96 protein-coding genes, 2 tRNA genes and 4 rRNA genes (1 of these 102 only partly in view) are annotated in these 115,343 nt (G+C 42.8%); 61 read left to right on the forward strand and 41 right to left on the reverse strand.

Going from position 1 to position 115,343, the window contains the following annotated elements; all coding sequences use genetic code 11:
* The 8 genes from MB380_RS00235 to MB380_RS00270 form a co-directional block, all read left to right on the forward strand.
* On the forward strand, window positions 1-1,306 hold the final stretch of the coding sequence (locus MB380_RS00235; protein ID WP_253531878.1) for a TonB-dependent receptor. The gene continues 1,952 nt to the left of window position 1, outside the view; 1,306 of the gene's 3,258 nt are visible here — the last part of the coding sequence; the start codon falls outside the window, past its left edge; its stop codon occupies window positions 1,304-1,306.
* A gap of 14 nt (window positions 1,307-1,320) precedes the next feature.
* Window positions 1,321-2,847, forward strand: coding sequence for a RagB/SusD family nutrient uptake outer membrane protein (locus MB380_RS00240; protein ID WP_253531893.1), 1,527 nt, complete (start codon window positions 1,321-1,323; stop codon window positions 2,845-2,847).
* Between the two features lie 65 nt (window positions 2,848-2,912).
* The gene (locus MB380_RS00245; RefSeq protein ID WP_253531901.1) at window positions 2,913-4,169 is read left to right on the forward strand and encodes a YdcF family protein; all 1,257 of its coding nucleotides are present in this window, start codon (window positions 2,913-2,915) and stop codon (window positions 4,167-4,169) included.
* Between the two features lie 195 nt (window positions 4,170-4,364).
* Window positions 4,365-5,564, forward strand: coding sequence for an L-2-hydroxyglutarate oxidase (gene lhgO, locus MB380_RS00250; RefSeq protein WP_253535660.1), 1,200 nt, complete (start codon window positions 4,365-4,367; stop codon window positions 5,562-5,564).
* A gap of 279 nt (window positions 5,565-5,843) precedes the next feature.
* Window positions 5,844-6,296 carry an META domain-containing protein gene (locus MB380_RS00255; protein WP_253531903.1) on the forward strand — a complete coding sequence of 151 codons (453 nt, stop codon included), beginning with the start codon at window positions 5,844-5,846 and terminating at the stop codon, window positions 6,294-6,296.
* Window positions 6,297-6,329: 33 nt separating this feature from the next.
* Entirely contained in the window at window positions 6,330-7,550 is a 1,221-nt protein-coding gene (locus MB380_RS00260) for a serpin family protein (protein WP_253531905.1), read from the forward strand.
* A gap of 162 nt (window positions 7,551-7,712) precedes the next feature.
* Window positions 7,713-9,002, forward strand: a complete 1,290-nt coding sequence (locus tag MB380_RS00265) for an LVIVD repeat-containing protein (RefSeq protein ID WP_253531914.1) — start codon at window positions 7,713-7,715, stop codon at window positions 9,000-9,002.
* A 26-nt stretch (window positions 9,003-9,028) separates the two neighbouring features.
* The gene (locus MB380_RS00270) at window positions 9,029-9,700 is read left to right on the forward strand and encodes a hypothetical protein (RefSeq protein WP_253531916.1); all 672 of its coding nucleotides are present in this window, start codon (window positions 9,029-9,031) and stop codon (window positions 9,698-9,700) included.
* Between the two features lie 62 nt (window positions 9,701-9,762).
* Here MB380_RS00270 and MB380_RS00275 read toward each other — a convergent pair whose 3' ends face one another.
* Complete coding sequence (locus MB380_RS00275; protein WP_101724960.1) at window positions 9,763-10,092, reverse strand: DUF3467 domain-containing protein; 330 nt, start codon at window positions 10,090-10,092, stop codon at window positions 9,763-9,765.
* A gap of 168 nt (window positions 10,093-10,260) precedes the next feature.
* Window positions 10,261-11,076 (reverse strand): 3-deoxy-8-phosphooctulonate synthase, encoded by an 816-nt coding sequence (gene kdsA, locus MB380_RS00280; RefSeq protein WP_409014717.1) that lies wholly within the window; start codon window positions 11,074-11,076, stop codon window positions 10,261-10,263.
* 230 nt (window positions 11,077-11,306) lie between these two features.
* On the opposite strand from kdsA, the gene MB380_RS00285 reads away from it, so the two are divergent.
* The 7 genes from MB380_RS00285 to MB380_RS00315 all read left to right on the forward strand — a co-directional run bounded on the left by MB380_RS00285 (window position 11,307) and on the right by MB380_RS00315 (window position 16,717).
* Window positions 11,307-11,543, forward strand: a complete 237-nt coding sequence (locus tag MB380_RS00285) for an acyl carrier protein (RefSeq protein WP_101724962.1) — start codon at window positions 11,307-11,309, stop codon at window positions 11,541-11,543.
* Between the two features lie 82 nt (window positions 11,544-11,625).
* Window positions 11,626-12,873 carry a beta-ketoacyl-ACP synthase II gene (gene fabF / locus MB380_RS00290; protein ID WP_253531920.1) on the forward strand — a complete coding sequence of 416 codons (1,248 nt, stop codon included), beginning with the start codon at window positions 11,626-11,628 and terminating at the stop codon, window positions 12,871-12,873.
* Between the two features lie 9 nt (window positions 12,874-12,882).
* Complete coding sequence (gene rnc / locus MB380_RS00295) at window positions 12,883-13,629, forward strand: ribonuclease III (RefSeq protein ID WP_101724964.1); 747 nt, start codon at window positions 12,883-12,885, stop codon at window positions 13,627-13,629.
* A 91-nt stretch (window positions 13,630-13,720) separates the two neighbouring features.
* On the forward strand, window positions 13,721-14,758 hold the full coding sequence (proB, locus tag MB380_RS00300) for a glutamate 5-kinase (RefSeq protein WP_253531922.1): 1,038 nt from the start codon (window positions 13,721-13,723) through the stop codon (window positions 14,756-14,758).
* A 148-nt stretch (window positions 14,759-14,906) separates the two neighbouring features.
* Window positions 14,907-15,377 (forward strand): hypothetical protein, encoded by a 471-nt coding sequence (locus tag MB380_RS00305; RefSeq protein WP_101724966.1) that lies wholly within the window; start codon window positions 14,907-14,909, stop codon window positions 15,375-15,377.
* The gene (locus MB380_RS00310) at window positions 15,370-15,969 is read left to right on the forward strand and encodes a hypothetical protein (RefSeq protein ID WP_101724967.1); all 600 of its coding nucleotides are present in this window, start codon (window positions 15,370-15,372) and stop codon (window positions 15,967-15,969) included. The genes MB380_RS00305 and MB380_RS00310 overlap by 8 nt, the downstream gene beginning before the upstream one ends.
* 61 nt (window positions 15,970-16,030) lie before the next feature.
* A complete protein-coding gene (locus MB380_RS00315; RefSeq protein ID WP_253531924.1) occupies window positions 16,031-16,717 on the forward strand; it encodes a TVP38/TMEM64 family protein in 687 nt (228 codons plus the stop codon).
* A 34-nt stretch (window positions 16,718-16,751) separates the two neighbouring features.
* Here MB380_RS00315 and tpiA read toward each other — a convergent pair whose 3' ends face one another.
* The gene (gene tpiA, locus MB380_RS00320) at window positions 16,752-17,513 is read right to left on the reverse strand and encodes a triose-phosphate isomerase (RefSeq protein ID WP_253531926.1); all 762 of its coding nucleotides are present in this window, start codon (window positions 17,511-17,513) and stop codon (window positions 16,752-16,754) included.
* Window positions 17,514-17,567: 54 nt separating this feature from the next.
* Window positions 17,568-18,080: a GNAT family N-acetyltransferase gene (locus MB380_RS00325; protein ID WP_253531927.1), complete on the reverse strand. Its 513-nt coding sequence runs from the start codon at window positions 18,078-18,080 to the stop codon at window positions 17,568-17,570.
* A 140-nt stretch (window positions 18,081-18,220) separates the two neighbouring features.
* Here MB380_RS00325 and MB380_RS00330 point away from each other — a divergent pair, with 140 nt between their 5' ends.
* Together MB380_RS00330 and MB380_RS00335 are read left to right on the forward strand one after the other, a co-directional pair.
* Window positions 18,221-18,934 (forward strand): 2OG-Fe(II) oxygenase, encoded by a 714-nt coding sequence (locus MB380_RS00330; RefSeq protein ID WP_253531929.1) that lies wholly within the window; start codon window positions 18,221-18,223, stop codon window positions 18,932-18,934.
* Entirely contained in the window at window positions 18,931-19,185 is a 255-nt protein-coding gene (locus tag MB380_RS00335; RefSeq protein WP_253531931.1) for an Ada metal-binding domain-containing protein, read from the forward strand. Before MB380_RS00330 ends, MB380_RS00335 begins: the two co-directional genes overlap by 4 nt.
* Before the next feature lie 43 nt (window positions 19,186-19,228).
* Here the strand turns inward: MB380_RS00335 and MB380_RS00340 are convergent, their stop codons facing one another.
* Together MB380_RS00340 and MB380_RS00345 are read right to left on the reverse strand one after the other, a co-directional pair.
* Window positions 19,229-20,077, reverse strand: a complete 849-nt coding sequence (locus tag MB380_RS00340) for a methylated-DNA--[protein]-cysteine S-methyltransferase (RefSeq protein ID WP_253531933.1) — start codon at window positions 20,075-20,077, stop codon at window positions 19,229-19,231.
* A gap of 69 nt (window positions 20,078-20,146) precedes the next feature.
* Window positions 20,147-20,713 (reverse strand): GNAT family N-acetyltransferase, encoded by a 567-nt coding sequence (locus tag MB380_RS00345; RefSeq protein WP_253531940.1) that lies wholly within the window; start codon window positions 20,711-20,713, stop codon window positions 20,147-20,149.
* Between the two features lie 89 nt (window positions 20,714-20,802).
* On the opposite strand from MB380_RS00345, the gene MB380_RS00350 reads away from it, so the two are divergent.
* A complete protein-coding gene (locus MB380_RS00350) occupies window positions 20,803-21,933 on the forward strand; it encodes a lactonase family protein (RefSeq protein ID WP_253531942.1) in 1,131 nt (376 codons plus the stop codon).
* A gap of 33 nt (window positions 21,934-21,966) precedes the next feature.
* Here MB380_RS00350 and MB380_RS00355 read toward each other — a convergent pair whose 3' ends face one another.
* From MB380_RS00355 to MB380_RS00370, 4 genes are read right to left on the reverse strand one after another with little or no spacing between them, the layout of a single operon-like run.
* Window positions 21,967-24,075, reverse strand: coding sequence for a TonB-dependent receptor (locus tag MB380_RS00355; protein WP_253531944.1), 2,109 nt, complete (start codon window positions 24,073-24,075; stop codon window positions 21,967-21,969).
* A 47-nt stretch (window positions 24,076-24,122) separates the two neighbouring features.
* Window positions 24,123-26,177 (reverse strand): ComEC/Rec2 family competence protein, encoded by a 2,055-nt coding sequence (locus MB380_RS00360; RefSeq protein WP_253531951.1) that lies wholly within the window; start codon window positions 26,175-26,177, stop codon window positions 24,123-24,125.
* Window positions 26,174-27,469 (reverse strand): acetylxylan esterase, encoded by a 1,296-nt coding sequence (locus MB380_RS00365; RefSeq protein ID WP_253531953.1) that lies wholly within the window; start codon window positions 27,467-27,469, stop codon window positions 26,174-26,176. The genes MB380_RS00360 and MB380_RS00365 overlap by 4 nt, the downstream gene beginning before the upstream one ends.
* Window positions 27,470-27,494: 25 nt before the next feature.
* Window positions 27,495-28,214 carry a GDSL-type esterase/lipase family protein gene (locus MB380_RS00370; protein WP_253531955.1) on the reverse strand — a complete coding sequence of 240 codons (720 nt, stop codon included), beginning with the start codon at window positions 28,212-28,214 and terminating at the stop codon, window positions 27,495-27,497.
* A 186-nt stretch (window positions 28,215-28,400) separates the two neighbouring features.
* Here MB380_RS00370 and MB380_RS00375 point away from each other — a divergent pair, with 186 nt between their 5' ends.
* On the forward strand, window positions 28,401-30,122 hold the full coding sequence (locus MB380_RS00375; protein WP_253531957.1) for a M3 family oligoendopeptidase: 1,722 nt from the start codon (window positions 28,401-28,403) through the stop codon (window positions 30,120-30,122).
* Window positions 30,123-30,186: 64 nt separating this feature from the next.
* Here the strand turns inward: MB380_RS00375 and hemA are convergent, their stop codons facing one another.
* Window positions 30,187-31,443: a glutamyl-tRNA reductase gene (gene hemA / locus MB380_RS00380; RefSeq protein WP_253531966.1), complete on the reverse strand. Its 1,257-nt coding sequence runs from the start codon at window positions 31,441-31,443 to the stop codon at window positions 30,187-30,189.
* A 406-nt stretch (window positions 31,444-31,849) separates the two neighbouring features.
* On the opposite strand from hemA, the gene MB380_RS00385 reads away from it, so the two are divergent.
* The 5 genes from MB380_RS00385 to MB380_RS00405 all read left to right on the forward strand — a co-directional run bounded on the left by MB380_RS00385 (window position 31,850) and on the right by MB380_RS00405 (window position 35,832).
* The gene (locus MB380_RS00385; protein ID WP_253531968.1) at window positions 31,850-33,070 is read left to right on the forward strand and encodes a peroxiredoxin; all 1,221 of its coding nucleotides are present in this window, start codon (window positions 31,850-31,852) and stop codon (window positions 33,068-33,070) included.
* Window positions 33,071-33,129: 59 nt separating this feature from the next.
* Window positions 33,130-33,675 (forward strand): isopentenyl-diphosphate Delta-isomerase, encoded by a 546-nt coding sequence (gene idi / locus MB380_RS00390; RefSeq protein WP_253531970.1) that lies wholly within the window; start codon window positions 33,130-33,132, stop codon window positions 33,673-33,675.
* Window positions 33,676-33,687: 12 nt separating this feature from the next.
* The gene (locus MB380_RS00395; RefSeq protein WP_253531972.1) at window positions 33,688-34,074 is read left to right on the forward strand and encodes a VOC family protein; all 387 of its coding nucleotides are present in this window, start codon (window positions 33,688-33,690) and stop codon (window positions 34,072-34,074) included.
* A gap of 51 nt (window positions 34,075-34,125) precedes the next feature.
* Window positions 34,126-34,827 (forward strand): peptidylprolyl isomerase, encoded by a 702-nt coding sequence (locus MB380_RS00400; RefSeq protein WP_253531973.1) that lies wholly within the window; start codon window positions 34,126-34,128, stop codon window positions 34,825-34,827.
* 102 nt (window positions 34,828-34,929) lie between these two features.
* The gene (locus MB380_RS00405; RefSeq protein WP_253531975.1) at window positions 34,930-35,832 is read left to right on the forward strand and encodes an NAD(P)-dependent oxidoreductase; all 903 of its coding nucleotides are present in this window, start codon (window positions 34,930-34,932) and stop codon (window positions 35,830-35,832) included.
* 1 nt (window position 35,833) lies between these two features.
* On the opposite strand, the gene nadD is transcribed toward MB380_RS00405, so the two are convergent.
* The 3 genes from nadD to MB380_RS00420 form a co-directional block, all read right to left on the reverse strand.
* Window positions 35,834-36,406 carry a nicotinate (nicotinamide) nucleotide adenylyltransferase gene (gene nadD, locus MB380_RS00410; RefSeq protein ID WP_253531977.1) on the reverse strand — a complete coding sequence of 191 codons (573 nt, stop codon included), beginning with the start codon at window positions 36,404-36,406 and terminating at the stop codon, window positions 35,834-35,836.
* Window positions 36,407-36,502: 96 nt separating this feature from the next.
* A complete protein-coding gene (locus MB380_RS00415; RefSeq protein WP_253531979.1) occupies window positions 36,503-37,648 on the reverse strand; it encodes a Gfo/Idh/MocA family protein in 1,146 nt (381 codons plus the stop codon).
* A gap of 93 nt (window positions 37,649-37,741) precedes the next feature.
* On the reverse strand, window positions 37,742-38,452 hold the full coding sequence (locus MB380_RS00420) for a GntR family transcriptional regulator (protein ID WP_253531981.1): 711 nt from the start codon (window positions 38,450-38,452) through the stop codon (window positions 37,742-37,744).
* Between the two features lie 532 nt (window positions 38,453-38,984).
* On the opposite strand from MB380_RS00420, the gene mraY reads away from it, so the two are divergent.
* On the forward strand, window positions 38,985-40,205 hold the full coding sequence (mraY, locus tag MB380_RS00425; protein ID WP_253531983.1) for a phospho-N-acetylmuramoyl-pentapeptide-transferase: 1,221 nt from the start codon (window positions 38,985-38,987) through the stop codon (window positions 40,203-40,205).
* Between the two features lie 3 nt (window positions 40,206-40,208).
* Here the strand turns inward: mraY and MB380_RS00430 are convergent, their stop codons facing one another.
* Both MB380_RS00430 and MB380_RS00435 read right to left on the reverse strand, forming a co-directional pair.
* Window positions 40,209-41,006, reverse strand: a complete 798-nt coding sequence (locus tag MB380_RS00430) for an alpha/beta hydrolase (protein WP_253531985.1) — start codon at window positions 41,004-41,006, stop codon at window positions 40,209-40,211.
* A 261-nt stretch (window positions 41,007-41,267) separates the two neighbouring features.
* Window positions 41,268-41,828, reverse strand: coding sequence for a MarR family winged helix-turn-helix transcriptional regulator (locus tag MB380_RS00435; RefSeq protein WP_253531993.1), 561 nt, complete (start codon window positions 41,826-41,828; stop codon window positions 41,268-41,270).
* Window positions 41,829-42,035: 207 nt separating this feature from the next.
* Here MB380_RS00435 and MB380_RS00440 point away from each other — a divergent pair, with 207 nt between their 5' ends.
* From MB380_RS00440 to pruA, 4 genes are all read left to right on the forward strand, one after another.
* Complete coding sequence (locus MB380_RS00440) at window positions 42,036-43,079, forward strand: HlyD family secretion protein (protein ID WP_253531995.1); 1,044 nt, start codon at window positions 42,036-42,038, stop codon at window positions 43,077-43,079.
* A gap of 24 nt (window positions 43,080-43,103) precedes the next feature.
* Complete coding sequence (locus MB380_RS00445; RefSeq protein ID WP_253531997.1) at window positions 43,104-44,708, forward strand: DHA2 family efflux MFS transporter permease subunit; 1,605 nt, start codon at window positions 43,104-43,106, stop codon at window positions 44,706-44,708.
* Between the two features lie 37 nt (window positions 44,709-44,745).
* On the forward strand, window positions 44,746-46,047 hold the full coding sequence (locus MB380_RS00450; protein WP_253531998.1) for a TolC family protein: 1,302 nt from the start codon (window positions 44,746-44,748) through the stop codon (window positions 46,045-46,047).
* Window positions 46,048-46,240: 193 nt separating this feature from the next.
* Window positions 46,241-47,872, forward strand: a complete 1,632-nt coding sequence (gene pruA / locus MB380_RS00455; protein WP_253532000.1) for an L-glutamate gamma-semialdehyde dehydrogenase — start codon at window positions 46,241-46,243, stop codon at window positions 47,870-47,872.
* A 175-nt stretch (window positions 47,873-48,047) separates the two neighbouring features.
* Here the strand turns inward: pruA and cysS are convergent, their stop codons facing one another.
* Together cysS and MB380_RS00465 are read right to left on the reverse strand one after the other, a co-directional pair.
* Window positions 48,048-49,625 carry a cysteine--tRNA ligase gene (gene cysS / locus MB380_RS00460; protein ID WP_253532002.1) on the reverse strand — a complete coding sequence of 526 codons (1,578 nt, stop codon included), beginning with the start codon at window positions 49,623-49,625 and terminating at the stop codon, window positions 48,048-48,050.
* A 124-nt stretch (window positions 49,626-49,749) separates the two neighbouring features.
* On the reverse strand, window positions 49,750-50,748 hold the full coding sequence (locus MB380_RS00465) for a GTP-binding protein (protein WP_253532004.1): 999 nt from the start codon (window positions 50,746-50,748) through the stop codon (window positions 49,750-49,752).
* Between the two features lie 923 nt (window positions 50,749-51,671).
* On the opposite strand from MB380_RS00465, the gene MB380_RS00470 reads away from it, so the two are divergent.
* The 6 genes from MB380_RS00470 to rrf (MB380_RS00495) all read left to right on the forward strand — a co-directional run bounded on the left by MB380_RS00470 (window position 51,672) and on the right by rrf (MB380_RS00495) (window position 57,069).
* A 16S ribosomal RNA gene (locus tag MB380_RS00470) occupies window positions 51,672-53,177 on the forward strand.
* A 165-nt stretch (window positions 53,178-53,342) separates the two neighbouring features.
* Window positions 53,343-53,419, forward strand: a tRNA-Ile gene (locus tag MB380_RS00475).
* 83 nt (window positions 53,420-53,502) lie between these two features.
* Window positions 53,503-53,579: transfer RNA gene (locus tag MB380_RS00480), tRNA-Ala, on the forward strand.
* Window positions 53,580-53,817: 238 nt separating this feature from the next.
* Window positions 53,818-56,629 (forward strand): 23S ribosomal RNA (locus tag MB380_RS00485).
* A 112-nt stretch (window positions 56,630-56,741) separates the two neighbouring features.
* Window positions 56,742-56,853: ribosomal RNA gene (gene rrf, locus MB380_RS00490) — 5S ribosomal RNA — on the forward strand.
* Window positions 56,854-56,929: 76 nt separating this feature from the next.
* Window positions 56,930-57,069: ribosomal RNA gene (gene rrf / locus MB380_RS00495) — 5S ribosomal RNA — on the forward strand.
* The 16S, 23S and 5S rRNA genes sit together here with 2 tRNA genes alongside, the layout of an rRNA operon.
* 73 nt (window positions 57,070-57,142) lie before the next feature.
* Here the strand turns inward: rrf (MB380_RS00495) and MB380_RS00500 are convergent.
* From MB380_RS00500 to purB, 6 genes are all read right to left on the reverse strand, one after another.
* On the reverse strand, window positions 57,143-58,768 hold the full coding sequence (locus tag MB380_RS00500) for an IS1182 family transposase (RefSeq protein WP_409014641.1): 1,626 nt from the start codon (window positions 58,766-58,768) through the stop codon (window positions 57,143-57,145).
* Window positions 58,769-59,314: 546 nt separating this feature from the next.
* Window positions 59,315-59,830: a hypothetical protein gene (locus MB380_RS00505; protein ID WP_253532006.1), complete on the reverse strand. Its 516-nt coding sequence runs from the start codon at window positions 59,828-59,830 to the stop codon at window positions 59,315-59,317.
* 130 nt (window positions 59,831-59,960) lie between these two features.
* Entirely contained in the window at window positions 59,961-62,270 is a 2,310-nt protein-coding gene (locus tag MB380_RS00510) for a DUF5916 domain-containing protein (RefSeq protein WP_253532008.1), read from the reverse strand.
* 68 nt (window positions 62,271-62,338) lie between these two features.
* Complete coding sequence (locus MB380_RS00515; RefSeq protein WP_253532010.1) at window positions 62,339-63,292, reverse strand: D-2-hydroxyacid dehydrogenase; 954 nt, start codon at window positions 63,290-63,292, stop codon at window positions 62,339-62,341.
* Window positions 63,293-63,335: 43 nt separating this feature from the next.
* A complete protein-coding gene (locus MB380_RS00520) occupies window positions 63,336-66,281 on the reverse strand; it encodes a DEAD/DEAH box helicase (RefSeq protein ID WP_253535488.1) in 2,946 nt (981 codons plus the stop codon).
* A 204-nt stretch (window positions 66,282-66,485) separates the two neighbouring features.
* The gene (purB, locus tag MB380_RS00525) at window positions 66,486-67,829 is read right to left on the reverse strand and encodes an adenylosuccinate lyase (RefSeq protein WP_253532018.1); all 1,344 of its coding nucleotides are present in this window, start codon (window positions 67,827-67,829) and stop codon (window positions 66,486-66,488) included.
* A 207-nt stretch (window positions 67,830-68,036) separates the two neighbouring features.
* Between purB and MB380_RS00530 the strand changes: the two genes are divergently transcribed.
* From MB380_RS00530 to MB380_RS00565, 8 genes are all read left to right on the forward strand, one after another.
* The gene (locus MB380_RS00530) at window positions 68,037-68,750 is read left to right on the forward strand and encodes an MIP/aquaporin family protein (RefSeq protein ID WP_253532020.1); all 714 of its coding nucleotides are present in this window, start codon (window positions 68,037-68,039) and stop codon (window positions 68,748-68,750) included.
* Between the two features lie 130 nt (window positions 68,751-68,880).
* Window positions 68,881-69,558: a helix-turn-helix domain-containing protein gene (locus MB380_RS00535; protein WP_253532022.1), complete on the forward strand. Its 678-nt coding sequence runs from the start codon at window positions 68,881-68,883 to the stop codon at window positions 69,556-69,558.
* Window positions 69,559-69,823: 265 nt separating this feature from the next.
* Window positions 69,824-70,519 (forward strand): tetratricopeptide repeat protein, encoded by a 696-nt coding sequence (locus tag MB380_RS00540; protein ID WP_253532023.1) that lies wholly within the window; start codon window positions 69,824-69,826, stop codon window positions 70,517-70,519.
* A gap of 96 nt (window positions 70,520-70,615) precedes the next feature.
* Entirely contained in the window at window positions 70,616-71,095 is a 480-nt protein-coding gene (gene ribH / locus MB380_RS00545) for a 6,7-dimethyl-8-ribityllumazine synthase (protein ID WP_253532025.1), read from the forward strand.
* 4 nt (window positions 71,096-71,099) lie between these two features.
* A complete protein-coding gene (locus MB380_RS00550; protein ID WP_253532027.1) occupies window positions 71,100-71,576 on the forward strand; it encodes an SRPBCC family protein in 477 nt (158 codons plus the stop codon).
* A 50-nt stretch (window positions 71,577-71,626) separates the two neighbouring features.
* Window positions 71,627-72,955 (forward strand): aspartate kinase, encoded by a 1,329-nt coding sequence (locus MB380_RS00555; protein ID WP_253532029.1) that lies wholly within the window; start codon window positions 71,627-71,629, stop codon window positions 72,953-72,955.
* 39 nt (window positions 72,956-72,994) lie between these two features.
* On the forward strand, window positions 72,995-74,266 hold the full coding sequence (serS, locus tag MB380_RS00560; protein WP_253532031.1) for a serine--tRNA ligase: 1,272 nt from the start codon (window positions 72,995-72,997) through the stop codon (window positions 74,264-74,266).
* Between the two features lie 166 nt (window positions 74,267-74,432).
* Window positions 74,433-75,128, forward strand: coding sequence for a DsbA family protein (locus tag MB380_RS00565; protein ID WP_253532033.1), 696 nt, complete (start codon window positions 74,433-74,435; stop codon window positions 75,126-75,128).
* A gap of 79 nt (window positions 75,129-75,207) precedes the next feature.
* Here MB380_RS00565 and MB380_RS00570 read toward each other — a convergent pair whose 3' ends face one another.
* Window positions 75,208-77,265 carry a M13 family metallopeptidase gene (locus MB380_RS00570; RefSeq protein WP_253532035.1) on the reverse strand — a complete coding sequence of 686 codons (2,058 nt, stop codon included), beginning with the start codon at window positions 77,263-77,265 and terminating at the stop codon, window positions 75,208-75,210.
* A 317-nt stretch (window positions 77,266-77,582) separates the two neighbouring features.
* Between MB380_RS00570 and lpdA the strand changes: the two genes are divergently transcribed.
* The 3 genes from lpdA to MB380_RS00585 all read left to right on the forward strand — a co-directional run bounded on the left by lpdA (window position 77,583) and on the right by MB380_RS00585 (window position 81,546).
* Window positions 77,583-78,974: a dihydrolipoyl dehydrogenase gene (lpdA, locus tag MB380_RS00575; RefSeq protein ID WP_101728577.1), complete on the forward strand. Its 1,392-nt coding sequence runs from the start codon at window positions 77,583-77,585 to the stop codon at window positions 78,972-78,974.
* Between the two features lie 825 nt (window positions 78,975-79,799).
* Window positions 79,800-80,732, forward strand: coding sequence for a YihY/virulence factor BrkB family protein (locus MB380_RS00580; protein WP_253532037.1), 933 nt, complete (start codon window positions 79,800-79,802; stop codon window positions 80,730-80,732).
* Window positions 80,722-81,546, forward strand: coding sequence for a hypothetical protein (locus tag MB380_RS00585; protein ID WP_253532039.1), 825 nt, complete (start codon window positions 80,722-80,724; stop codon window positions 81,544-81,546). The genes MB380_RS00580 and MB380_RS00585 overlap by 11 nt, the downstream gene beginning before the upstream one ends.
* Before the next feature lie 51 nt (window positions 81,547-81,597).
* On the opposite strand, the gene MB380_RS00590 is transcribed toward MB380_RS00585, so the two are convergent.
* The 4 genes from MB380_RS00590 to rpoN all read right to left on the reverse strand — a co-directional run bounded on the left by MB380_RS00590 (window position 81,598) and on the right by rpoN (window position 86,474).
* Complete coding sequence (locus MB380_RS00590) at window positions 81,598-83,037, reverse strand: hybrid sensor histidine kinase/response regulator (protein ID WP_253532041.1); 1,440 nt, start codon at window positions 83,035-83,037, stop codon at window positions 81,598-81,600.
* Window positions 83,034-83,498, reverse strand: coding sequence for a response regulator (locus tag MB380_RS00595; RefSeq protein ID WP_101728572.1), 465 nt, complete (start codon window positions 83,496-83,498; stop codon window positions 83,034-83,036). The genes MB380_RS00590 and MB380_RS00595 overlap by 4 nt, the downstream gene beginning before the upstream one ends.
* A gap of 69 nt (window positions 83,499-83,567) precedes the next feature.
* Window positions 83,568-85,004: a sigma-54 dependent transcriptional regulator gene (locus MB380_RS00600; protein ID WP_253532042.1), complete on the reverse strand. Its 1,437-nt coding sequence runs from the start codon at window positions 85,002-85,004 to the stop codon at window positions 83,568-83,570.
* Between the two features lie 42 nt (window positions 85,005-85,046).
* Window positions 85,047-86,474 carry an RNA polymerase factor sigma-54 gene (gene rpoN, locus MB380_RS00605; RefSeq protein ID WP_253532043.1) on the reverse strand — a complete coding sequence of 476 codons (1,428 nt, stop codon included), beginning with the start codon at window positions 86,472-86,474 and terminating at the stop codon, window positions 85,047-85,049.
* 241 nt (window positions 86,475-86,715) lie between these two features.
* Between rpoN and MB380_RS00610 the strand changes: the two genes are divergently transcribed.
* Window positions 86,716-88,104 carry a CHASE3 domain-containing protein gene (locus MB380_RS00610; RefSeq protein WP_253532045.1) on the forward strand — a complete coding sequence of 463 codons (1,389 nt, stop codon included), beginning with the start codon at window positions 86,716-86,718 and terminating at the stop codon, window positions 88,102-88,104.
* 20 nt (window positions 88,105-88,124) lie between these two features.
* On the forward strand, window positions 88,125-88,541 hold the full coding sequence (locus MB380_RS00615; protein ID WP_101728568.1) for a response regulator: 417 nt from the start codon (window positions 88,125-88,127) through the stop codon (window positions 88,539-88,541).
* Here MB380_RS00615 and MB380_RS00620 read toward each other — a convergent pair.
* The 3 genes from MB380_RS00620 to MB380_RS00630 form a co-directional block, all read right to left on the reverse strand.
* On the reverse strand, window positions 88,528-89,055 hold the full coding sequence (locus MB380_RS00620) for a hypothetical protein (RefSeq protein WP_253532047.1): 528 nt from the start codon (window positions 89,053-89,055) through the stop codon (window positions 88,528-88,530). The two genes, MB380_RS00615 and MB380_RS00620, sit on opposite strands and share 14 nt — an antisense overlap.
* Complete coding sequence (locus tag MB380_RS00625) at window positions 89,045-89,401, reverse strand: phage holin family protein (RefSeq protein ID WP_253532049.1); 357 nt, start codon at window positions 89,399-89,401, stop codon at window positions 89,045-89,047. Before MB380_RS00625 ends, MB380_RS00620 begins: the two co-directional genes overlap by 11 nt.
* Before the next feature lie 79 nt (window positions 89,402-89,480).
* The gene (locus MB380_RS00630) at window positions 89,481-89,789 is read right to left on the reverse strand and encodes a YtxH domain-containing protein (protein ID WP_253532051.1); all 309 of its coding nucleotides are present in this window, start codon (window positions 89,787-89,789) and stop codon (window positions 89,481-89,483) included.
* Window positions 89,790-90,018: 229 nt separating this feature from the next.
* On the opposite strand from MB380_RS00630, the gene MB380_RS00635 reads away from it, so the two are divergent.
* Both MB380_RS00635 and MB380_RS00640 read left to right on the forward strand, forming a co-directional pair.
* Entirely contained in the window at window positions 90,019-90,381 is a 363-nt protein-coding gene (locus tag MB380_RS00635; protein ID WP_253532053.1) for a response regulator, read from the forward strand.
* 129 nt (window positions 90,382-90,510) lie between these two features.
* Window positions 90,511-90,765, forward strand: a complete 255-nt coding sequence (locus MB380_RS00640) for a GlsB/YeaQ/YmgE family stress response membrane protein (RefSeq protein WP_253532055.1) — start codon at window positions 90,511-90,513, stop codon at window positions 90,763-90,765.
* Window positions 90,766-91,119: 354 nt separating this feature from the next.
* Here MB380_RS00640 and MB380_RS00645 read toward each other — a convergent pair whose 3' ends face one another.
* From MB380_RS00645 to MB380_RS00660, 4 genes are all read right to left on the reverse strand, one after another.
* The gene (locus tag MB380_RS00645; protein WP_253532057.1) at window positions 91,120-91,575 is read right to left on the reverse strand and encodes a hypothetical protein; all 456 of its coding nucleotides are present in this window, start codon (window positions 91,573-91,575) and stop codon (window positions 91,120-91,122) included.
* A 58-nt stretch (window positions 91,576-91,633) separates the two neighbouring features.
* Complete coding sequence (locus MB380_RS00650) at window positions 91,634-92,290, reverse strand: porin family protein (protein ID WP_158237991.1); 657 nt, start codon at window positions 92,288-92,290, stop codon at window positions 91,634-91,636.
* Window positions 92,291-92,455: 165 nt separating this feature from the next.
* Entirely contained in the window at window positions 92,456-93,643 is a 1,188-nt protein-coding gene (locus MB380_RS00655; RefSeq protein WP_101728561.1) for an AI-2E family transporter, read from the reverse strand.
* 123 nt (window positions 93,644-93,766) lie between these two features.
* Window positions 93,767-94,483: an OmpA family protein gene (locus tag MB380_RS00660; protein WP_253532072.1), complete on the reverse strand. Its 717-nt coding sequence runs from the start codon at window positions 94,481-94,483 to the stop codon at window positions 93,767-93,769.
* Window positions 94,484-94,841: 358 nt separating this feature from the next.
* Between MB380_RS00660 and MB380_RS00665 the strand changes: the two genes are divergently transcribed.
* Window positions 94,842-95,366 (forward strand): GNAT family N-acetyltransferase, encoded by a 525-nt coding sequence (locus MB380_RS00665; protein WP_253532104.1) that lies wholly within the window; start codon window positions 94,842-94,844, stop codon window positions 95,364-95,366.
* 6 nt (window positions 95,367-95,372) lie between these two features.
* On the opposite strand, the gene MB380_RS00670 is transcribed toward MB380_RS00665, so the two are convergent.
* Window positions 95,373-95,855, reverse strand: coding sequence for a DUF456 domain-containing protein (locus MB380_RS00670; RefSeq protein ID WP_253532105.1), 483 nt, complete (start codon window positions 95,853-95,855; stop codon window positions 95,373-95,375).
* A 95-nt stretch (window positions 95,856-95,950) separates the two neighbouring features.
* Between MB380_RS00670 and MB380_RS00675 the strand changes: the two genes are divergently transcribed.
* Window positions 95,951-96,754 carry a trans-aconitate 2-methyltransferase gene (locus MB380_RS00675; RefSeq protein ID WP_253532107.1) on the forward strand — a complete coding sequence of 268 codons (804 nt, stop codon included), beginning with the start codon at window positions 95,951-95,953 and terminating at the stop codon, window positions 96,752-96,754.
* On the opposite strand, the gene MB380_RS00680 is transcribed toward MB380_RS00675, so the two are convergent.
* Complete coding sequence (locus MB380_RS00680; protein ID WP_253532109.1) at window positions 96,744-97,871, reverse strand: aspartate aminotransferase family protein; 1,128 nt, start codon at window positions 97,869-97,871, stop codon at window positions 96,744-96,746. The genes MB380_RS00675 and MB380_RS00680 overlap by 11 nt on opposite strands.
* Before the next feature lie 434 nt (window positions 97,872-98,305).
* Here MB380_RS00680 and MB380_RS00685 point away from each other — a divergent pair, with 434 nt between their 5' ends.
* From MB380_RS00685 to MB380_RS00705, 5 genes are all read left to right on the forward strand, one after another.
* Complete coding sequence (locus MB380_RS00685) at window positions 98,306-98,629, forward strand: hypothetical protein (protein ID WP_101728555.1); 324 nt, start codon at window positions 98,306-98,308, stop codon at window positions 98,627-98,629.
* A 120-nt stretch (window positions 98,630-98,749) separates the two neighbouring features.
* Window positions 98,750-100,246 carry an NAD(P)/FAD-dependent oxidoreductase gene (locus MB380_RS00690; protein ID WP_253532111.1) on the forward strand — a complete coding sequence of 499 codons (1,497 nt, stop codon included), beginning with the start codon at window positions 98,750-98,752 and terminating at the stop codon, window positions 100,244-100,246.
* A gap of 35 nt (window positions 100,247-100,281) precedes the next feature.
* Window positions 100,282-101,118 (forward strand): phytoene/squalene synthase family protein, encoded by an 837-nt coding sequence (locus tag MB380_RS00695; protein WP_253532113.1) that lies wholly within the window; start codon window positions 100,282-100,284, stop codon window positions 101,116-101,118.
* Between the two features lie 181 nt (window positions 101,119-101,299).
* On the forward strand, window positions 101,300-102,424 hold the full coding sequence (gene dnaN / locus MB380_RS00700) for a DNA polymerase III subunit beta (RefSeq protein WP_253532115.1): 1,125 nt from the start codon (window positions 101,300-101,302) through the stop codon (window positions 102,422-102,424).
* 93 nt (window positions 102,425-102,517) lie between these two features.
* Window positions 102,518-103,507, forward strand: a complete 990-nt coding sequence (locus MB380_RS00705) for a bile acid:sodium symporter family protein (protein ID WP_253532117.1) — start codon at window positions 102,518-102,520, stop codon at window positions 103,505-103,507.
* Window positions 103,508-103,579: 72 nt separating this feature from the next.
* On the opposite strand, the gene MB380_RS00710 is transcribed toward MB380_RS00705, so the two are convergent.
* The 3 genes from MB380_RS00710 to MB380_RS00720 are packed head-to-tail and all read right to left on the reverse strand — an operon-like array spanning window position 103,580 to window position 107,187.
* A complete protein-coding gene (locus tag MB380_RS00710) occupies window positions 103,580-104,332 on the reverse strand; it encodes a succinate dehydrogenase/fumarate reductase iron-sulfur subunit (RefSeq protein WP_253535490.1) in 753 nt (250 codons plus the stop codon).
* 55 nt (window positions 104,333-104,387) lie between these two features.
* Window positions 104,388-106,370 carry a fumarate reductase/succinate dehydrogenase flavoprotein subunit gene (locus tag MB380_RS00715; protein ID WP_253532119.1) on the reverse strand — a complete coding sequence of 661 codons (1,983 nt, stop codon included), beginning with the start codon at window positions 106,368-106,370 and terminating at the stop codon, window positions 104,388-104,390.
* A 25-nt stretch (window positions 106,371-106,395) separates the two neighbouring features.
* A complete protein-coding gene (locus tag MB380_RS00720; protein WP_253532121.1) occupies window positions 106,396-107,187 on the reverse strand; it encodes a succinate dehydrogenase cytochrome b subunit in 792 nt (263 codons plus the stop codon).
* Between the two features lie 264 nt (window positions 107,188-107,451).
* Between MB380_RS00720 and MB380_RS00725 the strand changes: the two genes are divergently transcribed.
* From MB380_RS00725 to MB380_RS00740, 4 genes are all read left to right on the forward strand, one after another.
* Window positions 107,452-110,331: a gliding motility-associated C-terminal domain-containing protein gene (locus tag MB380_RS00725; RefSeq protein ID WP_253532123.1), complete on the forward strand. Its 2,880-nt coding sequence runs from the start codon at window positions 107,452-107,454 to the stop codon at window positions 110,329-110,331.
* 108 nt (window positions 110,332-110,439) lie between these two features.
* Window positions 110,440-111,354 (forward strand): hypothetical protein, encoded by a 915-nt coding sequence (locus tag MB380_RS00730; protein ID WP_253532125.1) that lies wholly within the window; start codon window positions 110,440-110,442, stop codon window positions 111,352-111,354.
* A 156-nt stretch (window positions 111,355-111,510) separates the two neighbouring features.
* Window positions 111,511-114,393 (forward strand): gliding motility-associated C-terminal domain-containing protein, encoded by a 2,883-nt coding sequence (locus MB380_RS00735; RefSeq protein WP_253532126.1) that lies wholly within the window; start codon window positions 111,511-111,513, stop codon window positions 114,391-114,393.
* Between the two features lie 81 nt (window positions 114,394-114,474).
* Window positions 114,475-115,275, forward strand: a complete 801-nt coding sequence (locus tag MB380_RS00740) for a helix-turn-helix domain-containing protein (RefSeq protein WP_253532128.1) — start codon at window positions 114,475-114,477, stop codon at window positions 115,273-115,275.
* Window positions 115,276-115,343 lie beyond the last annotated feature (68 nt).

Below are 115,343 nucleotides of genomic sequence, written 5' to 3' on the forward strand. Positions count from 1 at the left end.
TCCTTCTATTTCAGGAGGCTGGACAATCTCTGATGAAATGTTCTACAAAAATCTGGTCGGAGAAAGAACTTCACTGAAGTTCCGTGCCAGTTGGGGTGTGAGTGGTAACAACGGTATTGGCGCCTACAACTTCCAGCAGGTAATGGGCAAAACCGGTACGGTTATCGGAGGTGCTGTGCAAACAGCCATGTTCCCGGGTGCCTTCCGCGATGACAAATTAGGTTGGGAGTCAACATCACAAACCAATATTGGTCTTGATTTGGGTCTGTTCAACAACCGTCTTCAGGTTATTGCTAACTTCTACGACAGCTACACCTATAACCTGTTGTTCTCTAAATCTATTACAGCCGTATCAGGCTCAACATCGATGTTGACCAACCTGCCTGATTCTAAAATCAATAACCGTGGTTTCGACCTTCAGTTAGACGGAATTATACTCTCAACAAACGATTTTGAATTGCGTGCCAGCGGAAACATCTCTACTAACCGTAACAAGGTGCTTGATTTGGGTGGAGCCTCTACCATTCTTACCAGAGGTGCTGAACGCGGCTATGATACCCACATTACCATGCAAGGCCAACCGGTTGGTATGTTTTACGGCTATAAAGTAATTGGGATGGTGAAAACTCAGGAACAGGCAAACTCCATTAATAATGCCCCTGATGTGAATGATGATATACCGGCACGTTCAGCTGCGCAAAGTACGAAAATTCAGCCGGGCGACCTGCTTTTTGAAGACACTAATAAAGATGGGATTGTAAACGACCTTGACAAGACCATCATCGGCAACCCATACCCTGATTTCATTTATGCTTTCAACCTTTCAGGGCGTTACAAGAAATTTGACCTATCGGTATCTGCCAACGGTACGCACGGCAACAAAGTGCTTGACGGGCAAAACTATTACAACCTGAATATGGAAGGCTCTGGCAACCAGTATGCTGTTGTCGATGATCGTTTCCGTACGCCTGAAAATCCCGGTGGTGGTGAGATTTATCGCGCGGCCCGTGGTGGTACCCAGAGTAACAGTACGCGTTTGTCTACATTCTATCTGAACGATGGTTCGTTCTTCAGAATTACCAACGTAACACTTGGCTACAACTGGAACACCTCAGCGCTTACCAATAATGCCATTTCAAATGTACGCATCTATCTATCAACAGATAACCCTTTCACGGCTCAGAAGTACAGAGGTTATAACCCTGAGGTAGATTACAACAATGGCTCTAACTTGACTCCGGGTGTAGATTACGGTAAATACCCTTTAATGAGGTCTTTCAATGCCGGATTAAAAGTTCAATTCTAAAACAAATTTGAATCATGAAAAAATTAAGCATATTATTAATATTGGTTGCGTTGGTGTCTTCGTCGTGCGAAGATTACCTGGAAATAGAAAACCCCAACGCCATTGCCAGCGACAAGTATTTTTCTTCTGAAATTGATGTACAGAAAGCCGTGGCAGGTATATATACTGCCATAAGAAGTAATAGTGCGCTTGGCGAAACAAGCGATTTGTATAGCGAAGAGCGCAGTGATAATGCAGGGCGTACAGATAACCAGTCGTCGGCAGGTACGCCTTTCCAGTTCACAAACTTTACATTAGTGCCTACCAATCCTGAAATGACCGGCCACTGGAATGCCCTGTATACCATTGTATCGCGTGCCAACTATGTGTTGTCGAACGTTGATAACACCGCAATTAAGTTTACTGATGAAAAGAACCGCGCTATCTACAAATCAGAGGCGCTTTTCCTTCGTGCGCTAGCCTATTTTCATTTGGTTCGTAAATGGGGAGACGTGCCTATGGTAACCAAGTTCATGGCGTCTTATGACGAAATCGTGGCCAGCACTTTCAGGGTAGAAAAAGGGCTGGTTTATGCACAAATTGTTGATGACCTCACAAAAGCATTAAACGCTGATTTACCGAATATCCAGCCGGCTTCAGGCAAAGGCCGTACTTGCAAAGCAGCTATTAATGGTTTGCTTGGCCAGGTTTACCTTACAATGGGTTCTGTTTTAGCAGATAACAAAACAGCCAATTTCACTAAAGCCAAGCAGTATCTGGAAGCAGCCTATGCCATGAGAACCTTCGGGCAGTTGTCAGACATCCCCTATGCTGATGTATTTGATGTAAATAAAAAGAACACAAACCCGGAGATTATTTTTCAGATTGTGTATAAACAAGGCGACCAGAACTATGCCTCTGGTATTGCGTATCGTAACCAGTCAATCGGCGAAACCATCAACTCTAAAAGACCATCAACGGGTCGTGGGTTTTTTGTGAATCCAGATCTGGTTAATGAATATGAAGCAGGAGACATCAGAAAAGACTTCTCGGTAAAATGGGCAGACCACGCCAGTGCAAAAGCCTGGTTTGTTACCAAATATCGCGACGTAAGTGAAGCCGCAGCTGCCAATGGTTGGGGTGGAAATGATTTTATTCTGATGAGATATGCTGACATTGTATTGATGCTTGCCGAAGTAAACGAAAGGCTGGGTAACAATACAGAGGCAATAAGTTATCTGAATCAGGCACGTAAACGTGCCGGTTTGCCAGACTACGCAGCCTCTGATGCGGCGTATCATGCCAAGTACCCGACCTTGAAACTTGCTATTCTGCACGAACGCAGATCAGAGCTGGCTTTTGAAAACCACCGTTTATTTGATTTACTACGTGCCTTTGGAGATAATCCTCAGGGTTTTGTAAATTATTTAAAGAGTAAAAACCCGGCCGATTACGGTATTTCAGATTTGAAAAACGTATCAACAAAGGATGTTTACTTCCCGATTCCGTTCGATGAAAGCAAACTTGACCCCGTAAAGATGTATCAGAACCCAGGTTATTGATTTTCATATAAAAGGGTAATGCGACTTCCGCATTACCCTCTTTACTTTTTCAACATTTATACCCTATGAAAACAAAGTTACTGTACACCCTTTCTATCTCAATACTGTTTATAATAAATGTGGCCGGGCAGGGGTACAATAAAAGCTACCGTCTGCTTTCTTCCGGCGATTTAACCGTCGATAAAAACTTTTATCTGATTACGGTAATTGAAAAAACGCCCGAAGTAAAAACGATAGTAAGTAATAATGCAACGCTGAAAAGCCTTCTGCAAAAGAAAGTAGAGGTTTTAAAAGCACACGTAACAGACACCTGCTCGCACCCGGTATCATTGCTCAGTGACTTCTTCTGGAAACAGGATACCGCCACATTGGCAAAAGAATTGCAAATGGTTTATGCGGCCAATAAAAAAGCTTTCGATAAAATAATTGATGGGCATTTACGTCCTTCGGGCTATTATCAACGTTTTGTAGGTTTATCGAACGAAGTTTTACTGGCTAAAGCCTGGAACCAGTGCTTTTATGGAATGGATTACATCATCAATCAGTTTGGTTTGGGTAAAAAAATGAGATATCCGCATATTGACTCAGCCAGTTATGTGGTAACCTCGCGTTCGTACCGCATTATGCTGAAAGACCTGGTGGCGTCGCTCAATGAAAGCAGCAAAAGCTTTGATGTTTTCTATAAGCCGTCGTTGGCAGTAGCCATGCAGTTAATGCAGGCAAACGACAGAGACGAACCGGCAAGGCTTGAACCGCTGGAAAAAGGAATAAACAAAGCAGCCTATGAGCAAATTCAAAAAACCGACTGGAAGAAATACAAATACGCCGTCATTGTGCTTCCGGGTGCAGGCCCTGAACTGCATATACCAATAGGGCATGAAGGAAAACTACATTGTGATGCCGCTGCCCGTAGTTATCTGGCAGGTGACGCCCCCTTCATTATTCCTACTGGTGGCTATTGCTATCCTTTCAAGACTATTTACAATGAAGCGGTAGAAATGAAAAAATACCTGATGGAGAAGTATAACATTCCTGCCTCTGCTATTATTGCAGAGCCGCAGGCAAGGCATACTACCACCAATATCCGTAATTCTGTACGGCTCATGATTCGCTATGGTATACCGGTAGATATGCCATCGTTGTTTGTTACTTCTATGTCGCAAACCAAGTACTCGGCAGCGGGTAGTTTCGATACGCGCAATATACGCGAGTTGGGATACACACCTTATACCCGTAAAAAGCAATTGTCTAATCACGTAATAGAGTTTTATCCGGTAATGGAGTGCTTGCACATGGACCCTTACGACCCGCTTGACCCTTAGCAGGCCGTTATTAAATAGTTACAAAAACACCATCTGCGCCAACAGTTGGTGTTTTTGCTTTAAAAGTGTTGTGTTTATGGCCTGCAAAACTTTTTAAGCCAAAAACCAGATTGCTTTTTAGCGGGCTATTGTTTCAGATAAAACAGGCTTTTGTTGTATATTTACGGCAAAAAAACCATCTTTCTTGATTTGAATATGACCTACGATGTAATTGTTATTGGTGGAGGAATTGTCGGGCTGGCAACTGCTTTGAAAATCAAACAGGGCAATCCAACCCTGAAACTGTTGATTATTGAAAAAGAAACCAAAGTTGCCCTACATCAGACAGGCCACAATAGCGGCGTTATACATTCGGGTTTATATTACAAGCCTGGTAGTTTAAAAGCTACCAATTGTATACGGGGTTATGAGATGCTTCTTGACTTCTGTCGCAATGAAGACATAAAGCATGACTTATGCGGCAAGATAGTAGTTGCTACCCGCCCTGAGCAGGTGCCTATTCTGGATGGTCTTTTTGAACGCGGCAAACAGAATGGACTGGATGGGTTTAAGATGCTAAACCCTGAGCAACTGAAAGAATACGAACCCCATGTAAAAGGCCTGAAAGGTTTTTTTGTGCCTCAGACCGGCATTATAGATTATACCGAAGTATGTGAGAAATACCTGCAAAAAACACGTGAGCTGGGTGGAGAAATAGTTTTTGGGCAAAAGGTAACCGGTATAAATTCTCAGGCGAACACATCGGTGGTTAATACTGACGGGGGGTCTTACCAAACCAGGCTGGTGGTAAACTGTGCCGGGTTGTATTCTGATAAAGTAGGGCAAATGACCGACCAACGTGCCGAAAGATTAAGAATTACACCCTTTAGAGGTGAATACCTTGAAATAAAACCAGAAAAACAATATCTGGTAAAAAACCTTATCTACCCGGTGCCAGACCCTAACTTCCCGTTTCTGGGTGTGCATTTTACCCGTATGATTCACGGTGGGGTAGAGGCCGGCCCCAATGCCGTGCTGGCTTTTGCCCGTGAAGGCTACAAAAAAACCGATATTAATCTGGCCGAGTTGTTCGAGACCCTCACCTGGCGTGGGTTCCGCAAAGTGGCCGCTAAATACTGGCGCACAGGCTTTGGCGAAATGTATCGTTCGTTTTCAAAAGCCGCTTTTACCAAAGCTTTGCAGGAACTGATACCCGAAATACAGGAAGATGACCTGATACCCGGCGGAGCAGGTGTAAGAGCTCAGGCCTGTGATTATGACGGCGGCTTACTAGACGACTTCGCCATCTTTGAAAACGAGCGCGCCGTTAATGTGTGCAATGCACCATCACCTGCGGCCACTTCGTCTCTCTCAATTGGTCAGACAGTGAGCGAACTGGTTTTGAAGCGGTTCTGATAAAAAACATTAATTTTTTAAGATTGAACAAGCCCGGTTATATATTGTTATAGCCGGGCTTGTTGTTTGTTTATTTAAAAAATAAGTGGCTATTCCAACCATTTTTAATAATCAGGTATCTATGCTATTGAAAAGGGTACTGAGCCTCAGTCAAAACATTTGTTTAAGTCAGGGGAAAAACATGCTCGTTTGTTTATTCCCTTGACGGACTGAGTTGTTGGTTCTGGCCGTATTAAAAAACCGGCAACAGTTATATGGAAACAGAAGATTTTAAATCAGATGAAAAAAGTACTTGTGTTGTTTGTAGCAGCTGCCATAGGATTGGGCGGTTGCAAGGATGAAAAAATAGAAGCCTCATATCCTTCTTTTGAGGCAATGAGAGGGTCTGATTTACTTGGCCAATGGAAATTTAAAGGGTATTCAGACGGGAAAACGCCAAAGTTTGATGTAACAATGGAGTTAAAGAATGAGAAAGAGAAAGTTACAATTTACGGGCGTAGTTCAGTGAATTTTTATTTTGCCGAACCGATGGTTGACGAAAACAAAAGAACCTTCAGGATACCGGCAATTGGCTCAACAAAAATTGCTGGCACTCCTGATGCCAACTCTTTCGAGCTTACCTACTATGAAAGCCTGCGTAATGTTGAAAAATACGACTTGAAAGACAGAAACATATTGGTATTGTATGTGTCATCACCGGCAAATGAAGCCTTGTATTTTGAGAAAAAGTAAAAGAACAACCTAATTATTTAAATCAACCTACATATGAAAACACTTAAAATTGCATTGTTAGCAGTAATATGTTCTCTGGCTGCGGCAAGTTGTAGTGATAAAAACCAGGTATCGCCGGATACCGAGAAAGCTAATAACCAACTGAAGGCCATACCCGGCACTTTTGCTGACCATACCAGCGAGTTTGCCTTTGATTTCTGGAAAAAACACGATGCCTCTGAGGCTCCTGATAAAAGCTATTTTGTTTCCCCGCTAAGTCTACACATTGCATTAGGAATGCTGCTCAACGGAGCTGATGAAAAAACAAAAGAGGAAATTCAGAAAGTGCTGAGGGTCTCATCAGATATGTCAGTTACCAATGGTATTTATAAAGACCTGATTGATAATCTTCCGCTGAGTGACCCTAAAGTAAAAAACACCATAGCCAATTCGGTTTGGTACAGAAACACCTTTAATGTTAATCAGTCTTACTTCAATAACCTCAAAACATATTTTAATGCAGGGGTTTTTGCCGAAAACTTTGATGATAGCCAGACAGTAGGTAAAATTAACAACTGGGCAAGTGACAACACCAACGGCAAGATTAAGAAAGTGATTGAAGAAATAAGCCCTGACCAGGTGCTGTTTCTGATGAACGCGCTGTACTTTAAAGGCGACTGGAAAACCCAATTTAAAGAAGCAAATACCCAGAACGACAACTTTACCGGTACCAAAGGAACAAAGAGCGTGAAGATGATGAACATGACCGAAAATGTAAAGTATGCCAAACGCGATAGTTACCAGGCCATAGAGTTGCCTTATGGAGACGGCAATTATGTAATGACAGTAATTTTGCCGGATAAATCTACCGATGCCACACTGGCAAACTTTTCTGTCAATGAATGGAAGGCGCTAACCGGAGCCCTGAAAGAGCAAAAAGTAATTGTAGGCCTGCCCAGGTTTACACTTGAGTATGAAACAGACCTGAAAAAAGTGCTGATGGAAATGGGTATTAATGCCGCCTTTACCAATGGGGCCGACCTATCGAAAATTGCTGGTAAAGCCGGTGATTTAAAAGTGGGAATGGTAAAACAGAATACCTACGTTGGTGTTGACGAAAAGGGTACTGAGGCTGCAGCCGTAACCACCATTGGTGTGGTAGTTACTTCTTTGCCCGCTTATCCGCAGGTAGTTTGCAACCGCCCGTTTTTGTTTGTAATTAGCGAGAAACAATCAAACACCATTCTGTTTACAGGTAAAATCTCGAATCTGTAAGGTGCATGATCAAATTTTAAAACTATTGTTTTCCGGTACCGACAAGTGTAGCATATAATTTTTGGAGTAATCCGATTAAAATAAATCCGCAAAGCCATGTGATATAAAGATTCCCATCTTTCACATGGCTTTTTTTATTTAAACAGATTAAAAACTAAAACTATGAAAAAATTCTACCTCAAGTGTTTATCAATTATATTCTGCTTAGGTATGGCGGCAGGTACGCAATCTTGTACGGACGACTGCGAAACTACCCGTACCTACAGAACTACCCGGGCCTTTACTATTTCTGTTGACCAAATACGCGCAGGTATAGCCTGGCAAGCCCCACAGGATTTAATCAATCCGGGAAAGATTTATGTGAAAGACAATTACATCTTTGTTAATGAAATAAAACAAGGGATACATATCATTGATAATACGAATCCGGCGAACCCGGTAAACATGGGTTTCCTGAAAATACCCGGGGTGATAGACATGGCCGTGAAAGGTAACACGCTCTATACAGACAGCTACACAGACCTGGTTACCTTTGATATCGCCGACATTAAAAATATTAAAGAATCGGGCAGGGTAAAAGATGTTTTTACTAGCGGCATGGCAGATGGTGTAACCTGGTATTATAATGAGAATATCAAATTGCTGACCGATTATGAAATAAAAATTGTAACAGAAAAATATCGTTCAAACTGTGGTTTTTCGATTGTAAGCCCTAACCCTGTTTACTACGATCTGAGCAACTATAATGGTTCTAAAGGGCCTACCAGTTCAAACGGCTCGTCATCGTCCAGCAGTACGGGTCAGGGCGGCTCTATGGCAAGGTTTACTTTGTATGACGACTTCCTTTACACAGTTTCACAAAATGACCTTGTTCTTTTTAATATCCGGAACCAGAGCCAACCCGTTCAGGAAAACAAGATAAATCTTGGTTGGGGTATCGAAACTATTTTTCCTTATCAGGACAAACTGTTTATCGGGTCAAACACAGGGCTTTATATCTTTGATAATAAAGAGCCCGCAAAGCCTCAGCTGATGTCTATGTTTCAGCACGCCCGCGCCTGCGACCCGGTGGTGGTGCATAACAACATTGCTTACGTAACGCTACGCGCTGGCTGGTGCGGTGTTGCACCCAACAGGCTAGATGTAATAGATGTGGCCAATCTTTCTGCACCCAGGTTAATTAAAAGCTATGAAATGCAGAACCCCGCCGGCTTGGGTGTAGACTTCCCCAGTCTTTTTATCTGTGAGGGCAAATTTGGTCTTAAATCTTTTGATGCCAGTAGCGCGTCAGACATAAAATTGCAGCAGCATATTGATAAATTGGATGCCTTTGATGTGATTCCGCTAGGTGGAAAACACCTGTTGATGGTTGGTAAAGATGGCTTGTATCAGTACGATGCCAGTAATCTGAAAGACATGAAACTATTGAGTGTAATTCCGGTAAAACAATAGACATAAACCTTAAAACGGCACATCAGATGAAAAACCTTAATATTTATATTATTTCAGTAAGCCTTTTGTTGATGAGCATTGCAGGTAGTAGTAATGAAACCCAGGCGCAGGAAACCAAAGAGAAGTTTTTCAGGAAACACAGATTTGTGAACATGACAGAGTTCGGCGTTATGTTTGGCCGCACAAAGTATCTGGCCTCTTATGGCGGGTGGTATCCTTACTCTGGGCCTTCAGTTGGGGTTCCGGCAATATATCAGGTAAGCAAGCAGGTAAATGTTTCAGGGCAGACATTCAATGGCGTTTATATAAACTCAAAAACTGCGGCAGGCCTTACGTTGGGGGTTGATGGGTACGGCGAAACCCTATTGATGCCATTAGCATTGGGCATAAGAAGAAACATACATCAGAAAAGAGAGGAAGGAAGCAGCCTTATGGGTGGTCTTGATGCAGGTTATTCAACAGCTTGGCTGAACGAAGACAACACAGGTTTTAAGACCTCAGGCGGCTTAATGATAAGCCCTACAGTTGGGTACCGGTTACCTATGAGAAACGGTTCTGCCTGGCTGATTAACTTTGGATACCGATTTCAAAAGGCTGAATACCGGCAGGAACGCCAGGTAGACGGGATTTACTGGAATGAATTGAAGGAAGACCGAAAGTATAAGAGACTGGTTGTAAGATTGGGGATTGAGTTCTGACTACCCAAAACAAAAGCCCTGAAACCGGTTTCAGAGCTTTTGTTTTGAAGAGCAGGTATGTATCATGCTTCTCCCATAGGGCCACCGAAATTCATCGGAAAAGGCAGGGGTTCGTTGGTTTCTCTGATAGAACCAAAGTTATCTTCATACTTAGAAATATTGTCTTGCAAGGCGGTTAACAAACGTTGGGCGTGTTCTGGTGTAAGAATAACCCTGGATTTTACTTTGGCCTTGGGTACACCGGGCATTAATCTGATAAAATCTATTACAAACTCGGTATTAGAATGAGCAATCATAGCCAGATTTGCATATACGCCCTCTGCCATTTCTTCCGATAATTCAATATTTATTTGTTGTTCAGGCTCTTCCTGAGCATCTTTCTTCTTTGCCATATTCTTGAAAAATGTTAATTTCTATGAAGGCACGCTGCCCTGTAAATATAACGAAAATATATTTTTTAATATTAATAAATGAAATTTAATCGGTAAATATTATTGAGCGGCATTTGCTTGTGCGCTACCTTTAAGTGGTTCTTTTTCAGCTGTTTATGCTTATGGAAATTAGTTTTTCTTTACCGCTTCGCGGATTCTAACCAGTTTTTCCAATAAAGATTCAAGCTGGTTGAGCGGTAACATATTGGCACCGTCTGACTTAGCCATAGATGGCTCCAGGTGGGTTTCAATAAATATTCCGTCGGCTCCTACGGCTATGGCTGCTTTGGCTATGGTTTCAATCAGAGCCGGTTTACCACCCGTAACACCTGATGACTGATTAGGTTGTTGAAGCGAGTGCGTGCAATCCATTACTACGGGCACGTTAAAGGCCTTCATTTCGACAATATTGCGGTAGTCGACCACAATATCAGAATACCCGAACGAATTCCCGCGGTCGGTCAGCATTACCTGTGCGTCAGGGTTTACGGCATTAATTTTTTCAACGGCAAAGCCCATTCCTGAGCCGTGCATAAATTGTCCTTTCTTAACATTAACAGCTTTGCCGGTTTCAGCAGCGGCAACCAGCAGTTCGGTCTGGCGGCATAGAAAAGCAGGTATCTGCAAAACATCTACAAACCTGGCAGCTATGGCGGCCTCATGAGACTCGTGGATGTCTGTTATGGTTGGCAATTCAAGCGTGTCACCTACTTTTTTTAGAATACTCAAGGCAAGTTCATCACCAATACCTGTAAAAGAGTTCAATTTGGTTCGGTTGGCTTTCCGATACGACGCCTTAAATATATAAGGTATCTGCAGGCGGTCGGTAATTTTCTTTACTTTCTCGGCAATTTCAAGAGCCATATCATGGCCCTCTACCACACATGGCCCGGCAATTAAGAAAAAATTGCCCGAATTCTGGTTTTTTAATTGATTGACTTTCAGCACTTTAAATGTTTTTTTTGCCCACTATAAAGTAGGTTTTTCTTAATTAATTGATGGAATATTTCTATTCCGGAGTGTTTTTCCAAAATTTCTTTCGTATTTCAGGCTTTAATAGAAAAACAAATACAAATGTCGAAAGTTTTCTGACACTAAAAAACTTTCCCGTATTTTGTTGTTTTCGTTGAAAAGCATTTTCTTTGCAGTCGTTTTTCACCAAACTACAGTTCAAAATGTCAGCAATTGCATCTAAAGTAAAGAGAATTATCGTAGAAAAACTCGGCGTTGAAGAGTCTGAAGTAACTCCTGAGGCATCATTTACCAATGATTTGGGAGCAGATTCACTAGACACTGTGGAATTGATAATGGAATTTGAAAAAGAATTTAACGTATCAATCCCAGACGACCAGGCAGAAAATATCCAGACAGTAGGTCAGGCTATAACATACTTGGAAGAAAATTCTAAATAATTTTCGAGTTGCGAGTTTCAAGTTTCATGATACAAGCCTGAAACTTGAAACTTTATAACTTTGAAACTTCAAACCTCATTTTATGGCTTTCAAACGAGTAGTTGTAACAGGATTGGGGGCTATAACGCCTATCGGTAATACGGTAGAAGAGTTCTGGCACGGATTATCAACCGGTGTGAGCGGCGCAGCCTTTATCACTAAGTTCGACGCCAGTAAGTTCCGAACAAAATTTGCCTGCGAAGTTAAAAACTTTGACGTAACGCAATTTATACCAAGGCAGGATGCCCGTAAAATGGACTTATTTACCCAGTATGCCATGGTAGCAGCCGATGAAGCTGTGAAAGACTCTGGTATTGATTTGGAAACAATCAATAGAAATAAAGCCGGTGTTATATGGGGGTCGGGTATTGGCGGTCTGAAAACCTTTGAAGAAGAGGTGATTAACTTTGCCAGTGGCGACGGTACCCCGAAATTCAATCCGTTTTTCATTCCGAAAATGATTGCCGACAGTGCCTCGGGCCAGATTTCTATTAAATATGGCTTCCGTGGTCCTAACTACATTACTGTATCGGCATGCGCCTCTACCAATAATGCCATTATAGACGCATTTAATTACATACGCTTAGGTAGAGTTAATATTTGTATATCAGGTGGCTCAGAGGCTGCCATTACTCAAGCGGGTATTGGTGGTTTCAACGGCTTGCGTGCCATGTCTGAAAGAAACGATGACCCTGCAACGGGCTCAAGACCTTATGACAAAGACCGTGACGGTTTTGTGTTGGGCGATGGCGGTGCAGCATTGATTCTGGAAGAGTATGAGCATGCAGTAGCACGTGGAGCCAAAATATATTGTGAGATAGTAGGTGGTGGTATGTCTTCAGACGCATATCATATTACAGCCCCACACCCCGAAGGTTTAGGAGCGTTTCTTTCTATGCAGGATGCCCTGGAAGATGCCAACATGAAACCCGAAGAGGTTGATTACATCAATACCCATGGTACGTCAACACCACTGGGTGACCCACAGGAAATTAAAGCTATTGAGCAGTTGTTTGGTGATCATACCTACCAGATGAGCATCAGTTCTACCAAATCAATGACAGGCCACTTACTTGGAGCAGCCGGAGCAGTTGAATCTGTTGCTGCGGTACTGGCTATCCAAAATCAGGTTGTTCCGCCAACCATAAATCTGTTCAATATTGATGAGGCAATTGACCCAAGAATAGATTTAACCCCAAATGTGGCGAAATCAAAAAAAATTGATGTAGTTTTGAGTAATTGTTTTGGTTTTGGCGGACATAATGCTACGCTAATATTTAAGAAAATCTAATTTCGAAACGTGTTGTCGGAGGCTAGTAACTTTTGGGGATTCTTTAAAACGAGTTCAAAAGAACGTGAGTTTAGAAAAGCTGTAGAGCAAATTATTGGTGAAAAGCCGAGTAATCCTTTGCTCTATCAGTTGGCCTTTCGACATACCTCTGCGTCAAAAGAAACCAATATTGGTGGTTTTCGCGAGTCGAACGAACGGCTTGAATATCTGGGTGATTCGGTGTTGGGCATGATAGTAGCCGAATACCTTTTCAAGAAATATCCGTTCAAAGATGAAGGGTTCTTAACCGAAATCAGGTCGAGAATTGTTAACCGCGAATCTTTGAATCAGGTAGCACGCAAGATTGGTTTAGAGAAGCTCATTCAGTTTGATGGCCAGCGCATTGCCCACAGCCGTACATCGATGTATGGCGATGCCATGGAAGCCCTTATCGGCGCTATCTATCTCGACAAAGGCTTCAGATTTACCAGAACTTTCATTCTGAAAAAACTGATAGCCAATTATTTTGACCTCGACACCGTTATTCAGACCAATACCAATTATAAAAGTATTCTGTTAAGCTGGGCACAACAAGAAGGCAAAAAGATTGTTTTTGAGATTGTGCAGGAAAACGGCAAGCATCACCATAAAGAGTTTGTGGCACAGGTAAAAGTAAATGGTGAGGCCATTAGCACCGGTGGTGGATGGAACAAGAAAAAAGCCGAACAGGAAGCCGCCCGCAGGGCCTGCGAAAGTTTAGAAATAAAATCTTCATAATAAAAAAGACGCAAAACCTTGCGTCTTTTTTGTTTACCCTGATAGTAGAGAGACAACAGTAAACAGTAACAAGCATTAAGCACCCCACCCAATGACCCAATTGCCTATTCTTATCATTAAATTCGGTACTGCTTCTATAACGCAAACCAACGGCGAGCCAGACGAAACCATTATTGCCGATATTGCCCGGCAGGTTTCTGAGTTACATGCCCGGTATCATATTGTTATTGTGTCGTCGGGTGCGGTAGGAGCAGGCAAGCACTATATAAAACAGTATTCAGGCCAAATAGCAGAAAGGAAGGCCGCCGCAGCCATTGGCAATCCGTTGTTATTAAGTATTTATTCCAGGTACTTCTCGGCATACAACATACAAATTGCACAGAGCTTGTGCGAGCGCCAGCACTTTGGCAACCGCGAGCAGTTTCTGCAACTGAAAGAAACGTATCAGGAGTTGTGGGCAAATGGTATCATACCAATTGCCAACGAAAACGATGTGGTGAGTAACCGCGAGTTGAAGTTTTCAGATAATGATGAACTAGCCACCCTGATAGCCACTGGCTTTGGCGCCGAAACCCTGATGATATGCACGTCGGTTGGCGGCTTGCTGGATAAAGAAAAGAACATAATCAGAAAAATAGAAACCATTGATAACCAGATATTAGGCCTGGTTGATAACAGTAAGTCGGCTTTGGGTTCGGGCGGTATGGCCTCTAAGTTAACGTTTACCAAGCTGGCTACCCGCATGGGAATTAAGGTGATTATTTTCGGCATGAAAACCCCAGATGGTATCCTGAACGCATTGCAGGGGCAAGCCGGAAGTGAGTTTCTGCCGCAGGAGGTAAATCTTTCATCGCGTAATAAATGGCTGGCAAGCGGTAGCTTAACCGTAGGCACACTACAAATTGATGCCGGAGCCGTAAAAGCCCTTCAGAAACGCAGCAGTTTGCTGGCAGTGGGTATAAAAAAGGTTAAGGGAGATTTTGAAGCCGGAGAGGTGGTGGAGATAACAGATGGCCACGGCGTAATGGTAGGAGTGGCACGTATCAGGGTTACATCTGCCGAACTGAAAGCCAATTTAAGTACCCAGAATTTTGAAGTGGCCAATGCCAACGATATTGTCTTAATATAAAGCCCTCGTTAAGCCGGTTTTTAGTTTTCTATGAGCTACGTTATTTCTTGGGTGGTACCTGTCTAGTAATGAAATCTGAATTTTAAAAAAATATAAACTTTGTTAACTTTAATATGGTTTTATAGCAAGAAATTAAAAAGATTAAGCAATGGCACAGGTAAAACAAGAAATAGTAGATGCTTTAAGGCGTACCGCCGGCAAGCTTCAGGCTGGTACGCAATATATGTGGGGGCACATGGGTAGTTGTAACTGCGGCAATCTGGCGCAGGAGGTAACCCGGAAAACCAAAGCAGAAATACATGCATACGCCATGCAGGGGCGCGGCGACTGGAACGAACAATTGAATGATTATTGTGGTGTTAGTGCCATGCCCATTGACCTGCTGATTTTTGAAATGCTGACAGCAGGGTTTACGTTAGAAGACCTGAAAAATCTTGAGAAACTATCAGACAAAGACGTTTTGTCTCGCCTACCTGTAGAAAAACGCTATTTGCGCCACAATGTTAGAGAAGATGTTATCGTTTATTTACTAGAGTGGGCAAATATGCTTGAAGAACAATTGTTAGAGACCATTGAACTGCCTGATTTTTTACAAGAAACAGCATTAACACATGCGTAAAGCTTTTTTAACCCTTACCTTACTTATTTGTGCCTTTGCGGCATTTGCACAGGAAGAAGAACCACAACAGAAAGAAAAGCCCATATTTTTTGAGCAGCCAAAGCCCGCCTGGAAAGAAAGACTAAGGTATGGAGGTAATTTATGGCTTGGTTTCTTTGGTGCTTTTTACATTGATGTGTCGCCTATGGTAGGGTATGAGCTAGGGGAAAAAGGAACTGTTGCCGGGCTGGGCGCCAACCTGATATACCAGGGTAATTTTAACCAGAACGGCAATTTGGTTTACGGACCCAAGCTATTTGTAAGGCAGCAGGTTTTCAGATCTATTTTTATACATGCAGAATATGAAATGATGAATGCCTATGCCAGTCAGTTCTATTCTTTTAATCCGAATACTCCCGTTACCGACATTAAAAAGAAGTGGGAAGGCTCACCGCTACTAGGTGCCGGGTTTTATCAGGGGCGCGGCGGAAACAGAGGCAGTTTTATTTCGTTGATGTACAACCTGGGCTACCCTAACCGGGGTTTTATCAGTCCGCAGGGCTTAGGTGGTAATAATTCACCTATTGTTGTTCGCTTCGGATTTCTTCTTTAATAATCTTTAGCATCAGGTATTTGTAATGCGTATTTTTGTGGCCTGTAAAAATGAGCCATACTTGAATAATTCCGGCAAATACTCTTTCGCACTTGTTTCGTCTGTTTTTTTAACAGTTGTTCCGTTGGTTTTCACCTCAATTATTACTGTCTGGGTAATAACAAATGAGGCAGAGATCATAACATACAGCCCCACCCGGTGGGCACTTATCACACTGCTTTGCTGTATTACATCAGCAGTGGCGGTTACCCCACCCACATTTCTTGCGCTGGTTTTTGGTTATTTTTTAGGCTGGGGCGCTGTATTACCGTTGTTATTAATGAACATGGCGGCCATTGTGCTGGTAAACACCATTACACGCAGGCTTGATAAAGACCGGTTCAGAAATTACTTACAGGAAAACAAGAAAGCAAAAGACCTGTTAGATGCAATTCAACAACAGGAACTGAAGATTATTTTCTTCGCCAAACTATCGCCTGTTTTGCCTTTTGCTTTAACCAACTTTGTTTTTGCGTTATCAGGCGCTAAACTAAAGAATATCTTGTTAGGAGGGTTTTTGGGTATGATACCCAGAACAATACTGGCTGTATGGACGGGCCAACAGGCCAATGAAATCAGGAAATTGCTGGAGAACCCCAATGAAGGGAATGTGCAGAAAATACTGCTAATTATATTATTGGTAGCTTCTGTAGCAGGAATTTTTTACTTTATTAAGCCACTTAAAAGCAAAGCCGATTCTGTTGAATAGCGTGCCGGATATGTACCCGGCACACTTTTATATATCAGAACGATTTGGCAATATTTACAAATTCTCTTGATTTCAACGAAGCGCCACCTACAAGGCCGCCGTCTACGTCAGGGCAGGCAAATAGTTCTTGTGCGTTGGCACCATTTACGCTGCCTCCGTATAGAATACTAATTTCTTCAGCAACTTCAGCACCGTATTTAGAAGCCAGGTGGTCTCTCAACACTTTGTGCATTTCCTGTGCCTGGTCGTTACTGGCAGTTACGCCGGTGCCAATAGCCCAGATGGGTTCGTAGGCAATTACGACTTTCTTCAAATCGTCAGCTGATAGGTGGAAAAGGCCGTTGGTTAACTGACCCGTTACGAAATCAAAATGGATGCCCTCGTTGCGTTGTTCAAGGGTTTCGCCGCAGCAGAAAATAGGAGTTAATCCGGCTTCAAGAATTGCGTTTACTTTCTCAGCCAGAAAAGCATCAGACTCATTGAAATACTGACGGCGTTCGCTGTGACCGATAATGATATACTGAACACCTACCGATTGCAACATTGGTACTGATACTTCGCCCGTGTAAGCTCCTGAGGCCTTTGGGTAACAGTTTTGTGCACCCAAAGCTACCTTTGGGCTGTCAATCAGTTTTCCGAATGTGCCTAAATAAGGAAACGGAACACAAACGACAATCTGTACATCAGGGTTCACGATTTCGTCTTTAGCCATATTAACTACTTCTGACAAAAGGATTTGGCCTTCTTCAAAAGTTTTATTCATTTTCCAGTTGCCAGCGGCAATTTTTTTTCTCATATAATTAGTTCTTTGATTATTTGATTTGCGAAGATAATAGTTTTTCATGAAAAACTATAAGTACATTTCCAGGGCTACATCGGCTCGTTTATATGGTGATGTGAAATCTTCCACCCTTGTAAAACCCAGCTTTTTGTAGAGGTTCAGAGCCGGGGCTAGCGAAGAGTTTGTCTCCAGATATACTCTTTTAGCGCCAAGCTCACGGGCTTTCTCAATAGCAGCCCTGCCCAATGCAAAGCCGATGCCCAGGCCTTTGGCGGTATCACTTACGCCCATTTTGCAGAGTTCAAAACTATTGTTAGGCATGGGTTTCAGGGCTGTTGTCCCCAGAATTTCATTGTCCAGATTAGCTAGCAGTATGGCACCACCGGTAGCCAGAAAATACTTCTCCGGGTTTTCTAACGAATCCAGGTCTCCCTGCTCAACTTTAAAGTATTGGTTTATCCAGTTATAGTTAATCTCCTTAAATGCCTGATAATGCTTCGGATTGTCTATTTCAAAACCGATAATTGTTACAACCAAACTATTTTTATTGAAAGTGTTTATCGTTAAATCTTCCTGCTTCATTGCTTTGCTAATTATTGTTCAAAAATAGAACAAGGGGCTTAATTTTTCATGCTGTTTTTGCTTTTTGTGAAATAGAGCAAGATTCGGCTGGATAAGTCTAAATGGTTTTAAGACTTTTGCCTGCAACAAACCCAGTTAATATGTTAGCGGAAATAGCACAACGCGTAGAAAGCCAGAATTGGCAACACCATGCAGACAGTCTGAATGAAAAAGGATACGCCGTTTTACCTCAAATCCTTACAGACGAAGAATGCAGGCAATTGATTGAAAACTATAATAATAATGAGCTTTACCGGAGTATCATTAACATGAAGCGATTTCAGTTCGGCAGTGGCGAGTATAAGTATTACCAATATCCCTTACCTGATGTAATTACTCAACTACGCCAATTAGTTTATCTGTATCTGGTTAAGGTGGCGAATGAGTGGATGTTTAAACTTGGGATTAGTAAAGATTTTCCCGAGGCCCTGGAGGGACTTCTGGAAGAATGCCGGCAGGCTGGGCAAACCAGACCTACGCCCTTGATTCTTAAATATCAGGCCGGGGACTGGAATGCCCTTCATCAGGATTTGTATGGTGAGGTCTACTTTCCGTTTCAGATGGTTGTATTCCTTACACAGGCTGGTTTGGATTACGAAGGTGGCGAGTTTGTGATGGTGGAGAACCGCCCAAGAATGCAGTCGAAGCCCATTGTGTTACAACCCAGTAGGGGTGATGCTGTTATTTTTACTACTAATTACAGACCTGTTTTGGGTACAAAAGGTTACTACCGTGCCACCGTACGGCATGGAGTAAGTGAGGTAAGGAAAGGGCAGCGGTTTAATCTGGGCGTTATTTTTCATGATGCACCATGATACAGCACTCAGCTTTAGGCGCCAACCGTTTTACGAGAGCCAGAGCCTTGTGGAAGAAAATAAGGAATGAAGAGGTAACTATGGCCGGGAATATGAAATTGAAGATTTACGGAAGATTAGACTGCCGGTCAGGAAAAAAGATGAAAGTAAAAAACCGTGTATTTTTTGAGAATGAAGCAGAGGCAATGAACTGTGGATATCGCCCCTGCGCGGTTTGTATGAGGGAGAAATATCTGTTGTGGAAAGGATGAGCCCGTGACACGGAATATCATTCCGTGCTACTGCTACGCCACACTACAATCTCCCCAACTCCCAACCCAACATTGCCTTTTTACGGGTGATGCCCCAGCGATATCCGCCGATGCCTCCTACCTTTTGTAAAACCCTGTGGCACGGAATAACATAAGCCAGGCGATTGCTGCCGATGGCTGTTCCTACGGCTCTATGTGCAGTGGGTTGACCAATGTTTTGAGCAATGGTATTATAACTGACCATTTGCCCGAACGGAACTTTCAACAGTGCTTCCCAAACTTTTATCTGAAAGTTAGTGCCTCTTAAAAGCAATGTAATTGGGGTTATGGTTTTTTCTGTTCCGTAAAATATCTGCTCAATAAATGGTCGGGTAAACTCTTTGTCAAAAACAAATTCTGCATTAGCAAAATCAGTTCTGATTTCCGAAATAGCCATTTCATGGCCCTCTGTTTCAATAAAGCGTAAATCGGTAATGCCCCGACCCGTTACGGCTATCAGGCACTGACCGAAAGGCGTTGTATGGATGCCATAATGAATGGTAAGCCCATCGCCTTTGGCTTTAAACTCGGCAGGGGTCATGGCCTCATAAGTGACAAATAAATCATGCAGGCGGCTGGTACTCGACAGACCCGATTCAAACGTAGCGTCCAGAAGATTATCGCTCTGGGTTAGTTTTTCTTTGGCAAATTCTTTGGTAAGAAAACGCATAAACCGTTGGGGGCTGGTGCCTGCCCACTTGCTGAATAAGCGGTTGAAATGAAATTCTGACAGGGCTACGTGGTCTGCAATTTCTTTCAGGCTTGGTTGCAGCTGAAAGTTATCTTCAATATAATGAATGGCCTTTTCAATGCGGCTATAATCTATGTTGTCCTGATTCTCTAACGTTTCCATCTGCATTTACGTGTTTATAAACCAAAATTACGATGGCTTTCCTGTGCCCACAATCTGAATATTGCTCACTTAGCAACGCCAGTCCCACAGCACCACACGCCAGATTTCGTTCAGTTCGGTATCATGAAAATCTTTGATGTTCTGAAACCCGATACGCGTATGTGCCTTTTGCGAACGAAGATTTCTGGACGATATATCTGTGATACACATATCAAATTTATCTGAAAGCTCCTCTCGTAATTTCTGATACATACCATCAAAAAGCCCCATGCTCCGGTAGCCTTCTCCTACACATACCTGCCCCATTACTACGTAATTAAACTCTTTCAGGGGGCGGTTTTCAAACTCAATCAGGTCAATAGTATCAAACAGACTTCTGATTTCCGGCACATCATTTCTGAACTGGGGCAGCATGGCCAGGCAGTAACCCACAACGGTATCGCCGTCTTTGGCAATTATACTCGCTTGCGCATCGTTCATGGCTTTTAAAACATCATAATTATGCTCGACAGTTACAAAGCCCTGGCTTTCTATTTGTTCGGCTGTGAGGTTCTTTTTAAGGTTTTTTTGTTGAAGTGCCAGAATACCTCTTACATCGGCAGCTGTTTTTACGGTGGTAATGTTTGGAGCCTGCATATCTTTAATTGAAAGCCGCAAATAAATAAAAAAGCCAAAAAGTAGCTATCTTTGGTGTACATTTATTGAACATTATTCAACCGTTACTTATGATGAATTTCAGGAACCTGATACGCTGTTGCTCACTGCTTATGTTCGTAACATTCAGCAGTTATGCACAAAATAATGACTATTACCTGTTGGTAGGTACGTATACCAGCAAAGGAAGCGAGGGCTTGTATGTTTATAAATTTAATACCCGTACCGGAGATTTCGCCTCTGTAAGTGTAACCGGCGGAATTAAAAACCCGACTTTTCTGGATGTAGCACCCAATGAGAAATTTGTTTATGCCGTTGGCGAGACAGAAGACGGTTCGGTAAATGCCTACAGCTTTGATAATAAAACAGGGAAGCTGACCAAACTGAATACGCAGTCGGCAGGTGGTTCGGGGCCTTGCCATATATCGGTTGACAAAACCGGAAAATGGGCTTTGGTTGGTAATTATGGTGGCGGCAGCCTGAGCATATTGCCTATTGAAAAAGATGGGTCATTGGGTGCACCTACCCAAACCATTAAGCATGAGGGCAAGGGTGTAAATGCCAGCCGTCAGGAGAAGCCACATGTACATTCGGTAAACATTGCCCCCAACAATACTGATATTTTTGTGGCAGATTTGGGCATTGATAAAATTGTGAGTTATCAGTTAGATGCCCAAACCGGACGCCTGAGTGCGGGCAATCCTCCGGCTACCAAAACGGCCGATGGCGCCGGGCCGCGGCATTTCAAGATTCATCCCAATGGTAATTGGGCGTATGTCATTCAGGAGCTGAATTCTACTGTAACGGCCTATCACTACGGCAAAGGCGCTTTGGAGGAAATGCAGACCATATCTACCTTGCCACCTGAATTTAAAGGCCGGAATGCCTGCGCTGATATTCATATTTCTGCCGATGGCAAGTTTCTGTATGGCTCCAATCGTTTTTATGACCATCTGGTTATTTACAGTATAGACCAGAAAACAGGAAAACTTACCTATATTACCAATCAGCCGGTGCAGGGTAAAACCCCTCGCAACTTTATGATTGACCCAACCGGCAAGTGGGTTTTAGTGGCTAATCAGGATAGCGACAACATTGTGCTGTTTAAAAGAGATGCCAAAACCGGCACACTAACACCAACAGGCAAAGAAGTGAAAGTGTCCATGCCTGTTTGTTTGAAGATGATAAAGGCAGCAAAGTAAAATAAAAGAGGGCCGCTAACCGGCCCCCTTCATTTAAAGAAATATCCTCACATTGCCACCTACCTGCCAGTTTCGGGTTGGGGCAGGGTTGAAGAAACGATTACCAACAGGATTCAGGTCATTGCCCAGGCTGTATAACTTATCCAACAGGTTGTCGCCTGCTACAAAGATGTTGATAGCCAGCGGTTTAAATGTTTTCTGATACCCCAACCTTGCATTGAGCAACCAGTAGCTGTTGGCATAAACCGTATTGGCATCATTCACCGGCAGGCGGTCGGTAAAGTTAATGGTTGAGTTCAGATAAAAACCCGGCTGACTGACGATGTCAAGACCAGATACCCATACATGCCGCGGTACACCCGTCAGGCTTTTACCAGATAAATCAGTTTGTACCTGCTTATAGTTTTTAAACTGATAGTCTGCCAGTGTAAAGCTGCTAAAAAGCCTTAATTCCCGCACTGTTGTTGCTTCGGGTTTTTTTACAAGCCAGCCGTTCAGCAATACTTCCAGCCCGTTTTGCAGGGTGCCTCCGGCATTTACAAAGTATTCGGTTCCTGCTTCGTTCACACGTCTTACAATAGTATTCTGCAGGCGGAAAGAATACGCCGTTACATCAAACGACAATCGTTGATTCAACAGGTTTCCTCTGGTACCAATTTCATAATTAGTACCTCTTTCAGAGGCCAGCGTAGGCACAAAGGTGGTGTTTCGGTATCCGGCAGTAAATTCACTTACTAACGGCGGAGAAAACCCGCTGCTGACACTGGCAAAAACAGCTATCTTATCTTTTATTTTTTTCAATAAAGCTATTCTGGGTAAAAAGGCAGCCGGCAGAAAATTATCAATTGGTTTGATGTTCGGCGCGTCTGAAACCCGGGTGAAGTTATACTTTACACTGTTATAACTGGCACCGATTGTCAATATAATGTTTTGTGGTAGTTCTGTTTCCAGTTGTGTAAAGAGAAAATAACTCATGGCGCCCACGTTATCGTTGGTTTGCAGGGTATCAATATTGCCGCCTCTGTTACCAAAGTTACGAATCACCCAGTATGACTGCTGAAACTCTCCTCCGGCTGACAGGCGATTAGAAATTGTACCTGTTCGAAACGCGTAGGTTGTGCGGGTTCGTCCGCCAAAAGTCTGTTCATTCCTGATTTCATAATTGGTAATAAATGGGTTCCGTAGTTCGGTGATAGTTCCGTATAAAGCTGTTACATTTGTCCAGTGTTCATTAAAGCGGTATTCCTGCGATACCCCCAGATTAAATACTTTCTGGTAAATACCTGCCTTTTGCTGAATTGGCCCCGGTATTGTTGGTGTAGGCTGGCGCGCCAGCCTGGGGTTCTGGTCCATCTGTGCCTGCGTTAGCCCGCCCGGCGTTTGATAATGCATATCAGAATACAGGGCCGATACATTAAACGTTCTGTGCGCAGACGCAAAGAAATTTGAACGCCAGCTGAGCACATCACGTACTGTGGCACTGTTCTGGCGGTAACCGTCGGCCTGTGCATGGGCATAACTCAATACAGAGTTAATTTTCTCTGTAGCCAGATTCCATGAAATGGCCCGGTTCTGTAATCCAAAACTTCCCCAGCCAAAGGTAGTATTTATATAGCTGGTAGGTTTTTCTTTTGAGCTCTGTTGCGCCATTGCTTTATTACCACCCAGCAGTATCACTCCTCCTGTTCCGGCACCGTAAATGCTTCCAGCAGGGCCTTTAATTACCTCAATGTTTCCAACGGTGTTCATATCTATGGCATTCAGAAAAGTATTACCGTTACCATCAGTCAGCGGAATATCATTCCAGTAAATCTTTACATTTCTAACACCAAAAGGAGAGCGGAGAGAACTACCCCGGATGGAAAGGCGATAACTGCCCGGAGAGCGCTCTTCCATGCGCACACCCGGCAAGGTATTAAAAACAGGCACCAGGGTTGTGTTCTGGAATCTCTCAATATCTTTAATTGTCAGCACGCCTACCGAAGCGGCTGTCTCGGTGAGCTTTCTTTCGGTTTCAAAGCCTCTTACTACCACTTCGTTCAACTGTTGCGTGGCAATAGTGGTGTCTGTTTCCTGTGCCTGCGCAAACAATGAAAAACCAGTAAAAAATGTAACAAGAATAGTAAAGTGTTTCAATTGCATAAAGATTTTAGATAGCTGCTGATTTTTTTGTAAAGTTGAATTTTGGCTCAATTTGGCCTGACAGAGTAGGCTCCTGTCTGATTTAACACAACCAGAGGCAAGCCCATATTACCGGCCTGTTTCTTCAGATTTTCGACCAGATAGGGCTTATAAGAGCCATCAACAATTATCAAGTCCGGCTTTAAACTTTCAAAAGCCCTCAGGTCTCTGATGGCATTGTTTGAAAGCAGTACATAATTGGTTCGGCCTATGAGATTGCCCTTGAAAGGCTTTTGTAACCAAAGTATTTTTCTACCGTCAAACTCAAAAACTGTCATACCCTGATGGTTGGTATAAGACGCCACGTCCAAAAGATTCTGGTTTGATACGCCCATTCTGTCGTAATAATTCTTCAAATTAAAATTATAAATCTTCTTATCGTGTATAACACCCGAGTCACCCATAAAGGTTGCAGACTTCCCTTCTATTAAACTTACCCCTGCATGGTTATTGATAGCATGGAACGTCAGTTCCTTTTGACTACTCTGTTTGTAATCTTCATATACATTTGCTAAAGCCAATATACTAAATAGCCCTGTAGCTATGCGTAGATACTTCAATTCTGAATATCGGAAGAAAGCAATGCTTAAGCCCAAAATAGCATACCATGCCAGTAATTCTGGCATAGATATAGAAAAGCCTTTAAGGGTTGACAGGGGCAGTTTCTGAAAAGCAAAAACAGACTCATTCAATAAAAGGCATGAGTATTTTAAGATAAAAGCCAAAACATGAGAAAGTATGGGAACGCTGGCAAAAAACAATAAGAATAGCCCCGCCGGAAGAATACTGAAAGAAAAAAAGGCAACGACGGGGTTGGCTATAAGAAAATAAGCCGGAAACTGGTGAAAATAGTAAATGCTAAGTGGGGTGGTAAACAATTGAGCAGCAAAGCAAATGACTGTTCCTTCCCATATTATCCGAATGAGGGGGTTCGTTGGGTTAACCAATTCATTCAGATATGAATAAAGATATACAATGCCGACAATAGCCAGATAAGACAACTGAAAGCCGATGTCGGCCAACCAGTAGGGGTTCCAGGCCAGTAAAACCAAAGCAGAAACCGCCAGTATATTATAAATATTGTGCGACCGGTTTAAAGTGGTACCTACAAGCAGAAAAGAAAAAGTAACGGTTGCCCTTAGTACTGTTGATGACAAGCCTGTAAAAAGAGCGTAGGTCCACAAGATACTTAGTGTAATGAGCAGGAAAATCCAGGGCCCGTGTTTGCCTTTTTTCTTTAGCCAGCCCAAAGCTATTCCAATAATCCAGAACAAAATCCCCACATGCATTCCTGAAACAGACAACACATGAATGGCTCCAGATGCAGAATAGGCGCTCAGTAAATCGTCATCAATATCGTCTCTTATACCCACAATCATTGCGTTGGCAATGGCATATTCACGGGGTGTTTGTACCCATGTCTTAAAAACGCTATCGGCATATAAATTGGCCTGAAACGCAGTTTTAAGTAAAGCAGAAGGCGGCTTGTTGCCTAGCAGAAGATAGTCTTTGTTTTTTAAGAAGTGCGAGGCATAGATTCCTTTATTGGCCAGATATTGTTTATAATTAAACTCCTCAGGATTTTTCGGCAACTCCACCTCTTTCGGTGTGCCTTTAATCAGCAATACATCTCCATAGGTGGGTTTAAAAGAATCATCCTTACTAAAGTATAAAATTACTTTTCCGGTGGTGTTTTTCCACTTGCTACCCGCTTGCGCTGCCTCAATTTTTGCCTCTGCTTTAAAGGTTCTGGGTTTTGTTTCAGCATTGGAAATAATAACCGCCTGATAATATTGAATGCCCCCCAGATTTTTAAAATGCGCTGGATTATTAATAGCGGTTGACCGGTAAGTTATTATCCAGCCAGAGAAAAAGAATAATAAACATGCCAGAGTGCCTCTTACAAAAGCCTGTTTGCCATAAACAGAGGCCAAAAGGCCTAGCACCAGGCTAATGAATGTTAAATAAAAAGTTGTGTGGAAATAGTGGGTTTGTAAATACGCAAGTATTCCTGTAATAAAAAACAGTAAGTACCTAATGACAGGAAATGCGTTAAATTTCATTTTTTAGCCAATAATTGATCTAATAACCAGTTCATTACCGCTTCATTTTCTTCCGGGAAAGTCCAGTGGCCTGTTTCTTGATAGAGCTTCAATGTTTTTGGCGAATTAATCACATTATAAACCGCCCACATAGAAGTTGGCGGACAGGTTTCGTCATTAAAGCCCATTGAGTAGAAGCAAGGTACTTTCAGTTGTTTGGCAAAGTTTACCACATCATAATAGGCTGCTGTTTTTATCTTGGCATCGGTATGGTTATGCGCATTGCTTTTATCAAAAATATGTGGCCAGCCACCGGCACGCCCTTTCAGGTAACCTGCCATATCAGACAAAGCAGGGTAAATAGGTGCCGACCATTTCACGCGGGGGTCCAGGGCTGCCGTAACAATAGACAAGGCCCCACCCTGGCTTCCGCCTGTCACTGCCAGATTTGTTCCGTCATATTGCGGCAGGCTCACCAGAAAATCGTTGGCACGCACACAGCCCAGATACACACGTTTAAAATAATACAAGTCGCGGTTATCAAGGTTATAAGTCCAGTAGGCATTCAAAGGCCCTGCTCCTAAGTTGGCATATACAGAAGGCTCCATAGTAACCGGAATGCCGTGGATACCTATTTCAAGGGTAATAATGCCTTTCTCGGCAGTTTTTACATCTCCGCCATAAGGTCTTACGCCTGCGCCCGGTACTCTCAATAAGGCCGGATATTTCCCTTCTTTTTTGGGTACGCACAAGATGCCATACAGACGTACTGTACCGTATTCACGGTAGTTTTGCAGGTTTACATGGTAAACATTAACGGTCTCGGTGCAACGTTCGGGGAGCAGCGTCATCTGCGCATCCATAGGCACTTTGGCCAGGTCTGCTTTGGCTTTGTTCCAGAACTGCACGAAGTCGGTTGGTAATTCTACAGCTGGTTGAATCTTCTCTGGTTCAAAGGCAGCAGTAGCCAGGTTGCGGTATTCTTTACCGTCTACCTTGGCAATAATAGTGCATCTTAAAAACCCGGCTGTGGTCATGGTACCGCCATCCAGTTTGATAACCCCGTCTTTCAGAATAATGCTGTCTTTTTTGTTTTCAAACTTCTCGGGGCCTATCTGATACACAATCTTTACATTTTTAAGCGGGTTACCATACTTTAGCACCATAACAGAGAACTTAACCGGTTCGCCCGGTTTGTAAGTCCAGTCTTCATGTTCGGGGGCTACAATTACTTTAATGAGCCGTTCGGCAGGCTGTGCAAAAGCCAGACCCGTGATAAGGAACAGGCCAAGCATAACAAAAATTTTCTTCATGTTGAATAGAGGTTGATAATACCGGTTATTTATAGTTTTTCAATAAGATGGGTCTTACTACCGATGTCCATTGCGCATAACCTTTCGGTGTCATGTGCAGGCTGTCTTTAATAAAATATTCACCATTAACTTTTCCGTTCGGGGCATACATTACGGGTCTGATATCAACAAAACTAAAGTTTTTGTGTTTATCTATGTAGGCTCTGATGAGCGCGTCGGCCGTAGTGGTAAGATTCCATTTGTCTTTTCTTGATATAGAGGGCTTCATCGAAATGTAATACACTTTAGTTTTTGGCAGCTTGTTCTGTATCAGGGTGGCCAGTTCGGCAAAGGCATCAAATAACTGCTCGGGCGTTTTCTCCTTACCCGAAAACAAATCGTTTTCGCAATACAGCACTATTATTTTGGGCTTATATGGTACCAGCATCCGGTTGGCATAATAAGTCATTTCAGGGAAGGTAGAACCACCAAAACCGTGGTTAATAACGGGCAGTGGTGCAAAGTCTTCTTTCAGGGTTTTCCAGAGGCGTATGCTAGAGCTGCCGTAGAATACAATTTGCCCCTGCAGCTTGTGCAGCCCTATGGCAGCATCGGCTTTTTCAAAAGCCTGTATCTCTTTTTCGGAGCGATTTACCTCATAGTTGAGGGTGAATTTTTCGCCCACGGCCTGGTGGGTAAGCGTTTTATGGCAGGCAATAGAAAGGACAATCAGCGCAATAGTTAATAGTAAGGGTTTTATCTTCATAGTTTCATAGATTATTTTACGAAAGTATCGAAAAATGAAAAACCTATTGATAAAAATCTGAAAAATTAGGCGAAATGACCGATAGCATAGACGTCTGAATCTTTGCCAACAGTTTTTGTTATTTATAGTAGTTTGTCGGTCATTCGTTTATCTTTGTGACGTTCAAAAATGATAGGAAAACAGTATATGGAAGAAATAGTAATCCCTCAGCGGAAAGCCCGCAAATTTATTGGAGAAGCGTTTTCGTTAACCTCATGGGCAGAAGTGCAGCCCCTGTATGAAAATCTGGTTAACCGTAATATTGAAAGTGTGCAGGACTTACGCCAGTGGTTTATTGACCGCAGCGAGCTGGAGTCATACCTGTCTGAAAACATGGCCTGGCGGTATATAAAAATGACCTGTGATACTGCCAGCGAAGACAACCAGAAAAACTACCAGTTTTTTGTGGAAGAAATCCAGCCGCAGCTATCGTCTTATAACGACCAGCTGAATAAAAAAGCACTGGAAAGCCCATACCTGAACGCATTGGAAGACAAAGGCTTTGATATTACCATTCGGGGAATGAAAAAGGCAGTAGAGATTTTTCGTGAAGACAATATACCGCTTGAAACCCTTGTTCAAACCAAACAGGCTGAGTATCAGTCTATTGTTGGCGCCATGACGGTAACCATTAACGGACAGTTAATGACACTGCCCAAAGCCGGAGACTTGTTACAGTCGCCCGACAGAGCGGTTCGGGAAGATGCCTGGACTAAAATATCGGAGAGACGTTACCAGGACCATGAGCAACTGGACAGCCTTTTTAACGAGCTGAGAGACCTGCGCCATCAGATTGCCACCAATGCAGGCTTTGCCAATTTTCGCGACTATATGTTTGCCGCTATGGGGCGTTTTGATTATACCCCGAAAGACTGTTTTAATTTTCATGAGGCGGTGGCCGAAACTGTAGTGCCTTTGGTTAATAAAATGGCCAAAGAAAGAAAAGAAAAGCTAAAGGTAGATGAACTACGCCCCTGGGACCTGAAAGTAGATACCGATGGCAAACCGGCCTTAAAGCCTTTCACAGACGGAGAAAATCTGCTTGATAAGACCATTCAATGTTTTAATGAGATAGATGCCCGGCTGGCCAATTATATCCGTATTATGCGCACCATGAGGCATTTTGATGTGGAGTCTCGTGTAGGTAAAGCGCCGGGGGGGTATAATTATCCGCTTGAAGAAATAGGTGTGCCTTTTATTTTTATGAATGCTACCTCAAGCCTGCGAGACGTAGTAACTATGGTGCATGAGGGTGGCCACGCCATTCACTCTTTTGAAATCAGAGACTTACCACTCAACACTTTCCGCAGCACACCGTCAGAAGTGGCCGAACTGGCCTCAATGTCTATGGAGTTAATCTCAATGGAGCACTGGGGTGCCTTTTTTGAGAATGAGGATGACCTGAAACGCGCCAAAGTAGAGCATCTGGAAGATATTCTGGAAGTACTGCCCTGGATAGCCACCATCGATAAATTTCAGCACTGGATTTACGAGAATCCAACGCATAGCATTGAAGAACGTCAGGAGGCATGGTTGAAGATATATGAGTTGTTTTCAGATTCGGTTACGAACTGGAAAGGCTTTGAGCGTTTCAAGAAATATGTATGGCAAAGACAGCTTCACGTATTTGAGGTGCCTTTCTATTATATTGAATACGGAATGGCTCAACTGGGGGCAATCAGCGTATGGCGCAATTATAAGCACGATAACGCAAAAGGATTAGAGGGCTACCTGAACGCACTTCGTTTAGGATACACCGCACCAATAGGCAAAATTTATGAGGCAGCCAATGTAAAATTTGACTTCTCGAAAGAATACATTGCCGAACTGATGGCATTTGTAGAGGCCGAACTTGAACAATTGAGATAACTATTATACAAAAAGAAAGCCGACTGCAAAGTCGGCTTCTTCATTATAAGGTATACAAGGATTATCAGATAACCTGTTTTTCAAGATTAAACAGGTCGTTCAATACATCAATCAGTGTTTCGGCTTCTCCGCGTTTACAGGCAGCTTTCAGTTGCAATACAGGTAGTTTAATTACTTTCTGCATCATGCTGGCTGTAATTTTATCCATTTTCTCTGCTTCCTCTGCCGACAATTCTTTAACAAAACGCGCCATCTCTTCTTTTCTGATTTGTTCCAGAGCGCCTTTCAGTTTCTGAATAGTTGGCGAAACAATCATTTCCTGCGACCAGTTGTTGAACTCGCCCAGGGCATCTTCAATAATACCTTTTACCTGCGGTATGGCATCTAAACGGCGTTGTAATGCTTCGTTCGCACGGCGTTGAATCTCGTCCAGGTCATACAATACAATGCCTGTCAGGTCTTCTACTTCAGGGGCAATACTGCGCGGCACCGATAAGTCAATCAGATATTTAACGGCAAGCGTTTTATATTTAAGCGTAGCAGGGGTAATCAAAGGCTCTTCTACACGCACCGACGAAATCACAATGTCGGCCTCCATTATTTGTTCCTGAACTGTGCTAAAGTCAGAAACTTTAAAGCCCAGCTCCTGCGCCAGCGCCTCAGCTTTAGCTGCAGTGCGGTTGGTTATAGTAATGTTCTGGTAATTTTTATCAGCAAGGGTTCTGCAAACATCTTCGCCGATCTCACCTAAGCCTACAACCAGAATTTTCGGATTCGATAATAAAGGCAGAAAGCTCTCCAGTACCTCAACCGTTGCATAAGAGGTAGATGCGGCACCGTCTCTGAAGGCGGTTTCCTGTACCACTCTTTTGTTGGTAAAGAAAATAGTATGCAACAGGCGGTGTAAAAACGGCCCGGCCATATTTGCATCAGCCGACCATTGGTAAGCATGTTTCACCTGATTCGGTATCTGCAGGTCGCCCACCACCTGAGATTGTAATCCTAACGCCACTTCAAACAAATAATTAACCGCCTCATGATGATTATTGACAAAATTAAAATAAGGCAGAATTTCGTTCGAATTCAGTACTTTTAAGCTTGCCAGCAGGCGTATAATATCTTCGCTAATATTGTTTTCGGCGTAGTAATATATCTCGGTACGGTTGCAGGTAGAAAGCACAAGTGTTTCGGAAACATCAAATGTTTCACGAATTTTAAGCATCAGATTCTTACATTCCTCTTCATTAAGTGCAATTTGCTCTCTTATGTTAAGAGAGGCATTTTTATGAGAAATGGTTATCGCTTTAAAGTGTCCGTACATGTCATTCTATAAATACACTGCAAATTTACAGTCATTAAACAATTTGATTGTTATGGAATGTTATGATTTTTGTCAGCTTTCGTAATTTAGAAAGATTCTAAACTCCTGTTGGCGCGTGTAAAGTTTTCAACTAAGAAAAATACAATAGCAGAAAGCGTAAAAAACTGTCAGTAATTAATAACATAAAACCCGGGTAAACAATTCATAATTATCATCAGTTTGGTTTTCATTTAATGCGCGCGCTTTTAATCAGGCTTTTTCAGCTAAAATTATATATACGCGAAACCAAACGAAAAAGCTTCTTCAAAAGTTATGTGGATATGTTAAAATATAGCAAAAGCCGCCAATGAGCATACTTGACTAATTAATCCAAATTTTTATCTTTGTCTTAACATCCGAAGAAAATATGAAAAAAGTACTCCTGCTAGCACTTGTTGCGTTAGCGTCATGTCAGAAAACAGCTGAAGTTAAAACCGGTACATGGCGTGCTGTTATACTCACTGCAGGCGGTGACCTGCCTTTTGGGTTGGATATCCGAAAAGAAGGCGAAGCCTACAATGTTTTGGTAATTAATGGCGATGAAAAACTGAAAATGGACCAATCGTTTCTGAGAGACGATTCATTGCATATACCCATGGAGATTTTTGACTCTGAGATAGTAGCAAAAGTGGAAGGTGATAAAATGACCGGATACTGGAAAAAAATGCGGTCGGATTTTACATTTGTGTTTGGCAGATTCTCGGCTGAATACGGTAAAAACTATCGCTTTTCCGAAACCAGCGATGCACCCCAGGCCGTATTGGCAGATAAATACAGTGTTTTATTTCTATCGGCCGATAAAAAAGATTCAACCCAATCAGTTGGTGTGTTTCAAACCAAAGGGTCACAGGTACAGGGTAGTTTTCTGACTACCACCGGAGATTATCGATATCTGGCCGGCGATATTGTGGGCGACAGCCTGAAGTTGTCTTGCTTTGATGGTACTCATGCGTTTTTGTTTAAAGCAAAAATTGATGGCGATAACCTGACGGGGGGGTTCTGGTCTGGTGTTAGTGGCTATGAGTCATGGACAGCCACCAAAGACAGTAGCGCAACATTACCAGACGTAACAAAATTAACGTATCTGAAAGAAGGCTATAAGACAGTAGATTTCAAATTTCCGAATACTGACAACAAGCCGATATCGCTGAGCGATGAAGCCTACAAAGGCAAGGTATTGGTAATACAGATTATGGGTTCGTGGTGCCCCAACTGTATGGACGAAAGCCGCTTTCTGGCTCCGTGGTACAAGAAGAATAAAGACAGGGGCGTTGAGATAATAGGGCTGGCGTATGAAAAAAGCACCGATACAACGTTTGCCTTTCCGAAAATCAAGCGCATGAAAGAGCGTTTCGGTATTGATTACCAGGTGTTGCTGGCAGGAACCAACAATAAAGATGAAGCATCAAAAACACTGCCTATGCTAAACAGGGTTATTGGTTTCCCGACCACTATTGTTATTGATAAAAAAGGGCAGGTACGTAAAATTCACACCGGGTTTTCGGGCCCCGGTACAGGTAAGTACTACGATGCGTTTGTGAGTGATTTTAATCGTCTGATAGATAAGCTTCTGGCAGAGAAATCCTGAACAGCGGCCTAAACAATTTGATTAATATAGCGTTTAGTGTAAAAACTAAACACGAAAGCATGAGCATAGATACAACAGAGATTATTTTGGTAAACGATGCTGATGAAGCAACAGGAAGCGGGCAGAAATTGTGGGTGCATCAGCAGGGTTTGCTACACAGGGCTTTTTCAGTTCTGGTATTCAATGATAACAACGAATTACTTATTCATCAACGCGCATTAGACAAGTACCATTCTGGTGGTTTATGGACAAACACCTGTTGCGGGCACCCTAATGTAGATGAGGAAATAAAATCTGCCGCCGAACGAAGATTAGGAGAAGAGATGGGTTTCACTACCTCTCTCGACTTTCTATACAAGTTTCATTACATAGCTCATTTTGACAACGGCTTGACAGAAAACGAAATAGACCACGTTTTTATGGGTATATATAATGAAACATTTGAAGTAACCCCCACCGAGGTGATTGCTTACAAGTGGGTTTCGGTAGCAGAAATTACTGAAGAGGCACAAAGAAACCCACAGGATTACACCGTATGGTTCAGGAAGATTCTGAAAAGCGAGGCCTTCAATGAGTTTGTGTCAAACAATTATATTTTATCATAAAACATTATTGTAATGGAAAAAAGGGTAATAGGCCTTGGTGGTGTATTCTTTAAATCGGAAGACAGCACAGCTTTAAGGGGTTGGTACAAAGAGCATCTGGGTATTGACTCTGAGGCTTGGGGAGGTATTTTTGAATGGCGTAGAAAGGATAATCCGGACGACCTGACCTCAACTGCCTGGAACCCTTTTAAGAAGGATACCACCTATTTTGAGCCAAGCAAAAAAGACTTTATGATTAACTACCAGGTTGAAAATCTGGATGAACTGCTGGTGGCGCTGAAAGATGAAAGTGTAACCATTCTTGGCGGGCCTGATGATACCGAATACGGTAAGTTTGGCTGGATACTAGACCCCGAAGGTAACAAAATAGAACTTTGGGAGCCACCAAAAAATGTTTAGCGCTATCAATAATTATTGTATTTTTGTGCCTCTCATATTATTAATCAAAGCATGAAAAAAGGTCTGTTTGTTGTTAGTTTTTTGCTTGTTTCTTCACTGACTTTTGCTCAAAAAAAATCAAAGAAAGACTATCTTGTTACCCTGAAAACCACCTACGGAACCATGCACATGGTTTTGTTTGATGATACGCCGCTGCATAAAGAAAATTTTATCAGACTGGTTAAGAAAAAGTTTTACGACAGCCTTTTGTTTCATCGTGTGATAGACGGTTTCATGATTCAGGGTGGTGACCCTAATTCGCGAAAAGCTAAACCCGGCGACATGTTGGGCAATGGTGGTGGAGACATGGAACGTATACCATTTGAGTTTAAGCCTAATCATGTGCACAGAAAAGGGGCTTTGGCTGCTGCCCGTGATAATAACCCAGAGAAGAAATCAAGTGCCAGCCAGTTTTATATTGTACAAGGCAAAAAACTGACAGACGATGAGTTGACCACAGTGGCCGGGCGCAACAAAATGAATTACACCAACCAGCAAAGAGTCGATTACCTGGGCATGGGTGGTACCCCCCGCCTTGATAATAATTATACCGTTTTTGGTGAGGTAATTGACAACCTGAATGTGATAGACACCATTGCCGCCCAACCACGTGATAAAGCCGACCGACCGCTCAAAGACGTGAAAATGAGCATGACAGTGAAGAAGATGAAGAAGAAAAAAATCATGAAGCGGTATGGGTATAAGTATGAGTAGGACGGATTGGTAATCCGTCAAAACGTACAACGGATTGATAATCCGTTGATTTCCACGAACAAAAAATAGCCATCAATAAAGCGTAGAAGAAATACACAAGATATGAAGAAAATTTTACTGACAGGTTCTAATGGTTTGTTGGGGCAAAAGCTGGTTGAGCTTCTGGTTAGCACAACTAATCATGACGTATATGCAACAGCAAGAGGTGAAAACCGGCTGCCGTTTACTGAAGGCTATACCTACACACCCATGGATATTACTGATAAAACCCAGGTGCAAGAGGTTATAGACCGCATTAAACCTGAAGTAATTATTAATACGGCGGCCATGACCAATGTAGACATGTGCGAGACCGCCAAAGACGATTGCTGGAAACAGAACGTAAACGCAGTAGAGTATCTGGTTGAGGCAGCCGAAAGAAACAGTTGTTTTTTGTTGCATGTATCAACCGACTTCATTTTTGATGGTAAAAACGGCCCTTACAAAGAAGACGCCGAGGCTAACCCTATCAGCTTCTATGGCTGGAGCAAATATGCAGCAGAGAAAATAGTAATAAACAGCAATATTCGCTGGGCAATTGCCCGCACTGTGCTGGTATATGGCATTGCTCATGATATGAGCCGTACCAATATTATTCTGTGGGTGAAGAAATCGCTTGAAGACGGAAAAAACATAAAAGTAGTAACCGACCAGTGGAGAACCCCTACACTGGCTGAAGATTTAGCCAAAGGATGTTTGCTGATTTCAGAAAAAGAAGCAGAAGGCATTTATAATATTTCAGGAAAAGACTTCCTGACTCCTTACGAAATGGCCATTATGACGGCCGATTACTTTAACCTTGATAAATCGTTAATTTCCAAGGCAGACTCCACCACCTTTACGCAACCTGCCAAACGCCCGCCAAGGACAGGTTTTGATTTAACGAAATCGAACGAAGTGCTGGGGTACAACCCTGTTAGCTTTACCGAGGGTATAGAGATATTGGCCAAACAGATAGGAGCCTGATTTACAGATAGAATTTTTTCCAGCGGATATACTCTTCTACAATATCACTTACCATATAGCGTATGGGCTTGCCAGCCTTAATACTGTTGCGTATAAATGTGGCTGATATATCAAGCAAAGGCGCTTCTATAAACTTAACCTTCGGGTGATTGCTGAACTTATGCTCAGGCGTATTGGGCCTGGGGTACACATACAGTGCATAATACTCCAGTATCTTATCGTAGTTTTTCCAGTTTTCAAACTGTACCAGATTGTCTTCGCCCATAATCAGCTTGAATTCATGGTTTGGATGCCGTTCCGTCAATTTGGCTAGTGTATCTATGGTGTAGCTGGGTTTAGGCATTGAAAACTCAATGTCTGTTGCTTTTAGCTTATAATTATCCGAAATCGCCTTTTCTACCATGGTCAGCCTGTCAAATTCATGCAACAGGCCTTTGTTTTTCTTGAAGGGGTTCTGAGGCGACACCACAAACCAAACTTGTTCAAGGTCGGTAGTATAGGCCATTGTATTGGCAATAATCAGATGCCCTATATGAATAGGATTAAACGAACCAAAAAACAAACCGATCTTCATGCTGCTTCTTTTAGTGTCAAAATCAAGCACAAATATATAAAAAAGGCGGCCACTCTATAAAAGAATGACCGCCCTCCTGGCTGGTAAGAGCCATAATTATATTTTAACCCACGCTTGTTTGCGGTGGCTTTCAATAATTCTCTCACAAATAAGCAATTCACGCAAGCCATCAGCAAATGTAGGGAAAGTCGGGTTCTCCGGTTGTTTGCCTTCTGCTACGGCAGCATAAACTTCTTTAAACAATTGTTTTGATGTATCCGGGAAACCCTCGTTGTGCCCACCCGGGAAACTGATTAGGCTTGTGGCTTCACGATAAAACAACGATGGGTCTTTCATTAAAACCTGGTTGGCGCCATCACGTTTGCCAATCCACATTTCGTTTGGTTTTTCAGAGCACCATTCAAAATTAGCTTTTGAACCCGAAATCTCAAGATTCAAACGGTTTTTACGACCCGCCGAAACCTGGCTAACCGTTACGCTTCCTTTATTGCCGTTATCAAATCTCAGCAATACGTTGGCGTGGTCTTCGGTATTGATAGGTACTTCCTGGTAATCAGAAGCCTGCAACATTTTGCCAGAGTAAGTTTCAATAGCTTTTAATGGTTTCAGACGTGTTTTGTGTACAGTTGAGAAATCAGCCATTACCTCGGTGATTTTCAGGCCTGTAATGTATTCTGTTACATCTAGTAAGTGTGAACCGATGTCGGCAATAGCTCTTGAATCGCCAGATTTGTCCGGCTCCAAACGCCAGTTGTAGTCTGTCTGGTAGAAAAGCCAGTCTTGCAGATACGAACCCAGAATAGAGTAGATTTCACCCAGGTCGCCTTTTTCGCGCATGGTTTTCATCTGACGAACCAACGGATAATATCTCAGGTTGAAATGAACGGCATTAACAAGACCTGATTCGGCTGCTATTTTTACCAGCTCTTCGGCTTCTTCAATTTTGGTAGCCAGAGGTTTTTCGCAAACTACGTGTTTGCCAGCCAGTAAAGCTGCTTTTGACTGAGAATAATGCAGGAAATTAGGCGTACAGATGTGAATACACTCAATGTCTTCCTGTTTCAGCAAGTCTTCAAAGATATAGGCTCTTTCAATTCCAAGGCTGGCAGCTTTTTCTGTAGCCAGGTCAATGTTAGCTTCGCAAAGTGCGGCCACTTCTACATTGGGTAAACGGCGTAGGGCTTCAATGTGAGCGGGCCCGATAAAACCCGTTCCGACAACGGCAACTTTAATTTTTTTCATAGTGAAATAAAACCTCTGTCCCCTGATGAGGAATTAATTTTGGTTAAAGAATAAGGCCCCCTTCAGGGGTGGGGGCAACCGCTGTGCGGTATCTTAATTAAAACTACTAATGGCGTATTTTTCTGTATTACAGTATATCAGACTATATATGTAAAATCCTTCTTTTGATGTGCCGTATTTACGTAAAATCTGCAAAACCGGCGACTTCACCCTGGTTTTAAGCAGGCTGGCAATATCTTTGGTGGCAACAATTGCCCGTACTTCCTGCTGCATACTGGTAACATCAATATGATACCGCATAAATAGCGTGCGGAACAACGAACCGTCAATCAGTGGTTGGTCTGTCATACCTTCCAGGTTAACATTCGGAAAATACGTTTGCTCAAGCATTATGGGCACTTCGTCCATAAAACGCAAGCGCTTCAAAAATACAAATTCTGTATGAATTTCCTGTTGAAGTAAGTGTTTAAAAATAGGCTCGGTAATGGTATGTATTACTGGCCCATCTAATATGCTGGTGGTGCCGTGGCGGTCGCTGGCAGTTACTACGTCTGTCCAGCCTTTCAAAGAAAGCAACCCCAGCGATTTCCGGTTGGCGGTTACAATGCTGCCCTTGCCGTGCTGGCGTGTAATGTATCCTTCTTTCACTAGTTCGTTTAGTGCCTGCCGGACGGTCATGCGGGTGGCATTAAACTCAACGCACAGTTCGTTTTCAGATGGGAGCAAACTACCCTCTGAGTGTTGCCCTGAAGTAATAGCCTCTTTTAAATGAGCCTGGATTTGCCGATAAAGCGGTATCTTCATAAATATTACCTCTGTGCTAAAGAGTATTGGCTGTAAAGAACGCAAAAATAATACGCATTTGGCTATTACTTTTATTTTATGCAGTCTCTTATTTATCAAAAAAGGCATTCAGGATTCCCGAATGCCTTTCCAAGACGAAAATACTTTAACCTATGATGAATACTCCGACTGGCGGAGGATTCAAAATCTTTGAACTTCAATAAAGAAGTTACGGAAATTTATATCAATAAATTCTGTTGTCAAACGCTAAATATACCATACAAAAAAAGTTAAAAAACGTTGTATAATCAAATATTTACCCTGTTTTTTTTAATCTATGATAATATATAGTCATGTTTTGTCAAAAAAGTATCAGAATAACCAGGAATCACATCCGGCGCATTACGCGTACCCGTATACAGGCATGGGCCACAATATTCCGTTCGTTGTTGATTGTTAACTTTTAGTGTATTTAATCAAAAAAAAACCGTTTTTTTTCTGAAAACTTCAAAAAAAACTATCTTTGCTACACTTTCCTAAAAACCAATGTCCTATGCTTTACTACTTATTTGCTTACCTTGACAAGACCTTCAATTTCCCGGGTGCGGGGGTGTTTCAGTACATTACTTTTCGTGCCATGGGCTCTATTGTTTTATCGCTTTTAATTGCGGCAATTTTTGGTATACGGCTCATTAACTATCTCCGTAAACTTCAGATTGGTGAAACCATCAGAGACCTGGGTCTTGAAGGCCAAATGCAGAAAAAAGGAACGCCTACCATGGGGGGCTTCATTATTCTGGCATCGCTCATGATTCCGGTATTATTATTTGCACGCCTGGATAACGTCTACATTGTATTGCTGATTATTGCTACCATCTGGACATGCGGCATAGGCTTTGCCGACGACTACATAAAGGTTTTTAAGAAAGATAAAGAGGGGCTGAAAGGCCGTTTTAAAATAGTAGGGCAAGTTGGCCTGGGGCTGATTGTTGGTCTTACTTTGTACTTCAACGATAATGTAAAAATCAGAGTCTACGAAAAAGCGAAAATAAGCACGGCAGTAGGAGAAGTGCAAAAGTATGTAGATGTACACTCACTGACAACCACGGTGCCTTTTACCAAAAACAATGAGGTAGATTATCAGATTCTAGGTAGTTTTTTACCAGAAAGCATGGCCTGGATTCCGTATGTATTAATAGTGATTTTTATCATTACGGCGGTATCAAACGGGGCTAACATTACGGATGGTATTGACGGCCTGGCTGCGGGTACATCGGCCATAATAGGTTTAACATTAGCCATTTTTGCTTATTTATCAGGCAATAAGGTGTTTTCTCAATATCTTAACATCATGATGATCCCGAACTCTGGCGAGGTAGTGATTTTCTGCTCTGCCTTTGTGGGGGCCTGCATAGGCTTTATGTGGTATAATGCGTATCCGGCACAGGTGTTTATGGGTGATACCGGTAGCCTTATGCTGGGCAGTGTTATTGCGGTGCTGGCGTTGGCTTTGCGTAAAGAACTATTGATACCGGTTATGTGCGGTATTTTTCTGGTAGAGAATATTTCGGTGATTTTGCAGGTAAGTTATTTCAAATATCAGAAAAGAAGGCGAGGGCTTGAATTTGCTCAGAAAAACCGGCTTTTCCTGATGTCGCCATTACACCATCATTTTCAGAAAAAAGGTTACCATGAGTCAAAGATTGTAACTCGTTTTCTGATAGTAGGCATTGTGCTGGCGGTGGCGTGTCTGGTAACGCTCAAACTCCGCTAGGCATTATTTCAGAATCTCATCTAGTTTGATCTGATATTCCTTGAAATTATTTAAACCCCGATGGCGTCCTCCCGGTAAGGTAGTGAGTATGTCATCGGGGTTTTTCTTTAATATCTCAGCCAGTTTCAGGCTATGGCTGTACGGAATTACCTGGTCGTCGGTACCATGAAATAGATACAACGGGGCTTTTACTTTCGTTATCCACTCTTCAGCAGGTAAAATAAATTCACAGACTTTGCCGTACGGATAAATTGGCAGGCGGCTCCACGCAATAGCAGGTATGCTGGTATAGGGTGTTTCCAGAATCAGCATTTTTACATCATTATCCATAGCCAGTCTGGTGGCTACTCCGGTGCCCAGCGAGCGCCCGTAAATAATAATGTCTCTGGGTGGGTATCTCCGCTGAATATCTTTAAGCACGGTCTGTGCATCGCTCAACAGATTTTTTTCATCCAGGCGGCCGTTGCTTTTTCCAAACCCCCGGTAGTCGTACATAATTACATCATATCCCCTTGAGGTAAAGTCTTCGGCATATTTACCCCAGGCTTTTATATTGCGCGAGTTGCCGTGCAAATACATAACCACACCTTTACGCGGGTTAGCCGCCGTTGTAAACATCAGGGCATTCAGCTTAATTTTAGGCTCAGTAGCAAAATAAAACTCCTGGGCATTTTTAAACTCAAAAGCATAATCTTTGTCCAGTTTTTCTGGGTGTAGTATAATAAAACGCTGAAACAATACGGCTAATCCGAAAACGGCAACGTATACAATCAGGGCAATGGTCAGGATTCTCTTCAACACGTATCTATCTGTTTTTTTTTTGCAGAGTTAAGTTTCATCATACAAAACTATTCTATTCAGAATTGTTTGTCAAAGATTAAATCAAATCTGTCTGTAAAAATATCAATCATGCGGCTGATATTAACCATTTACGATGGAATATTCTGGTATACAATAAAGCTGAAGTGCATAAAGTATTTACACAAAATAGCCCAAAAACAATAAGGCCGGGTATGGCGAGACACTTTGGCTATGTAATAAGTTTAAATAATAGGCCTTAACCTACGCCGGCGAACCACTAAAGGCAATGTTTTTCATTTTAAGCAAATGCCCATGTGTAATAATATGCTTAAGGTCGTTTACTTTTCCGTATTGCGTGCCTTCATAGTGGCTTACCAGCTCAAACAGAATATCCATTAGTTGCTCTAGTTTTTCGGCTCCTATTATTTCTGCAAATTTATCGTTCACATGTTCCATACACCTTTTCCAGTCAAGCAATGCCTGCAACCCCTTTTCAGAATGTCTTACTATCAGCGCACGGGCGTCTGCCTGGTCTTTTACCACGTTTACATATCCTTCATTTTGTAATTCCTTTATCAGTTTGCTCATGGCCTGTTTGGTTACGCAGGCGCGCTGAGAAAGATTATTGATGTTGGTCCCCTCTAAATCTATGTGTACCAAAGCTACAATGTGGCCTATTCTGAAATTGGTATAGCCGATACTCTGCACATATTCTCCTGCCAGATCGCTCAAATACCTGTAGGTCTTGCTTAAAAGCCGTCCCATTAATCGCTCCTTTTTAGATTTAAAAGCAACTATTTCCTTGAAAATTTCTTCGTTCATTGTTGTTGTTCAGATTCAAAGCACTCATATTGATGCATAATGAAAACACTAAATTTCATGATTTCTTGTGTTCTGATACAAAATTATATAGAAAAAATAAATTAGTCAATATGCTTGACTAATTTAGTAAACTTGGTTTACATTTGCATCGTCAATTTAGTTGACTAATTCTAAGAACAAACGCAAAAACAAAACAATCGGATTAAGATGGCTACTCCGCAGAAAAAAAGCATTAAAAATTACATTCCACGTATCATTTTACTTATCGTTGTGCTTGCCGCCGGCATCTATGCTTACCAAAGCTACAAGTATGGGCAGGGGCACGAGTCAACAGATAATGCCCAGATAGAAACTTATTCGGTACCGGTGGTACCACGTGTAGGGGGTTACGTGAATACCGTAAACATGAAAGACTTTGAACAGGTAAAGAAAGGCCAGCTACTGGTAGATATTGACGACCAGGAACAACAACTGGCCCTGGCCGAAATGGAAGCCGTTTATCAGCAATTATTAACAGATGTTGAAAACGCAAAAGCCAACATAAAAAACACAAAAATGACAATCAGCGCGGCTGAAACTAACCTGAAGGCTACCGCTTTGCGAAAAGATAAAGCTAGAAGAGACTCAGAGAGAGATGCTAAGCTACTGGCTGACAATGCCATTACCCGCCGCCAGGCAGAAGACAGCCAGTCGGGTCTGGATGTTCTTAATGCCCAGTATGATGGTCAAAAACAAGACATTGCCGCTACTAAATCGCGCCTGGATATACTAGGCAGTAACCTACACAAAGCAGAAGCAGCGCTGGCTGTACAAAAAGCTAAAATTGACCAGCAAAGACTAAAACTGACTTACTCTAAAATCTATGCTACCGAAAATGGTAAAATAGGCCGAAAAAGCGTTGAGCCGGGGCAGTACATACAACCCGGGCAAACTTTGGCCACCATTGTGCAGGACTCATTATACTGGGTTGTGGCTAACTTTAAAGAAACGCAAATAAGCAGATTGGCAATAGGCCAGCAGGCGGTTATTAAGCTGGATGCCTTCCCTGATTTGGAGCTGACAGGCAAAATTATTGATTTCTCTGATGCCACCGGAGCCAAATATGCATTGCTGCCACCAGATAACGCCAGTGGAAACTTTGTGAAAGTTACCCAGCGAATACCAGTAAAAATTGCCATTGACCATGTAGAAAAATACCGCGACAAACTACGCGCAGGCATGAGCCTTGAAGTGGAAGTGAAACTGAAGTAAGGCATACACCCACAAAAAAATTACATGGAAAATACAGTAGAAATAAAAAATAAAGCTGTAGGTGCTTCCAGGTTTATTATCGTTCTCACAACAGTGACGGCAGCCATAATGGAGCTGCTAGACACAACGATTGTAAACGTAGCACTGAATCAGATGGCTGGCTCGTTAGGGGCTACCATTGAAGATATTGCCTGGGTTATTACCTCTTATGCCATAGCCAACGTAATTATTATACCCATGACAGGCTTTTTGGGAGAGTATTTCGGGCGAAAGAATTACTACCTCGTATCAATGGTTGTGTTTGGTATATCGTCTTACCTCTGTGGTAATTCGGGTAGTCTTTGGGAACTGGTGTTCTGGAGGTTCATACAGGGTATAGGCGGCGGAGCCTTGCTGTCAACGTCTCAGGCTATTTTGTTTGACGCCTTCCCGGGTAAAGAACGCGGAACAGCCTCAGGGCTTTTTGGTATGGGTATTGTATTAGGCCCTACACTCGGCCCCACTCTGGGTGGATACATCGTAGATAATTATACATGGGGCGACATCTTCTTTATTAATGTACCCATCTGTATTATTGCTACTATTCTGACCATTCTTTATATTCCTAAAAAAGCTGGTGAGGGTACTAAAAAAGACCAGATAAAGATTGATTACCCGGGTATATTATTATTGATGATTGGTATTGGCGCCCTGCAGTATGTGCTTGAAAAGGGAGAATCGAAAGACTGGTTTCAATCAAAAGAAATAATGATTGTGAGCCTGGTGGCAGTATTAGGCATTGTGGGTTTCATAGGCCGGGAGCTCAATACAGACCACCCTGTGGTTAATCTCAGGGTTTTCGGAAACCGTAACTTTGCGTTTTCAAGCATTTTTGTAATGGTTTCAGGCTTTGGCTTGTTTACTTCTGTGTTCGTATATCCGGTTCTGGTGCAGCGTATCAATGGTTTTACACCTTATGAAACGGGCCTTTCACTTTTGTTCCCGACTTTAACCATCCTGCCGTTGTTCCCTATTCTTGGCCGGCGGATGTCGGCTGGCGCATCACCAATACCATTTGTCGTTGCCGGTATTCTCATATTTGCCTTCTTTGGTTTTTATAGTGGTACCGCAACTACCGATATGAGCCGCTGGGATTTCTACCCCATGCAGCTGATGCGCGGTCTAGGAACCGTACTTTTGCAGCTACCCCTTATCAATGCCTCGGTGGCAGGTTTAAAGCCCAATGAGTTTGGGGCGGGTATCTCTCTAACCAATATGATACGCCAGTTGGGTGGGGCTTTCGGTATTGCCTTGGCCAACAACTATGTGGCTATACAGTATGCACAGCACCGGTCAGATCTGGTATCCAACTACGTACCGAGTAACCCATTATTTATGGAACGGCTCAATGGTCTCAAGATGACATTCCTGTCGAAGTCGGGCGATGCAATACATGCCGCCACACAGGCGTACAGGCAATTGGAGTTGCTGCTAGACAGGCAGGCGTATTATCTGGCATATCTGGACACCTTCCGTATCATATCATTATTCTTTATATGTGTATTGCCCCTTGTTGTATTGCTGCGCACTAAAAAGAAAAGTGCTGCCGAAGCAGCAGAGGCCGCCAAGGCTGCCGCAGAGTCTCATTAATGACAGGTATCATTCAAAAATATTTAAGTTTTTAACAATGAAATTTCCGAAAATAACCATAACTCTCTTATTGCTTCTCAGTCAGGTAGCCCTTGCACAGAACCCGAATGAGGCGCTGGCTTCTTTAGTGAAGCAGGCCATTGAGTATTCGCCAAGAGTAAAAGAACAGGTGCAATTACTGAATACCGGCGACTACCGAATTAAAGTGCAGGAAAGCGGGCTGAAACCCCAGATTAGCGGAGAGGTGGGCTACACAAGACTTGACCCCGTAGCCGAAGCCGTTATACCGATTCAGGGTTTCGACGGTAAATTGCAGTTTCAGCCTCATAACAACTACAATACGGCCGTAAATGCCTCTTATGTTATTTATGATTGGGGCCGTTTTAAAGCGGGTGTACAGAAAACCCTGCTGGATATGCAGCAACAGCGCGAGAACATTGAGAGCCTTAAACAAACTCTGGCTTATCAGGTTGCGCAGTTGTATTATAGTATTATTTATATCCAAAAGGCCATTGTTGTGCAGCAAGACCAGGTTAAGCTGGTAGAAGAAAACGGTAAAATTATCAGCGACCGCCTGAAAAGTGGCGATGCCCTGGACTATGATTTGGTACAGGTACAGGTACGCTATAAAAATGCCGAGATACGGGTAGTAGATTTGCAGGGGCAACTAGAAAAACAATATATTTTCTTAAGCGCGCTGATAGGCTCTGATGCCAGAAAGCAGGTTCCGGCCAATGCTGAGCTGCAATACAACTATCCGATTGCCGATGCTCAGGGGGCTATCAGTGAGGCCGTTACCAATAATCAGGACATAAAAACGGCACTGGCCCGCGAAAACGCACTGGCACAAGAGGTGAAGATATCGTCAATGACAAACCTGCCACAACTGGCGGCCAACGGAGCTGTGGGTATCAGAAATGGGTATCAACCCAACATTGACGCATGGCGATTCAATACCTTACTGGGTGTAAAGCTCAATATCCCGATTTATACCGGAAAGCGCGGTGCGTATAACACACAAATTGCCCGCATTAATCTGGATGCTGCCAAACAAAGCACCGAGGCACAGAAAACGCAGATAAACCGTGACATTGAAAATGCTTTTAATGATATAAAAGTAGCCACCCAAAAACGTACTTTAGCCGAAAGAAATGTGTATCAGGCAGAGTACGGTTTGAAACTGGCCAAAGCACGTCTGGTAAATGGGGTGAGTACTCCACTGGAAATTCAGACGTCTGAAACGGCTGTACAGGAAGCAAAATTCAGCCTGTTGCAATATGATTATCAGATATTACTGGCAAAACTGGAAATCAGCAGATTGTCGGGGGTGAAGTTGTAGAGGTGAAACGCAAATAGTTACAAGCCCATCTGAATACTCCGGTGTACAGATGGGCTTTGTTTTTTGGTGCACATCTAAACTCAAACCCGCCTAAATCTGTTATACATTCAGGTACAGCAAAATAGACCGGAAATTTATTCAGACAAATCTGAATTTTCCTCTAATTTTGGCAAAAAATCCCCCTTCATCAATCATGAATAACACTGTCTTTAAAGTACCTGCTCCGGTAAACGAACCGGTTCTGGGTTATGCTAAAGGTTCTCCTGAAAAAATTGCATTAAAAAAAGCCATTGCCGATGCCCGTTCGAAACAGATAAACGTGCCTATGTATATTGGCAGTGAGCTGGTTTATACCGTTAACAAGATTAAACTTTCGCCTCCGCACGACCACCAACATATATTAGGGTATGCCAGCGAGGGTGACGCATCTCATGTGCAACGCGCTATTGATGCCGCTTTGGCGGCTCGTACGGCGTGGGCAGCACTCTCGTGGGAGCAAAGAGCCAGCATTTTTCTGAAAGCTGCCGATTTACTGGCCGGGCCATACCGGGCCAGAATCAATGCGGCTACCATGTTGGGGCAATCTAAAAATGCCTATCAGGCAGAAATTGACTCAGCGTGCGAGCTCATAGACTTTCTGCGGTTCAATGTAGCCTTTATGGAGCAGGTCTATACCCAGCAGCCGGAGTCATCAAAAGGAATGTGGAACAGACTGGAGTATCGTCCGTTAGAAGGTTTTGTATTTGCTTTAACACCATTCAATTTCACGGCCATAGCAGGTAATTTGCCTTCTTGCGTTGCCATGATGGGTAATGTTACAGTATGGAAGCCTGCCTATACCCAGATATACTCAGCACAGGTAATTATGGAGGTATTCCGTGAGGCGGGTCTGCCTGATGGCGTAATTAACCTTATTTATGTAGATGGTCCTGTTGCCGGTGATGTGATTTTCAAACATCCAGATTTTGCCGGTATCCACTTTACAGGTAGTACCAGGGTCTTCCAAACCATCTGGAAAACCATTGGCGAGAACATCCATTTGTATAAATCGTATCCGCGTATTGTGGGTGAAACCGGAGGTAAAGATTTTGTGATGGCACATGAGTCGGCCGATGCCAAAGCCTTGGCAACTGGTTTGGTTCGTGGGGCGTTTGAATATCAGGGACAAAAATGTTCGGCGGCTTCGCGGGCTTATATTCCTTCAAATATCTGGGAAGAAGTGAAAGGATACATAGTGGAAGATTTGAAAGAGATAAAAATAGGCGGCACCGAAGACTTCACTAATTTTGTAAATGCGGTTATTGATGAGAGAGCTTTTGACAAAATTGCTACTTATATTGATAATGCTAAAAAGAGCGACAAAGTAACCATAATTGCAGGGGGAAACTACGATAAATCTAAAGGGTATTTTATTGAGCCAACTGTTTTATTAACATCAGACCCACTGTATGTAACCATGTGTGAAGAGATTTTCGGCCCGGTGCTCACAATCTATGTTTATGAAGCCGCTGATTTTGAGCAAACCCTGGAACTGGTTAACTCCACTTCGCCTTATGCGTTAACCGGGGCTATCTTTGCCAAAGACCGTTATGCCATTGATCTGGCCACTAAAAAGCTGGTAGATGCAGCCGGAAACTTCTATATTAATGATAAGCCAACAGGGGCCGTAGTTGGGCAACAACCTTTTGGCGGCGCGCGGGCGTCAGGTACCAACGACAAGGCCGGGTCTATCCTGAATCTGTTCCGTTGGGTACAACCACGTACCATTAAAGAAACCTTTGTTTCGCCAACTGATTATAAATATCCGTTTTTAGGAGAAGAGTAAGTAAAAGTAATTGTGCTTGAGGAGTGGCCAATGCCTCGATATCAACAAAAAAGGTAGCATTTTAAGGTGCTACCTTTTTTATGGCGGTATCGAGAATCAGCGAATGAATTCGCTGGCTATTGAAACAAAGGACGATTTTTATTTAAGGTTGCCGACTTAAGTCCGCAATATAAAACTATTCCTCCCATGCCCAGTCAATGCGGTGCTTCATGTCTTTAATTGTCATGCCGTTTGATTTAAAGTAAGCTCTTATTTCATCAACTTTGTCGTATCTCTGGCTTGATTTGTATTCTTTATATAACGACAACATACCGCTCAGAATACCATCGCCCTGTGCAATAGGTTCTTCCTTAAGACCTAAAATCTGCTCCAAAAATACCACAAACTTCTCTTTCAATAAGTTGAAGGTATTTTCGCCAAGGGCTCTCGGGTTCAGCTGATTCATGTATATCATGTTTACATATTTCAGCAAATTAAAAAGCTGTGCAATGGCCACTGCGGTGTTCAGGTCATCATTCATGGCCTCATAAAAAGCCTGAACGGTCTTCTCAATGTCTTCTTTTTTCTTTTGGTCGATTGCTGTCTCTACTGCCGGGGTTGCCGTTGCCGGCTTGTCAACTACCGCAGATTGCGCATCATTTATCAACTCACTCAGAACCGTGTCTGCCGGTTTATCGTTAATACCAATTGTAAGGGTCTTCACAATTCGTAAACCGTTAATCAATCTTCTATAACCTTTCTGAGCCGCACGCAGAGCATCGTTCGAGAAATCCAGAGTACTGCGGTATTGAGATTGTAACATGAAGAACCGAACCGTCATGGGGCTATAGGCCTGGTCAAGCAGCGGGTGGCTGCCTGCAAAAAGCTCAGCAGGTAAAAATGAGTTTCCCAACGATTTCGACATCTTCTGTCCGTTTACTGTCAACATATTTGAGTGCATCCAGTAACGAACAGGCTCTGTACCGGTAATGCCTACGCCCTGAGCAATTTCACACTCATGATGTGGAAACTTCAAATCCATACCACCGCCATGGATATCAAATTGTTTGCCCAGATACTTGGTGCTCATACAGGTACACTCTAAGTGCCAGCCCGGGAAACCCATTCCCCAGGGCGACTTCCATTGCATAATATGCTCGGGGCTTGCGTTTTTCCAGACGGCAAAATCAAGCGGGTTTCGCTTTTCTGCTTGTCCGTCCAACTCGCGGGTTTCGTTCAGCAAATCTTCCAGAATTCTTCCTGATAGCTTTCCATAGTCGTTACCTGCTGCATTATATTTACTGATATCAAAATAAACAGAGCCGTTCGACTCATAAGCCAGGCCTTTATCAATCAAAATTTTTACGGCTTCAATCTGTTCTACCAGGTGGCCGGTGGCAGTAGGCTCAATACTAGGCGGCAGAAAATTGAATTGCTCAAGCACTTTGTGGAAATCGTTGGTGTACCGTTGCACAATTTCCATCGGCTCCAGTTTTTCCAGTTTGGCCATTTTGCCAATTTTATCTTCTCCTTCGTCGCCATCACCCACCAGGTGGCCCACATCGGTAATATTTCTTACATAGCGAACCTTATAGCCAATCTCGGTCAGGTACCGGTAAAGCACATCAAAAGTAAGAAATGTACGCACGTTGCCCAGGTGTACATAATTATATACAGTAGGCCCGCAAACATACATACCCACATAGGGGGCATTAATCGGTTTAAACTCTTCTTTTTGGCGTGAAAGCGTATTGTAAATTTTTAGGTTCTGCATATATGTTCTTCAATAATCAGATTAATCTATCGTTTAACGTTCCTTGAGGTATTGCCTATCTAAAATAGATAATGCAAATTTAAGTTTAATTTCTTTATATATATAATGTATATAGTATAAGGCTTCAGGCCACGGGTACTTCAAGCAAACAGGCCATCAGTTTTTGTTCTAAGCCAGCCCAGTCTGGTTTTTGAGGTGCAATCAGCTCAATTCGGCTGTCGCGTCGGTAAGCAATGTATTGTACAGTAAATTGCCCTTCGGCGGCATTAATCAAAACCCAGTCTTTCCCGATTCTGAAAACACCCTTGGCTCGTTCTATTCCCGTCAGGGTACTGAAAAACTGACGCAACTTGGGCAGATTGAAAAGTTCATCCGGAGAGAAAATCCAGCCGCAGCCATACAGCCCCAGGCCATGACTTTCTTTTTTTACCGGATTACCAACAGCAGGTACCTGTAATTCTTCTTCGTGTTGGTGGGTATGGGTATGTTCATGCGTGTGTGGTGCAAACTGTGCCTTTCTCTCTGCGAAAGCATCAATATTTAACCAGCGATAATCTAACTCGCCATTGCTTACCGCCTCTACCAATAATTTTGGAGGGTACAACGCCTTTGCCCATTCAGTAAACTGCTGCGTTAATGCCTCACCGGCCAGGTCAGTTTTGCTGGCAACTAGTACATCAGCCAGATTTATCTGATCCTGAAAAGTTTCGTGTGCATTGAAGTCTGTCTGCGCCCAACGCCTTGGGTCAACCAGACAGATAGTTGCTTTTACTTCCAGTATATCTTTCATGAATTTGTTACGCAGCAAATCCAGTATGTTTTCCGGATGCCCCATCCCGGTGGGTTCTATCAGAATACGGTCTGGCTTTTGTTGTCGCAAAACCGTGGTGAGTGTAAACTGCATCGGCACATTGGCCGTGCAACAGATGCACCCCCCTGCCACCTCCCGGATGGTGAGTCCATCTTTTTCATCAATAGTGGCGTGGTCTATAGAAACAGCACCGAATTCATTAATAATAATAGCCCAACGCTCGTTTGTGGGCTTGCTCGCCAGCAGATGTTTGATGGCAGTGGTTTTACCCACGCCTAAGAAGCCGGTAATGAGATTGACAGGGATTTTCATATAATATAAGTGTCAGTGGTTTTCTACTTATATATATAGTATCAGAGCATACCTATTATATATAGTAGAAGTGTATGGGTCATAACAAAGAATCGGTTTATTAAGTTTTTGCAGCCTCTAAATACTGGCGCCGTGGCTGGTAATAAGAATGAATAATTGTATAATTCGGAGCGGATGTGCTGAATCCGGCGTTTATTGCCTTATATTATTGCACAAAACGAAGAACTAATATAAACTTTATGGATGGGTTAAATTATAAGTAACTGAAGATAAGGGGAGTAGGGTTTAGGGTATAAAAAACTCTGGGGGAAGGCCTTGACAAAGGCTAAAAAGTGGCGTACCTTTGCAGTCCCAAAAATGGGAGAAACACTGAGCGTTACATAGCAGGAGCATAGTAAAAAGGTGGGAATCAGGGAATTGGGGGATGGGTAAAAAAAAGAGTAAAATTAATTTGGAGTTGTAAAAATAAAGTCAGACCTTTGCACCCCGGTTAATCGAAAGAGAAAGGAGAAAAGGAGAGGAAAACGGGAGGTGAGAGCGAGGCGAAAAAAAACTTCAAAAATAATTTGGGAATGTAAAAATAAATTCAGAATTTTGCACCCCGATTGATTGGAAAAGGAAAGAGAGAAAAGGAAGAGGCGATAAGGAGAGTGAAAAAAAATATGAAAAAATATTTTTTTAATTCAAAAAAGAGTAGTAACTTTGCAGTCCGTTTCGCTTACTAAAATAAGAAAACGGAAAAACGAAAAGAAAAGTTCAGAGTTAAAATAAGAATTGATTAAGCGGTTGAGGGGGAGGTTGAAGAGAGAGAGCTTAATTAGATTTAACAAGTCGGAAGGTTGCGAGACTGGATGAATAAAGTTCATTAACTTGTTGAGAATGCAAATGCGAGACCTTAAGTAGTCAGGCAAACTTTGACATTTACAATGGAGAGTTTGATCCTGGCTCAGGATGAACGCTAGCGGCGGGCTTAATACATGCAAGTCGAGGGGTGGTAGCAATACTACACCGGCGCACGGGTGCGTAACGCGTATGCAATCTACCTTTATCTGGGGGATAGCCCGGGGAAACCCGGATTAATACCGCATAACAAATTTCTTGGCATCAAGAGATTTTAAAAGATTTATCGGATAGAGATGAGCATGCGTAAGATTAGATAGTTGGCGAGGTAACGGCTCACCAAGTCTACGATCTTTAGGGGCTCTGAGAGGAGAATCCCCCACACTGGCACTGAGATACGGGCCAGACTCCTACGGGAGGCAGCAGTAGGGAATATTGGGCAATGGGCGCAAGCCTGACCCAGCCACGCCGCGTGCAGGAAGAAGGCCCTCTGGGTTGTAAACTGCTTTTGACCGGGAAGAAAAGAACCTTTGCGAAGGGAGTTGACGGTACCGGCAGAATAAGCCACGGCTAACTACGTGCCAGCAGCCGCGGTAATACGTAGGTGGCGAGCGTTATCCGGATTTATTGGGTTTAAAGGGTGCGTAGGCGGCTGATTAAGTCAGCGGTGAAAGGTAGCAGCTTAACTGTTTTACATGCCGTTGATACTGGTTAGCTTGAGTTAACAGAAGGCAGATAGAATTTCTGGTGTAGCGGTGAAATGCTTAGATACCAGAAGGAATACCGATTGCGAAGGCAGTCTGCTGCAGTTACACTGACGCTGAGGCACGAAAGTGCGGGGATCAAACAGGATTAGATACCCTGGTAGTCCGCACAGTAAACGATGATTACTAGTTGTTGGCGAGAGTCAGTGACCAAGGGAAACCGATAAGTAATCCACCTGGGGAGTACGCCGGCAACGGTGAAACTCAAAGGAATTGACGGGGGTCCGCACAAGCGGTGGAGCATGTGGTTTAATTCGATGATACGCGAGGAACCTTACCTGGACTAGAATGTGAGGGAATTATTCAGAAATGGATAAGCCAGCAATGGCCCAAAACAAGGTGCTGCATGGCTGTCGTCAGTTCGTGCCGTGAGGTGTTGGGTTAAGTCCCGCAACGAACGCAACCCCTGTTGTCTGTTGCCATCAAGTAAAGTTGGGGACTCAGACAAGACTGCCTACGCAAGTAGAGAGGAAGGAGGGGACGACGTCAAGTCATCATGGCCCTTACGTCCAGGGCAACACACGTGCTACAATGGGCGATACAGAGTGTTGCGAGCCAGCAATGGCAAGCCAATCACAAAAAGTCGTTCACAGTTCGGATTGGGGTCTGCAACTCGACCCTATGAAGCTGGAATCGCTAGTAATCGGATATCAGCTATGATCCGGTGAATACGTTCCCGGACCTTGTACACACCGCCCGTCAAGCCATGGAAGTTGGGTAGACCTGAAGCGGAAGGTAAAAGATTTCGTTAGGGTAGAACCAGTAACTGGGGCTAAGTCGTAACAAGGTAGCCGTACCGGAAGGTGCGGCTGGAACACCTCCTTTTTAGAGATTTCTTCACAGAAAGAAATAAAAACGACTGACACGAAAGATCAAGCATTTGTATTCTCATCAACAAGTTATGTATTAGAGTGAAGGAACGGAAGTTTACAGGTGTAGTGATTGTAGGGAAAGCAAAACTACAAGCCATTAAACTGCAAACTCTGCAAGGGGCTTGTAGCTCAGGTGGTTAGAGCGTTACACTGATAATGTAAAGGTCCGTGGTTCGAGTCCACGCAGGCCCACCAAGTTGAATGGCGAATGAGAGAATGGCGAATTAGCGAATAAAATATTCATGATTCAAGATTAACTAATTCACGATTAAAATAAAGGGGGTTTAGCTCAGCTGGCTAGAGCACCTGCTTTGCAAGCAGGGGGTCAACGGTTCGAATCCGTTATCCTCCACCAAACTAATCACGAATGAAGAATGAGTGAATTAGTGAATAGATGAAGAGTAAATAAGTTAACTGATACTTTTAAAAATCGGATACAGTTCTTTACGAAGAAACAAGGTAGAAATACCACAAGTCAGTTAAGACTGGACGACATTCTTATCATATCTAGCACAGCTTGGTAGGTGGTAAGAGTTCAGTTAAGATTGGATGAAGTTATTTGACATGATGGAAGAGAGAAGAAAAGAGATAATGTAGGAGCTACATAAGGGCGTACGGAGGATGCCTAGGGTCTCAGAGGCGAAGAAGGACGTGATAAGCTGCGATAAGCTACGGGGAGAAGCACATTTTCTGTAATCCGTAGATTTCCGAATGGGGCAACCCAATAGTTTGAAGAACTATTACCATACTGAGTATGGAGCTAACTCGGTGAACTGAAACATCTAAGTAACCGAAGGAAAATAAAACAACAGTGATTCCGCAAGTAGTGGCGAGCGAACGCGGAGAAGCCCAAACCATTTTTGTTACGGCAAGAGTGGGGTTATAGGACTGCATTTAGGAGTATTATTTAAGTTGAATGATTTGGGAAAGTCATCCATAGAGTGTGAGAGACACGTAAACGTACCGATAATACAACGAGCAGAATCCTGAGTAGGTGGGGACCGGTGGAATCCCCTCTGAATTCGGCGGCACCATCCGCCAAGGCTAAATACTCCTGAGACACCGATAGTGAACTAGTACTGTGAAGGAAAGGTGAAAAGCACGGGGAGTACCCGGGTGAAATAGAACCTGAAACCGTACGCTTACAAGCGGTCGGAGCTGGCAAGTCCAGTGACGGCGTGCCTTTTGCATAATGACCCTACGAGTTACGGTCACCGGCAAGATTAAGTATTTCAGATACGTAGTCGAAGCGAAAGCAAGTCTGAATAGGGCGAATAGTCGGTGGCTGTAGACGCGAAACCTTGTGATCTACCCATGGTCAGGTTGAAGGTTGGGTAAAACCAACTGGAGGACCGAACCAGTTAACGTTGAAAAGTTTTTGGATGAACTGTGGGTAGGGGTGAAAGGCTAATCAAACTGGGAAATAGCTCGTACTCTCCGAAATGTATTTAGGTACAGCGTCGAGGTTGAGTTATATCGAGGTAGAGCTACCAATAGGATGCGGGGGAGTCAAATCCTACCAAATTCTGATAAACTCCGAATGCGATATAATATACTCGGCAGTGAGGGCTTGGGTGCTAAGGTCCGAGTCCAAAAGGGAAAGAACCCAGAACTACAACTAAGGTCTCTAAATCTATACTAAGTTGAACTAAGGAAGTCTGATTGCAGAGACAGCCAGGATGTTTGCTTGGAAGCAGCAATCATTTAAAGAGTGCGTAACAGCTCACTGGTCGAGCGAGGCGGGCATCGATAATAAACGGGCATCAAGTATAGTACCGAAGTTTAGTCAAGATTTAAATCTTGGGTAGGAGAGCATTCTATTTGCGGCGAATGCGTACTGTGAGGTATGCTGGAGCGGATAGAAAAGCAAATGTAGGGATAAGTAGCGATAATGTATGTGAGAACCATACACACCGAAAGACTAAGGATTCCTCAGCTACGTCAATCAACTGAGGGTTAGTCGGGTCCTAAGGATAATGCGAAAGCAGAAGCCGATGGCAAACAGGTTAATATTCCTGTACTGGTGATGGTGCGATGCGGGGACGGAGAGTTGGAGTGGGTACGTCCTGACGGAATAGGGCGTTGAGAGGAGGCTTAGGCTGAATCGAACTCGTGAAGACGCTTCCAAGAAAAGCCGCTAAGCTTCAGCCATTTACCACCCGTACCGTAAACCGACACAGGTAGTCGAGGCGAGAAGCCTAAGGTGCTCGAGTGAGTCACAGCTAAGGAACTCGGCAAATTAACCCTGTAACTTCGGGAGAAGGGGAGCCTCAGCAATGAGGCCGCAGAGAAATGGCCCAGGCGACTGTTTAACAAAAACACATGGCTTTGCTAAGTTTAATGACAAAGTATAAGGCCTGACACCTGCCCGGTGCTGGAAGGTTAAGAGGGGATGTCATCGCAAGAGAAGCATTGAATCGAAGCCCCAGTAAACGGCGGCCGTAACTATAACGGTCCTAAGGTAGCGAAATTCCTTGTCGGGTAAGTTCCGACCTGCACGAATGGTGTAACGATCTGGGCACTGTCTCAGCTGTGAGCTCGGCGAAATTGTAGTAGCGGTGAAGATGCCGCTTACCCGCCACGGGACGGAAAGACCCCGTGAACCTTTACTATAGCTTAACGTTGAATTCGGGTAACTGATGTGTAGGATAGGTGGGAGGCTGTGAACCGGTGTCGCCAGGCATCGGGGAGCCAACGTTGAAATACCACCCTTTGGTTATTTGGATTCTAACTCGCGCTGCGAGGACACCGTTTGGTGGGTAGTTTGACTGGGGTGGTCGCCTCCAAAAGAGTAACGGAGGCTTCCAAAGGTAGTCTCAGCACGCTTGGTAACCGTGCGTTGAGTGCAATAGCAAAAGACTGCTTGACAGTGAGACCTACAAGTCGAGCTGGCTGGAAACAGGGGTATAGTGATCCGGTGGTTCTGTATGGAAGGGCCATCGCTCAAAGGATAAAAGGTACTCCGGGGATAACAGGCTGATCTCCCCCAAGAGCTCACATCGACGGGGAGGTTTGGCACCTCGATGTCGGCTCGTCACATCCTGGGGCTGGAGAAGGTCCCAAGGGTTCGGCTGTTCGCCGATTAAAGTGGCACGCGAGCTGGGTTCAGAACGTCGTGAGACAGTTCGGTCCCTATCTGTGGTGGGCGTTGGAAGATTGAGAGGGTCTGACTTTAGTACGAGAGGACCGAGTTGGACGTACCGCTGGTGCATCTGTTGTCCTGCCAAGGGCACGGCAGAGTAGCCAAGTACGGACGGGATAAACGCTGAAAGCATCTAAGTGTGAAACCCTCCTCAAGATGAGTCTTCCATTGAGATTCGTCATAGACGATGACGTTGATAGGCTACAGGTCTAAAAGTGGTAACACCCAGCCGAGTAGTACTAATGAATCGAGGGCTCCTAATTTTTTTATCTGTTTTTTTCTCTCTCCATTAAAGTCATATAATGAAAGCCTAATGGCCAATAAGATATTCAGGATTCGGTGTTAGTTAACTAGCGAAAGAATCATTAAGATCTTCATGGTGTCAATAGGGCGGGTGAACACCTCTTCCCATCCCGAACAGAGCAGTTAAGCCCCGCACCGCTGATGGTACTGAGTTCATACTTGGGAGAGTAAGTAGACGCCAGTTTTTTATTCCAAAGACCGTTACGAAAAGTAGCGGTCTTTTTTTTGCATTTTGCCCAACGCAAATCACAAAAGATTTTCATGGCGTCCATAGGGTGGGTGAACACCTCGACTGCGCGTCCCGTTCCCATCCCGAACAGAGCAGTTAAGTCCGGGGACGCCCAGTCCGCACCGCTGATGGTACTGAGTTCATACTTGGGAGAGTAAGTAGACGCCAGTTTTTTATTCCAAAGAGGCTGTCCAAAAAGGGGCAGCTTCTTTTTTGGGTTCAGATAGGAATGATTCGGGTTTTACTAAGCGGCGTAGCGATATTTTATCTCGTAAGATTCAAAAAGTACATAAATAGTCCTATTTTGAGCGGTAGATACTGAATTTTGTTGGTTTTCTTGTTCAGACAGGCGTTTTGCTGCCCACTTTCTCAGATTATGCCCGATAGCCATCAGGCCAAACTCAATACCTACCTTCTGAAGACCCCTTAAAGTAAATCTTGAGAACTTGTTATTACTTTTCATCTGTCCGAAGACAGCTTCTACCTCTATGGGTCTTTTACTTCGGTGCTTAAGTCCTTCTTCTGAGAGTAACCAAGACCTTGCCTTTGCTTTCAGTTCATTAAGTCTGGGATTGACCTCTATTCTTCGGTTGACTTTACTTTTATGGCACATCCCTCTTAAGGGGCATCCATCGCATCGCTTGGCCTGATAATACCTGACACCGGACTCATAGCCATTGCTGCTTGTCCTTTTACCTTGGCCGACACATGCCATTCTTTGACCCATGGGGCATACATAAAAGTCTAAGGCTTTGTTGTAATACAGATTCTGAACCAAAAATGGATTGTTCTTCTGTGATCGTTTCTGCTCTTTATGAAAGTAATTGTACTTCACATACGCTTTTATGGCTTTCTCTTCAAGCCACTCATAGTTCTGTTCACTACCATAACCTGCATCGGCCACTACCTCTGTACTTTGCTTGCCGTATTGCTCCTGAAAACCCTCCAGGTGGTGGGTAAGTGTGGTGGTATCTCCTGCTGTCTGATGGATGCTATAATGGGTAATAAACTGGTTCTCGGTACTAATCTGACTATTATAGGCTGGTTTGAGTTGACCATTCTGCATATGGTCATCTTTGAGTCGCATGAATGTGGCCTCTTCATCGGTCTTGCTATAACTATTCCGCTCGCCAAGCGTCTCCAACTGCTGTTCATACTTCTCTAAGCGGGGCAAGTGTTCATCTTGCAGTTGCTTTATTTGCTTTTGCGCCTGTTTAGTACTACCCTTTTGTTTACTATTCAACTCTGCAAGCTTGTTCTTAAGTTCGGTGCTGTCTATGGGTTTGGGGGTCTCTATTCTATTTAGCTCGCCCTGGTCTTGCTTAATCTGTGATTCTATCTCTGATAAGACAGACTGGATTTTACCTTCCAGTTTAGCTTTGTTCTTCTCTACTGACCCTTTCCATACAAAACTGTAGCGGCCAGAGGCGGACTCTATTTTCGTACCATCCACATACTGCAAATCCAAACTCACATATTGCAATTCATGAAGCATCCGTACTACTGCTGCAAACAGGCTTTGAATATGGCCTTTTAAGCGTTTACCCCGAAAGTAGTTAATGGTCCGGTAATCAGGAGTGCTGTTACCCGACAACCACATCAAGTGAATGTTCTCCTGTAAGGCTTTCTCTATTTTACGGCAGGAATAAATATTCGAAAGGTAGCTGTAGAATAATACTTTCAGGAGCATCCGGGGATGGTAGCTGCTGGTTCCCCCTCCTTTGTATTGGGAAACAAGCATGCTTATATCCAGTCCGTCAACGACTTCGTTCACGAGGCGAACCGGGTGATTCTGTGGTATTCTCGAAAATATATCTTCCGGAAAAAGACTTAATTTATTGGCCGGTAACGATTTAAAATGTATCTTCATCTTCTCTTTGTGTTGCACCTCTAAGATAACACTTTTTAGAGGAACAAAGAAAAATCCCCGCGTCTTTTTTGACCGGGGATTCCTATTTTTTAGACCTTTTTAGACAGCCTCTTTTTTTTTGCATTTTGCCCAACGCAAATCACAAAAGATTTTCATGGCGTCCATAGGGTGGGTGAACACCTCGACTGCGCGTCCCGTTCCCATCCCGAACAAAGCAGTTAAGTCCGGGGACGCCCAGTCCGCACCGCTGATGGTACTGAGTTCATACTTGGGAGAGTAAGTAGGGCTCAAGCGAAAAAGTTGGGGGTTAAGCATAAATCTTGGCGAGTCTAAAGAGGAAGAAAGGGCTCAAGCGAAAAAGTTGGGGACTACGCATAAATCTTGGCGAGTCTAAAGAGGAAGAAAGTAATATTTCTTACCCCTCTGAACTGGTTTTGGAATGTTTCAATCTGAGCCTTGACAAATACGTATTTAGCGCCTTTATAGACATCAAAGAAGTATAGAAAACCTCCTGTCCTTTTATTTCTCGCTCTCAGTATATTTAAATCAAATCGTTTCAATCTTGTCTTCAAAGGTATCCTCCTCAGAATTATAAGTCTTCGGAGCTGACTGTTGGTTATCCTCAAATTTATTATAATAGCGGTCGTAATCTTTATACTTGCGGTTACGATTATCTTCATTATAGCGTATGTCGCGCTCGTCATAGTACTCACGGTCTCTTCTATCGTCATGATACCTTCGCTCTCTTTCTTGATAATAACGGTCGTCACTCCAGCGGTGGCAATGTTCATTACAATCATATCCGCGGCTGTGGTAGTGGCGCCAACCTCTTCCACCTCCTATAATAATCGGTGGTGGTATAACGTATACCCTTGGGCTATAACCCCACGAAAGACCAATTACCGGTGGTGGTACGACAATCCGAGGGACAATCACACGTGGAATAACTCGTACATAAGGGCGGTAGTTATACCGATATCTGTATGCCCTTCTCTGGGCATTTGTTTCGGTAGCGAACAAAAAGCAAAGCAGAATGAAAAGAGAAAAAGCATTACGTTTCATGATTCAGTTCGTTTTTGTAAATAATGCGCTTGCAAGCATAAAGGTTGCATGTTGCGATTTTTAACAAAGACAATTAATTGTAATATTTTCCCTATTTCTATATTTTTTTAGCCGGTTTAGAATTAGCTATCTATATATTTAGCCAATAGGTCATTTTTAAAATCAGCGCGCGGTTTTTAGGAGCCCATGCATTTACGTAGTACCTGCTAATGTTTTCAGCAAAGTAATTATCAGTATAAACCAGAAATACATCACTCACAGGCCTGAATCTCCATTGCAAACGCGAGTTTATATTGATGTTGTTGGTTTGCGTGTTATACTGAAAGAACGTGCTGAAAAACAGGCTTTTTGATATTGCCAGTTCGGCCCTGGGCCCCAGCAACCAATATTTTACGCTGTTGTATGGTTTTGGCAGGCGAATGTCAGTAAAGTTGCAGGCTACAGTTAATATGCCGTACGGCTGGAATCTATACGCAATGCTGCTTTCCCAGATTGTAGCATTACCATTAAAATACTTGCCCTTACTGAAGTCAAAAGTACCATTTAAGGTATATCGCTGGCTACTGGTGTAGCCCATATTGAAAAACCTGGAGCTATAATTACCAACGGGCAACTCTACAACATTCCTGAAAGCATCCGGATTCGGATTATCAGAGGCATTAGTTGGGTCAAAAGTTTCAAACAAGTGAGTAAATTGCCAGCTGTAGGCTATATAGGCTTCATCTCCTGCAGGGCTGTTAGCAAAAACAAACAGGTTAGACTCACTGTCGAGCAACTTTCCTTTCAAATCAAAAACATCAGAACCTTCAGACCCTACCCCATAGGCATTTATATATCTGGATATATTCTTCGACTTCGGGTTTAATATTACAGTAACCGGACGAAACAACTGCCATATACCCGTGCGAGGCACAAAGCCTACGTCTGCACGGTAGTTTTTACCTATCCGCTGTACACCAAAATTCAAGTCTATATTGGGGTGATGATACCCCATAAAATGTGCTGCGCTGGCAGCATCTTTGTTTTCATTGGGCGAGAACGACTGATGATAGTAGGATTCAGCTTCAAAACGGCTGTCTTTAGAGTAGTAGTTAAATTCAAGGCCACCAACCCGGTTATATTTTCTGTAACTACCTGTTTGTTCTTCGTTTAAATTACCAAATACATTTTCTTTATCTGTAAAAATAGCACCAATGGTTGAGCGGTCCAGAATCTTTCTTTGCACTGTGGCCACAGAATAATTGGCAGCAGGCAGGTATTTATTGTTACCGAAGCTCACGCGTTTGGTCTGCATATTCATGAGGCCTATGCGCCATTTATCGTTTAACTTGCCACTCAGGCGTGCACCGGCCAGGATAGGCACCTGCTGATTGAGCCCCGTATTTGGGTTACGGGTAATGCCTATACGGCGAGAGAAGAACGGTCGGGTATCGGGGAAACCGAAACTGCCGAACAGGTCGTTGTTTTCCAGAAAGAACTGGCGCCGCTCGGGGAAGAATAACTCAAAGCGGCTCAGGTTTGTTACCTGTTTATCCACCTCAACCTGTGAGAAATCCGGGTTTATTGTTAGGTCCAGGTTAAGCGATGGCGTAACAGCCACTTTGGCATCCATACCTATTCCTTTTGGGTAGCCGGTAGTTGTTCCGATAGGGCTCAGGTCTTCTTCATTTCGGGGGAAGTCTTTCTCAGCAGCCAGTGAAACGTACGGAATCACAGATACATTGGCACCCGGCTTGGGCGGTTTTTCATCCCAGACCATCAGACCTGTAAAGGCCAGGTTACTTGGTGCAAAATTACGTGGAACGGGCCTCCAGCTAGACTGTTCGTTTGTTTTTAATACAGTTCTGGTAAAGTTTACGCGCCAGCTGTTTTCTCCATCGGCCACTTTATAACGTATTGTCTTGAAAGGAATGGCCATTTCAACCACCCAATAGTCATCGAAGTTTTTAACGTGCGAATACCACTTATTATCCCAGAAATTAGAGATTTCTTCTCCGTTAAAAACCAGTCCTTCACGCTGCACCCCATAAGGGTTGGTAACAAACTGAAAAGCATTAAGGCGATCTTTAAAAGTATCCAGGTTCACGGCAAATACATCGCTGGTACCGGGCTCAAAATCTCTTTTGAGCGATGCAATGGTGTAGGTATTACGTGGTTGGTAGCAAACGGCACCCACATACAAGAAGTTATCATCAAAAGATACGCGTACTTCCGTTTGTAATTGGGCAAAAGAAGTATCGTAGGGGCGTTTCAGGAAAAAATTCCCGGCCACGTCGGCGGTTTTCCAAATCTCTTCATCTAAATGCCCGTCAAGTTTAATCGGGGCAACAGATTTTTTAATATGGATAACGTATTTCTCGTCGTTTGAGGTTTTGTTTTCTTGTGCAATCAGGTTCAAAGCGCATAAAAATATTCCTACGGCTAAGTAAAGTTTTTTCATAAAAGTGTATAATACGGATAGTACTTTAATGCAAAGATACTATGTAAACAGATATAATTTCATGTTTATCATGAAACCACATTTACTGGCTGCCCCTTCTGATAGGCCGCAATATTGTTTGCTATACCATTTAAAAGCGCCTTGCGGGCATCTACCCCGGCCCATGCAATATGTGGCGTTATGATGCAATTCTGAGCTTTTAGAAGTGGGTTATCATGTGCCGGTGGTTCTGTAGAAAGTACATCAAGCCCGGCACCGGCAATTTGGCCTGCGTTTAGTGCATGGGCCAGATCGGGTTCATTAATTAAACCCCCGCGGGAAGTATTAATTAAAACTGCGTTTGGCTTCATAAGACCTATAGAAGCCTGATTGATGAATCCCTGGTTTGCGGTTGTAAGAGGGCAATGCAAAGTAAGGAAGTCGCTCTCTTTCAGAATTTTTTCTACCTCGCATAGTTCTACGCCTTCCATCCCGCCTTTGGTAAGGTCTCTTTTATTAGCCAGTACTTTCATGCCAAAGCCCAGGGCAATGCCCGCTACTTTTTTGCCGATATCGCCAAAGCCCACAATACCCAGCGTTTTACCCTCCAGTTCAATTAAAGGCGAATGATAAAAACACCAGTCGGCAGATGATGGCCAGGTCTGGTCAATATTATTGGCATGTTGCGCAACGCGGTTGGTAAAGCTTAATAATAATGCAAATGTGAGCTGGGCTACCGATGCAGAACTATAGCCACGCACATTGGTAACTATTATGCCTTGCTCTTTTGCCGCCGCCACATCTACAATATTATAACCGGTGGCTGTTACTCCAATGTATTTAAGATCAGGCAACTGGCTGATGGTATCTTTATCCAGCGGGCATTTGTTGGTCAGAATAACTTCTGCGTCTTTGGCACGTTCAATAATCTGTTCTTTAGGCGTGCGGTCATAGAGTGTTACCTCACCCAAATCATTCAGAACCGATAAATCAAGGTCGCCAAGGATGTCTATTGTATGGGCATCAAGATATACTATTTTCATACGTTTGTTCTTTTAAGGTTGAATGGTTTTGCACAGCCGGCCACTATGCCAGTAAATTCATTATGTCTTCTTTTGATAGAGATTTCACAAAGGTTTCTTCGGTGGTAATCAGGTTATCGAACAGCTTCCTTTTGTTTTGCTGCAAAGCCAGAATTTTTTCTTCTACCGAGTTTCGTGTAATAAACTTATAGGTAAAAACGGTATTTTGCTGGCCTATTCTGTGCGCTCTGTCTACTGCCTGGGCCTCAATGGCCGGGTTCCACCAGGGGTCAAGCAGGAAAACGTATTCGGCTGCAGTAAGGTTAAGGCCTAGCCCCCCTGCTTTTAATGATATCAGGAATATCTTAATGTTCTTGTCATTCTGGAAGCGGTCTACCTGTTCCTGGCGGTTAACCGTAGAACCGTCCAGATAACAGTAAGGTATTTTGTTTTCTTCCAGATATCGCCTGAAAATAGCTAGGTGCTTCACAAACTGGCTGAACACCAACACCTTGTGGTTTTCGTCTACAATGGTTTCTAACCTTTGCAGTACTTCCTCATCTTTGCCAGAGCTGCCGTCATAATTCTCATCAATCATCACCGGATTATTAGCCAGCTGGCGTAGCTTGGTTAAGCCCTGCAAAACTACCATCTGCGACTTCGCCAGCCCATCCTGCTCAATCTGTTCAAGAATAATGTTGCGATAGTAAGACTTGGCCTCTTCATAAGTTTTTTCCTGTTCTTCCGTCATGTCGCAATAATGCACGCTTTCTACTTTGGGCGGAAGCTCCGTTGCCACCTGCGACTTATGCCTGCGCAACATAAAAGGTTTAATGAGACTATAAAGGTGCCTGGTCTGTTTTTCGTCCTGATGTTTTTCAATGGGAATCTGGTATTCATTCTTAAAGAAGTGCTGTGTACCCAACAAACCCGGATTAATGAAGGTCATCTGTGTCCATAAATCCATTGTACTGTTCTCAAGCGGAGTACCCGTCAGTATCAGCCGGTTGGCACTATTCAATTGCATTACTGCTTTTGAGATGAACGATGTCGGATTTTTAATAGACTGCGACTCATCCAATATCACATAATGAAAACGGTAATCTTTAAGTAAATCAATATCCAGCCTTACAATGCCGTAAGATGTCAGAATCAAATCATAATTATCAAACTGCCGGGTGTTTTTCTCGCGGTACGTACCGGTGTAAACAAATGCCTTCAGGTCTGGTGTAAATTTCTCTATTTCTTTCAGCCAGTTATAAACCAATGACGTAGGCATTATCAACAGGGTAGGATGTTGCGCCAGCCCCATTTCTTTCTGCGACTGCAAAAATGCCAGCGTCTGAATGGTTTTACCCAAGCCCATGTCGTCGGCCAGGCAACCTCCAAACTTGTATTCCGATAAAAACCGCAGCCAATCGTATCCGGCTTTCTGATAGGGCCGCAAGGTTGCTAACAGCCTTTGTGGGGTATCATACTGACTGATTTTCTCAAAATCGCGGAGTCTTTCCAGTTTTCTGGTAATAACCGAATGCGCCAGTCCTTCGTCGGTAAGGTCTTGCACCAGCACCAGGTGGTGTTTTTTCAGAATTACTTCATCTTCATCGTTTCGCTCTACAAAGCTGAACAGCTCTGAATAGCGGGTGAACCATTCTTCCGGAATCACGGCTATCTGCCCATTGGGCAAAACAAACTCGCGTTTATTGGCCATAATCAGGTTGCGCAGTTTCAGGAACGGAATCTCAAACTCACCGAATCGCACTTTTGCCTGAATATCAAACCAGTCGTTTTTCTCTTCAATGTTTATTTCAATGGCCGAGTACCCCAGAAAATACTGTTTCTGGCTCAGGCTGTTTATATCTTGTTTTACCTCAAAATTGTTTTCTTTAAGTAGTTGTGCATTTTTTTGTAACCAGGAAAAAGCCTGAGGTTTCAGGAACGACATCCGTCCCTGTCGTAAATCAAGCCCCCATTCTTTCAACTGGTTTATTTGCTTGCGCTCATAGGCCAGGTCGCGCTTTACCTTATGGAAAATCCAGTCGTTGCCGTTTTTTTCTACGTTTACGTAGGCTTCGGCCGAGAAACTGTCGAAACGAAAAGTATAGCTGCCATATTGAAATGCCAGGTCAAAAACTATTTTGCTTTCTTTTTCATCTTTTTCGTCTTCGTCCTGTTCAAATAATGAGGCCAAAACTTTCTGACTACTGGCTACTACCTCACTTATTGTCAGCAAAGGTTTAGATGTATGCTTCTCAAATCGTATTTCAAAACCCTGTGCAAAAACATCGAACTGCGCTATGAGCGGGGCTATGAATTTTTGATAATAGGTCTCCTCAATGTTACGCGGTATAATGATATGATTTTTGTTCAGGAACGGCCGTAGTTTTTTGCCGTCAACCTGTTTTTCAAAATGGTATAGTTTATCATCAATGAGCAGCCAGGCGGGTTCTTCACACAAAATGCTGGCATTCTTAAACTGAAACTGTACCCGTTCGCCCTGGTGTTTGATGGTCGGGAAATAATGGGTGTTTTCTTCATTACGTACAAAATTAAAGAATACCCGTGCACCTTCAGGTATGATTCTTACCTCTCTCCAGGTTGGGTCGCCGTCGGTACCCATTATAAAAACCTGCTTGGACATCAGCTTTTCTAAAATCTGAGCCCGGTGTTTTTCCATATAGCTATGAATGGTTTCCTGCAATAGTTTATCTCCTTTTTCGGTGTCGTAAACTTTCAGGAAAAAATCAAGCGGACTTATTTTTCGGGTACTGAATTTCTTTAAAATAGCTTCCTGCTGTATGGCATCTATCAGTTTCACGAGTTCAAAATCGGTAGAATCGAGCCGCTCTGCAAATTCTTTGATGTTCTTAGACGAAACGTTCTGGTTTTGAAGTGTAAGCTCTCCTTTGCTATTGAGCTGAATAATGAAAGATTCAAACAAAAAGCCCAGATACTCATGTTCAAATAATGAATATACGATTTGAAAAGGTTGTAAAGTTGATACTTTCATGTTTACAAAATAGGAAGCCCTGCCGCTTGGGTGTTTAGGAGAAACTTTTCTTATCTGTGTCATGGCGTGGACTTTGTTCATTCAACAAACTACAAAAATGACCATAGATTAGGTGATTTGCAAGGAAGCAGTAGAATAAAAAAAATGTAGCAACATGAAGAATCATGCTGCTACTGGTAAAGGGAAGAAAGATGAGGTTATGCCTTAAATACCGGTGTAATTAAACGGAGTAATACGGCGTAATTCGTACTTTACTTTTTCGCCCACATCTAGTGTGTCTATAAACTCCTTTATTTTCTTTTCAGTGATTTTCTCATTGGTACGGGTCAGCGACTTAAGCGCTTCGTAAGGTTTCGGGAAACCCTCTCTTCTTAAGATGGTCTGTATACCTTCAGCCACTACTGCCCAGTTTTCTTCCAGGTCCTGGTCTATGGCGTCTCGGTTAAGTTCCAGTTTGTCCAGTCCTTTCAGTATCGATTTCAAGGCAATTACCGTATGTGCCACAGGTACACCCAGGTTTCTTAGCACTGTTGAGTCTGTCAGGTCTCTTTGCAGGCGAGAAACAGGCAATTTGGCTGCAAAGTGTTCAAAAACGGCATTGGCAATACCCAGATTCCCCTCGGCGTTTTCAAAGTCAATAGGGTTAACTTTATGTGGCATGGCCGAAGAACCAATTTCGCCGGCTTTAATTTTCTGCTTGAAGTAGTTCATAGACACGTATGTCCAGATATCGCGCGAGAAGTCTATCAGTATATTGTTGATACGCTTAATGTTGTCGCTCATTGCGGCCAGCATATCATAGTGTTCTATCTGGGTGGTTTTCTGGCTGCGGCTCAGCCCGAGCTGATTGTTTACAAACGTGTTGCCAAATGCTACCCAGTCTGTTTGCGGATAAGCCACAAAATGGGCGTTAAAGTTGCCGGTAGCACCACCAAACTTGGCAGCGTAAGGTATGGTTTTCAATAAATCAAGCTGTTTTTCAAGGCGTTCACAAAAAACCAGAATTTCTTTACCCAGTTTGGTTGGCGATGCCGGTTGGCCGTGCGTATGCGCCAGCAGAGGTATATCTTTCCACTGTTCGGCCAGAAAATGTAGTTTTTCCAGCACCTGAGCAAAAATCGGTAGAATGTTATTATCAACGGCCTCTTTAAGTGAAAGCGGGATAGCCGTATTGTTAATATCCTGCGAGGTAAGCCCGAAATGAATAAATTCAGAGTACTGGCTGACACCGAGTTTCTCAAAAGCATCTTTTATAAAGTACTCAACCGCTTTTACGTCGTGGTTTGTAGTCTTTTCTATTTCTTTAATTGTAAGAGCATCTTCTTCCGTAAAGTTTAGGTAAATAGCTCTTAAGTCTTTGAAGAGCGATTTATCAAAAGTAGAAAGTTGCGGAAGGGGTAATTCAACCAATGCTATAAAATACTCTATTTCAACACGAACACGGTAGTAAATCAGGCCGAATTCTGAAAAATACTTCGCTAGGTCCTCCACTTGTTTACGGTAACGACCGTCGACAGGAGAAATAGCAGAAAGAGAACTTAAAATCATAAATATGTTATTTAAAATGTAGCCAATCTTCTATGGCAGAGATAATTAAAGGTTAAGATTGCTACAAGTAAAGTGGTGCATTACCAATTGAGGGTCTTTTGCTTAATTACCTACAAATTTAATGTTTTAATGGTAACGGAATCATGGTTCTATCAAAAAAAAAATTAAATTGCTCCACTTTTCAACCTATTCAACAAAACCTGATCAATGCAAACCTCTAATTTTATAGGAGAACTCGTCGGTACGCTTGTACTGATTCTACTTGGTAACGGCGTGGTAGCCAATGTATTATTAAAAGGCTCAAAAGGTGAAAATGCCGGCTGGATATCTATTACAGCAGGCTGGGCATTTGGCGTAATGACGGGTATCTTTGTGGCCCAGAAGTTCGGCAGTTCTGCCGCACACCTGAACCCCGCAGTTACTGTAGCCATGGCAGTAAAAACCGGCGACTGGTCTAATGTGGTGCCATTTATAACCGCCCAGGTTATTGGTGCTTTTTTAGGGGCGGTGCTGGTTTGGCTGGCCTATCTGCCGCATTGGAGCATAACAGAAGACAAAGGCGCCAAGCTGGGTATTTTTGCTACAGCCCCGGCTATCAGACATACAACAGGCAATATTATTGCCGAAGTAATAGGCACTATTGTGCTAATTATCGCATCATCATCTTTTTATAGTATGCCAGACTCCGGCTATGGCCCTTTGCTGGTTGGTTTTCTGGTGTGGTCAATTGGTTTGTCTCTGGGTGGGCCAACAGGTTATGCCATTAATCCGGCGCGTGATATTGGCCCGCGTATTGCACATGCTATTTTGCCGATACCCGGTAAAGGAACAAGCGACTGGGGCTATGCCTGGATTCCGATTCTGGGCCCGGTGATTGGCGGAGTAATTGCCGCGCTCATTCTGAATGCCTTTCATTTGTAAAGGCATAAATATTTTTCAGATGTTTGGGGTTTCTGAATAAACTTTTGCGACTAATATTCGTTTATTATAAACAGCTATTGCACAAAAGAATTGGTTTTTATATTTTTAAGAAACCAAAATCATTCTGGAAATGATATTGGATTATCCATTTGCCCCGCAGTCAAGAAATGATTTGAGGGAGCTCAGAGAGCTTGTCAGACACGGAGAAAACAAGCACGTTGAGTTTAAATTGAAGACGAACCATCCTGAGAAAATTATCCGTGAAATAGTTGCTTTCGCCAATTCAGACGGAGGCCAGCTCATCATCGGTGTTGGTGATGACAGAAGCATAAAAGGACTGAAATTTGCCGATGAGGATGAGTTTATTCTGCGCAGGGCTATAGAGCGGCATATTTTTCCGGCTATTGAGTATGACGTAAAACGCGTTGAATTGGAAGGAGACCGCGATGTGCTGATATTTAACATTCCGAAAAGCCAGGCCAAGCCCCACTATGTAGACCTTGACGGAATAGTGGAAAACCGAAGGGCCTACGTACGTGTAGAAGACCGCTCGGTACAGGCAAGCCGTGAAATGAGAGAAATTCTGAAAGGTGAACGCAAGGCACAGAATATCAGATTTCATTACGGAGACAAAGAGCGGACATTGATGAGGTATCTGGCAGATAACAAACACATTACAGTTGAAACCTACGCAAGTATTGCTAACATACCCCGTAAGATAGCCTCGCGCACACTAGTGGTATTGGTTCTGGCCAATGTCATAAAGGTTCAGCCACATGAGGTGCAGGATTATTTCATGGCAGCTTAAAAACGTATTAATAACCGGCCGGAGGTGTATTCTCCGGCTTTTTTATGAAGTTGCCAGGCAGCTGGTTGGCCACAGCCACTGTAAAACAAAGAAAATAGAATAAAGTGGCAAGATTCTGGTATATTTTTTATAAAAGAATACAACAAGTTCGGAATCAATTTTATAACTTTGCAGTCCGAAAATTCGCGGACATTCAAAAATTTTAATAAAATATCAGATTGCCTGATACATGCGCGTTCAGTCAATCAATCATTAGGTTTTAAAAATGGCAAAAAAAGACAAAACAGGAGTTGAGATTCTTGAAAATGCAGACGCTTTAAAGCAAGACTTCGGAAAAGCAGAAGGCTTTTTGAAAAAGAATCAGACATTGCTTGCCTATCTGGGTGGAGGTATTTTGGCTATAGTTTTAGGTGTTGTAGGATACAATTACTGGTCGAAATCGCAGGATGAAGAAGCACAGGTAGCTATGTTTAATGCTGTTTATGCATTTGAAGCCGATTCTTTAAAACAGGCATTGAACGGTACAGGCGGTAACGAAGGCCTCTTGAGCGTGGCAGAAAACTACGGCTCAACTGACGCCGGTAATCTGGCCCATTATTATGCAGGTGTTGCATTGGTAAAACAAGCCAAATACGATGAGGCTATTGAGCATCTGAAAAAATTCAATTCAGGCGATTTATTAGTTCAGGGCCGTGCCTTTGCCTTGATCGGCGATGTGTATATGGAGAAAAAGAATACCGAAGACGCGATCAGTTACTATAAAAAAGCAGCCGATTACAAGCCTAACAAGTCTTTTACACCGGGATATTTGATGAAACTGGCCGGAGCTTATGAAATTGCTAAAGATAATAAGTCAGCTATAGATACTTATACGCAGTTAATTGAAAAATTCCCTGAGTCAGTTGAAGTAACTAATGCGAAGAAATATAAGTCCAAACTCGAAGGCGTTGTCGGCGAGTAAAATTTGGTTATTGAGTATAATCAAAGGGATGAGCCGAATCAGGTTTATCCCTTTTTTAATAATTAATGTATCTGTTTATCAAGTATATTTAACAGTATGTCGTCAGCAAATAAAAATCTTAGCGTTTTCAGCACCACAGGATTGCCCGATGTGAGCAATAAAAAGTTTGCCATTATAGTGGCCGAATGGAACAGTGAAATAACAGAGTCACTTTTTGAAGGCGCATATCAGACCTTGCTTGACAACGGCGCAAAGGCAGAGAACATTGTAAGGGCAAATGTACCCGGTAGTTATGAATTGAGCTTTGGCTCGCAGATATTTGCCCAAAAGCCTGAGATAGACGCAGTAATTGCATTAGGGTGCGTAATACAGGGAGAAACCAAGCATAACGATTACATTAACCATGCCGTAGCCGGAGGGCTTACCGATGTGGCCCTGAAATATAACAAGCCGGTTATTTTTGGGGTATTAACGCCAAATAACCAGCAGCAGGCGCTTGACCGCGCCGGTGGCATACACGGCAACAAAGGTGACGAGGCAGCTATTACAGCCATCAAGATGTTAGGATTGCAGTAAGGAGATGTCTAAAATAATTCTTGAAACACTCATACATTCAACGCCTGAAATCTGTTACGATTTGTCTTTGAGTGTAGACCTGCATCAGCTTTCTACAGCCCAAACAAAAGAGTATATTGTTGATGGTGTTAGAGCCGGAATAATGAAGCTGGGTGAGAGTGTTACGTGGAGAGCAAAACATTTCGGCATTTGGTTAGAGTTAAGCACGAAAATTACCGAAGCCCACAGGCCGGAGTATTTTGTAGATGAAATGCAGAAGGGGCCTTTTAAATCATTAAGGCATGAGCATCATTTTACAAAAACTGATAATGGAGTATTAATGAAAGACATTTTTATGTTTAAATCTCCAATGGGTTTCTTGGGTAAGATAGCCAACACATTAGTATTAGAAAATTATTTGAAGTCTTTTCTGGCAAAAAGGAATCAATGCATTAAAGAGATGGCAGAGTCGGGCAGGTGGAAAGAAATATTGGGTAGTTAAGAAGATTAAGTATTTCATTATATAGTAAAACAAAACCAGAACCACAAAAAATGCAAGTTTGGAAATTTGGCGGTACATCCGTAGGGAAACCGGAGCGTATGCACTCTATTCGTACACTGATTACAGAAGACGGTCAGCGTAAGATTGTTGTTTTATCTGCCCTTTCGGGTACAACAAACGCTCTTATCTCCATCGGCGAATCTCTGAAGGCAAATAATGATACCGAAGCCACCGAAAAAATAGATGCCCTTTATGCGCACTACCAGGCTTTTATTAAAGATTTGTATAAAACCGAAGCAGGCTATAATGCAGGTAAGGCAATTGTAGATAAAGAATTTGGCTTTATCCGCTCGCTGGTAAGTATCAAACCTTTTACACTAAAGCAGGAGAAAGAAATAGTGGCCGAAGGTGAGCTGCTAAGTACACAAATGTTTGAGACCTACCTGAAAGAAGAAGGCGTAAGCTCAACTTTGTTACCTGCGCTTGATTTTATGCTGATTGATGCTGACAACGAGCCAGTACTGAGTTTTACGGAAGAGAAGCTGTCGGCCATGCTTGCACAATTACCCGACACAGAAATATTCATTACGCAGGGATTCATCTGCCGCAACCCACGTGGCGAGGTAGATAACCTGAAACGCGGAGGCTCTGATTACACAGCTTCGCTGATTGGTGGCGCTATCAGTGCTGAGGAGATACAGATTTGGACAGACATTGACGGCATGCACAATAACGACCCGCGTATCGTAAAAAGGACATTCCCTGTGCGTGAACTGACATTTGAAGAAGCCGCTGAACTGGCTTATTTCGGAGCAAAAATTTTACATCCAAATACCATTACACCTGCAAAAATGAGAGGAGTACCTGTGCGTTTGAAAAACACTATGGAGCCAAACGCCTTTGGCACCGTAATAGCGCATAACACAACCGAGTCTGAAATTAAAGCCATTGCGGCCAAAGACGGCATCACGGCAATATACATTCACTCGACACGTATGCTGAATGCCTACGGATTCTTAACCAAGGTTTTTGAAGTATTTGAGAAGTTTAAAACCCCGGTTGATATGATTACCACATCTGAAGTATCAGTGGCAGTAACCATAGACAACCCCGAACACCTGGCAGATATAAGCGCAGCCCTTAGCCAGATAGCAGAGCTGGAAGAACACGACCGCAACCAGACCATTATCTGTATTGTGGGCGACTTCAAGGCTGATAAAGCCGGGGTGGCACTTAAAGTAATAGAGGCTATGAAAAACATACCTATCAGAATGATTGCCTACGGAGCCTCCGAACACAACATATCTCTATTGGTTGATACCAAAGACAAAGAAGCAGCGCTCAATGCCCTGAACGAAGGTTTATTTACTTTTGAATAACATTTTGAAAAGCCTTGTGGCTCCATTATCAGGAATACCATGTTACAACTGAATTATATAAAAGAAAACAAGCAGGCTACTATTGACGGGCTGAAGCGTAAATATTTTAAAAACGCTGAAGAAACTATTGATGCCCTGCTGGATATTGACCAGAAGCGCCGCGAAACTCAGGCCGAGCTAGACGGCACACTGGCAAAATCAAACGCCTTGGCAAAAGAGATTGGCGGCCTGATGAAAGAAGGCAAAAAAGCAGAGGCCGAAGCAGCCAAAGCACAAACGGCTGAACTGAAGGCGCAATCGAAGGTACTGGAAGAAAGCCTGAAAGGACTCGAGGCCGAGCTTTATGAAGTGCTGGTTACTTTACCCAACCTACCCCATGCCAGTGTACCTGAAGGACGTACTCCTGAAGAGAACCTGAACATTTTTGAAGCGGGCGTAATACCTGAATTACCTGAAACGGCGCAACCTCATTGGGAGCTAATCAAGCAATACAATATCATTGATTTTGATTTAGGCAATAAGATTACCGGAGCGGGTTTCCCGGTCTACAAAGGGAAAGGAGCAAGAATACAGCGTGCCATGATAAACTTCTTTTTAGATGAGGCACTGGCAGCTGGTTATGGAGAAATCCAACCTCCGATTCTGATTAATAAAGATTCAGGTTTTGGTACCGGTCAGCTGCCCGACAAAGAAGGGCAGATGTACCACGCCACTGCCGACGACTTATACCTGATTCCGACAGCCGAGGTGCCTATCACCAATATTTATCGTGATGTAATTCTGTCAGAAAACGAATTACCGATTAAGAATGTAGGTTACACGCCATGTTTCCGCCGTGAGGCAGGTAGCTGGGGTGCGCACGTAAGAGGCCTGAACCGCCTGCATCAGTTCGATAAGGTGGAAATTGTGCAGATACGCAAGCCGGAAGAATCATATCAGGCTTTAGAAGAAATGGTAGAGCACGTAAAGGGTTTGCTCACTAAACTAGAGCTACCATACCGTATTCTTCGCCTGTGTGGTGGCGACATGAGCTTTACCTCTGCCTTAACTTTCGACTTTGAGGTATATTCTGCTGCGCAAAAAAGATGGTTAGAGTGTAGTTCGGTATCAAACTTTGAATCCTATCAGGCTAATCGCCTTAAACTACGCTGCAAGGTAGACGGTAAAAACCAGTTATTGCATACTTTGAATGGCTCTGCTTTAGCTTTGCCTCGTATATTAGCGGCAATTCTGGAAAACAACCAGACACCGGAGGGCATCAGGATACCAAAAGTATTGGTGCCATACTGTGGGTTTGATAGCATTAACTAAGAGAAATAAATAGTTATAATCAGGAAATGCGAGGCTACAGACCTCGCATTTTTTATTAATGCTTATCTAATGATTCAGCTTTTAAGGCGTAATTGTATGTAACTACATTAATTGAACTATTCTTTAAATGAGGCAGTTTTATTATTATTAAAATACATTGAATAATATGACAAATAAACCCATTCAGATAGATATAGTGTCAGACGTAGCGTGCCCGTGGTGTTATATTGGTAAAAAACACCTGGAAAAAGCGTTAGAAGGTTTTGAAAATCAGGAGTTTAACATTACCTGGCATCCTTTTCAGCTAGACCCGACTATCCCGGCAGAAGGCCTTGCCCGGGAAGAGTATTTCATTAACAGATTCGGAAGTGCCGAGCGCATTCAACAAATGCATGAGCGCGTTGAGGGTGTAGGTAAAGAAGCCGGTATTCAGTTCGAATTTGAAAAAATGCCAAAGGTTATCAATACCATACCTTTGCACAAAATATTGCATATCGCTCGCGAGGAAGGAACCCAGAATGAACTAGAGGGGCGTTTATTCAAGGCCTATTTTACTGATGGCGTTGATTTCTCTGAAAAAGAAAATATTCTGGCTTTTATGGAAGACTTTGGCTGGAGCCGTGAAAAAACAGAGGGTGTTCTGGCCGACGACCAGATAGCCTACTGGGTTACACAAGAAATAAAGCATTTCCAGAACTTAGGTGTTTCGGGTGTTCCTTTCTTTATTCTCAACAATAAATATGGTTTAAGCGGGGCCCAGCCCACAACAGTTTTTAAGGAAGCGCTTGAAAAAGTGGCTGAAGAGCTGAAACCTGTTGAAGTAAGCGGCAATGCCTGCGAAATTGGCGGAGACAATTGCTAAAATCATTTAAAATAAAACAGAGAGCGGTTAAACTATACTAACCGCTCTCTCTGTTTTACTAATGGCTTGTTTTATCGCCTTACCATATCTTCACCCGTTTCATAGGCGATCGATACATCTTATCGCCTGGTTTTATACCAAACGCCTCATAAAACTCGTCAATATTAACCAAAGGGCCGTTTACACGAAGAAAACCCGGCGCATGCACATCGGTCATAATCTGGTTTGCCAGTGCTTCATTGCGTGTGTGCCCCATCCAAGCCAGTGCGTATCCCAGAAAGAACCTTTGTAAAGGGGTAAACCCATTTATTTTCTTGCCAGATTTATACTGTTCTGTTTTCTTAAATGCTTCAAGCCCTAAAACCACCCCACCCAAATCAGCAATGTTTTCTCCTTGTGTGGCTTCTCCTCTTACGTGCAGAGAGTCAAGCACCACGTAATCATTAAATTGCTCAATAATACCTTTGGCACGCTTGTTATATTCATCACTGTCTTTTTTGGTCCACCAGTCTTTCAGGTTGCCCTTTTCATCAAATTGTCTGCCCTGGTCATCAAACCCATGCGTAATTTCATGGCCAATGGTAGAGCCGCCTGCATAGGCATAAATAATGGCGTCGTCCAGTTGTTCGTCGTTCAAACCGGCTATAAAGAAAATGGCTGCCGGTAAAACAATCTCGTTGTTTGAGGGGTTGTAATACGCATTATAAGTTTGTGGGGTCATATCCCATTCGGTTTTATCTACCGGCTTGCCTATTTTATTGATACTGTACTGATACCACCATTGGTTAGCCCGGATGATATTCTGAACGTATGAGTCTCGTTTGATATCAAGCGACGAAAAATCCTTCCATTTGTCAGGATAACTCACCTTTGGCATTACCGTTGATAGTTTAAGTAAGGCCTTGTGCTTGGTGCTGTCAGACATCCAATCCAGTTTTTCAATACGCTCTTTATAAGTGCTGAAGATATTTTTCACCAGTTCCTCATAGCGTTTTTTAGTTTTTTCTGAATAATAATTTTTTACAAAAAGCTGGCCGAGGGCATCTCCTAACAGGTTTTCTTCTGCATCCAGTACTCTTTTCCAGCGTGGTTTCATTTCTTTTACCCCACGCAACACGGTTCTGTAAAAATAGAAGTCTTCTTTTGCAAAAGGGCTGCTTAATTCACTGGCATAGCTGCTGATGAAGTTCCAGGTCAGGTAGGATTTCCAGGTTTCAACAGGGGTGGTTTTCAATAGTTTGTCAACTGCGGTGTAGAATTCAGGCTGCGCTACAATTACGCTTTTTACCTGCGGCATTTTCATGTTCACAAACAACTCACGGAATTTCATGGCCGGGGCCAGTTTTTCCAGAGCCGCCATATCCATTTTGTTGTAGTTTTTGTAGGGGTCTCGCAGGTCTTCTATCTTGCGCGAGTGCCTGGCCAGCGCCTCTTCTAATGCATACACGCTGGCGGCATTACTTGCGGCTTTGGCTTGGTCATCGCCCAACAATTGAAACATGCGTTGCAGGTGTGCCTTATACTCTTTCCGTATCTGGGTATTCCGGCTGTCGGTATTAAAATAATAGTCTCTATCCGGAAGTCGGATACCACCCTGATACAAGTGCAGGGCTTGCTCTTCACTATTTTTCTCGTCCTGAAACACATAATTGCCAAATAATACCCCAACACCATAAGTGTGCTGAACAGCAATTTCTTTTAAAACACCATCCATATCTTTAATAGCGGCAATGCGGTCTAAATCAGGTTTCACAGGGCTTATCCCTTGTTTTTCTGTGCCAATGCTATCCATACCTGTAAACCAGAAATCGCCGATTTTCTGCTCATTTGAACCCGTTTTGCCCGGATTTTTCGCCGACTCCTCACTGATATTCTTCAATCTGCTGTAAGTTTCTTCCTGCACCAGGCTGCCGATTCCCCAGCTGCTTTCAGAGGCCGGAATAGGATTATGCTTAATCCAGTTGCCAACGGCATATTTAAAGAAATCATCACCGGGCGATACGGTAGTATCTACAACTTCGGTTAATATATCTCTTTGTGAAGATTCAGAGGATTTTGACTGGCAAGAGGATAAGTAAAAACCAGAAAGTATTAAAACGGATGATAAAAAACGCTTGGCCCCGGCTATACCGCTCATAAGATTAAAAAGATTTGGTAATAATTGAATCCTAAATTTGAGAAGATTTTTTGAAATCGTTCGCATTTAAGAGAAAATTATTGAAGTAAACAACAGGCTGGCCGCCTGCTGCCAATAGTGATGGAAGAAGTATTTCTGATTTATTGGTCACCACCGGAATTTAATAACGGGCTTGATTTGTTCTTTAAGAACAGAATAGTTTTTTAAAGCCGAAGAGCAGCGTTTGTATGCCCCTGAACCAACAAAAAGGATTTTGCAGATAAGCTATTTTGTCTAATTTTGCATCAAAATTTATGTAAACCAGAAAATTATATATTATGGCACAGTATGATCTTATTGTACTTGGGAGTGGGCCCGGTGGTTATGTAACCGCAATTCGTGCTTCACAATTAGGCATGAAAACTGCCATTGTTGAGAAAGAGAACCTTGGAGGTATTTGCCTTAACTGGGGTTGTATTCCAACAAAGGCCTTGTTGAAGTCTGCCCAGGTTTATGAATATATTAAACACGCTAAAGATTATGGTATTGAGGTAGGCGAGGCACATGCCAATTTTGAGGCGGTTATTAAGCGTTCGCGCGGTGTGGCCGACGGCATGAGTAAAGGCGTGCAGTTTCTGATGAAAAAAAACAAGATTGATGTTATCTATGGTTTTGGTAAAGTAAAAGCCGGTAAAAAGGTTGAGGTTACTGATGCGGAAGGTAAAAAATCTGAACTGGAAGGCAAGCATGTAATTATAGCTACCGGCGCCAGAGCCAGACAATTGCCTAATGTGCCCATTGATGGTAAAAAAGTAATAGAATACCGCAAAGCTATGAGCCTTGAAAAACAACCGGAATCACTATTGGTGATTGGTTCGGGAGCGATCGGTGTAGAGTTTGCCTACGTATACGCCAGCATGGGTACCAAGGTAACTATCGTAGAGTTTTTACCAAATATTGTTCCGGTTGAAGACGAAGATATTTCTAAAGAACTGGCAAAAGCCTACAAAAAAGCAGGTATTGAAATTTACACCAACTCTAGCGTTGAGAAAGTAGATACCAGTGGCAATGGTTGTGTGGCAACAGTAAAAACGCCTAACGGAGAAATAAAAATTGAATCAGAACTGGTGCTTTCAGCGGCGGGTATTGTTGCAAATATTGAAAACATTGGCCTGGAAGAAGTAGGAATTGCTACCGACAGAGGCAAGATTACTGTAAATCAGTGGTCAGAAACCAACGTGCCGGGTTACTATGCCATTGGCGACGTAGCTCCGGGGCCTGCACTGGCACACAAAGCATCAGCAGAGGGCATTATCTGCGTTGAGAAGATTGCAGGGCATCATCCTCAGCCGATTGACTACAAGAACATTCCGGGTTGTACTTACTGTACACCAGAAATCGCCTCTGTGGGCTATACAGAAAAAGCTGCCAAAGAGGCAGGATACGAAATCAAAGTGGGTAAATTCCCTTTCTCGGCCTCTGGTAAAGCAAAAGCTGCCGGTAGCCCGGAAGGCTTTGTAAAAGTGATTTTTGATGCTAAATACGGCGAATGGTTAGGTTGCCACATGATTGGCGCCAACGTAACTGAAATGATTGCCGAAGCCGTTGTTGCCCGTAAACTGGAAACAACCGGTATGGAAATCATCAAGTCGGTTCACCCGCACCCTACCATGTCAGAAGCCATTATGGAAGCAGCGGCAGCGGCTTATGGTGAAGTGATACACTTGTAATAAGATCTATATATCGTAAAAGGGGCAGATGCGATCAGGTATCTGCCCCTTTTTAGTGGCATTTGCCAGCAATAATGCTACACTGACTACAAATACAAAAGGGGCAAAAATTGCCCCTTTTGTACCACCTTTTTAACCTAAACACTACCCTAAACTCTTGTTGAGCTTCTTTAAACTGCTCAGTGAAATGCCGTTAGAAAAACTGCTTAAACTGCATTCTAAGCGTACTTCGTTATTATCTTTCATGTTTCCTGGCAAATCTGTTTTTAATTGCATCCGTGCAATCAGACAAACAGCGCTTCAAAACATATTTTTCTTCTGTTAGTTATTCTATCAAGTAAACCTTATGAGGGTTTTCATGGCTATATTATTGGCTTACGCAATGTGCGTTCTCTTCATTTTAGAAGAGTAAAGTTTTGTTCGTTTCATAAAATTATTGAATTCATGAGATTGAGAACTTCTCGTTCTGCCGTCCCAGTTTTGTTGATTGTTGCTAACAATCTTTAACAAAACAACCGCCATACTTAACATGGTCATTATTCCTATTATGAAGATGATGGGTGTCATAATTTCAATAATTTAATGAAACTAACACCATAGATGTTAAAAATGTTATTCCAATAATTAGTAAATGCAGGTAAGACGGGTTTTTAGTCAAAAATTGTAGAAAGTGTGGTGTTTTGGGAAATTAAGTGTAGAAAATACGCCCCAATCAATGGGGTTGTGGCACAATGGTGGTATGGTACAAATTATTTATGAATCTCAACATATCAATAACAACGTGTAATACGGAAAGTAAAAATCTGACGGAAATCTAGCCACTTTATGACATCAGTGAAAACAAAGCTGAAAAACTATATTTCATTTGCCAAAGAAGTATTTAATGAATTCAGCTCAGATAATGCAACCAAATTGAGTGCTTCTTTATCTTACTACACCATTTTTTCTCTGGCTCCTATGCTTGTGGTTATTATTTCTGTGGCCGGCATTTTTTATGGTCGTGAAGCCATACAGGGTGAAGTTTACGGACAAATAAACTGGCTTATAGGTAAAGATGCGGCTACGCAGGTGCAGGAGCTAATAAAAAATGCAAGCCTTTCCAGAAAGTCGGGCATGGCGGCAATTATAGGTACAATAACCCTGCTTTTGGGTGCCACGGGTGTTTTTGCTGAAATTCAGGATTCAATTAATTTTATATGGTCGCTTAAGGCTAAGCCAAAATCTGGTATTCTGAAATATTTATTTAACAGGTTATTATCATTTTCATTAATTTTGTCGCTTGGTTTTTTGTTAATTGTATCATTGTTGGTTAATACCCTGCTTGATATCTTTAACCAACGCCTGCAATTGCTATTTGAAGATGTAACTGTCTATTTTTTTTTCGTCATTAATCTGCTGATAGTCTTTTCCGTTATCACCCTTCTGTTTGCCATTATTTTTAAAGTTTTGCCTGATGGGAAAATAGCTTGGAAAGATGCCTTTTTTGGAGCTGGGGTAACTGCTGTATTTTTTATGGTGGGTAAGTTTTTAATTGGTTATTACCTGGGTCAGTCAGCTGTTCTTACCACATTCGGTGCGGCTGGTTCTGTAGTAATAATCTTGCTTTGGGTCTATTACTCGTCTACTATACTTTTTTTAGGAGCCGAGTTTACCAAAGTTTATACCCGTCATTATGGAACTCCCATACAACCTGACAAAAACGCTGTGCTTTTGGAAAAAAAGGAAATCGAAATTAAATTAACTGGCAATGGAAATTAAAAGGAGTGCAATTAAAAACAATTCAATTCTAATACTTGGTTTTCTGTTTTATCTGGCAATGGTATTTATCAATTTTCTGGCAAATTACCTGCCCATTAACGGCAAAAATACAGGCCAGGTTTCGGCGCAGTATCCAAATTTGTTTGTCCCTGCTCCGTACACATTCTCAATCTGGGGTGTAATTTATCTATCTATTCTTGTTTTTTTGATTTTTCAGCTTACCGGTTCGCCCGGTTTAAAGCAAAACAAAAACACCCGCTCTTCAGTACAAAACATTAACGTGGTGTTTATTTTTACCTGTGTCATTAACATGACCTGGATTGTAGCCTGGCATTATGGCCTTATACTACTAAGTGTGATACTCATGCTATTGCTGCTATTGCTGCTTATTGTGTTAAACAGTTATCTGGTAGCCCTTGATCCCTGGCTATCAAAAACTGAGAAGTTTTTTCTGAAAGCCCCGTTTGGTCTTTACCTTGGCTGGATTTGCATAGCCACCATTGCCAATGTTACGGCGCTACTGGTTAGCTATGGGTGGAAAGGCTTCGGTTTAAGTGAAGAGTCGTGGGCGTTTATTATGATAATAGTAGGGGCAATAATAAGTATAGTAGCCATTTTCAGATTTAGCAGTATTTATATTGGGTTGTCGGTCATTTGGGCGCTAGGCGGAATCATTACTCAGCGCAGAAATAACGTAATTTATCATAAATACATAGAACTGTGTGCGTGGATAGGCATAGCTATTGTAGGTATAGCCATTTTTATTGAGCTTACAAATGGCTATTTATGGAAGGCAGGCTCTAATGATGATTAAATAAGCAGAAAGTAAAATAACAAAATAGCCATTGGTGAGCCGATGGCTATTTTATTTTAGTAAAAACGTAATGATAAATTCGGTTCCTTTGCCAAGTTCAGAGTTTACCTCTACTGTTGCTTTATGAGACTGGATAATATTTAAGGTGGCCGCAAGACCCAGACCTATGCCATTATTTTTTGCCGTAAAGTAGGGCTCAAATAAACGGCTCATGTTTTCGGGGCTTATACCTGTGCCATTGTCTTTGATAGAGATATAGCAGAGGTCATTATCTATAGTACTTTTAATAATCAAAACGCCATTGCCTTCTTCCATGGCTTCTACGGCATTGATTATTATGTTAAGAAATGCAATTTTTATCTTGTTTCTATCCAGATTCAGCAGCACATCGCCCCCATATTGTTTTTCAAGCGTAATGTTTTTCAGATTGATGCGATCTATGGCCTGCTCTAGTGTCTCGTCCAGAATTTCATGAACAGATATTTTAGAAAACGCCAGTTCAGATGGCTTGGAGTTATTGAGCAGTTCTGTTATGAGGTCGCTGATGCGTTGGCTGTTGCGTCTGATAATCCCCAGAAAAAGCTTTGCATCTTCATCATCAAATTCGCTTTCAAGTTGCTCAACAGAAAGGTGGATGTTTGTTAACGGATTACGTACTTCATGTGCCAGGGTACGCACCAAACGCCCGGTAGCAGCCATTTTTTCGTGCATCATGGCTTCACGTTCGGCTTTTCGTTGTGCAGTTACATCATGTATAATGCTCAGAAAAGATTCTTTGCCTTCGCTGTTTTTTTGTTTTTGGGCATCAATCAGGCATATTTTCTTTTCTCCTTTTTTGGTTAAGAAAATGGCCTCAAATTTGTCAAGGTTGCCGTTTTCTTCCAGTTTTTCATTAAACTGCTCCCAAACTTCCGGCTTTTCAAAAATGGTGGCGGTGCTCATCTGGCTCAGCTCGTCGGCGGCATAGCCAAGCATTTCAAGCGTGGCCGGATTATAATAAATAAACCGGCCGCTTTCCGGCTGGGTAACAATTATACCCTGCCTTACATGATTAAAAATGGTTCGATACTGCTGCTCGCTTTCGCGTAGTGTTTTTAAGGTATCGGCACGTTCAAGAGAGTATCTGATGCATCGTTCCAGTTTTTCGGGGTCCAGTTCGTTTTTTATCAGATAATCCACCGCACCCAGCTTCATGGCTTCCATATCAATTCTCTGGTCGCCTTTACCGGTGAGTAAGATTATCGGACTCTGACACCCTTCCTGTATGGCTCTCTTTAAGAGGTCCAAACCAGTTTTGGCACCTAACAGGAAGTCGAAAAAACAAATGTCATACGCTGCAGTTATGATTTTTTCAACGGCATTGTCAAAATTTTTTGCCCAATCTATAGTAAACTTTTTGCCTTGTATGTCATTGATGTAGTCGCTTGTCAGGAAGAAATCATCCTCATCATCATCAACGATTAAAACCCTGATTGTGTCGAGTTCTTTCATGCGTTAAGTTTGGGTAATTGAACTATATCAAACCAGTAGTTGCCCAGGTTTTTCATTACTTCTACCAATTCAACAAATGTTACGGGCTTGGTTACAAAACTGTTTACGCCCAGGTCGTAGGTTCTCAGAATATCTTCTTCAGCCTTTGAGGTGGTAAGTACAATAACAGGGATGCTCTTCAGGTCATCGTCTGATTTTATTTCTCTTAAACACTCTCTGCCATCTTTTTTAGGCATATTAAGGTCTAGCAAAATCACTCCGGGTCTTGGCGAGCTGTCCGGGTTGCTATATTTACCGTTGCGTCGCAGGTAATCCATCAATTCGGCACCATCCTCTACAAATCTTAACTCATTTAATAAAAAATTCTCTTCCAGAGCCTCTTTTGTCATCGCTCTGTCGTCCGGGTCATCATCAGCCATCAAAATCATAATACTGCTTTTGTCTTTTTGAAATTGAATCATTATTGTGGTATTTAGAGAGTTAAGGTTTTATAATGGTTATTTAAAAACTGTACTCGGGTTAAGAAAAATTTATAAATTATAGCTCTTCATTTTATTATAGAGTGTTTTGCGGTCAATGCTCAATACCTGGGCTGCCTTACTTTTGTTGTAGTTTACTTGTTTAAGTACCTGCAGTATCATTTCATATTCAGCGTCCAGGGCAGCCGACTTCAGATTCGGCTTAACGGGGTCTTCCTGTTTGGGGGCTATCTCTTCTGCCACCACCGTTTGAATAGGGTCTGAGAACAAAAGCCTTGAATAGTTGATAATCTCAAAAGGCAAAGATTTAGATTCAATGTAGTCGCCGTCTGACAACAGTGTGGCTCTTTTTACTACATTGCGCATCTCGCGCAGATTTCCATACCACGGATAACTCAAAAAAGCGGTTTTTACGTCTTCTTCAAAGCCTTTTACATCTTTGCCGAGTTCGTCATTTGTGTTGTCCAGAAAAAACCGGGCAAACTCCATGATATCAGCCTTGCGGTCTCTCAAAGGCGGAACATCAAGGCTGAATTCATTAAACCGGTGGTATAGGTCTTCTCTGAATTTCCCCTTACGGCAGGCTTCCATTAATCGTTCGTTCGACGCCACCAATATTCTTACATCTACCGAAATCTCTTTGTTACCCCCAATGCGGCGCAATTTACGTTCCTGTACAACCCGTAACAAAGCAACCTGCACATCGTATGGCAGGTTGGCTACTTCGTCAAGAAAAAGCGTACCACCGTTGGCCATTTCAAAATGCCCTATTTTCTGATTCAAAGCGCCGGTAAATGAGCCTTTCTCATGGCCGAACATTTCGCTTGCTGCCAGCTCTTTTGATATCGCTCCGCAGTCCATGGCAACAAAAGGGCCATTAGCTCTTTTACTTCTTTTATGTATTTCCTGTGCTACTGATTCTTTCCCTGAGCCGCTTTCGCCATATATTATAACACTATAATTGGTTGGCGCTACCAGGTCTATTTGTCTGTAAAGGTTTTTTGATTCAGGCCCGTTTCCGAAAATGTAGCTGTTATCAGATTTGCTTCTGGAGGTTTTATGTGCCGATTTATTAACGCCCGTACTTGCGTCTTTTTCAATAGCAGACTGCATCTGGCCAGAGGATTTTTCCTGTCCTAAGGCTTTTTTAATTGTCAAAAGGATTTCGTCAGGGAAAAGAGGCTTGGTGATGTAATCAAAAGCGCCTAGTTTCATTACATCTATAGCAATTTTGATGTCTGAATAGCCTGTAATAATCAGTACCGGCACCTCAGGGAAACGCTCTTTTATTTTACGGAGAATCTGTCCGCCATCTAAGTCGCCCAGCCGAAAATCAGTCATTACCAGGTCTGGTGTAAACTCTTCCAGCAAACTGAGGCCTGTTTGTCCGTTTTGGGCAATAGCCACATCATACCCGTTTTTGCTTAAAAAGCGGCGTAGTAAAAGACAAATATCGGTATCATCATCAATAACAAGGATACGTTGCATATAGTATAATGGTTGAATTTTAAAGATTTTGAAAACTGGAAATTATAAGACACGTCTGAGTTGGGCCGATTGAATACCCAGATGGTCTCGGTACTTTGCTACTGTGCGCCGTGCAATCGGATACCCTTTCTGAGCCAGCATATCGGCCAGCTGAAAATCATTCAGCGGTGCGCTTTTGTCTTCTTCAGAAATCAAACCCGCCAGTGTCTGTTGAATCTCGCGATTCGATACCTCAATTCCGGAATCTGTAAAGATACCTCCCGAAAACAGGTCTTTCAGATGTATGGTTCCAAAGGGTGTCTGTGCATATTTTCCGCTGGTTACCCTTGATACCGTCGAGATGTCCATTTTTATTATTTCTGCCACATCTTTCAGGGTCATGGGTTTTAATTTCTGCACATGTCCGGTTTTAAAAAACTCTTCCTGAATTTTTATCAGGGTTTTCATTGTTTTTAGCATGGTGGTTTCTCTTTGCTGTATAGCATCAATTAACCAGTTAGCTGCAGAAACCTTTGTGTGGATATAGTTTGCGGCTGCCTTATCGGGCGTGCCTTGTATTAAATCATTAAAAGAATTATTGACCCGTAACGGCGGTATCTGATTGCTGTTCAGCGACACCTCAATCTTGTTGTCTTCATAAAAAACCAGATAATCTGGTATAATGTTATCTTTTATAAGAATTGAACTTGTGTTTTCTTCTGAAATAGGCTTTGCGTGCAGAGAGGTGATAAGATTTATAGCATTTTTGAGTTTTTCGCTACATATTTCTCTCGAACGCATAATTTTCTCATAATTACGCACGGCCAGGTCGTCCAGGTTGTTCTGCACAACATCATACGCCAGGTCAACGTCCTGCCCTTCTTCTCTTTTTTTGTCAAGTTGTATCAACAGACACTCCTGCAGGTTTGATGTGCCAATTCCGATAGGCTCAAGATTACGTATAATAGCTATTACTTCTTCTACATCGGGTACGTCTACAAATATATTATTGGTAAACGATACGTCATCGGCCAGTGCTTCAGCATCATATTTCAGAAAGCCGTGTTCATCAAGAGAATCAATTATAAAATCGCCTAATAATTGCTGGCGTTCGTTCAGGGCAAGTACGTGCAATTGTTCTTTCAGGTCGTCTCTCCACGATGTTTGCTGTATTATAGGCGCCGAGTAGAAGTCGTCATCGCTGCTGTAGTTATTCAGCTGCGTTTTATAGTTGGGGGTATCATCGTCGTATTCGTCCCAGTCGAGATAATCGGCCGAACTAGCAGAAAGTGCGTCCTTATCGTCACGGTCAAAATCATCTGCGTCTGTATCTTCGCCCACTGTGGCTTCTTCAAGCATGGGGTTTTCTTCCAGTTCTGTTTTAATGTGTTCTTCCAGCTCTATGGTTGAGAGTTGCAAAAAGTTTAATAGTTGTATCTGCGACGGAGAAATTCTTAAAGTTTGTTTCTGGGTCTGGCTGAGATTTAGCATGGCATAAGGTTTTTTATAAGCGTATATATATCAATTTATAGCCCACAAGTATCAGCAAGAAAAAAAAACGAAAAAAGTTATTGTAAAATTTTGATTATCAGCAATTTAAAAGATTAGGCTTTTTTAAAGAAAATTCTTGTAGTGTTTTTTTGTTTTACGGCAAAAGAAAAATATTCCACAATGTGGGTATAATATTCCACATTTTAATTTAAACGCCCTATATTGATACCAACCCTTTGTTATGAAAAAAAGTCTACGGTTAATTCTTTCATCTTTTATTGTCTGTGTTATATTGCTGGCTACGCTCAGCTGGCTTTCATATAAAAAAATCAAAGAGTCAACCAACTATGCCATTGCCGTAGAAGACACCCATGAGGTGCTTCGCAAAAGTGAAGAACTGATATCAGTTCTGAAAGACTACGAAACCGGGCAAAGAGGTTATATTCTTACCCATGAGCGCATTTTTCTGGAACCTTATTATAAAGCCGAAAACCAGATAAGCGGCATTTACCGGTCTCTGAAATTTTTTGTAAGCAAAAATGAATTGCAATCAAAAAGAATTGACTCGCTCTCTGGTTTAATTTCTGAGCGTATACGTCTGCTGAAACTTAATATTGCTCAGGTTGAGAAAGGCCAGCCCATTGATAAATCAACATTTTTGCTGGGCAAAAAAGAAATGGATGATATAAGAGCTGTGATTAACAGGTTTCAGGAAACAGAAAGGAATTTGCTGGACAAAAGAAGAGACCTGAAGAGCGTTAACGACCAACAAACCTCCTCCATACTGATAATGCTTTCTGTATTTTCATTCTCACTTTTGATTGTTTGTTTTTTTCTGATTTTTGTAGAATTGCGGCGCAGGCTTAAGTTTCAGCATAAGCTTGAAAACAAGATTGACGAGCTGAACCGCTCTAACGCCGATCTGGAGCAGTTTGCCTATGTGTCGTCTCATGATTTGCAGGAGCCACTCCGAAAGATAAGGTCGTTTAGCGACAGGCTTGTGAGAAAGCATGCCGAGGCCCTGAATGAAGATGGTAAAGAAACCCTTGAGAAAATTACTACTGCCGCCGAACGCATGCAGAACCTGATAAACGATTTACTTGATTTCTCAAGGCTGGTTAACCGCAAGGAGGCCAATTTTCAGAATGTTAATCTGCAGGAAACTCTTGATAAGGTTCTTAACGATTTATCTGTAAAAATTGAAGAAAAAAAAGCAGACATAATTACCAAAAAATTGCCGTATATTTGGGGTGTTTCTTTCCAGATTAATCAGTTGTTTCTCAACCTTATCAGTAATGCGCTAAAATTTACCAGTGAAAACAGATTACCTGTTATTGAGATAGACTACACCATTGCCAAAGGAGCTGAAATACCAGGAATTGAGGACCTGAGAAAAGAATTTGATTACCACAAAATAGTTGTTAAAGATAACGGGATTGGCTTTGAGGCAGAGTATGCCGAAAAGATTTTTGTTATTTTTCAACGCTTACACGGGCGTAATCATTACGAAGGTACAGGCGTTGGTCTGGCTATTTGCAGACGTATTATGAGTAATCATAACGGCTTTATTTTTGCCGAAAGCCAACCGGATGAAGGCGCCACTTTTATTTTATATTTCCCAACAAAATAAATAATAATTCGGATATAGGAATGAGCATATTATCAATCCTCATTGCGGACGACGATGAAGATGACAAATTTTTACTGAAATCTGCATTTGAAGAAAGCGGAATAGAGGCACCATTATCTTTTGTTGATAACGGGCAGGAGTTAGTAGATTTTTTACATAAAGCCAAGAAGTTGCCAAGCATCATTCTTCTGGATTTGAATATGCCCAAAAAAGATGGAAGAGAGGCGCTAAAAGAGATTAAGGAGAATCCTAAATTCAGAAGTATTCCTATTTTGATATTAACTACCTCAAACTCACCCGAAGACATCAAAAATTGCTATTTTCTGGGTGCTAACTGTTTTATAACAAAGCCTTCAACATTTGAAGGCCTCATGAAAATGATTGGCGAACTAAACAAGTTCTGGTTTAACATAGCATCAATACCTACAAAGCATTAACAGGTAACCTGCTTTGCGTGGCCGTTGGCGGGGTTGCAGGTTTGTCGGCGGTTTTATCTTTTACCCACATTAATGCTTTTTCAATTAATGATGGTTTGTAGTTTCCTATATAAGCGCCGCCGTTAAGCTCTGCCAACTCAGGTTTGGTGTCAGTTGCATTTTTTACCCAGTTCAGGCCTTTGTCCATAATAGCATCTTTATTTTTGAGTATCATGTTGCTTGCATAGTTCTTCAAAAAGAAAGGTACCAGAAGTTTAATGGGCCAGGGCGAGCTCCTTAGAATGCCATGGCGCACAATGGTGTCTACACCCAGGCCTACGCCTACATTCAACAAACCATTATTCCGGTTGGTCAGAAAGTCTCCCATAAAACGCACTGCATGGCGGGCAGGGCTTAGGTCTTCTTTAATAGCATTAAAATTGCTTCTTATTTTTGATTGAGAAAGCTGAATCTCATTTTTGAGCCGTGCTCTTTCGGCTCGCAGGTCATTCAAATTTCTGATGTTAGTCTTCATAGTAGAATTTCTGAATGAAAGAGTTAATGACTGGAATTTTAATCAGGTTGTCGCGTTGCAGATAAATTACAATTCCGGCAATTACATAAACACCGGCTACAATAAATAATCCAAATGCCAGGTTGTTTAAGCTCTGGCCAATTAACCAGGCTACTCCCAGGCTTATAAAAAAAAGTGCAAAAGTTGCTGTAACACCCAGTACAATTGCAGAGGCGGCAGTTGATATGCCATCGGCAACTTTTTCAACAGTATTCAGAACTCCCAGATTCCATCGGGCTTCCAGATGATTGGATAAATCATCAAAGACATCCTCTGTTTTTTCTTTAATGTCATTGTATATTTCCATGTCATCAGATTGTTTAATTGAAATAGTGAGCCAGCATAATACCTGGCTCACCGACTCGACTTACGCTATTTTTAAGAGCTTAGCCCATTTGAAGCTTCTTTTTTGTAGAGTTATATTGATCTTCGGCGTCAGAGGCCAAATCATCAAATTTTTGCTGCGCTTTACCTTTCAGGTCGTATGCTTTATTGCGTAGCTCGTCTTTTGTGTCTTCGTATTGGTTTTTACCACGACGAATCGCATTCAGTAATTCGTCGGCTAATTCGTTAGCAGTTTTTCTGACTTTAGAGCGGATTTCCTCACCTTTGTCTGGGGCAAACATCATTCCTATAACTGCACCGGCTGCTGCAGCCGTGATAACTCCCAAAAGGATTTTTGAAGTACTTTTCATAATAGTTAATGTTTAAAAGTTTTTTATTAAGATGCATATACAGGTAAAAATCCTATTCCATTATGCTAAAAGAGCATATCTTGTGCAATAAAATGAGGGCGCAACCCATTTTGTAGAACTTTTTGCTCATTATGAGGGTATAATACTACCCCCCTGCCGAATGAATAAAAATAGGGCTGGCACAGTTTTTTATTCTATAATAGTCAAGAAAGAAGTTAATTATGCAAAGATGAAAAGCGAAGAAGAAAATGGTTTGTCTGCCCTGATAGTAGATGACGAAATAGATACCTGCTTATTGATAAAGATGTATTTGAAAAAGAAAGGAATACAGTCTTTTCATGCGCATACTTTGCAGGATGGGTTTGAAAAAGCCAGTAGCCTGACACCCCAACCCAAATGGATTTTTCTGGATAATAACCTGCCTGATGGACTGGGGATTGAAAAATTGTCGGAATTTAAGAAGTTACTGCCTGATACCAAAATAGTTATGATAACTGCCATTGGTAAACTTAAAGAAAAAGCGTTAGAAGTGGGGGCTCATAATTTTATTGAAAAACCCCTGTCTTATGCTTCTATTGATAGTTCTTTATAACAAGCAAACACAAATTTTGATTTACTGAATCCCACAACTTTTATGACCTTTCAGTATATCAGTGTCAGAAAAGCAGTAAATCGAATTGTTTTATAAACAGTTTATTTTAAACCCTTTAACACAAAAAACATGGAAGGACAAGGATTATTGTATGCAATTATTATTGGAGCCATAGCAGGTTGGCTGGCCGGCGAAATCAAAAGAGGTTTTGGTTTTGGCCTTATTGGCAACATCATTATAGGTATTATAGGCGCACTGGTAGGTGGCTGGTTATTTGCAGCGCTTGGTATCTCATTGGGTACGGGTGCAATAGCACATATTCTTACAGCTGTTATAGGCGCCTTGGTAGTACTTGGTATTGTGGGGCTGATACGAAGAGCCTAGCCAGCTATTTTTTTAACTCAGAACGGGAAATGCATTTGAATGTGCATTTCCCGTTTTTTTTGTCCCCCGGGGGCTTTTTATACTGGCTTTTTTCTAATTAATCCGCATTTAATTGCCATTCGGGTGGGTACCATTACCGGCAGTTTTGTTCATAGGGTAGGGGCTGTTTTAAAAGCACCCGGTTAACAACATATAGAATAGGGGTATTACGTAGCCATAATCTTTAATGTACGCTGTATAAAACTATTGCAGGGCTGCGTAAGATTTACAACGGCACAAAGCCACAAACAAAAAAAGCAGCAGATAAAATCCGCTGCTTTTCTAACCATTGCTACTAATCTAAACCACCTATTATTAGTCAATATCTTTCTGAATATCATCTATTTTCTGGTTCAGTTTTTTCTTAAACTCTTTCCAGTCTTGCTTCATATCGCTTCTGATTTCCTTAAGAGAATTATCAAGGTCGTTAAGCTCCTCTTTTAGTTTTTCTCTTCTTTCTTTCCATCTGTCTTTTTCTTTTTCTGAGGCCGATTTAACTTTTGCCTCAGCTTCATCAATCTCTTTTTTTAGTTCTAATCGCTGCTTTTCAATTTTAGCAGCCATTTCATCTTTCTCACGTTTAATGTCTTCAGAAGTCTGATTAACACCGTCTTTAATGTCATCAGCTGTTTCATCAGCTTCGGCTTCTACTTTGTCCTGGGTGTCCTGGGCGGTATCTGCTACTTCTCTTTTTTCATCTCTTGAGCAAGAGGTAAAGCCTATGGTGCCGATAGCAAAAAGGGCACAAGCCAGCATAACTTTTGTTTTCATTGTTCAGTATATAATTTAGATATGTGTTTTACTAATAGAATCTGTTATGCTGTGGATGTTAAAAATGGAAACCCACAGTAGCCTGAAACAAATTGCCTTTGGCGGCAAATTTGCTGGCCGTGGCAGCATCTTTATATTTTACATCAATAATGTCGTTTACATTACCTTCGTAGCGAACATCAAAGTTAATTTTTCCGATATCAAAACCTACACCTGCCTGATACCCCAATACCGCTTTCTTGAATACCTCATCGGTACTTTCTCCGCTTGCTTCTTTAATTGCTTCGCCAAGGTTGCCATCGTTGCCGATGTTAAAAGAGGCAATAGGGCCTGCATTGATTCTTAGCACATTACCCAGTTTAAAACCGACAAGTAAAGGGAAATCAAGGTTGGTCATTCTGAAATCGACAGTTGTGGTGCTGTTGTTATTGTTGTTGAACATTTCATACTTGCCGCCTTTCTGAGAAATCAGAATCTCCGGTTGTAAAAAGAACGTTTTACCAAATCTTAAAAATACACCACCTGTAAAACCAAAGGCTCTGTTTTCGTTGTTTCTGAAATTAAAAACAGTATTGCCAGATGTAATCGATAAGTCGTTTCCTCTCACTTGCGATAGATTGGTTCCCAGCCTTAAACCCGCCGTGAAACCCTTAGTTTGCGCAAATGCTGATGCACTTATTAAAGAAACAAATGCCAATGCAATAATTTTTTTCATACCGTGCTTAAATTTATTAATTGTTAAATGGTTACTATACCAGTCAAAATTAATATGCCAATTTTGTATGAGGCTTATTATAAGCACTTTATGAAAAACGAGCACTTGCATCTGGGGAAAACCCTCTACAATATGAGCAAGCCGGTAAGTGGGTTAAGACAATTTTTATTTGTTTTTTTTCTGGTTGTTACCTTTTTTCTTGAATAGCGCTTTTACGCCATCTGTGGTTTCACTGATGGTCTCAACAATTTCTTTTTCAATTTTATTGGCTCTGTTGCGCTTCTCTTCCATCCTGGTAGCGCTGCTGGCGGGTTCGCCCATTAAAAAGCCATAAGGTTGTAAATCAGGAACCGAGTCAAAAACAACTTTTATAATGGCAATAATGGGTAGGCACAGGGCCATGCCGGCAATACCCCAAAGGCTGGCGCCCATCAGCAAGCCCAGAATAGCCGCCAGTGGGTTAATGCTGATTTTAGAACCTACAATATTGGGGGTTATAAAGTTGCCTTCAAGCATTTGCACGGCAAAAAAAGAGGCCGCAACACCCACTGCATACATGGGTGAGTCTTTTGTTACCAGTGCAACAACAATAGGAAGAAGTGAGCCAATGAGAATACCGATATAAGGAATAATTAGCAAGATTGCCGCCAGGAAACCAAAGAAGATGGCGCCTTCAATACCCAGCAGAAGCAAGCTGATGGTATTGAGCGTGCCAACAATAATGGTTACAATAATAACACCAGATAAATAACTATGAATGACATCATAAATTTTAACCAGTATCTCGTTTACCCGGTCTTTGTTGGTAGACTTAAACACCTTAAAGAAAAACTCTTTGAAGAAATCGCGGTAAAGCAATAGAAAAAACATATACACCGGCATGATAGACATGTTGCCGATCATGTTTGATGTAGTAGAAAGCGCGGTACCCACCACTGCACCACCCTGATTAATAATCTGGTCGGTATAATTGTTAAGTTGGTCAACCTGGGTTTCCATCGACAAATCAAATTTTTTCGATGTCCAGCTTAGCAGATTCTTATATGCCAGTTCAACTTTTGATATCAACTGTGGAATCATCTTTGAGAAACCGCGTACCTGTGTAGAGGCCAGATACACGATGGCCGCTATAAGCACAACAAATAAAACCAGCGTAATTGTAATGGCAAGCACACGGTTTACTTTCCGCTTTTCGAGCCAGTCACAGACCGGGAAGAGTAGTATAGACAGAATGATGGATATAATAAATGGAACCAATACGGCTTCCAGCACACTTAACCAATACACAATGATGGTAATTGAAAGTAGTGCAAGCGGTAGTTTCAAGTTAAATGGTAAACGTTGTGGAGGCATGAAAACAAAGTTTTATAGTTTACTAAATTAAACAAAAACTTATGCCAACTGGTTTTTAAAGCAGCAAAACAAAAAGCAGGATTCAAACTTTTATTTGAATCCTGCTTTTTAATTAATCGCTTATTATTGTTTGGCTATGTCGCCAGTGCCATTTCTGGCATCTTTTTTAAGGCTTTCGTCAGCTACAATGGCCAGTTCTACCCTGCGGTTTTTGTCACGGCCGCTTTCTGTGGTATTATCAACCAAGGGAGTAGATTCCCCATATCCAATTACCGACATCCTGGTGCGTTTCACACCATTGTTACTTAAAAAACCGGCAACTGCATTGGCGCGTTTTTCTGATAGCTTCATGTTGTAGTCTTCAGCGCCCACGTTGTCAGTATGGCCGCCAACCAGAATATTGGTATCGCCGTACTCCTTCAGTGTTTCCGAAAGTTTTATGAGGTTATCTTTTGACACCTGTGTTAATGTGTACGAGTCAAAGCCGAACAATATACCCGACTTCATGGTAAGTTTAATACCCTCGCCTACACGCTCAACTTCTGCCACACCTTCCAGGTCTTTTTTCATTTTAGCAGCCTGTTTGTCCATATAACGGCCAATGAATACCCCGGCGGCACCGCCAACCGCCGAACCAATAATGGCATAAACAGCCGGGTTTTTACTCTTGCTGCCAATAGCCGCACCGGCGGCAGCACCTGTACCTATGCCTATAATAGCGCCCTTTTGTTCGTTTGTTAATTTCTTGAATGAATTACATGAGATAGTAGAACTCAATAGTATGGCTCCACAGAGCGATACTGCAAGGCCTCTCTGAAAAACGGATTTAGTGTGGTTCATGACATTTAAAATTTTATGAATCTTCAATGTCTGTTAAAGAAATGTGCCAGATTTATGTGGTGGCAAAGCAAAAGGCTGATAGGAAGCGGTTTAAGTGTGGGTTTAGTGCGCTTTAAATGTTTATGGGGCGACAATTTTCTGTATTGAACTGTGTAAAATATGCTACAACTAAGGTTTAGGTTATTTTTTAAATTTTTTTACATACCTTTAAGGCGTAATTTATTGCCTCTGAAATTTAATACTTCACTCCTCGATAGTCTGCTGCCTGATATTGCTTAATACCAATATACCGGCACAATTTAAGACAAGTTCTCACTTGTTCTAATCTTTTGTTTTATCCAAATAAAGACTATCAATCATGTTTTATATCCAATCTGAGCGTTTAAAGCTCATCCCTTTAAATTTACATCATTTAAGTATATATCAGCAATCAGACGCACTGGCGGTAGAACTGGGCCTTGCTTCAGTAAGCATTGATATGGAGCCGTTATTCCTGAACGAGTTTGACGATGCCCTGCAAAACTTCTGGATACCCTCAGTTGAGAAAAACCCACAGCATTACCAGTGGTTTACCAACTGGCTTATGGTGCTGAAAGAAGAAAATGTGGGAATTGGAGGCATTGGTCTTACCGGATTACCTAATGAAAATCGGGAGTCTGAGGTGGGCTATGGAATAGGCCAACAATACAGAGGGAAAGGCTATGCTACCGAAGCCCTGGTGTGTATCAGCCATTGGGCTTTTATGCATCCCAAGCTGCATACAATTGTAGCACATACGCCTGTCGACTTGTTTGATTCGCAAAGAGTTTTGCAAAAAGCGGGGTTTCAATCGGTAAGGGCAGAGAATAAACTGCTAAGGTGGGAGCTGAAACGAAATACCTGAGCAGGCCTAACTAAAATAAAACCATAGTTCTTTGCCGGCATACCATATCATAACCAGGCAAAGGGCCACTTTCATAACTATCCCCACCAGGAAACCTATAAAAGACCCGATAGCAGCTTTGGTGGCTTGTTCAGAAGTTGAACCCGCAAGGAGTTCGCCAACCAATGCGCCAACAAATGCACCGATAAAGATGCCAAAGGGGCCAAAGAATAAACCAATGAGCATGCCAAGCATACTACCCCAGGACCCATACCTTGAGCCACCGAATTTTTTGGTGCCCCAAACGGGCACGTAGCAGTCGAGTACCGTTACTACAAGCGTAAGCAAGCCCAGGGTCCAGAGCAGGTTTTCGCTGAATTGGGCAAATCTGGTAAAATGCAAAGCAACAATGCCTGCAAAGCTGAGCGGTGGGCCGGGCAATGGTAAAACGGCCCCCGCAAGGCCAATCAGCAGGCAGACAATGGCAACAATTAATAGTACAATGTCCATGTTTTCAGAGGCTTATGTGAACAAACAAATGTATTGTTTTTTGTGTTGGGGCCCCATTTTTTAATAAGCATTATTAACCATTTATCAAATAAGTAATGAGTCAGACGTCTCAAACAAGGGCAGAAATGCCGCAGGGAGCAAACAAGGTGCTCGACCGCCGCACAGTTGAAAACAGCTATTCGTCACTGATTCCGCTGCTGCAAGAAGGGCTCTCAGTGCTTGATGTGGGCTGTGGCTCGGGCAGTATTACTGCCGGTGTAGCCAGGCAGGTTGGGCCAAACGGTAAAGTAGTTGGAATCGATTTCAGCGAACATCTCATTAATATGGCCACAAAAAACTATGCCCATCTGAACAATCTGTCGTTTGAAGTGTCAGATATAAACACGTACAACCCTGACCACAAATTTGATTTGGTAATAGCGGCCCGAACCTTGCAATGGGTGAGTAACCCGGCTGAGGTAGTTTCAAATATGGTAAATCTATTGAAGCCCGGCGGGCGAATTTCTATACTTGATTATAACCATACGCGAATTGAATGGACACCACAGCCACCGCAGTCAATGCTTGATTTTTATGAGGCATTTCTCAACTGGCGGGCAGATGCCGGTTATGACAACGCCATTGCTGATAATTTACCCGCTATTTACAAAGACCTGGGTCTGGACTCAGTCACAATCGTTGAACAACATGAAATGAGCAGGGTTGGAGAGGAGAGTTTTAAAGGTGATGCACAAATCTGGTCAGTGGTAGCAGAAACACGTGGGAATCAGGTTGTGAAGGATGGGTTTATTTCAGAAGAGGTTCGGCTGAAAGCAATCCAGGATTATAACACCTGGATTGCTGACAAAGCGCAGGCCATGAAATTGTATCTGCTGGCCATTGAGGCTGTTAAGCCTTAGCTAAAACTTTATGCAGGGCTTCTAAAAAGATGTCGGCCTCTTTGGTTGTAAGGGCAAGGCTGGGGAGCAAACGCATGGTGTGTTTCCCGGCTACGCCCGTAAATATTTTATGGTCAAAAAGCAGAGAATTCCTGATAGGGTCAACCGGTTGTTCAAACTCGATACCTATCATTAATCCTTTGCCGCGTAGTTCTTTTATTCCTTTAAACTGCTTCAGGTTTTCAAAGAAATAATCGCCCACGGCTGCGGCATTTTGCACCAGTTTTTCTTTCTTTATAACGTCAATTACTGCATTGGCAGCTGTACAGGCCAGATGATTACCTCCAAAGGTTGTACCCAGCATGCCATGCTTGGCCTCAAATCTGGGCGATATAAGAATAGCCCCGATCGGGAAACCGTTACCCATGCCTTTGGCTGTAGAAATAATGTCTGGTTTTACGCCACTATACTCAAAGCTGAAAAATTTACCCGAGCGCCCATATCCGCACTGCACGCTGTCATGTATAAAAATGGCTCCTGTTTTATCACAGGCCTTGCGTATGGCTTTTAGAAACGCATCACTGGCAACCTGTATACCCCCAACACCCTGAATACCCTCAACAATTACCGCACAGGTTTCGTTATCAATGGCTTTCTTAACCGCTTCCACATCGTTAAACGGCAATATCTGCACGTGGTCTGCAAAGTTAAGGGGTGCCTTAATAGAAGGGTTGTCGGTTACGGCTACAGCGGCAGACGTACGGCCATGAAACCCTTTGGTAAAGGCAATCACTTTTTTACGACCATTATAAAAAGAAGCCAGCTTCAATGCATTCTCGTTAGCTTCAGCGCCAGAGTTTACCAGAAACAGGTAATAATCTTTCAATCCTGAAATTTTACCCAGTTTATCTGCCAGTTCTTCCTGCGACGGAATTTTGACAGAATTTGAATAAAAACCAATGTTTTTTAATTGTTGTGTAAGCCTTCGGACATAAACAGGGTGCGTGTGGCCTATTGAAATAACGGCATGGCCACCATATAAATCTAAATACTCCTGTCCGTTCTTATCCCATAGATAAGAACCCTGAGCCTTTACCGGCTCAATGTCATAAAGGGGATACACATTAAAAAGCGTCATTTGAAATTGGTTTTTTTAAGATAATGCGGCCTTTTTACAGCCTATTTTAAATGAGCTGGCAAAGTTCTCAATTTATTATGAAAAATCAGGCGAAAATCGAAAGATTATGAAAGGCAGTTACTAAAAAAATACTGTGGATAAGTGTGTTGGTATGTGGATAAGTCGCGCCGGTGCGGTTGATGCCCCGGAGTTTTAAGTCAGCAGGAGAACGTAGAAATAAGCTCATCCACCAAAAGAAAAAGCCCGACAAATGATATGTTCAGGCTTTTTCTCTTATAACTAAATGAAATACAACATAATAACGTGCAAAAATTGATTTTATTGTGGTAGAGAATAATTACCATATAATTTGCCAAAAACTCTTTTTTTATGTGTAGTTTTAGTAAGTAAAGCCTTCTTTTACCGGGCAGGCACATTACTAAGTTGAATGTTCTATGAGGCAATCAGTTATTTACGAAGTTACAATTCAGTACATTGGTACATTGAATGATGTCAGAAAGCGGGAACCATTTACAGTCTATTTCTCTAATCTTAAAAGGGCTATTGAATGTGTGCAGACCAATCTGGCTATAAATGGCTGGGAGCAAAAGAAGGTCAATTACACGGCCGTTTATAGAGCATTGAAATCAAAAAACAAATTTGTGTGTGACTTTGACGCTATGAAAACCAAATTCTTTCAGGTAGTTATTATTCCCAAAACACTCAACCCGAAGCTAACCACCCTGGGTATAGACGAATACCCGACACTTAAAAAATGATAATTTCTGTTTGTCGGCAATGGGTATCTTACATAAGAAAATAAATTGTTTAACTTTTTGAAAACAAAATTAAACAAACTAAGTTTATACATTTAACAATGCAATAACCGGTATTTCTGAATGAAAAAAGCTGTAGTAATAGGGGCAGGATTTGCGGGGTTGTCAGCAGCAACCAAATTGGCTGACGAAGGTTACGAAGTGGTAATACTTGAAAAAAACTCAATGGCAGGCGGGCGTGCCCGTATTTTTGAAGAGAAAGGCTTTATGTTCGACATGGGCCCCAGCTGGTATTGGATGCCCGACGTATTTGAACAATATTTTGCTACCTATGGCAAAAAGGTTTCTGATTACTATAATCTGGTAAGGCTTAACCCGTCATATAAAGTGATTTTTGGACCGGAAGACGACATTGACCTACCGGCCAATCTGAACGAACTGAAAACACTTTTTGACACCATAGAACCCGGGAGCAGTAAAAAGCTGGAAGCATTTTTGGAAGAGTCGAAATACAAATATGAAGTTGGCGTAGGAGAGTTTGTCTGGAAACCCAGCTTGTCGATTACCGAATTTTTTGATTTTCGGCTGTTAACCAAAGCCCTGAGTCTTGATTTATTTGCCTCGTTTGGCAAGCATATCCGAAAGTTTTTCAGCAGCAAAAAGCTCCTGCAGTTAATGGAGTTTCCGATTCTTTTTCTGGGAGCCACGCCTCAAAACACGCCTGCTTTGTATAGTTTAATGAACTATGCAGAAATAGCGTTGGGTACCTGGTATCCGATGGGTGGTATGCACGAAATTGTAAAAGCCATGGTGCAACTGGCAGAAGAAAAAGGTGTGGATATCCGCCTCAACGAAGAGGTAACGCAGATTGTAGTTCAGAATGGTATGGCTCAAAAGGTAATAACCAAAACCGGCCGGTATGATGCAGATGTAGTAATTGGTGGTGCCGACTACCACCATATAGAAACAAACCTGCTGGATAAACCCTACCGGAACTACAGCGATAGCTATTGGCAAAGCCGTACAATGGCTCCTTCTTCGTTGCTCTTTTATCTGGGTGTAGATAGAAAGATTGATAAGCTGATACATCATAATTTATTTTTTGATGAAGACTTTAACCAGCATGCCAAAGAAATATATACTAGTCCGCAATGGCCTTCAAAGCCGTTGTTCTATGTTTCAGCGCCCTCAAAGACTGATACCTCAGTAGCGCCTGAAGGTTCAGAGAATCTGTTCATTCTCATTCCCATCGCCCCAGACCTGGAAGACAACGAAGCCGTGCGTGAGAAGTATTACGATATGGTAATGGCACGGCTTGAAAACTACGTGGGGCATAACATAAAAGAACACGTGATATATAAACGCAGCTTTGCCGTGAGCGATTTTAAAAGCGAATATCACTCGTTCCGCGGAAATGCCTATGGGCTGGCCAATACCCTGCTGCAAACGGCGTTTCTGAAACCGAGTTTAAAAAATAAAAAGGTGAGGAACCTCTACTACACGGGTCAGCTGACAGTTCCCGGGCCGGGTGTTCCTCCATCTTTAATTTCGGGTCAGGTAGTGGCCAATGAGGTATTAAAAGAGTTTGGAAAAGCTCAAAAAGAAGTTTCAATTGCCTAATATAGATTTTACCCAACCTTTTAACAGACCAAAATATGTTTAGTTTGTTTGAAAAAACCACCTTTGCCTGTAGTAAGCTCATAACCAAATACTACAGTACTTCATTTACACTGGGTATACAAACACTTAGCCGTAAATTTCATGACCCAATCTACGGAATTTACGGGTTTGTAAGATATGCTGACGAAATTGTTGATACATTCCATGATTTCGACAAAAAAACATTGCTTGACCGATACCGCCACGAAACCTACTTAGCCATAGAAGAAGGCATCAGCCTCAACCCTGTTTTGCACTCTTTTCAAAAAGTAGTAAAGCAGTTTAAAATTGAGCAGGAGTTGATAGACGCATTTCTTGACAGCATGGAAATGGACCTTTCTAACACGGCCTACGACAATAAAAATTATAACAAATACATTTATGGTTCGGCCGAGGTGGTGGGCTTGATGTGCCTGCGGGTGTTTTGTGAAGGAGACGAGCCAATGTATGAAAAACTGAAAGACCATGCCCGCAGTCTGGGTGCGGCGTTCCAGAAAGTGAATTTTCTGAGAGATATGCAGAGCGATTTTATGGAAAGAGGGCGGGTGTATTTCCCGAATGTAGATTTCAGCGAATTTGGCGTTTCGGCCAAAACACAGATAGAGCAGGATATCCAGAAAGATTTTGATGATGCCTACATTGGTATAATGGCACTACCATCTGGCGCCAGAAAAGGCGTATATCTGGCCTACTGCTATTATCTGAAACTCTTTGGCCGTATCCGTAGTCTTTCTGCTGCCCGGATACAACAGGAACGAATTCGCGTACCCGATACCATTAAACTGGCTCTTCTTGCCAAAACCTGGGTGCAGAGCGGCTTTAATGTCATCTGAATTTAACCTCAATACTCTGCTTGCCGGTTAATAAGCCGGCAAGCTTTTTGTTGTCTTATACTTGGGTAATATGTGATTTTTTTTCTACTTTTGCTCACTTATCCTCAAACTAAGCTACTTTTTATGGTATTTTGTGTGAAGGATTGATAATGAGATACTTAATAGAAAAACGCATATACACATGAAGTTTGTTGTTTCCTCATCTGCTCTGCTCAGACACCTTTCTACCATCAATGGTGTCATTGCCAGTAACCCGATAGTTCCTATTCTTGAAAACTTTTTGTTTCAGCTTGACAAGGGCAACTTAATGGTAACGGCTTCAGATATGCAAACGGTTATGATCACCGAATTTGAGGTTGATTCTCGCGATACCGGATCTTTTGCTGTACCCGCCCGCCTTTTGCTTGATACCCTGAGAAGCCTTCCTGAGCAGCCTGTTCAGATTAATGTTGACGAAGAGACCTTCGGCACTGAACTCGTAACCGCCAATGGCCGTTATAAGCTGGCCGGTGAAAACCCGATGGATTTTCCTCGTGTGCCGCAGGTCAACAGAAATTTCAGTATTGAAATGGACTCAGACGTGCTGGGTACAGCCATTGCCAATACTATCTTTGCCACCAGCACAGACGACCTCCGCCCTGCCATGACAGGCGTATTCGTTCAGGCTTCTGACAAGGCCACTACCTTTGTAGCTACCGACGGACACCGATTGATACGATACCGCCGCACAGATATTACATCGCCTAATAGTACTTCAATGATTCTGCCGCGCAAGGCGCTTAACCTCCTGAAGTCTTCTTTGCCGGGTGAAGTATTACCTGTAAAGGCTGAATTCAGTAATTCGAATGCTTTTTTTAGTTTTGGCAATATAAAAATGATTTGCCGCCTGATAGACGAGCGTTTCCCTGATTACGAAAACGTTATCCCTCAGAACAACCCTAATAAATTAAAAATTGAGCGCACCGAATTGTTGAGCACCCTGAAACGTATTTCTATTTACTCAAATAAAACTACGCATCAGATTCGCCTTAAAATATCTCAGAACGAGCTGGTTATTTCGGCAGAAGACCTGGATTATTCAAATGAGGCAACTGAAAAGCTGGCTTGTGAATATGACGGCGACGACATTGAGATTGGGTTCAATGCCAAGTTTTTGATAGAAATGCTCAACAATCTGAGCGTTAAGAATATCTCACTTGAAATGTCACAGCCGAATCGTGCCGGTTTGATTATACCTGTAGAAAAAGTTGATAACGAAGATACCTTGATGCTTGTAATGCCGGTGATGTTAAATACATACGCATAAGCCGCTAATTGATATGCAAAAGCCCTATAAGCCAGTAATGGTTTGTAGGGCTTTTACTTTTTTTGATTCAGTATTCTAAAACCGTCAGTAATTGTGAACAAGATAAGCAATTTTTTCTCTCGTATCGGTCTCGACTGGTTTTTAGGCGCCATTATTCTGATGGTTGTCCTGGCCTATTATTTCCCTTCTTTTGGCATTATGCAAGAGCCTTTCTCCTTAGAAGAACTAGCCAATTATGGAGTGTCGGGCATTTTCTTCTTTTATGGGCTTAAGCTAAGTATAGATAAACTTAAGAAAGGCCTGGCCAACTGGAAAATGCACCTGGTAATTCAGCTTACTACTTTTGTATTGTTTCCACTCATCGCATTACTGGTAAAGCCCTTATTTAAAGGAGCAGATACAGAAAGTCTCTGGCTTGGAATTTTCTACCTCGCGGCTTTGCCATCTACGGTTTCATCATCTGTTGTAATGGTTTCAATGGCCAACGGTAATGTGCCTTCGGCCATTTTTAATGCCAGTATATCAAGTCTGATAGGCTTGTTTATGACGCCGCTATGGGTAGGTATTTTTGTTGCTGCCGATACCGGCGGTTTTGACACCCAAAGCATTGTTATCAAACTTTGCCTGCAGGTATTATTGCCACTGGTAATAGGTCTGCTGCTAAATAAGCGCCTGGGCTGGCTGGCTGATAAGCACAAAACCGCTCTGAAGAACTTCGACCAGTCTATCATTCTGGTCATTATTTATACCTCTTTTTGTAAGTCTTTCGCTTTGAATCTGTTCAGAGATTTATCGTTTATTGAGCTCATCCTGTTGATGGCCGGTTTGCTTGGCTTGTTCTTTTCAGTTATTATCATAACCCGCTTTATTGCTAAATTGCTGGGGTTCGATATGGCCGATACCATTACAGTTATGTTCTGTGGCTCAAAGAAATCGTTAGTACACGGCACTGTCATGTCAAAAGTGTTGTTTACCCAAAGCAGTATTATTGGTATCATCCTTTTACCGCTCATGGTTTATCATGCTTTGCAACTGATTGCCGCCAGCATAATGGCCCAAAAGTTTGCGAAGGCACAGCAATAAAAAAACGCCTGTCATTTTCCGGATGACAGGCGTTTGTATATTAAATCAGGCCTTAAGCTGGCTTGATGTATTTTAAGCAACTGTTGAAGCAATGCTTGCTCCCAGATATTCGCGGTTTAAACGCGCTATGTTTTCAAGCGAAATCTCTTTCGGACACTCAATGGCACAAGCACCGGTATTAGTACATGCTCCAAAACCTTCTGCATCCATTTGCGCTACCATTTTAATAGCTCTTTCTTCACGCTCAGGTTGTCCTTGAGGTAAAAGAGCCAGTTGCGAAACTTTGGCAGATACAAAAAGCATGGCAGAGGCATTTTTACAAGCCGCTACGCAAGCGCCGCAACCGATACAAGCTGCAGCAGCAAATGCTTTATCTGCATCTTCTTTCGGAACCGGAATAGCGTTCCCATCCTGCGCGTTACCGGTATTAACAGAAATATATCCGCCAGATGCAACAATACGGTCAAGCGCACCTCTGTCTACAACCAGGTCTTTTATAACCGGAAAAGCCATTGCTCTCCAGGGTTCAACCACAATGGTATCGCCGTCTTTAAAGCTACGCATGTGTAACTGGCAAGTGGTAACGCCTTCAAGCGGGCCATGAGGGCGGCCATTGATATACATTGAACACATACCACAGATACCTTCGCGGCAGTCATGGTCAAAGGCAATCGGTTCTTTTCCTTCAGAAACCAGACGTTCGTTCAGTACGTCAAACATTTCAAGAAAAGACATGTCTTCTGATATACCACTCACTGGGTAGGTTTCAAGGTTACCGTTAGTTTTTGAATTTTTTTGTCTCCACACTTTCAGTGTGAGGTTCATATTACCTTCTGACATAAAGTAAATATTTTAAATTCACCCCTGCCGGGGCAAAGGGTTATTTATAACTACGTTGCGCAATTTTAATGTTTTCGTAAACCAGCGGTTCTTTGTTTAAGGTCCATTGGCTTTCTCCAGCATATTCCCATGCGGCTACATACATATAGTTTTCATCATCACGAAGCGCCTCACCTTCTTCGGTTTGGTATTCCTCGCGGAAGTGTCCACCACAAGACTCGTTTCTGTTAAGGGCATCAAGGCACATCAGTTCACCTAATTCTATAAAGTCGGCTACACGTCCGGCTTTATCCAGTTCAGGGTTAAACTCATCTACATCACCCATCACACGCAAATCAGACCAGAATTCTTTTTTCAAAGCTCTTATTTCCTCAATCGCTTCTTTCAGGCCTTGCTCGTTACGTGCCATACCACATTTATCCCACATGATTTTACCCAGGCGTTTATGGAATGACTCAGGTGATTGCTTACCTTTAATATTCAAAAACTTGTTTATTCTTTCTTTTACGGCGTTTTCTGCTTCCACAAAAGCAGGATGGTCTGTCGGAATAGCTTTCGTCCGTATTTCACCAGAAAGATAGGAGCCAATCGTGTACGGAATCACAAAGTAACCATCAGCCAGACCCTGCATCAGCGCAGAAGCACCCAGGCGGTTAGCACCGTGGTCTGAGAAGTTTGCTTCGCCCAGTGCATATAGTCCGGGTACGGTGGTCATCAGGTTATAATCAACCCAAAGGCCGCCCATAGTATAGTGAACAGCCGGATATATACGCATCGGAACCTCGTATGGGTCTTCACCGGTAATCTGTTTGTACATATCAAAAAGGTTACCGTATTTCTCTTTTACTACGGCTTTACCCATCAAGGTAATTTCTTCTTTTGACGCGTGATGCAACCCTTTTTTATTGGCTTCAATTTTACCGTATCGCTCAATAGCCGAGGCATAGTCAAGATAAACAGCCATTTTAGAGGTACCTACACCATAGCCGGCATCGCAACGTTCTTTAGCAGCACGAGAGGCGATGTCGCGCGGTACAAGGTTACCAAAAGCCGGATAACGGCGCTCAAGGTAATAGTCTCTTTCTTCTTCAGGTATATCGTTAGCAGCGCGTTTGTCGTCTTTTTGTTTCGGAACCCAAATACGTCCGTCATTACGCAATGACTCCGACATCAGCGTCAGTTTTGACTGGTGGTCGCCAGATACCGGAATACAAGTAGGGTGAATCTGCGTAAAGCAAGGGTTGCCGAAGTAAGCACCTTTTTTATGGGCTTTCCAGGCTGCCGTAACATTGCTACCCATAGCGTTGGTTGAGAGGTAGAAAACGTTTCCGTATCCACCTGTACATAACAATACGGCGTGTCCGAAATGGCGTTCCAACTCACCGGTAACCAGATTCCGGGCAATAATACCACGGGCTTTACCGTCTATCATTACCACGTCAAGCATTTCATGGCGGCTATACATGGTTACTGTACCAATACCTACCTGGCGTTCTAAACCAGAATAAGCTCCCAGCAACAATTGTTGGCCTGTCTGGCCGGCAGCGTAAAATGTACGCTGTACCTGTGTACCACCAAATGAGCGGTTAGAAAGCAACCCACCGTACTCACGGGCAAACGGAACACCCTGCGCCACACATTGGTCAATGATATTACCAGACACCTCAGCCAGACGATGCACGTTGGCTTCTCTGGCGCGGTAATCACCACCTTTTATGGTATCATAAAACAGACGGTAAACCGAGTCACCGTCATTCTGATAATTCTTTGCTGCATTTATACCACCCTGAGCCGCAATAGAGTGTGCTCTGCGGGGTGAATCCTGAAAACAAAAAGCTTTTACTTTATAACCAAGCTCGGCTAGCGTTGCTGCTGCTGAAGCGCCAGCCAGACCTGTACCCACTACAATTATTTCTATACTGCGTTTATTGGCAGGATTCACCAGCGACACAGTAGAACGATATTTTGTCCATTTTTCCGCTAAAGGAGTTGCGGGAATTTTGGCATCTAATTTATTGGACATATCAGTATATCAATTAGTCTGAGAATCAATTACCCATTAAGTGTTTTACATAAAAGAAAACTGGCATTGCCGCATAACCGATAGGAATAAGGATGGCAAAAATCCAGGTACTGATAAATCTTACCAGTGGCGTGTATTTGGGGTGGTTCCAGCCCAGTGTCTGAAACGCACTCTGAAACCCATGATACAAGTGGTAAGCCAGAGCAATCATACCTACAATATAAAGTAGAACAAGCAAAGGATTCTGGAAAGCCACTGAAACTACTTTATAAAGGTCTTTCACAATTACCAGGTGCGTTCCTGTTTCCAGATCGCTTATTTCAACCTTTTTAACCTCCTGTGTATACGTAGAAGGCATTTCACTGGCTGCTACTTCACCTGTTCTTACGTCTTCAACATATTGTACATAAGGAAGCGGCTCATTGTGGTATTTATACCAGAAGTCACCCATGTGAACAACAATATAAACCAGCAGAACAGTTCCTAAAATAGCCATGTTGCGGCTGGACCAAGACGAAGAATTTCTTACAACAGCGTATCTTACAGGGCGAGCCTTACGGTTTTGATACTCAAGGTACAATCCCCAGAACGCGTGAAATAAGATGAAAAAATAGTTTAAATAAGAAATAACCTTGATAGGAGGAAACGAGGTCATGAAGACAGCATAAGTATTGAAACTATAACCGCCGTCTTTTTTGAAAAGCTGTAAATTGCCCGAAAGGTGTACTACAAGAAAAGTACAAAGAAAAAGACCGGTCAACGACATCAGAACCTTTTTCCCTATAGAGCTTGATAATGTTTTTGTAAGCCAAGACATACTTTATTCCAGTTTGAAAACTAAAGGTTCAACTATTTTGCTATTAAGTAAAAATACTTAGAAAAGTACAATTACATTTGCGGGTCAAAAGTAAGCCACAAACTATTTAGAATCAATAAAAATAAAGCCCTTTTTTTAAAACAGGCATTTACTGTGGCAAGGGTTGGTTTTTATTCGGAATGATTTCATAATACTAAACCTTTCAGATACAACGAATAAGTTTTTTTTTCGTTTATATTTACGGATAATCCTAAATGCGAGCTCATGAAAGCATTGAAATTCTCTTTTTTTTCTGTTATTTTCAGTTTTTTTGCAATCTCACAGGTACAGGCCACACACTTACGCGCAGGTGAGATAACCGCAAAAAGAATTTCATCAACTACCCTTACATACAGAATCACTTTAACTACTTATACCGACCAGATAAACGGTGTGCAAGCCAACGAGGGTGCCAACACCGTTCAATTTTCGTTTGGCAGTGGTTCGCCGCAATATGAAGTCAGGCGCAGAAAGAAGTTTTTGATTAACGCAGGAACCATGTGCAACGTTTACGACACCACCTATACCTTCCCCGGTCCGGGTCGTTACACCATCTCCTGTGCCATCACCAACCGAAACGCCAATACAGTTAACCTTCAGGGCCCAACCGACCAGATTAGTTTTTTTGTAGAAACCACTATCGTGGTGAACGGGGCACTGGGTCTGAACAATACGCCGGTTCTGCTGAATATTCCGGTAGATACAGCCGGAGTAGGCAGAAGATTCATCCATAACCCGGGTGCATTTGATGCCGACGGCGACAGCCTGGCTTACCGTTTAACGATGCCGAAAAGAGGAAGAACGGATGGGTCGAACGGTGGAGAATTTGCTGCGGGCTACAAAGATCCATCAACATTAGGCGACAGCCGGTTGATAGAAGGGGGTGGCGGGCCATCTTTTTTCACTATCAACGCAGAAACAGGCGATCTGATATGGGATTCGCCTGGTCGATTAGGCGTAAATCAGTATCAGGTAAACGTGGCCTTCATAGTAGAAGAATGGCGGAAAGGGAATGACGGGAGCTACACCAAGATAGGAGAGATAACGCGTGACATGCAGATAATAGTAGTAGAGACACCGAACCGACGGCCGATACTGACAGTACCCGGCACACTATGCGTAGAGGCTGGTCAGAAAGTAGAGTTTAACGTAACAGCAAGCGACCCGGACAACCAGAATATACGAATAACAACCACAGGCGGAGTTTATAACCAGAGTGCAGAAGGAGCAGTGAACTTCATAGCCCCCGAAGCGGCGAAATTCACACCCCTGAATGCGATACAGAAAAGTCCGGCGACAGGTACATTCAGTTGGGAGACCAACTGCCGGCACGTGCGGGAACAACCATATGACGTGCTATTCAAAGTAGAAGACTATCCGGGTAGATTTTCGATAACCATGACCGACACCAGGACAGTAAGGATACGGGTAATTCCCCCACGTCCGCAGGGTCTTAGCGCTCGCAGTGGAAGCAATGGCGTAGAGCTACGATGGAGCAAATACCCGGACTGCAACCTGCCGTCAGAAGACATCAAGATTGATATTTATCGTAAAGAAGGCTGTTCTAACTATATACCCGGCACATGCCAGTTGGGCTTACCAGAAAGCCTAGGGTTTGTAAAGATAGGCAGTGTTAGTGCCAGAGATACATTTTATCTGGACAACAAAACACAGAACGGAGTAATATACAGTTACAGCATTGTAGCGACGCTGGCCACAACTGAATTTACAGTAATGAACAGCGTACCATCCAATGAAGCATGTATCGGTAGCGAACTACCCCAGAAAGCGCCAGTAATTACAAACGTAAGCGTAGAGAGAACCCACAGCGTAAACGGAGTGATACAGCTTAAATGGACAAGGCCCTTAAACTTTGACAGCACAGCCACCAAAGGTCCATATGCCTACAAGTTATACAGGGCAACGGGCATCAGCGGAGGTACCTTTCAGTTGATAGCCACCATACCTACGCGTGTCAACAAGCAGACAGCAGACACGGTTTACACAGACAACGGGTTGAACACCGAAGGCAGCGGGTACACCTATCGTGTATCATTTTTATACGAGACGGATAAAGTATTAGCCGAGAGCCAGATAGCGAGCAGCGTACGTCTGACGGCGCGTTCAGACGCGCAGCGGATAAGGTTGAGCTGGCAGGCGAATGTACCCTGGAGCAACGACAACCGGAAGCACGTGCTATACAGAGAAGACAAATCGAACCCGGGAGTATTTCACATCATAGCCGAAGTACCTGTACAAACAGTAAACACCTACAACTACATAGACGACGGTCAGGACCGGTACGATGCAGACGGGAACCAGAGCATCCAAATGGAAGTGGGTGTCAGCTACTGCTACAAGATAAAGACAGTAGGGTCATACACACGGCTACCCCAATATGGGATACTGGAGAACTACTCACAAGAGAGCTGCGGAATAGTGATAGACGACAGCCCTCCATGCCCGCCCCAGCTAACGATAGACGCATTGAACTGTCAGGAACTGGATAGAGAAGCGATATGCCGGGAGAACAGGGTACAGAACACACTAAGCTGGACGACCCCAATAAGCAGTGGGGAGAACACACCTTGCCGGACAGACATTGTCGGGTACAACCTATACTATTCGCGATATAAAGGAGAGACAGGGAAACTACTCATTAGGGTAACAGGAGTCCCACCGGCGCAGACATACATACATGAGCGGTCATTGGCAGAAGGGTTTGCGGGCTGTTACTATGTAACGGCGTTGAGTAGCCTGAACCGGGAGAGTGTAGCGAGCAACGTAGTGTGTAAAGACAACTGTCCTGCGGTAGAGCTACCGAATGTAATAACGCCAAACGGAGACGGGAAGAACGACACGTTCAGTCCGATGACCTGCGAAGCGTTTATACAAGAGATAGGGATAGAGATATATAATCGTTACGGGTTAAAGATATATGAGAGTAGCGGTACGAAGGTATTGAGTTGGGACGGAAGGAGCAGCGACGGGAAGGAATTGCCATCCGGCACGTATTATTATGTAGCGCGGGTAACGATGCAGCGGTTAGAGAAAACCGACGAGGTACCTGTGGCTATTAAAGGTTGGGTAGAGTTAATCAGATAAATAGCAATTCTTGTATATTTGCCTGCTAAGCGGTACAATAAACCAGGCACTGGTTTAGTTTTTAGCTTAAAGACCCACTGAGTGATATCCGGAGTATAGATTTTAATAATGAATATCCTAAGAGTAATATCTATTACAGGTAACCATTTCCTGAATTTTATCAGAGAGCAGTTAATGGCCCTCGGCGAAGCGTTTAGACGGCCCATGGCTACTTCTATTCGTTCTATGAGGGGATTCCTCATTGCCCTCGTAGTAGGGTTATTTGTTGCCATTATTGCAGTAGGAATGCAGCCGTTTGGCCTCGACTTGTTTAATCATGAGCAAAAAACAGAATTATTACTGGGGTTTGGGCTGGTTGCCTGCATTGGTATGCTAATTGTCAAGTTTGTGCTGCCGGCTATTTTTCCTGTGTTTTATGATAAATCCAACTGGACAATCGCCCGCCAGGCACTTCACTTTCTGATTATGGTATTGCTTTTGTTGTCATTACTGGCAGCTTATAGTAATGCGTTTCATATAGTTGTTTTTAAACCAGCCGGCATCCTCAAAATCTTCGCCCTCAGTATTATACCAGTTATTGTTACCACTTTTATTCAGCAAAAGGTCTTTCAAAAAAAATTCGCCGGTTGTGCAGAAGTAATCAATAAGTCGCTGAAACAACTCAAACCTATTGATGCCAAAGGTGCACCGCCTGTTTTAAGGCTGAGCAATCATTTCAGTTTATTGCCCAATCAGTTCATTTATGCCGAAATCTCCAAAGATTCTGCCGAAGTATGCTGGCAGAATTTCCTGAGTGTAGAAAAGACTACCGTTCAGGGCAATATTGAAAAAGAACTATCGGCATTTGACCAGTTCATTTACTTAGATAAAACAATAATTGTAAATACAAGTGGAATCCAAAAGGTAGAAGGTAATGCAAGAGGCTATAGTGTCAGAATAGCCCGTACCACCAAAGAGGTAGCCGTACCCTGGAAATTCCATAAGTACCTCGAAAAATTCGCTCAGAAAAACAAGCCATTCTGACACCCTTTTTAACTTTATTGACCTGATTATAAAACTCATTCTGAGCGTTATACTCATGTGTGGATTTTTAATTTCAAAAATCTTGGCAAATATGCACAGCGCACGGGTATTCGTTCGTTCTTATGTGTAACGGACATTAAAATTGTGATGTGACCTATGCGAATATTAAGATTTACTTTATTTTTTTTTATTGCCGGTTTGTTGATAGCGCCTCAGGTACAGGCCACACACTTACGCGCGGGCGAAATAACCGCAAAAAGAATTTCATCAACTACCCTTACTTACCGGGTTACCCTAACAACATATACTGACCAGATAAACGGATATATTGCCAACGATGCCGCCAATACGTCGCAGTTTTCTTTTGGCGTAACCGGGGTGCCGCTTTTTGACGTTAAACGCAGAAAGAAGTTTTTGATTAACGCAGGAACCATGTGCAACGTTTACGACACCACCTATACCTTCCCCGGTCCGGGTCGTTACACCATCTCCTGTGCCATCACCAACCGAAACGCCAATACAGTTAACCTTCAGGGTCCAACCGACCAGATTAGTTTTTTTGTAGAAACCACTATCGTGGTGAACGGCGCTCTGGGTCTGAATAATACGCCGGTTCTGCTGAATATTCCGGTAGATACAGCCGGAGTAGGCAGAAGATTCATCCATAACCCGGGTGCATTTGATGCCGACGGCGACAGCCTGGCTTACCGTTTAACGATGCCGAAAAGAGGAAGAACGGATGGGTCGAACGGTGGAGAATTTGCTGCGGGCTACAAAGATCCATCAACATTAGGCGACAGCCGGTTGATAGAAGGGGGTGGCGGGCCATCTTTTTTCACTATCAACGCAGAAACAGGCGATCTGATATGGGATTCGCCTGGTCGATTAGGCGTAAATCAGTATCAGGTAAACGTGGCCTTCATAGTAGAAGAATGGCGGAAAGGGAATGACGGGAGCTACACCAAGATAGGAGAGATAACGCGTGACATGCAGATAATAGTAGTAGAGACACCGAACCGACGGCCGATACTGACAGTACCCGGCACACTATGCGTAGAGGCTGGTCAGAAAGTAGAGTTTAACGTAACAGCAAGCGACCCGGACAACCAGAATATACGAATAACAACCACAGGCGGAGTTTATAACCAGAGTGCAGAAGGAGCAGTGAACTTCATAGCCCCCGAAGCGGCGAAATTCACACCCCTGAATGCGATACAGAAAAGTCCGGCGACAGGTACATTCAGTTGGGAGACCAACTGCCGGCACGTGCGGGAACAACCATATGACGTGCTATTCAAAGTAGAAGACTATCCGGGTAGATTTTCGATAACCATGACCGACACCAGGACAGTAAGGATACGGGTAATTCCCCCACGTCCGCAGGGTCTTAGCGCTCGCAGTGGAAGCAATGGCGTAGAGCTACGATGGAGCAAATACCCGGACTGCAACCTGCCGTCAGAAGACATCAAGATTGATATTTATCGTAAAGAAGGCTGTTCTAACTATATACCCGGCACATGCCAGTTGGGCTTACCAGAAAGCCTAGGGTTTGTAAAGATAGGCAGTGTTAGTGCCAGAGATACATTTTATCTGGACAACAAAACACAGAACGGAGTAATATACAGTTACAGCATTGTAGCGACGCTGGCCACAACTGAATTTACAGTAATGAACAGCGTACCATCCAATGAAGCATGTATCGGTAGCGAACTACCCCAGAAAGCGCCAGTAATTACAAACGTAAGCGTAGAGAGAACCCACAGCGTAAACGGAGTGATACAGCTTAAATGGACAAGGCCCTTAAACTTTGACAGCACAGCCACCAAAGGTCCATATGCCTACAAGTTATACAGGGCAACGGGCATCAGCGGAGGTACCTTTCAGTTGATAGCCACCATACCTACGCGTGTCAACAAGCAGACAGCAGACACGGTTTACACAGACAACGGGTTGAACACCGAAGGCAGCGGGTACACCTATCGTGTATCATTTTTATACGAGACGGATAAAGTATTAGCCGAGAGCCAGATAGCGAGCAGCGTACGTCTGACGGCGCGTTCAGACGCGCAGCGGATAAGGTTGAGCTGGCAGGCGAATGTACCCTGGAGCAACGACAACCGGAAGCACGTGCTATACAGAGAAGACAAATCGAACCCGGGAGTATTTCACATCATAGCCGAAGTACCTGTACAAACAGTAAACACCTACAACTACATAGACGACGGTCAGGACCGGTACGATGCAGACGGGAACCAGAGCATCCAAATGGAAGTGGGTGTCAGCTACTGCTACAAGATAAAGACAGTAGGGTCATACACACGGCTACCCCAATATGGGATACTGGAGAACTACTCACAAGAGAGCTGCGGAATAGTGATAGACGACAGCCCTCCATGCCCGCCCCAGCTAACGATAGACGCATTGAACTGTCAGGAACTGGATAGAGAAGCGATATGCCGGGAGAACAGGGTACAGAACACACTAAGCTGGACGACCCCAATAAGCAGTGGGGAGAACACACCTTGCCGGACAGACATTGTCGGGTACAACCTATACTATTCGCGATATAAAGGAGAGACAGGGAAACTACTCATTAGGGTAACAGGAGTCCCACCGGCGCAGACCTACACACATGAGCGGTCATTGGCAGAAGGGTTTGCGGGCTGTTACTATGTAACGGCGTTGAGTAGCCTGAACCGGGAGAGTGTAGCGAGCAACGTAGTGTGTAAAGACAACTGTCCTGCGGTAGAGCTACCGAATGTAATAACGCCAAACGGAGACGGGAAGAACGACACGTTCAGTCCGATGACATGCGAAGCGTTTATACAAGAGATAGGGATAGAGATATATAATCGTTACGGATTGAAGGTATATGAGAGTAGCGGTACGAAGGTATTGAGTTGGGACGGAAGGAGCAGCGACGGGAAGGAATTGCCATCCGGCACGTATTATTATGTAGCGCGGGTAACGATGCAACGGTTAGAGAAAACCGACGAGGTACCTGTGGCTATTAAAGGTTGGGTAGAGTTAATCAGATAATATATACAATTATTATTAATACTAACATTTCTCAAGAGCAGAAATGTTAGTATTTTTGTTTACAGCCTGCTAAACGTAGCCATGAAAGTATGCCTTTACCCCATCTGTTCTGACCTTCAGCCTTATGTAAAAGCGATATGCTCAATAGAGAGCGATACAACCGATACAATTCTTGCACCACTCAGAATCTTACCCGATGCCTGCGTTGAGGTTTTTTTTAATTTCAGTAATAGCGGTGATACGCACGCCACTGTTACTGGTAAAAAGGAATTTCATAACAGCCGCAGTTTTGTGGTTTCGCGGGTCGGAAACTTTATGGATGTGCAAATGAAGAGCAAAACCGGTTTTATTTCGGTTTGTTTTTATCCTTCTACAGCCTATTTGTTCTTTCAATTGCCAATGTCAGCCATAGCAGACAGCCTCACCGATTTACAATTTTTATGGGGGACAGTAGTACAAACAATAGAAGATGAGATAGACAACGCCACTTCTTGTATGCAAAAAGTGGGTATAATTCAGAAGTATCTGATTCGTCAATTGAAAGCCAATAAACAAGACACAACACTTGAATATTGCCTGCAGCAGATTGCCTGTGCACAAAGTATGCTTACCGTTGCTGCATTGGCAGAAAAGGCCGGGTTAAGCCAGCGGCAACTCAGCCGCAGGTTCAACTATTGCATAGGGCTTTCTACCAAAGAGTATATCAGAATCAGTCGCTTCATTAACTCATTAGCATATCTTAAAAAATATCCCGAATCTAACCTCACAGACGCTGCCTACGCAAGCGGATATTATGATCAGGCACATTTTATCCATGATTATAAAACTTTTGCAGGTATTACCCCAAAGGCAGTTTTGCTAGATACCAACATTATTTGCTGATTGTCAGGGTGTCTGATTTTTACAATTTTCTGACAACAAAGCCAATTACTTTTGCAGAAAAAACAACA

It is taken from the genome of Emticicia sp. 21SJ11W-3 (assembly GCF_024138715.1).
GTDB classification, from domain to species: Bacteria; Bacteroidota; Bacteroidia; order Cytophagales; family Spirosomataceae; genus Emticicia; species Emticicia fluvialis.

Bases quoted from the DNA above. Each gene is read 5' to 3' on its own strand.
- MB380_RS00240 (WP_253531893.1), top strand. From the start codon at position 1,321: ATGAAAAAATTAAGCATATTATTAATATTGGTTGCGTTGGTGTCTTCG.
- MB380_RS00245 (WP_253531901.1), top strand. From the start codon at position 2,913: ATGAAAACAAAGTTACTGTACACCCTTTCTATCTCAATACTGTTTATA.
- lhgO (WP_253535660.1), top strand. From the start codon at position 4,365: ATGACCTACGATGTAATTGTTATTGGTGGAGGAATTGTCGGGCTGGCA.
- MB380_RS00255 (WP_253531903.1), top strand. From the start codon at position 5,844: ATGAAAAAAGTACTTGTGTTGTTTGTAGCAGCTGCCATAGGATTGGGC.
- MB380_RS00260 (WP_253531905.1), top strand. From the start codon at position 6,330: ATGAAAACACTTAAAATTGCATTGTTAGCAGTAATATGTTCTCTGGCT.
- MB380_RS00265 (WP_253531914.1), top strand. From the start codon at position 7,713: ATGAAAAAATTCTACCTCAAGTGTTTATCAATTATATTCTGCTTAGGT.
- MB380_RS00270 (WP_253531916.1), top strand. From the start codon at position 9,029: ATGAAAAACCTTAATATTTATATTATTTCAGTAAGCCTTTTGTTGATG.
- MB380_RS00275 (WP_101724960.1), bottom strand. From the start codon at position 10,092: ATGGCAAAGAAGAAAGATGCTCAGGAAGAGCCTGAACAACAAATAAAT.
- MB380_RS00285 (WP_101724962.1), top strand. From the start codon at position 11,307: ATGTCAGCAATTGCATCTAAAGTAAAGAGAATTATCGTAGAAAAACTC.
- fabF (WP_253531920.1), top strand. From the start codon at position 11,626: ATGGCTTTCAAACGAGTAGTTGTAACAGGATTGGGGGCTATAACGCCT.
- proB (WP_253531922.1), top strand. From the start codon at position 13,721: ATGACCCAATTGCCTATTCTTATCATTAAATTCGGTACTGCTTCTATA.
- MB380_RS00305 (WP_101724966.1), top strand. From the start codon at position 14,907: ATGGCACAGGTAAAACAAGAAATAGTAGATGCTTTAAGGCGTACCGCC.
- MB380_RS00310 (WP_101724967.1), top strand. From the start codon at position 15,370: ATGCGTAAAGCTTTTTTAACCCTTACCTTACTTATTTGTGCCTTTGCG.
- tpiA (WP_253531926.1), bottom strand. From the start codon at position 17,513: ATGAGAAAAAAAATTGCCGCTGGCAACTGGAAAATGAATAAAACTTTT.
- MB380_RS00325 (WP_253531927.1), bottom strand. From the start codon at position 18,080: ATGAAGCAGGAAGATTTAACGATAAACACTTTCAATAAAAATAGTTTG.
- MB380_RS00330 (WP_253531929.1), top strand. From the start codon at position 18,221: ATGTTAGCGGAAATAGCACAACGCGTAGAAAGCCAGAATTGGCAACAC.
- MB380_RS00335 (WP_253531931.1), top strand. From the start codon at position 18,931: ATGATACAGCACTCAGCTTTAGGCGCCAACCGTTTTACGAGAGCCAGA.
- MB380_RS00340 (WP_253531933.1), bottom strand. From the start codon at position 20,077: ATGGAAACGTTAGAGAATCAGGACAACATAGATTATAGCCGCATTGAA.
- MB380_RS00345 (WP_253531940.1), bottom strand. From the start codon at position 20,713: ATGCAGGCTCCAAACATTACCACCGTAAAAACAGCTGCCGATGTAAGA.
- MB380_RS00350 (WP_253531942.1), top strand. From the start codon at position 20,803: ATGATGAATTTCAGGAACCTGATACGCTGTTGCTCACTGCTTATGTTC.
- MB380_RS00355 (WP_253531944.1), bottom strand. From the start codon at position 24,075: ATGCAATTGAAACACTTTACTATTCTTGTTACATTTTTTACTGGTTTT.
- MB380_RS00360 (WP_253531951.1), bottom strand. From the start codon at position 26,177: ATGAAATTTAACGCATTTCCTGTCATTAGGTACTTACTGTTTTTTATT.
- MB380_RS00365 (WP_253531953.1), bottom strand. From the start codon at position 27,469: ATGAAGAAAATTTTTGTTATGCTTGGCCTGTTCCTTATCACGGGTCTG.
- MB380_RS00370 (WP_253531955.1), bottom strand. From the start codon at position 28,214: ATGAAGATAAAACCCTTACTATTAACTATTGCGCTGATTGTCCTTTCT.
- MB380_RS00375 (WP_253531957.1), top strand. From the start codon at position 28,401: ATGGAAGAAATAGTAATCCCTCAGCGGAAAGCCCGCAAATTTATTGGA.
- hemA (WP_253531966.1), bottom strand. From the start codon at position 31,443: ATGTACGGACACTTTAAAGCGATAACCATTTCTCATAAAAATGCCTCT.
- MB380_RS00385 (WP_253531968.1), top strand. From the start codon at position 31,850: ATGAAAAAAGTACTCCTGCTAGCACTTGTTGCGTTAGCGTCATGTCAG.
- idi (WP_253531970.1), top strand. From the start codon at position 33,130: ATGAGCATAGATACAACAGAGATTATTTTGGTAAACGATGCTGATGAA.
- MB380_RS00395 (WP_253531972.1), top strand. From the start codon at position 33,688: ATGGAAAAAAGGGTAATAGGCCTTGGTGGTGTATTCTTTAAATCGGAA.
- MB380_RS00400 (WP_253531973.1), top strand. From the start codon at position 34,126: ATGAAAAAAGGTCTGTTTGTTGTTAGTTTTTTGCTTGTTTCTTCACTG.
- MB380_RS00405 (WP_253531975.1), top strand. From the start codon at position 34,930: ATGAAGAAAATTTTACTGACAGGTTCTAATGGTTTGTTGGGGCAAAAG.
- nadD (WP_253531977.1), bottom strand. From the start codon at position 36,406: ATGAAGATCGGTTTGTTTTTTGGTTCGTTTAATCCTATTCATATAGGG.
- MB380_RS00415 (WP_253531979.1), bottom strand. From the start codon at position 37,648: ATGAAAAAAATTAAAGTTGCCGTTGTCGGAACGGGTTTTATCGGGCCC.
- MB380_RS00420 (WP_253531981.1), bottom strand. From the start codon at position 38,452: ATGAAGATACCGCTTTATCGGCAAATCCAGGCTCATTTAAAAGAGGCT.
- mraY (WP_253531983.1), top strand. From the start codon at position 38,985: ATGCTTTACTACTTATTTGCTTACCTTGACAAGACCTTCAATTTCCCG.
- MB380_RS00435 (WP_253531993.1), bottom strand. From the start codon at position 41,828: ATGAACGAAGAAATTTTCAAGGAAATAGTTGCTTTTAAATCTAAAAAG.
- MB380_RS00440 (WP_253531995.1), top strand. From the start codon at position 42,036: ATGGCTACTCCGCAGAAAAAAAGCATTAAAAATTACATTCCACGTATC.
- MB380_RS00445 (WP_253531997.1), top strand. From the start codon at position 43,104: ATGGAAAATACAGTAGAAATAAAAAATAAAGCTGTAGGTGCTTCCAGG.
- MB380_RS00450 (WP_253531998.1), top strand. From the start codon at position 44,746: ATGAAATTTCCGAAAATAACCATAACTCTCTTATTGCTTCTCAGTCAG.
- pruA (WP_253532000.1), top strand. From the start codon at position 46,241: ATGAATAACACTGTCTTTAAAGTACCTGCTCCGGTAAACGAACCGGTT.
- cysS (WP_253532002.1), bottom strand. From the start codon at position 49,625: ATGCAGAACCTAAAAATTTACAATACGCTTTCACGCCAAAAAGAAGAG.
- MB380_RS00465 (WP_253532004.1), bottom strand. From the start codon at position 50,748: ATGAAAATCCCTGTCAATCTCATTACCGGCTTCTTAGGCGTGGGTAAA.
- MB380_RS00500 (WP_409014641.1), bottom strand. From the start codon at position 58,768: ATGAAGATACATTTTAAATCGTTACCGGCCAATAAATTAAGTCTTTTT.
- MB380_RS00505 (WP_253532006.1), bottom strand. From the start codon at position 59,830: ATGAAACGTAATGCTTTTTCTCTTTTCATTCTGCTTTGCTTTTTGTTC.
- MB380_RS00510 (WP_253532008.1), bottom strand. From the start codon at position 62,270: ATGAAAAAACTTTACTTAGCCGTAGGAATATTTTTATGCGCTTTGAAC.
- MB380_RS00515 (WP_253532010.1), bottom strand. From the start codon at position 63,292: ATGAAAATAGTATATCTTGATGCCCATACAATAGACATCCTTGGCGAC.
- MB380_RS00520 (WP_253535488.1), bottom strand. From the start codon at position 66,281: ATGAAAGTATCAACTTTACAACCTTTTCAAATCGTATATTCATTATTT.
- purB (WP_253532018.1), bottom strand. From the start codon at position 67,829: ATGATTTTAAGTTCTCTTTCTGCTATTTCTCCTGTCGACGGTCGTTAC.
- MB380_RS00530 (WP_253532020.1), top strand. From the start codon at position 68,037: ATGCAAACCTCTAATTTTATAGGAGAACTCGTCGGTACGCTTGTACTG.
- MB380_RS00535 (WP_253532022.1), top strand. From the start codon at position 68,881: ATGATATTGGATTATCCATTTGCCCCGCAGTCAAGAAATGATTTGAGG.
- MB380_RS00540 (WP_253532023.1), top strand. From the start codon at position 69,824: ATGGCAAAAAAAGACAAAACAGGAGTTGAGATTCTTGAAAATGCAGAC.
- ribH (WP_253532025.1), top strand. From the start codon at position 70,616: ATGTCGTCAGCAAATAAAAATCTTAGCGTTTTCAGCACCACAGGATTG.
- MB380_RS00550 (WP_253532027.1), top strand. From the start codon at position 71,100: ATGTCTAAAATAATTCTTGAAACACTCATACATTCAACGCCTGAAATC.
- MB380_RS00555 (WP_253532029.1), top strand. From the start codon at position 71,627: ATGCAAGTTTGGAAATTTGGCGGTACATCCGTAGGGAAACCGGAGCGT.
- serS (WP_253532031.1), top strand. From the start codon at position 72,995: ATGTTACAACTGAATTATATAAAAGAAAACAAGCAGGCTACTATTGAC.
- MB380_RS00565 (WP_253532033.1), top strand. From the start codon at position 74,433: ATGACAAATAAACCCATTCAGATAGATATAGTGTCAGACGTAGCGTGC.
- MB380_RS00570 (WP_253532035.1), bottom strand. From the start codon at position 77,265: ATGAGCGGTATAGCCGGGGCCAAGCGTTTTTTATCATCCGTTTTAATA.
- lpdA (WP_101728577.1), top strand. From the start codon at position 77,583: ATGGCACAGTATGATCTTATTGTACTTGGGAGTGGGCCCGGTGGTTAT.
- MB380_RS00580 (WP_253532037.1), top strand. From the start codon at position 79,800: ATGACATCAGTGAAAACAAAGCTGAAAAACTATATTTCATTTGCCAAA.
- MB380_RS00585 (WP_253532039.1), top strand. From the start codon at position 80,722: ATGGAAATTAAAAGGAGTGCAATTAAAAACAATTCAATTCTAATACTT.
- MB380_RS00590 (WP_253532041.1), bottom strand. From the start codon at position 83,037: ATGAAAGAACTCGACACAATCAGGGTTTTAATCGTTGATGATGATGAG.
- MB380_RS00595 (WP_101728572.1), bottom strand. From the start codon at position 83,498: ATGATTCAATTTCAAAAAGACAAAAGCAGTATTATGATTTTGATGGCT.
- MB380_RS00600 (WP_253532042.1), bottom strand. From the start codon at position 85,004: ATGCAACGTATCCTTGTTATTGATGATGATACCGATATTTGTCTTTTA.
- rpoN (WP_253532043.1), bottom strand. From the start codon at position 86,474: ATGCTAAATCTCAGCCAGACCCAGAAACAAACTTTAAGAATTTCTCCG.
- MB380_RS00610 (WP_253532045.1), top strand. From the start codon at position 86,716: ATGAAAAAAAGTCTACGGTTAATTCTTTCATCTTTTATTGTCTGTGTT.
- MB380_RS00615 (WP_101728568.1), top strand. From the start codon at position 88,125: ATGAGCATATTATCAATCCTCATTGCGGACGACGATGAAGATGACAAA.
- MB380_RS00620 (WP_253532047.1), bottom strand. From the start codon at position 89,055: ATGAAGACTAACATCAGAAATTTGAATGACCTGCGAGCCGAAAGAGCA.
- MB380_RS00625 (WP_253532049.1), bottom strand. From the start codon at position 89,401: ATGGAAATATACAATGACATTAAAGAAAAAACAGAGGATGTCTTTGAT.
- MB380_RS00630 (WP_253532051.1), bottom strand. From the start codon at position 89,789: ATGAAAAGTACTTCAAAAATCCTTTTGGGAGTTATCACGGCTGCAGCA.
- MB380_RS00635 (WP_253532053.1), top strand. From the start codon at position 90,019: ATGAAAAGCGAAGAAGAAAATGGTTTGTCTGCCCTGATAGTAGATGAC.
- MB380_RS00640 (WP_253532055.1), top strand. From the start codon at position 90,511: ATGGAAGGACAAGGATTATTGTATGCAATTATTATTGGAGCCATAGCA.
- MB380_RS00645 (WP_253532057.1), bottom strand. From the start codon at position 91,575: ATGAAAACAAAAGTTATGCTGGCTTGTGCCCTTTTTGCTATCGGCACC.
- MB380_RS00650 (WP_158237991.1), bottom strand. From the start codon at position 92,290: ATGAAAAAAATTATTGCATTGGCATTTGTTTCTTTAATAAGTGCATCA.
- MB380_RS00655 (WP_101728561.1), bottom strand. From the start codon at position 93,643: ATGCCTCCACAACGTTTACCATTTAACTTGAAACTACCGCTTGCACTA.
- MB380_RS00660 (WP_253532072.1), bottom strand. From the start codon at position 94,483: ATGAACCACACTAAATCCGTTTTTCAGAGAGGCCTTGCAGTATCGCTC.
- MB380_RS00665 (WP_253532104.1), top strand. From the start codon at position 94,842: ATGTTTTATATCCAATCTGAGCGTTTAAAGCTCATCCCTTTAAATTTA.
- MB380_RS00670 (WP_253532105.1), bottom strand. From the start codon at position 95,855: ATGGACATTGTACTATTAATTGTTGCCATTGTCTGCCTGCTGATTGGC.
- MB380_RS00675 (WP_253532107.1), top strand. From the start codon at position 95,951: ATGAGTCAGACGTCTCAAACAAGGGCAGAAATGCCGCAGGGAGCAAAC.
- MB380_RS00680 (WP_253532109.1), bottom strand. From the start codon at position 97,871: ATGACGCTTTTTAATGTGTATCCCCTTTATGACATTGAGCCGGTAAAG.
- MB380_RS00685 (WP_101728555.1), top strand. From the start codon at position 98,306: ATGAGGCAATCAGTTATTTACGAAGTTACAATTCAGTACATTGGTACA.
- MB380_RS00690 (WP_253532111.1), top strand. From the start codon at position 98,750: ATGAAAAAAGCTGTAGTAATAGGGGCAGGATTTGCGGGGTTGTCAGCA.
- MB380_RS00695 (WP_253532113.1), top strand. From the start codon at position 100,282: ATGTTTAGTTTGTTTGAAAAAACCACCTTTGCCTGTAGTAAGCTCATA.
- dnaN (WP_253532115.1), top strand. From the start codon at position 101,300: ATGAAGTTTGTTGTTTCCTCATCTGCTCTGCTCAGACACCTTTCTACC.
- MB380_RS00710 (WP_253535490.1), bottom strand. From the start codon at position 104,332: ATGAACCTCACACTGAAAGTGTGGAGACAAAAAAATTCAAAAACTAAC.
- MB380_RS00715 (WP_253532119.1), bottom strand. From the start codon at position 106,370: ATGTCCAATAAATTAGATGCCAAAATTCCCGCAACTCCTTTAGCGGAA.
- MB380_RS00720 (WP_253532121.1), bottom strand. From the start codon at position 107,187: ATGTCTTGGCTTACAAAAACATTATCAAGCTCTATAGGGAAAAAGGTT.
- MB380_RS00725 (WP_253532123.1), top strand. From the start codon at position 107,452: ATGAAAGCATTGAAATTCTCTTTTTTTTCTGTTATTTTCAGTTTTTTT.
- MB380_RS00730 (WP_253532125.1), top strand. From the start codon at position 110,440: ATGAATATCCTAAGAGTAATATCTATTACAGGTAACCATTTCCTGAAT.
- MB380_RS00735 (WP_253532126.1), top strand. From the start codon at position 111,511: ATGCGAATATTAAGATTTACTTTATTTTTTTTTATTGCCGGTTTGTTG.
- MB380_RS00740 (WP_253532128.1), top strand. From the start codon at position 114,475: ATGAAAGTATGCCTTTACCCCATCTGTTCTGACCTTCAGCCTTATGTA.